The organism is Variovorax sp. GW823-FHT04F07 (assembly GCF_058795995.1).
The window spans coordinates 1-108918 of record NZ_JBXAIG010000010.1 but is presented as its reverse complement, the minus strand read 5'-3'; the positions used below and the strand labels follow the sequence as shown (position 1 = coordinate 108918).

General features: G+C 68.6%; 114 protein-coding genes and 1 tRNA gene (1 of these 115 only partly in view). 43 read left to right on the top strand and 72 right to left on the bottom strand.

Going from position 1 to position 108918, the window contains the following annotated elements; translation table 11 throughout:
* Positions 1–981 carry the 3' portion of a branched-chain amino acid ABC transporter substrate-binding protein gene (locus tag AC1RAA_RS29980; RefSeq protein WP_159274664.1) on the top strand. The gene continues 279 nt to the left of window position 1, outside the view, so the window shows 981 of its 1260 coding nt (coding positions 280–1260); the start codon falls outside the window, past its left edge; the stop codon is at positions 979–981.
* 193 nt (positions 982–1174) lie between these two features.
* The gene (locus AC1RAA_RS29975; RefSeq protein WP_492732646.1) at positions 1175–4393 is read left to right on the top strand and encodes a bifunctional cytochrome P450/NADPH--P450 reductase; all 3219 of its coding nucleotides are present in this window, start codon (positions 1175–1177) and stop codon (positions 4391–4393) included.
* Positions 4394–4468: 75 nt separating this feature from the next.
* On the opposite strand, the gene AC1RAA_RS29970 is transcribed toward AC1RAA_RS29975, so the two are convergent.
* From AC1RAA_RS29970 to AC1RAA_RS29950, 5 genes are all read right to left on the bottom strand, one after another.
* On the bottom strand, positions 4469–5242 hold the full coding sequence (locus AC1RAA_RS29970; RefSeq protein ID WP_492732644.1) for an esterase/lipase family protein: 774 nt from the start codon (positions 5240–5242) through the stop codon (positions 4469–4471).
* A gap of 85 nt (positions 5243–5327) precedes the next feature.
* On the bottom strand, positions 5328–5963 hold the full coding sequence (locus AC1RAA_RS29965) for a TetR/AcrR family transcriptional regulator (RefSeq protein WP_070063831.1): 636 nt from the start codon (positions 5961–5963) through the stop codon (positions 5328–5330).
* A gap of 30 nt (positions 5964–5993) precedes the next feature.
* A complete protein-coding gene (locus AC1RAA_RS29960) occupies positions 5994–6476 on the bottom strand; it encodes a phasin family protein (RefSeq protein WP_492732642.1) in 483 nt (160 codons plus the stop codon).
* Positions 6477–6562: 86 nt separating this feature from the next.
* Positions 6563–7114 carry a hypothetical protein gene (locus AC1RAA_RS29955; protein ID WP_159274669.1) on the bottom strand — a complete coding sequence of 184 codons (552 nt, stop codon included), beginning with the start codon at positions 7112–7114 and terminating at the stop codon, positions 6563–6565.
* 146 nt (positions 7115–7260) lie between these two features.
* Positions 7261–8967: a WS/DGAT/MGAT family O-acyltransferase gene (locus AC1RAA_RS29950; protein WP_492732640.1), complete on the bottom strand. Its 1707-nt coding sequence runs from the start codon at positions 8965–8967 to the stop codon at positions 7261–7263.
* Between the two features lie 235 nt (positions 8968–9202).
* Here AC1RAA_RS29950 and AC1RAA_RS29945 point away from each other — a divergent pair, with 235 nt between their 5' ends.
* Both AC1RAA_RS29945 and rocF read left to right on the top strand, forming a co-directional pair.
* The gene (locus tag AC1RAA_RS29945) at positions 9203–11254 is read left to right on the top strand and encodes a prolyl oligopeptidase family serine peptidase (RefSeq protein ID WP_492732638.1); all 2052 of its coding nucleotides are present in this window, start codon (positions 9203–9205) and stop codon (positions 11252–11254) included.
* Positions 11251–12180: an arginase gene (gene rocF / locus AC1RAA_RS29940; RefSeq protein WP_492732636.1), complete on the top strand. Its 930-nt coding sequence runs from the start codon at positions 11251–11253 to the stop codon at positions 12178–12180. The genes AC1RAA_RS29945 and rocF overlap by 4 nt, the downstream gene beginning before the upstream one ends.
* 13 nt (positions 12181–12193) lie before the next feature.
* Here rocF and AC1RAA_RS29935 read toward each other — a convergent pair whose 3' ends face one another.
* Both AC1RAA_RS29935 and AC1RAA_RS29930 read right to left on the bottom strand, forming a co-directional pair.
* Positions 12194–12880: a DUF2242 domain-containing protein gene (locus AC1RAA_RS29935; RefSeq protein WP_492732634.1), complete on the bottom strand. Its 687-nt coding sequence runs from the start codon at positions 12878–12880 to the stop codon at positions 12194–12196.
* A gap of 104 nt (positions 12881–12984) precedes the next feature.
* Positions 12985–14259, bottom strand: a complete 1275-nt coding sequence (locus AC1RAA_RS29930; RefSeq protein ID WP_492732633.1) for a Glu/Leu/Phe/Val family dehydrogenase — start codon at positions 14257–14259, stop codon at positions 12985–12987.
* Positions 14260–14511: 252 nt separating this feature from the next.
* Here AC1RAA_RS29930 and AC1RAA_RS29925 point away from each other — a divergent pair, with 252 nt between their 5' ends.
* Together AC1RAA_RS29925 and AC1RAA_RS29920 are read left to right on the top strand one after the other, a co-directional pair.
* Complete coding sequence (locus AC1RAA_RS29925) at positions 14512–14967, top strand: hypothetical protein (protein WP_095950083.1); 456 nt, start codon at positions 14512–14514, stop codon at positions 14965–14967.
* A gap of 143 nt (positions 14968–15110) precedes the next feature.
* On the top strand, positions 15111–15578 hold the full coding sequence (locus tag AC1RAA_RS29920) for an Lrp/AsnC ligand binding domain-containing protein (RefSeq protein WP_062478450.1): 468 nt from the start codon (positions 15111–15113) through the stop codon (positions 15576–15578).
* A gap of 7 nt (positions 15579–15585) precedes the next feature.
* Here AC1RAA_RS29920 and AC1RAA_RS29915 read toward each other — a convergent pair whose 3' ends face one another.
* On the bottom strand, positions 15586–16287 hold the full coding sequence (locus AC1RAA_RS29915; protein WP_492732631.1) for a YggS family pyridoxal phosphate-dependent enzyme: 702 nt from the start codon (positions 16285–16287) through the stop codon (positions 15586–15588).
* A gap of 51 nt (positions 16288–16338) precedes the next feature.
* Here AC1RAA_RS29915 and AC1RAA_RS29910 point away from each other — a divergent pair, with 51 nt between their 5' ends.
* The 3 genes from AC1RAA_RS29910 (at position 16339) to AC1RAA_RS29900 (ending at position 19526) form a co-directional block, all read left to right on the top strand.
* Positions 16339–17382, top strand: a complete 1044-nt coding sequence (locus AC1RAA_RS29910; protein WP_062482334.1) for a type IV pilus twitching motility protein PilT — start codon at positions 16339–16341, stop codon at positions 17380–17382.
* Positions 17383–17411: 29 nt separating this feature from the next.
* Positions 17412–18548, top strand: coding sequence for a PilT/PilU family type 4a pilus ATPase (locus AC1RAA_RS29905; RefSeq protein WP_062482331.1), 1137 nt, complete (start codon positions 17412–17414; stop codon positions 18546–18548).
* Positions 18549–18617: 69 nt separating this feature from the next.
* Positions 18618–19526: an NAD(P)-dependent oxidoreductase gene (locus AC1RAA_RS29900; RefSeq protein WP_492732629.1), complete on the top strand. Its 909-nt coding sequence runs from the start codon at positions 18618–18620 to the stop codon at positions 19524–19526.
* A 30-nt stretch (positions 19527–19556) separates the two neighbouring features.
* Here the strand turns inward: AC1RAA_RS29900 and AC1RAA_RS29895 are convergent, their stop codons facing one another.
* The 3 genes from AC1RAA_RS29895 to AC1RAA_RS29885 form a co-directional block, all read right to left on the bottom strand.
* Complete coding sequence (locus tag AC1RAA_RS29895) at positions 19557–20351, bottom strand: BON domain-containing protein (protein WP_062482325.1); 795 nt, start codon at positions 20349–20351, stop codon at positions 19557–19559.
* Positions 20348–20989 carry an SIS domain-containing protein gene (locus tag AC1RAA_RS29890; protein WP_062482322.1) on the bottom strand — a complete coding sequence of 214 codons (642 nt, stop codon included), beginning with the start codon at positions 20987–20989 and terminating at the stop codon, positions 20348–20350. The genes AC1RAA_RS29895 and AC1RAA_RS29890 overlap by 4 nt, the downstream gene beginning before the upstream one ends.
* An 86-nt stretch (positions 20990–21075) precedes the next feature.
* Positions 21076–21447: a YraN family protein gene (locus AC1RAA_RS29885; protein WP_492732627.1), complete on the bottom strand. Its 372-nt coding sequence runs from the start codon at positions 21445–21447 to the stop codon at positions 21076–21078.
* 46 nt (positions 21448–21493) lie between these two features.
* Between AC1RAA_RS29885 and rsmI the strand changes: the two genes are divergently transcribed.
* On the top strand, positions 21494–22453 hold the full coding sequence (gene rsmI, locus AC1RAA_RS29880) for a 16S rRNA (cytidine(1402)-2'-O)-methyltransferase (RefSeq protein ID WP_492732625.1): 960 nt from the start codon (positions 21494–21496) through the stop codon (positions 22451–22453).
* A 3-nt stretch (positions 22454–22456) separates the two neighbouring features.
* Here the strand turns inward: rsmI and AC1RAA_RS29875 are convergent, their stop codons facing one another.
* From AC1RAA_RS29875 to AC1RAA_RS29860, 4 genes are all read right to left on the bottom strand, one after another.
* Positions 22457–23185: a glutathione S-transferase gene (locus tag AC1RAA_RS29875; RefSeq protein ID WP_492732623.1), complete on the bottom strand. Its 729-nt coding sequence runs from the start codon at positions 23183–23185 to the stop codon at positions 22457–22459.
* A gap of 89 nt (positions 23186–23274) precedes the next feature.
* Entirely contained in the window at positions 23275–23502 is a 228-nt protein-coding gene (locus tag AC1RAA_RS29870; RefSeq protein ID WP_062481748.1) for a hypothetical protein, read from the bottom strand.
* Positions 23503–23663: 161 nt separating this feature from the next.
* A tRNA-Arg gene (locus AC1RAA_RS29865) sits at positions 23664–23738 on the bottom strand.
* 42 nt (positions 23739–23780) lie between these two features.
* Positions 23781–24449: a TetR family transcriptional regulator gene (locus AC1RAA_RS29860; RefSeq protein ID WP_492732621.1), complete on the bottom strand. Its 669-nt coding sequence runs from the start codon at positions 24447–24449 to the stop codon at positions 23781–23783.
* Between the two features lie 179 nt (positions 24450–24628).
* Between AC1RAA_RS29860 and AC1RAA_RS29855 the strand changes: the two genes are divergently transcribed.
* The 4 genes from AC1RAA_RS29855 (at position 24629) to AC1RAA_RS29840 (ending at position 31245) form a co-directional block, all read left to right on the top strand.
* Complete coding sequence (locus AC1RAA_RS29855) at positions 24629–25924, top strand: efflux RND transporter periplasmic adaptor subunit (protein ID WP_062481754.1); 1296 nt, start codon at positions 24629–24631, stop codon at positions 25922–25924.
* A 15-nt stretch (positions 25925–25939) separates the two neighbouring features.
* On the top strand, positions 25940–29107 hold the full coding sequence (locus AC1RAA_RS29850; RefSeq protein WP_062481757.1) for an efflux RND transporter permease subunit: 3168 nt from the start codon (positions 25940–25942) through the stop codon (positions 29105–29107).
* Positions 29100–30524: an efflux transporter outer membrane subunit gene (locus AC1RAA_RS29845; RefSeq protein WP_062481759.1), complete on the top strand. Its 1425-nt coding sequence runs from the start codon at positions 29100–29102 to the stop codon at positions 30522–30524. The genes AC1RAA_RS29850 and AC1RAA_RS29845 overlap by 8 nt, the downstream gene beginning before the upstream one ends.
* Before the next feature lie 115 nt (positions 30525–30639).
* Positions 30640–31245 (top strand): c-type cytochrome, encoded by a 606-nt coding sequence (locus tag AC1RAA_RS29840; RefSeq protein ID WP_062481762.1) that lies wholly within the window; start codon positions 30640–30642, stop codon positions 31243–31245.
* A 91-nt stretch (positions 31246–31336) separates the two neighbouring features.
* On the opposite strand, the gene AC1RAA_RS29835 is transcribed toward AC1RAA_RS29840, so the two are convergent.
* The 4 genes from AC1RAA_RS29835 to AC1RAA_RS29820 all read right to left on the bottom strand — a co-directional run bounded on the left by AC1RAA_RS29835 (position 31337) and on the right by AC1RAA_RS29820 (position 34284).
* Positions 31337–31885, bottom strand: a complete 549-nt coding sequence (locus AC1RAA_RS29835) for a DUF2946 family protein (RefSeq protein ID WP_369645419.1) — start codon at positions 31883–31885, stop codon at positions 31337–31339.
* Positions 31878–32894, bottom strand: coding sequence for a YheT family hydrolase (locus tag AC1RAA_RS29830; RefSeq protein WP_492732619.1), 1017 nt, complete (start codon positions 32892–32894; stop codon positions 31878–31880). Before AC1RAA_RS29830 ends, AC1RAA_RS29835 begins: the two co-directional genes overlap by 8 nt.
* Positions 32895–32975: 81 nt before the next feature.
* On the bottom strand, positions 32976–33428 hold the full coding sequence (locus AC1RAA_RS29825) for a YybH family protein (RefSeq protein WP_062481770.1): 453 nt from the start codon (positions 33426–33428) through the stop codon (positions 32976–32978).
* A 52-nt stretch (positions 33429–33480) separates the two neighbouring features.
* On the bottom strand, positions 33481–34284 hold the full coding sequence (locus AC1RAA_RS29820) for a Rossmann-fold NAD(P)-binding domain-containing protein (protein ID WP_307696715.1): 804 nt from the start codon (positions 34282–34284) through the stop codon (positions 33481–33483).
* Positions 34285–34331: 47 nt separating this feature from the next.
* Here AC1RAA_RS29820 and AC1RAA_RS29815 point away from each other — a divergent pair, with 47 nt between their 5' ends.
* From AC1RAA_RS29815 to trxC, 4 genes are all read left to right on the top strand, one after another.
* Positions 34332–34931 (top strand): LemA family protein, encoded by a 600-nt coding sequence (locus tag AC1RAA_RS29815; RefSeq protein WP_175497129.1) that lies wholly within the window; start codon positions 34332–34334, stop codon positions 34929–34931.
* 12 nt (positions 34932–34943) lie between these two features.
* Positions 34944–35873 (top strand): TPM domain-containing protein, encoded by a 930-nt coding sequence (locus AC1RAA_RS29810; RefSeq protein ID WP_492732618.1) that lies wholly within the window; start codon positions 34944–34946, stop codon positions 35871–35873.
* A 4-nt stretch (positions 35874–35877) separates the two neighbouring features.
* Positions 35878–36408 carry a TPM domain-containing protein gene (locus AC1RAA_RS29805; protein WP_447747555.1) on the top strand — a complete coding sequence of 177 codons (531 nt, stop codon included), beginning with the start codon at positions 35878–35880 and terminating at the stop codon, positions 36406–36408.
* Positions 36409–36469: 61 nt separating this feature from the next.
* A complete protein-coding gene (gene trxC, locus AC1RAA_RS29800) occupies positions 36470–36919 on the top strand; it encodes a thioredoxin TrxC (RefSeq protein ID WP_070063801.1) in 450 nt (149 codons plus the stop codon).
* 18 nt (positions 36920–36937) lie between these two features.
* Here trxC and AC1RAA_RS29795 read toward each other — a convergent pair whose 3' ends face one another.
* From AC1RAA_RS29795 to AC1RAA_RS29720, 16 genes are all read right to left on the bottom strand, one after another.
* Positions 36938–37462, bottom strand: a complete 525-nt coding sequence (locus AC1RAA_RS29795) for a DUF3617 domain-containing protein (protein WP_492732616.1) — start codon at positions 37460–37462, stop codon at positions 36938–36940.
* A 69-nt stretch (positions 37463–37531) separates the two neighbouring features.
* Complete coding sequence (locus tag AC1RAA_RS29790; protein WP_492732614.1) at positions 37532–38230, bottom strand: phosphatase PAP2 family protein; 699 nt, start codon at positions 38228–38230, stop codon at positions 37532–37534.
* A 52-nt stretch (positions 38231–38282) separates the two neighbouring features.
* Positions 38283–39413, bottom strand: a complete 1131-nt coding sequence (locus tag AC1RAA_RS29785) for a Gfo/Idh/MocA family protein (protein ID WP_492732683.1) — start codon at positions 39411–39413, stop codon at positions 38283–38285.
* A 37-nt stretch (positions 39414–39450) separates the two neighbouring features.
* Positions 39451–40416: a substrate-binding domain-containing protein gene (locus tag AC1RAA_RS29780; protein WP_492732612.1), complete on the bottom strand. Its 966-nt coding sequence runs from the start codon at positions 40414–40416 to the stop codon at positions 39451–39453.
* A gap of 57 nt (positions 40417–40473) precedes the next feature.
* A complete protein-coding gene (locus AC1RAA_RS29775; protein ID WP_492732611.1) occupies positions 40474–41514 on the bottom strand; it encodes an ABC transporter permease in 1041 nt (346 codons plus the stop codon).
* Positions 41477–43015, bottom strand: coding sequence for a sugar ABC transporter ATP-binding protein (locus tag AC1RAA_RS29770; RefSeq protein ID WP_492732609.1), 1539 nt, complete (start codon positions 43013–43015; stop codon positions 41477–41479). The genes AC1RAA_RS29775 and AC1RAA_RS29770 overlap by 38 nt, the downstream gene beginning before the upstream one ends.
* Positions 43012–44181, bottom strand: coding sequence for an ROK family protein (locus AC1RAA_RS29765; protein ID WP_139705568.1), 1170 nt, complete (start codon positions 44179–44181; stop codon positions 43012–43014). The genes AC1RAA_RS29770 and AC1RAA_RS29765 overlap by 4 nt, the downstream gene beginning before the upstream one ends.
* A 250-nt stretch (positions 44182–44431) precedes the next feature.
* A complete protein-coding gene (locus AC1RAA_RS29760; RefSeq protein WP_489062057.1) occupies positions 44432–44851 on the bottom strand; it encodes a F0F1 ATP synthase subunit epsilon in 420 nt (139 codons plus the stop codon).
* 18 nt (positions 44852–44869) lie between these two features.
* Entirely contained in the window at positions 44870–46285 is a 1416-nt protein-coding gene (atpD, locus tag AC1RAA_RS29755) for a F0F1 ATP synthase subunit beta (protein WP_062480184.1), read from the bottom strand.
* A gap of 43 nt (positions 46286–46328) precedes the next feature.
* Entirely contained in the window at positions 46329–47204 is an 876-nt protein-coding gene (atpG, locus tag AC1RAA_RS29750; RefSeq protein ID WP_062480182.1) for a F0F1 ATP synthase subunit gamma, read from the bottom strand.
* Positions 47205–47237: 33 nt separating this feature from the next.
* Positions 47238–48851 (bottom strand): F0F1 ATP synthase subunit alpha, encoded by a 1614-nt coding sequence (gene atpA, locus AC1RAA_RS29745; protein ID WP_062480180.1) that lies wholly within the window; start codon positions 48849–48851, stop codon positions 47238–47240.
* A gap of 47 nt (positions 48852–48898) precedes the next feature.
* A complete protein-coding gene (locus AC1RAA_RS29740; RefSeq protein ID WP_062480178.1) occupies positions 48899–49429 on the bottom strand; it encodes a F0F1 ATP synthase subunit delta in 531 nt (176 codons plus the stop codon).
* 7 nt (positions 49430–49436) lie between these two features.
* Entirely contained in the window at positions 49437–49907 is a 471-nt protein-coding gene (locus AC1RAA_RS29735; protein WP_062480176.1) for a F0F1 ATP synthase subunit B, read from the bottom strand.
* 33 nt (positions 49908–49940) lie between these two features.
* Positions 49941–50210 carry a F0F1 ATP synthase subunit C gene (gene atpE, locus AC1RAA_RS29730; protein ID WP_056576471.1) on the bottom strand — a complete coding sequence of 90 codons (270 nt, stop codon included), beginning with the start codon at positions 50208–50210 and terminating at the stop codon, positions 49941–49943.
* Positions 50211–50259: 49 nt separating this feature from the next.
* Positions 50260–51138 carry a F0F1 ATP synthase subunit A gene (atpB, locus tag AC1RAA_RS29725; RefSeq protein WP_062480174.1) on the bottom strand — a complete coding sequence of 293 codons (879 nt, stop codon included), beginning with the start codon at positions 51136–51138 and terminating at the stop codon, positions 50260–50262.
* Between the two features lie 26 nt (positions 51139–51164).
* Positions 51165–51635 (bottom strand): ATP synthase subunit I, encoded by a 471-nt coding sequence (locus tag AC1RAA_RS29720; RefSeq protein WP_056576477.1) that lies wholly within the window; start codon positions 51633–51635, stop codon positions 51165–51167.
* Between the two features lie 137 nt (positions 51636–51772).
* Between AC1RAA_RS29720 and AC1RAA_RS29715 the strand changes: the two genes are divergently transcribed.
* The 13 genes from AC1RAA_RS29715 to ispC all read left to right on the top strand — a co-directional run bounded on the left by AC1RAA_RS29715 (position 51773) and on the right by ispC (position 65784).
* Positions 51773–52666, top strand: a complete 894-nt coding sequence (locus tag AC1RAA_RS29715; protein ID WP_447747575.1) for a D-amino acid aminotransferase — start codon at positions 51773–51775, stop codon at positions 52664–52666.
* Positions 52663–52971, top strand: coding sequence for a YbeD family protein (locus tag AC1RAA_RS29710; protein WP_070063793.1), 309 nt, complete (start codon positions 52663–52665; stop codon positions 52969–52971). Before AC1RAA_RS29715 ends, AC1RAA_RS29710 begins: the two co-directional genes overlap by 4 nt.
* On the top strand, positions 52968–53645 hold the full coding sequence (gene lipB / locus AC1RAA_RS29705) for a lipoyl(octanoyl) transferase LipB (protein WP_062480168.1): 678 nt from the start codon (positions 52968–52970) through the stop codon (positions 53643–53645). Before AC1RAA_RS29710 ends, lipB begins: the two co-directional genes overlap by 4 nt.
* A gap of 7 nt (positions 53646–53652) precedes the next feature.
* Complete coding sequence (gene lipA / locus AC1RAA_RS29700) at positions 53653–54636, top strand: lipoyl synthase (RefSeq protein WP_062480166.1); 984 nt, start codon at positions 53653–53655, stop codon at positions 54634–54636.
* A gap of 412 nt (positions 54637–55048) precedes the next feature.
* Positions 55049–56944, top strand: coding sequence for a 1-deoxy-D-xylulose-5-phosphate synthase (gene dxs, locus AC1RAA_RS29695; protein WP_492732606.1), 1896 nt, complete (start codon positions 55049–55051; stop codon positions 56942–56944).
* Positions 56945–56978: 34 nt separating this feature from the next.
* Positions 56979–57920: an SAM-dependent methyltransferase gene (locus tag AC1RAA_RS29690; protein ID WP_492732604.1), complete on the top strand. Its 942-nt coding sequence runs from the start codon at positions 56979–56981 to the stop codon at positions 57918–57920.
* A gap of 27 nt (positions 57921–57947) precedes the next feature.
* A complete protein-coding gene (locus AC1RAA_RS29685; RefSeq protein ID WP_492732602.1) occupies positions 57948–58871 on the top strand; it encodes an SAM-dependent methyltransferase in 924 nt (307 codons plus the stop codon).
* Positions 58872–58940: 69 nt separating this feature from the next.
* Entirely contained in the window at positions 58941–60077 is a 1137-nt protein-coding gene (locus AC1RAA_RS29680) for a terpene synthase family protein (protein ID WP_492732600.1), read from the top strand.
* Positions 60078–60275: 198 nt separating this feature from the next.
* Positions 60276–61118, top strand: a complete 843-nt coding sequence (locus AC1RAA_RS29675; protein WP_492732681.1) for a polyprenyl synthetase family protein — start codon at positions 60276–60278, stop codon at positions 61116–61118.
* Between the two features lie 121 nt (positions 61119–61239).
* Entirely contained in the window at positions 61240–62271 is a 1032-nt protein-coding gene (locus AC1RAA_RS29670; protein WP_492732598.1) for a Rieske 2Fe-2S domain-containing protein, read from the top strand.
* 21 nt (positions 62272–62292) lie between these two features.
* Positions 62293–63231, top strand: a complete 939-nt coding sequence (gene ispH / locus AC1RAA_RS29665) for a 4-hydroxy-3-methylbut-2-enyl diphosphate reductase (RefSeq protein ID WP_492732596.1) — start codon at positions 62293–62295, stop codon at positions 63229–63231.
* Positions 63228–64526, top strand: a complete 1299-nt coding sequence (gene ispG, locus AC1RAA_RS29660; protein WP_492732594.1) for a flavodoxin-dependent (E)-4-hydroxy-3-methylbut-2-enyl-diphosphate synthase — start codon at positions 63228–63230, stop codon at positions 64524–64526. Before ispH ends, ispG begins: the two co-directional genes overlap by 4 nt.
* A 10-nt stretch (positions 64527–64536) precedes the next feature.
* On the top strand, positions 64537–65784 hold the full coding sequence (gene ispC / locus AC1RAA_RS29655; RefSeq protein WP_492732592.1) for a 1-deoxy-D-xylulose-5-phosphate reductoisomerase: 1248 nt from the start codon (positions 64537–64539) through the stop codon (positions 65782–65784).
* A 94-nt stretch (positions 65785–65878) separates the two neighbouring features.
* Here ispC and phnY read toward each other — a convergent pair whose 3' ends face one another.
* From phnY to psrA, 4 genes are all read right to left on the bottom strand, one after another.
* On the bottom strand, positions 65879–67336 hold the full coding sequence (gene phnY / locus AC1RAA_RS29650; RefSeq protein WP_062480083.1) for a phosphonoacetaldehyde dehydrogenase: 1458 nt from the start codon (positions 67334–67336) through the stop codon (positions 65879–65881).
* A 21-nt stretch (positions 67337–67357) separates the two neighbouring features.
* Complete coding sequence (phnA, locus tag AC1RAA_RS29645) at positions 67358–68605, bottom strand: phosphonoacetate hydrolase (RefSeq protein ID WP_492732590.1); 1248 nt, start codon at positions 68603–68605, stop codon at positions 67358–67360.
* Positions 68606–68649: 44 nt separating this feature from the next.
* Entirely contained in the window at positions 68650–69966 is a 1317-nt protein-coding gene (locus AC1RAA_RS29640) for an MFS transporter (protein ID WP_492732585.1), read from the bottom strand.
* Positions 69967–70070: 104 nt separating this feature from the next.
* Positions 70071–71165, bottom strand: a complete 1095-nt coding sequence (gene psrA / locus AC1RAA_RS29635) for an iron-containing alcohol dehydrogenase PsrA (RefSeq protein ID WP_492732583.1) — start codon at positions 71163–71165, stop codon at positions 70071–70073.
* A gap of 175 nt (positions 71166–71340) precedes the next feature.
* Between psrA and AC1RAA_RS29630 the strand changes: the two genes are divergently transcribed.
* From AC1RAA_RS29630 to AC1RAA_RS29605, 6 genes are all read left to right on the top strand, one after another.
* Positions 71341–72225 carry a LysR substrate-binding domain-containing protein gene (locus AC1RAA_RS29630; RefSeq protein WP_492732581.1) on the top strand — a complete coding sequence of 295 codons (885 nt, stop codon included), beginning with the start codon at positions 71341–71343 and terminating at the stop codon, positions 72223–72225.
* 86 nt (positions 72226–72311) lie between these two features.
* The gene (locus tag AC1RAA_RS29625; protein ID WP_492732679.1) at positions 72312–73865 is read left to right on the top strand and encodes a class I adenylate-forming enzyme family protein; all 1554 of its coding nucleotides are present in this window, start codon (positions 72312–72314) and stop codon (positions 73863–73865) included.
* The gene (locus AC1RAA_RS29620) at positions 73866–74987 is read left to right on the top strand and encodes an SLC13 family permease (protein ID WP_492732580.1); all 1122 of its coding nucleotides are present in this window, start codon (positions 73866–73868) and stop codon (positions 74985–74987) included.
* 38 nt (positions 74988–75025) lie between these two features.
* Positions 75026–75715: a helix-turn-helix domain-containing protein gene (locus AC1RAA_RS29615; protein WP_492732578.1), complete on the top strand. Its 690-nt coding sequence runs from the start codon at positions 75026–75028 to the stop codon at positions 75713–75715.
* Between the two features lie 64 nt (positions 75716–75779).
* Entirely contained in the window at positions 75780–76631 is an 852-nt protein-coding gene (locus AC1RAA_RS29610; RefSeq protein WP_492732576.1) for a DMT family transporter, read from the top strand.
* A gap of 79 nt (positions 76632–76710) precedes the next feature.
* On the top strand, positions 76711–77037 hold the full coding sequence (locus tag AC1RAA_RS29605; RefSeq protein ID WP_062482731.1) for a hypothetical protein: 327 nt from the start codon (positions 76711–76713) through the stop codon (positions 77035–77037).
* Between the two features lie 28 nt (positions 77038–77065).
* Here the strand turns inward: AC1RAA_RS29605 and AC1RAA_RS29600 are convergent, their stop codons facing one another.
* The 7 genes from AC1RAA_RS29600 to AC1RAA_RS29570 all read right to left on the bottom strand — a co-directional run bounded on the left by AC1RAA_RS29600 (position 77066) and on the right by AC1RAA_RS29570 (position 85702).
* Positions 77066–78109: an NADP-dependent oxidoreductase gene (locus tag AC1RAA_RS29600; RefSeq protein ID WP_369645443.1), complete on the bottom strand. Its 1044-nt coding sequence runs from the start codon at positions 78107–78109 to the stop codon at positions 77066–77068.
* Positions 78110–78227: 118 nt separating this feature from the next.
* A complete protein-coding gene (locus tag AC1RAA_RS29595) occupies positions 78228–78590 on the bottom strand; it encodes a DUF3325 domain-containing protein (RefSeq protein ID WP_070061910.1) in 363 nt (120 codons plus the stop codon).
* A 31-nt stretch (positions 78591–78621) separates the two neighbouring features.
* Positions 78622–79260: a DUF4198 domain-containing protein gene (locus AC1RAA_RS29590; protein ID WP_492732573.1), complete on the bottom strand. Its 639-nt coding sequence runs from the start codon at positions 79258–79260 to the stop codon at positions 78622–78624.
* A 55-nt stretch (positions 79261–79315) separates the two neighbouring features.
* Complete coding sequence (locus tag AC1RAA_RS29585) at positions 79316–81490, bottom strand: TonB-dependent siderophore receptor (RefSeq protein WP_492732571.1); 2175 nt, start codon at positions 81488–81490, stop codon at positions 79316–79318.
* A gap of 171 nt (positions 81491–81661) precedes the next feature.
* Positions 81662–84145 (bottom strand): TonB-dependent siderophore receptor, encoded by a 2484-nt coding sequence (locus AC1RAA_RS29580; RefSeq protein ID WP_492732569.1) that lies wholly within the window; start codon positions 84143–84145, stop codon positions 81662–81664.
* 86 nt (positions 84146–84231) lie between these two features.
* Complete coding sequence (locus tag AC1RAA_RS29575) at positions 84232–85170, bottom strand: FecR family protein (protein WP_492732567.1); 939 nt, start codon at positions 85168–85170, stop codon at positions 84232–84234.
* Positions 85163–85702 carry a sigma-70 family RNA polymerase sigma factor gene (locus AC1RAA_RS29570; RefSeq protein ID WP_492732565.1) on the bottom strand — a complete coding sequence of 180 codons (540 nt, stop codon included), beginning with the start codon at positions 85700–85702 and terminating at the stop codon, positions 85163–85165. The genes AC1RAA_RS29575 and AC1RAA_RS29570 overlap by 8 nt, the downstream gene beginning before the upstream one ends.
* A gap of 179 nt (positions 85703–85881) precedes the next feature.
* Between AC1RAA_RS29570 and AC1RAA_RS29565 the strand changes: the two genes are divergently transcribed.
* Genes AC1RAA_RS29565 through AC1RAA_RS29555 form a run of 3 tightly spaced genes read left to right on the top strand, consistent with a single transcriptional unit; the run spans position 85882 to position 90427 of the window.
* Complete coding sequence (locus AC1RAA_RS29565) at positions 85882–87075, top strand: efflux RND transporter periplasmic adaptor subunit (RefSeq protein ID WP_492732563.1); 1194 nt, start codon at positions 85882–85884, stop codon at positions 87073–87075.
* Positions 87072–89048, top strand: a complete 1977-nt coding sequence (locus tag AC1RAA_RS29560; RefSeq protein WP_492732562.1) for a MacB family efflux pump subunit — start codon at positions 87072–87074, stop codon at positions 89046–89048. The genes AC1RAA_RS29565 and AC1RAA_RS29560 overlap by 4 nt, the downstream gene beginning before the upstream one ends.
* Positions 89049–89056: 8 nt before the next feature.
* Positions 89057–90427: an efflux transporter outer membrane subunit gene (locus tag AC1RAA_RS29555; RefSeq protein ID WP_492732560.1), complete on the top strand. Its 1371-nt coding sequence runs from the start codon at positions 89057–89059 to the stop codon at positions 90425–90427.
* Here the strand turns inward: AC1RAA_RS29555 and AC1RAA_RS29550 are convergent.
* From AC1RAA_RS29550 to AC1RAA_RS29505, 10 genes are all read right to left on the bottom strand, one after another.
* Positions 90408–91808, bottom strand: coding sequence for a sensor histidine kinase (locus AC1RAA_RS29550; protein WP_492732558.1), 1401 nt, complete (start codon positions 91806–91808; stop codon positions 90408–90410). The genes AC1RAA_RS29555 and AC1RAA_RS29550 overlap by 20 nt on opposite strands.
* Positions 91805–92503, bottom strand: coding sequence for a response regulator transcription factor (locus tag AC1RAA_RS29545; RefSeq protein ID WP_062478915.1), 699 nt, complete (start codon positions 92501–92503; stop codon positions 91805–91807). The genes AC1RAA_RS29550 and AC1RAA_RS29545 overlap by 4 nt, the downstream gene beginning before the upstream one ends.
* A 50-nt stretch (positions 92504–92553) precedes the next feature.
* Entirely contained in the window at positions 92554–92934 is a 381-nt protein-coding gene (locus AC1RAA_RS29540) for a hypothetical protein (RefSeq protein WP_492732556.1), read from the bottom strand.
* Between the two features lie 5 nt (positions 92935–92939).
* Positions 92940–93434, bottom strand: coding sequence for a DUF4260 domain-containing protein (locus AC1RAA_RS29535; protein WP_492732554.1), 495 nt, complete (start codon positions 93432–93434; stop codon positions 92940–92942).
* A complete protein-coding gene (locus AC1RAA_RS29530) occupies positions 93427–93891 on the bottom strand; it encodes a Spy/CpxP family protein refolding chaperone (RefSeq protein WP_070061899.1) in 465 nt (154 codons plus the stop codon). The genes AC1RAA_RS29535 and AC1RAA_RS29530 overlap by 8 nt, the downstream gene beginning before the upstream one ends.
* Positions 93892–93980: 89 nt before the next feature.
* Positions 93981–94364, bottom strand: a complete 384-nt coding sequence (locus tag AC1RAA_RS29525; RefSeq protein WP_062478905.1) for a hypothetical protein — start codon at positions 94362–94364, stop codon at positions 93981–93983.
* Between the two features lie 168 nt (positions 94365–94532).
* Complete coding sequence (gene ptsP / locus AC1RAA_RS29520) at positions 94533–96344, bottom strand: phosphoenolpyruvate--protein phosphotransferase (RefSeq protein WP_492687402.1); 1812 nt, start codon at positions 96342–96344, stop codon at positions 94533–94535.
* A gap of 10 nt (positions 96345–96354) precedes the next feature.
* Positions 96355–96624, bottom strand: coding sequence for an HPr family phosphocarrier protein (locus AC1RAA_RS29515; protein ID WP_062478901.1), 270 nt, complete (start codon positions 96622–96624; stop codon positions 96355–96357).
* Positions 96593–97048 carry a PTS sugar transporter subunit IIA gene (locus tag AC1RAA_RS29510; protein ID WP_062478898.1) on the bottom strand — a complete coding sequence of 152 codons (456 nt, stop codon included), beginning with the start codon at positions 97046–97048 and terminating at the stop codon, positions 96593–96595. The genes AC1RAA_RS29515 and AC1RAA_RS29510 overlap by 32 nt, the downstream gene beginning before the upstream one ends.
* 188 nt (positions 97049–97236) lie before the next feature.
* Positions 97237–97773 carry a hypothetical protein gene (locus AC1RAA_RS29505; RefSeq protein ID WP_307588253.1) on the bottom strand — a complete coding sequence of 179 codons (537 nt, stop codon included), beginning with the start codon at positions 97771–97773 and terminating at the stop codon, positions 97237–97239.
* A gap of 102 nt (positions 97774–97875) precedes the next feature.
* On the opposite strand from AC1RAA_RS29505, the gene AC1RAA_RS29500 reads away from it, so the two are divergent.
* Positions 97876–98373, top strand: a complete 498-nt coding sequence (locus AC1RAA_RS29500) for a TlpA disulfide reductase family protein (protein ID WP_492732551.1) — start codon at positions 97876–97878, stop codon at positions 98371–98373.
* A gap of 65 nt (positions 98374–98438) precedes the next feature.
* Here AC1RAA_RS29500 and AC1RAA_RS29495 read toward each other — a convergent pair whose 3' ends face one another.
* Positions 98439–98885, bottom strand: a complete 447-nt coding sequence (locus tag AC1RAA_RS29495; protein WP_062478890.1) for a c-type cytochrome — start codon at positions 98883–98885, stop codon at positions 98439–98441.
* A 160-nt stretch (positions 98886–99045) separates the two neighbouring features.
* On the opposite strand from AC1RAA_RS29495, the gene AC1RAA_RS29490 reads away from it, so the two are divergent.
* Positions 99046–99753 (top strand): cytochrome b/b6 domain-containing protein, encoded by a 708-nt coding sequence (locus tag AC1RAA_RS29490; protein WP_492732550.1) that lies wholly within the window; start codon positions 99046–99048, stop codon positions 99751–99753.
* Complete coding sequence (locus AC1RAA_RS29485; protein ID WP_139700419.1) at positions 99750–100340, top strand: GNAT family N-acetyltransferase; 591 nt, start codon at positions 99750–99752, stop codon at positions 100338–100340. Before AC1RAA_RS29490 ends, AC1RAA_RS29485 begins: the two co-directional genes overlap by 4 nt.
* A gap of 7 nt (positions 100341–100347) precedes the next feature.
* Here AC1RAA_RS29485 and AC1RAA_RS29480 read toward each other — a convergent pair whose 3' ends face one another.
* From AC1RAA_RS29480 to AC1RAA_RS29410, 15 genes are all read right to left on the bottom strand, one after another.
* On the bottom strand, positions 100348–100854 hold the full coding sequence (locus tag AC1RAA_RS29480; RefSeq protein ID WP_070061892.1) for a peroxiredoxin: 507 nt from the start codon (positions 100852–100854) through the stop codon (positions 100348–100350).
* Between the two features lie 83 nt (positions 100855–100937).
* Entirely contained in the window at positions 100938–101207 is a 270-nt protein-coding gene (gene rpsQ / locus AC1RAA_RS29475) for a 30S ribosomal protein S17 (RefSeq protein ID WP_062478880.1), read from the bottom strand.
* A gap of 9 nt (positions 101208–101216) precedes the next feature.
* A complete protein-coding gene (rpmC, locus tag AC1RAA_RS29470; protein ID WP_056577224.1) occupies positions 101217–101426 on the bottom strand; it encodes a 50S ribosomal protein L29 in 210 nt (69 codons plus the stop codon).
* A 55-nt stretch (positions 101427–101481) separates the two neighbouring features.
* On the bottom strand, positions 101482–101898 hold the full coding sequence (rplP, locus tag AC1RAA_RS29465; protein WP_007838137.1) for a 50S ribosomal protein L16: 417 nt from the start codon (positions 101896–101898) through the stop codon (positions 101482–101484).
* 52 nt (positions 101899–101950) lie between these two features.
* Positions 101951–102862: a 30S ribosomal protein S3 gene (gene rpsC, locus AC1RAA_RS29460; protein WP_062478877.1), complete on the bottom strand. Its 912-nt coding sequence runs from the start codon at positions 102860–102862 to the stop codon at positions 101951–101953.
* 17 nt (positions 102863–102879) lie between these two features.
* Positions 102880–103212, bottom strand: coding sequence for a 50S ribosomal protein L22 (gene rplV, locus AC1RAA_RS29455; protein ID WP_007838134.1), 333 nt, complete (start codon positions 103210–103212; stop codon positions 102880–102882).
* 9 nt (positions 103213–103221) lie between these two features.
* Complete coding sequence (gene rpsS, locus AC1RAA_RS29450) at positions 103222–103500, bottom strand: 30S ribosomal protein S19 (protein ID WP_062478874.1); 279 nt, start codon at positions 103498–103500, stop codon at positions 103222–103224.
* A 10-nt stretch (positions 103501–103510) separates the two neighbouring features.
* Positions 103511–104335, bottom strand: a complete 825-nt coding sequence (gene rplB, locus AC1RAA_RS29445) for a 50S ribosomal protein L2 (protein WP_056576555.1) — start codon at positions 104333–104335, stop codon at positions 103511–103513.
* Between the two features lie 2 nt (positions 104336–104337).
* Complete coding sequence (rplW, locus tag AC1RAA_RS29440; protein WP_056576559.1) at positions 104338–104673, bottom strand: 50S ribosomal protein L23; 336 nt, start codon at positions 104671–104673, stop codon at positions 104338–104340.
* Positions 104670–105290 (bottom strand): 50S ribosomal protein L4, encoded by a 621-nt coding sequence (rplD, locus tag AC1RAA_RS29435; protein WP_062478869.1) that lies wholly within the window; start codon positions 105288–105290, stop codon positions 104670–104672. Before rplD ends, rplW begins: the two co-directional genes overlap by 4 nt.
* Entirely contained in the window at positions 105290–105970 is a 681-nt protein-coding gene (rplC, locus tag AC1RAA_RS29430; RefSeq protein WP_062478866.1) for a 50S ribosomal protein L3, read from the bottom strand. The genes rplD and rplC overlap by 1 nt, the downstream gene beginning before the upstream one ends.
* Before the next feature lie 236 nt (positions 105971–106206).
* Positions 106207–106761: a hypothetical protein gene (locus AC1RAA_RS29425; RefSeq protein WP_492732548.1), complete on the bottom strand. Its 555-nt coding sequence runs from the start codon at positions 106759–106761 to the stop codon at positions 106207–106209.
* A gap of 16 nt (positions 106762–106777) precedes the next feature.
* On the bottom strand, positions 106778–108358 hold the full coding sequence (locus tag AC1RAA_RS29420) for a hypothetical protein (protein WP_492732546.1): 1581 nt from the start codon (positions 108356–108358) through the stop codon (positions 106778–106780).
* Between the two features lie 151 nt (positions 108359–108509).
* Positions 108510–108824, bottom strand: a complete 315-nt coding sequence (gene rpsJ / locus AC1RAA_RS29415) for a 30S ribosomal protein S10 (protein WP_007838118.1) — start codon at positions 108822–108824, stop codon at positions 108510–108512.
* A gap of 21 nt (positions 108825–108845) precedes the next feature.
* The coding region (locus AC1RAA_RS29410; protein ID WP_487861899.1) for an EF-Tu C-terminal domain-related protein at positions 108846–108918 on the bottom strand (73 nt) is incomplete at its 5' end.

Below are 108918 nucleotides of genomic sequence, written 5' to 3'. Positions count from 1 at the left end.
GCCATCGACCAGGGCGCCAAGGCGATCGTCACGGGCGGCTCGGGCTCGTCGGTGGTGACGGCGCTGGTGCTGGCCGTGGCGCGCTGGAACCAGCGCAACCCGGGCAAGGAACTGATCGTGCTGAACCACTCCTCGATCGACCCCGAGATGACCGGCAAGGGCTGCAGCTTCTGGCACTTCCAGACCGAGGCCAACACGGCGATGAAGATGAAGGCGCTGGCCAACTACATCAAGAAGACGCCGGACGTGAAGAAGGTCTACCTGCTGAACCAGGACTATGCCCACGGCAAGCAGTGGGCCAGCTACGGCCGCCAGCTGGTGGGCCTGGCGCGCCCCGACATCCAGTTCGTCGGCGAGACGCTGCACCCCATCGGCCGCGTGAAGGACTTCGCGCCCTACATCGCCAACATCAAGCAAAGCGGCGCCGACTCGGTCATCACCGGCAACTGGGGCCAGGACATGACGCTGCTGCAGAAGGCCGCGGGCGACGCGGGCTACAACCTGCGCTACTTCAACCACAGCGCGGGCTCGGTGCCCGGCACCGTCACGGCCGTGTCGCAGGCGAAGACGGGGCAGCTCACCTGGGTGGCCGAATGGCACCCGGGCCAGGCCGACACGCCGAAGGTCGACGCGCTGGCCAAGGCCTACAAGGCCAAGACGGGCAAGGACTTCCTCGCGCCGCGCATCGACCTGACGCCGCGCCTGCTGGCCGCCGCCATCGCCAAGGCCGGCAGCGCCGACACGGTGAAGGTGGCGCGCGCCCTCGAAGACCTGAGCTTCGACTCGGTGGTGGGCCCGGTGCGCATGCGCGGCGAAGACCACCAGCTGCTGCTGCCGCAGGTGGTGAACACCATCGCGCCGGTGGACGGCAAGGCGGTGAAGACGGGCTGGGAAGGCACCAACTACGGCTTCCGCACCGATGCGGTCTATACCGGGAACGAGCTGGCGCAAGGCACCGACTGCAAGATGGTCCGACCCTGACTGAGTTCTTTCGGGGGACCTGCCCGGGCCACTGTGAATAGCGATCACGCTGACGGCGTGATCGCCCCCTGCGCCGCGTCATTGTTTCCTAGGGAAACCCCGTCCTGCCCACCCCCTGTGCCATCGGGATACTCCGGATTCGCATCCCGGACATCCGAAGCGGGTCCATACCGAAGGCACAACAAGGTACACCATGGCAGGAAAGAACTCGCTCCATCCGATCCCCCATCCGGCGAAGAAACCCTTCGTCGGCAATCTGCTGTCCATCGGCTCCGACTCGCCGGTGCTCGACATGTGGAAGATCGCGCAGGACCTCGGCGGCATCTACTGGCTCGACATGCCGGGCATGCCGGTGATCGTGGTGTCGTCGCCCGCGCTGGTCGACGAGCTGTGCGAAGAGCCGCGCTTCGACAAGAGCACGCGCGGCGCGCTGCGCCGGCTGCGCGCCGCGTCGCACGGCCTCTTCACCTCCGACACGCACGAGGAGACGTGGTCCAAGCCGCACAACATCCTCTTGGCCAACTTCAGCCAGCGCGCGATGCAGGCCTACCACCCGATGATGCTGGACATCGCAGGGCAACTGGTCACCAAGTGGGAGCGCCTCAATTTCGATGAAGAGGTGGACGTGGTGCGCGACATGACCGCGCTCACGCTCGACACCATCGGCCTGTGCGGCTTCGGCTACCGCTTCAACTCGTTCTACCGCGAGGGCTTCCATCCTTTCGTCGATGCGATGGTGCGCACGCTGGAGACGGTGCAGAACCGGCGCGGCATTCCGCTCGAGGAGCTGATGCTCAAGAAGGAGCTGGCGCAGCAGCGCAAGGACATCCGCTACATGCACAAGATGGTGGAAGACATCATCGAGGAGCGGCGCACGAGCGGCGCCGACATCGCCACCAAGCCCGACCTGCTGAGCTACATGATCGCGGGCGTGGACAAGAAGAGCGGCGAGAAGCTCACCGACAAGATGATCCGCGACGAGTGCATCGAATTCCTCATCGCGGGCCACGAGACCACCAGCGGCCTGCTGTCGTTCGCCATCTACTTCCTGCTGAACAACCCCGAGGCGATGGCCAAGGCGCAGGCCGAGGTCGACAGCGTGTTCGGCGGCGACACCACGCAAAAGCCCACCTACGCGCAGGTCAACCGGCTGCAGTACGTGATGCAGGTGCTGAAGGAATCGCTGCGCCTGTACCCGACCGCGCCGGCGATCTCGATGCGCGCGAAGGAAGACACGAAGATCGGCGGCCAGTACACGATCAAGAAGAACAACATGGTCATCATGCATGCGCTCGCGCTGCACCGTGACAAGGGCATCTGGGGCGAGGATGCCGACCAGTTCAACCCCGACCACTTCAGCCGCGAGGCCGAGCGCGAGCGGCCCGTGAACGCCTTCAAGCCCTTCGGCAACGGCCAGCGCGCCTGCATCGGGCGGCAGTTCGCCCTGCAGGAGGCGGTGCTCACGCTGGGCATGATCCTGCAGCGCTTCAACCTCGTCGATCACACGGGCTACAAGCTCAAGATCAAGGAAGCGCTGACGATCAAGCCCGAGAACTTCAAGATCAAGGCGCTGCTGCGCGACCCGGCCTCGCGCCCGCGCGGCACCGTGGAGGCGGCGGCCGCGCCCGACACGCCGGCCAAGCCCGCCGCGCGCAAGCCGCAGGCCGCGCGCCACGGCACCTCGCTGCTGGTGCTGCAGGGCTCCAACCTCGGCACCGCCGAAGACCTGGCGCGCCAGCTGGCCGAGGCCGGCGAGCTGCGCGGCTTCTCGACCCAGCTGGCCTCGCTCGACGACTACGCCGAGCGGCTGCCGGCCAGCGGCGCGGTGGCGATCGTCTGCGCCTCGTACAACGGCGTGGCGCCCGACAACGCGGCCGAGTTCCACCGCTGGCTCGACAAGGCCGACGACTCGCTCAACGGCGTGCGCTTCAGCGTCTTCGGCTGCGGCAACACCGACTGGGCCGCCACCTACCAGGCGGTGCCGCGCCGCATCGACGAACGGCTCGAGGCGCTGGGCGCCGACCGCGTGCACGAGCGCGGCGAAGGCGATGCGCGCGAGGACATGGACGGCGCCTTCCAGGACTGGAGCGACGCGCTGTGGCCCGCGCTGGTGAAGACCTTCGACATCAAGAACGGCGCCGACACGCCGGCCGAGGCCGAGCCGCTGTACACGCTCGAAGAGCTGCCGCCGCCGCAGAAGAACGCGCTGGTCGATGCGCTGGGCGCGGTGCCGCTGCGCGTGATCGAGAACCGCGAACTGCAAAGCGCCGGCGCCAACGGCGAGGCCGGACGCTCCACGCGCCACGTCGAGCTGATGCTGCCCGAAGGCGTGAACTACGTGCCCGGCGACCACCTGAGCGTGGTGCCGCGCAACAGCCCCGCGCAGGTCGAGCGCGCGATGGCGCGCTTCGGCTTCGACCGCTCGGCGCACGTGCGCCTGTCGGCGGTGCCGGGGCGCAAGGCGGCGCTGCCGGTGGACCAGGTCATCGCCGTCGATCGCCTGCTGGGCGACTACGTCGAGCTGCAGGACGTGGCCACGCGCAAGCAGATCGCCACGCTCGCCGCGCACACCGAGTGCCCGTTCACCAAGCCCAAGCTGCAGGCGCTCTCGGGCAGCGACGAGGCCTCGCAGGCCGCGTACAAGGCCGAGGTGCTGCACAAGCGCAAGTCGCTGCTGGAGCTGCTCGAAGAGCACCGCGCCTGCCAGGTGCCGTTCTCGGTGTTCCTGGAAATGCTGTCGCCGCTGTCGCCGCGCTACTACTCGATCTCCTCGTCACCGACGATGACGCCGGGGCGCTGCAGCGTGACGGTGGGCGTGGTGAGTGCGCCCGCGATGTCGGGCAACGGCACCTTCGAGGGCGTGTGCTCCAACTTCCTGGCGCGCGCCGAGGCCGGCGACACGGTGCACGGCGTGATCCGCGAGACCACGGCCGAGGGCTTCCGGCTGCCGGAGGACGCCAACCGGCCGCTCATCATGGTCGGCCCGGGCACCGGCCTGGCGCCGTTTCGCGGCTTCCTGCAGGCGCGCGCGTCGCAGGTCGAACGCGGCGAGGCGCTGGGCGAGGCGATGCTGTTCTTCGGTTGCCGCCATCCCGAGCAGGACTTCATCTACGCCGAAGAGCTGCAGGCCTGGTCGCACCGCGGCCTGATGAAGTTGCACACGGCCTTCTCTCGCGCCGGCGACCGCAAGGTCTACGTGCAGGACCTGATCCGCGAACAGGGCGCTGCCGTGTGGAAGCTGCTCGAAGCCGGCGCCGTGGTGTATGTGTGCGGCGACGGCTCGCGCATGGAGCCCGACGTGCGTCGCACGCTCAGCGACCTTGCGCGCGAGCATGGGCAGGACAGCGCGGCGTGGATGGACAGGATGATTGCCGAGCAGCGCTACGTGCTCGACGTGTGGGCCGGGGCCTGAAGAGCCCACTCTGGAGCCCCAAAGAAGAAGACCGGCATTCGCCGGTCTTTTTTCTTGGGGAGTGTTCGCCTCGGATCAGACGTTGCGGTCCGGGTCCGGATACACCAGCGGCCCAAGCATGCCGCGGTTGAACGGCTTCCATTCGCCCTCGGGCTGCGCCAGCCGGTCGGCCACCGCATAGAGCACGGCCGGGTGCGCGCCGAGCCCCAGGTGGCTCGCCACCACCTCGATGTTCTCCGACTGCGGGCCGGTCCTCTCGAGGCTGCAGCGCCATGCGACGACACCGTCGGTGCGGCTGAAGATCGAGGTCGTGGGCACGGGCGGCGTGGGTTCGACGAACTTCATGCGGCGCGGGTCGTGCGAGCTCTGGCCGCTCACGCCTTCGTACACGCGCCAGGCGTTGGTGGCGCGCGGGCTGCCCGAGAACGGGCTGCCCAGCGTGATCACGTTGCGGATGAGGTCCTTCTGCGCCGAGGCCAAGAGCCGCGCGTACACGCCGCCCAGGCTCCAGCCGATCACGCTGACCTTCTGGCCGCTTTTGTCGGCCAGGGTCTTGAGCAGGTCGACCATGCCGTCCTCGACGCCGGCGCGCGGGCCCAGGTTGCGGCCCTGGCCCCAGCCGTGCGCGTCGTAGCCGCGGCTGCACAGGTAGCGGCGCAGCAGCAGCGTGGACATGTCGCTGGCCACCAGGCCCGGCAGCACGAGCACGGGGTGCCCGTCGCCGCGCGGCGCGAGCTGCAGCAGCGGCCACATGGCGAGGCCGGCGCCGGTTTCCCAGAGGGCGCGCGCTTCGGCCAGCAAGAGCAGGCGCGACGGCGGTGCGATGGGTTCGTGGGTGGCGGTGGTCATGATGGCGGCTTCCTTTCTGTTTCTTTCTTCTGTAGGACGACGATGGGGGTGCGAAGTTGCATGCCCCGTCGGACGACGACTTCATTTATCCGAGGTATTTGCCCCTCAGGTAATCAAGATAAGCCCTCGATTCGCTGGAAACATACGGAGAAACCAGCGTGAGTGTGTAGAAAGCCGCCAAACCGGGATCGGCCTGCGCCAGCGCGTCGCGCCCCGGCACCAGCCGCTCGAACGAGAGCCAGCAGGTGGTGGTGAAGACCATCTGCAGCGCGAGGATGCGCGCCTGCTCGGCGCTGGTCTCGATCACGCCCGAGGCCACCAGCCCTTCGCACAGCGTCTGGGCCGCCAGCAGGTTCTGCGCGGTCATGGCCTGGGCGCGCTGCCCCAGGGCCGGGTACTCGCTGGCCAGGAAGGCCATGTCGCGGTAGATGAAGCGGTACTCGTCGATGGCCTCGAAGCGCAGGTGCAGCGCCAGCCACAGGTCGTCGATGGCGGCAATGGACGCCGACGAGCCGTTGAGCACCTCGAGCCGCTGCTCGAAGCGCCGGAACAGCCATTCGACGATCAGCTGCTTGGCCTTGAAGTGGTAGTGCAGGTTGCCCGGGCTCATGCCGAGCTCGGCCGCGATCTTGTGCGTGGACACGGCCGGAAGACCTTCCGCGTTGAACAGCGCAAGGCTGGTCTGCAGGATGCGATCGCGCGTGGTGTTGGAGCTGGCCACAAGCGGCGTGTTGCGTGCGTTGTGTGCCGCTCAGCGCTTGCCGCCGGCGCTGCTTGAACTGGCGCGTGGGCCGGACGGTTTCTCGAGTGTCGCGAGGCGTTCGCGCAACTGCGCCACCTCGTCGCGCAGGGCCTGCACCTCGTCGGCGCTGGGCATGCCCAGGCGTTGCAGGGCGGTGGCGACACGCTGGTCGAACACGTCCTCGAACTTGCGGATGCCGAAGGTGTCCAGGCTGGGGAAGCCGCGCGTCAGCGCCGCCTTGGCACCGGCCGCGTCGGCCTTGCCGTGCCCGATGCCGAGCAGGCCTTCGATCACGTTGGCCTGGCGCTTGGCGACGTCGTTGCGCACGTTGTCCAACGCCTTGAGGCCGGCGCGCAGCAGCGCTTCGGCCTTGTTGGTGCCGGCCGCAGCAGTGTCTGCGGGCGGTGCTTTCGCAGCCGGCGCCGCCTTACGGGGCGCGGCCTTCTTCTTCGCCGCCGGAGCCTTCTTCGCAGGCGCCGCCCTCTTCTTCAACTTTGCAGTGTCATCGGGACGGGTCGCCATGCGGTGGGTGCTCCAGGGGCGTAAGGAATGAAAAGGGCGCGGTCAGCGCCCCGGGATCAGGCCGCCTTGCGGGCAGCGCGGCGAACCGGCTTCTTGGCCGCAGCGACCTTGGCCTTCACGGTGCGCACGGGGGCGGCTTCTTCGGTGCCGCTCACACGGGCTTCGATCTGCTTGGTGCCGGCGACGATGCGGTCAGCGATTTGCACCGACACGGTGGCGAAGGGCTGGTTCACGGCCGACAGGGCGTTCAGCACGGTGGTGGCAGCGGGCGATTCGATCTGGGCGACGCGGTTGGCGACGGTTTCGATGCCGCTGGTGGTGCCGGCAGCGACGCGGTCCATCGCGTTCACGATGCGGCTGGTGTCGATGTCCAGGCGGTTGGACAGGAAACCATGCACCTTCTCTTGCGCGCCGATCAGGTTGGCCTTGATCTGCTCGCTCACCATCGGGATCTGGCGGTTGCCCAGGAATTCGCTGTAGCGCGAAGCGGCACCGCCCAGCAGGCGTTGCACGCCGGTGCGGTAGGCACCGACCAGGGTCTTGCCGGCGTCGTTGTACTGGCCGACGACGTGGATGGCGGCGGAAGCGATGTTGGTTTGCGTGGACATGTGAGATTTCCTTGAAGTTGAATGGCTCGCGGGGAATCGCGATGGGCCAATCATCTTCCGCAGGGCCTAGGCCTGGAAAACTAGAACGGTCGGAAAACTAGTCCAACTGCCCCAATTTTTTGTCCAGGCCGGGCCGGCCCTGTCGATCATGCCGCAGCGGCGCGCGGCGATGCGGCGGCCTTGCGGGCCGCGGGCCGGGGTGCGGCCTTCTTCGCCGCCGCCTTCTTCGCAGGGGCTTTCTTCGCTGCCGCCTTGACCGGCGCGGCCTTGGCCGGGGCCTTCTGCGCCGTCTTCTTGGCGGCGACGGCCTTCACCGGCGCCTTCTTGCGCGCGGCCGGCTTGCGGGCCGGTGCAGCGGCCTGGGTCTCTTCGTCGGCTTCCGGCGCGGGAGCGGCCACGGGCTTGGGCGGTGTGGCCGGCGCGCCGGAGACGGCCGGGTGCTTCTGCGTCAGCTCCATCAGCAGCTTGTGCTCGGCCAGCAGGTAGTCGCCGATCTCGGTGATGTCGGGCACGGCACGGCGGCAGGCGATCAGGCCGTAGTCCATGCGACCGTTGTAGCTTTGCACGGTGACGTTGAGCGCGGTGCCGTGGCTGGCGATCGACACCGGGTAGTAGCAGGTGACCAGCGCCCCCGCGAAGTACATCGGAAACGGCGCGCCCGCCACGTTCGAGACGGCCACGTTGGCCGCCGGTGGCAGCAGGTTGACGATGCCCGAGCGTCCCACCATCGACGCAATGCCCGACACCAGCCACGGCGCGGCGAAGGTCGGGAAGTCGTCCAGGATCACGGCCTTGAAGCGGTTCATCGTCGACTTCGAGGAGTTCGACGAGGCGTTGATCGCCTTCAGCCGCTGCAGCGGATCGGTGATGTCGGTGGCCAGGCTCACGAGGATCATGCTGGCCTGGTTGTTGGCCGTCTGGTCGCCGGCCTCGCGCAGGCTCACGGGCACGCCGGCCACCAGCGGCTTGGCCGGCAGCTCGTTGTTGTCGGCCAGGTAGTGGCGCAGCGCGCCGGCCACGGTGGCCAGCACCACGTCGTTGAGCGACACGCCGAAGTGCTTGGCGATGTACTTGGTCTCGGCCAGCGAGATGGTGCGCCCGGCGAAGGTGCGCTGGTTGGTGATCGACACGTTCAGCGAGGTGCGCGGCGCGAAGAGGTTGAACTTCTTCGGCGCGGTGGCGGCCGCCTTGTCGGCCGCCTTCTCGTCGGGCTGGGCCAGGCCGCCGATGGCGCGCGCGATGGCCGGCGCCATCTTGAAGAGCTTCACGTACTGCTGCGCCGTGTTGCGCAGCGCCGCTGTGGCGAGCTCGGCCATGCCCAGCTGGTAGCCGTTGCTGCGCGGGCGCGCACGCGGCGGCTTGATCACGCGGCCCGTGGCCTCGAGGTCGAAGATGGCCTTGCCCAGCTCGACGCCGGCCTGCCCGTCGATGCCCGCGTGGTGCACCTTGGTGTACAGCGCTACCTGGCCGCTCTTGAGGCCGTCGATGATGAAGAACTCCCACATCGGCCGGCTGCGGTCCATCAGCGTGGAGTGCAGCCGTGCCACGTACTGCTGCAGCTGGCGGTTGGTGCCGGGCTTGGGCAGCGTGATGTGGCGCACGTGGTAGTCGAGGTCGATGTCGTCGTCCTCGACCCACACCGGATTGGTCATGTCGAAGGGCATCAGCGCGAGCTTGCGCGTGAACACGTCGGCCAGGTGGATGCGGCTGGCCATGAAGGCCTTGGCGTCTTCGTAGAAGTCGCCCTTGTAGCCCTTGGGCAGGTCCAGCACGTTGAGCGAACCCACGTGCATCGGCATCTCGGGGGTTTCCAGGTGCAGGAAGGTGGCATCAAGACCGCTCAGGTGTTTCATGTGTGGTTCTCCTCGTTGGGGCATGCGCCGTCCGGCAGGATACCGTGGGCATCGCGTTCGTGGGCCTTCGCTTCTTCAGTGTTTCCACCGGGGGAAGGCACGCCCGGGACAGGGGTTTGCCCCAAGGATGGCCGGGGCGCGCGTCCACATGTAATGAAAAAATCGACGCGCCTCGAATGCAGCAACAACTGCTCACAGGCCGCCGCATTCACGGGGGCTTCGTACACTGTGCCGCATGACCTCTGCGCACAACGAAGACCCCCATCTCTGGCTCGAAGACATCGACGGCGAAGCCGCTCTGGACTGGGCTCGCCAGCAGAATGCACACGCCGTTCACACCTATGCGCAGTCGCCGGCCTTCCAGGCGATCGAGCAGGGCCTGCTCGAGGTGCTCGACTCGGACGCGCGCATTCCGATGGTCAGCAAGATCGGTGCGCTGTACTACAACTTCTGGCGCGACAAGGCGCATCCCAAGGGCCTGTGGCGCCGCACCACGCTCGATGAATACCGCACGCCCGAACCCGCGTGGGAGACCGTGCTCGACCTCGATGCGCTGGCCGCGCAGGACGGCGAGAACTGGGTCTGGCACGGCGCCGACTGCCTGGAGCCCGCGTACGAACGCGGCCTCATCTCGCTGTCGCGCGGCGGCGCCGACGCCGACGTGGTGCGCGAGTTCGACCTGGTGAACCTGGCCTTCGTCGAAGGCGGCTTCGCACTGCCCGAGGCGAAGAACCACGTCACCTGGAAAGACATCGACCACCTGTACGTCGGCACCGATTTCGGCCCCGGCTCGATGACCAGCTCGAGCTACCCGCGCCTGGTGAAGGAGTGGCAACGCGGCACGCCGCTGGCCGAGGCCGTCACCGTGTACGAAGGTGCGCACGAAGACATGTCGGTGAGCGCCTGGAGCGACCACACGCCCGGCTTCGAGCGCGACTTCGTCTCGCGCCAGATCGACTTCTACGACAGCGAGACCTGGCTGCGCGCGCCCGACGGCACGCTGGCCAAGATCGACGTGCCCGACGACGCCAACACCGGCGTCACGCGCGAGTGGCTGCTGATCGAGCCGCGCGAAGACTGGAGCGTGGCCGGCCGCACCTACACCGCCGGCTCGCTGCTGGCCGCGCGCTTCGACGACTACATGGCCGGCGCGCGCGATCTCACGCTGCTGTTCGAACCCGACGACACCACCGCGCTCGACGACTACTCGTGGACGCGCCACCACCTCATCCTCAACGTGATGCACGACGTGGTGAACCGGCTGGAGGTGCTCACGCCGCCGGCGGACGGCCTGGGCGACTGGGCCCGCGACAGCCTGGGCGGCGCGCCCGCGCTCTCGTGCGTGGCGGCCGGCGGCATCGACGAGACCGAGAACGACGACTACTTCCTGACCGTGAGCGGCTTCCTGCAGCCGACCACGCTGTACATCGGCACTCTCGGCCAGGGCGAACCGCAGCCGCTGAAGCACAGCCCCGGCTTCTTCGACGCCTCGCGCTTTCGCGTGAGCCAGCATTTCGCGACCTCGGCGGACGGCACGCGCGTGCCCTACTTCGAGATCGCCGCCAAGGACCTCGTGGCCGACGGCACGAACCCCACGCTGCAGTACGCCTACGGCGGCTTCGAGATCTCGCTGGAGCCGAGCTACAGCGGCGGCATCGGCCGCGCCTGGCTCGAGCGCGGCGGCGTGTACGTGGTGGCGAACATCCGCGGCGGCGGCGAGTACGGCCCGCGCTGGCACCAGGCCGCGCTGCAGGAAAACCGCCTGCGCACCTGCGAAGACTTTGCGGCCGTGTCGCAGGACCTGTTCGCGCGCGGCATCACCTCGCCCGCGCACCTGGGCGCCATGGGCGGCAGCAACGGCGGCCTGCTCATGGGCAACATGCTCACGCTGTACCCGCAGCTGTACGGCGCCATCGTGAGCGAGGTGGCGCTGCTCGACATGAAGCGCTACACGCAGCTGTCGGCCGGCGCCTCATGGATCGCGGAGTACGGCGACCCGGAACTGCCCGACGAGTGGGAATTCATCCGGACCTTCTCGCCCTACGAGAACGCCCGGGCCGACGCGCCCTACCCGCCCGCCCTGTTCACCACCTCCACGCGCGACGACCGCGTGGGGCCCGTGCATGCGCGCAAGATGCACGCGAAGCTGCTCGCGCAAGGGCACGACAGCAGCTTCTACGAGAACATGGAAGGCGGCCACAGCGCCGCCGCGGACAACAAGGCGTCCGCCTTCATGGATGCGCTCGGCTACGCCTACCTCTGGCACCACATCGGGAGACCGACATGAACAGCAGCAGCACCGCCGCCACCACCCTCGAACTGATCGGCGCGCCGACCGACATCGGCGCCAGCGTGCGCGGCGCGGGCATGGGCCCCGACGCACTGCGCGTGGCCGGCCTGGCCGAGGCGCTCGCGGGCCAGGGCTTCACGGTGCTCGACCGCGGCAACCTCGCGGGCCCGGCCACGCCGTGGGCACCACCGGCCAACGGGCTGCGCCACCTCACCGAGGTGATCGCCTGGAACCGCTCGGTCTACGCCGCCGTCGACACCGCGCTGGGCGCCGGCCACGTGCCGGTGATGCTGGGCGGCGACCACTGCCTGGCGATCGGCTCCATCAGCGCCGTGGCCTGGCATGCGCGAAAACGCGGCAAGAAGCTGCGCGTGCTGTGGCTCGACGCGCACTCCGACGTCAACACCGAGACCACGAGCCCCAGCGGCAACCTGCACGGCATGCCGGTGTCGTGCCTGCTGGGCCACGGGCCGGCGGACCTCACGGGCTGGAGCGGCGAGCCCGCAGCGCTGGCGCACGACGCCATCCGCTTCATCGGCATCCGCAGCGTGGACGATGACGAGAAGAAGGCGATTCGCACGCTCGACCTGACCGTGTTCGACATGCGCCACATCGACGAGAACGGCATGCGCACCACCATGACCGAAGCGCTGCAGGACGTGGACGAAGACACCCACCTGCACGTGAGCTTCGACCTCGATTGCCTCGACCCGGCCGACGCGCCGGGCGTGGGCACGGGCGTGCGCGGCGGGCCGACCTACCGCGAGATGCAGCTGTGCATGGAAATGATCGCCGACACCGGACGGCTCGGCTCGGTCGACGTGGTGGAACTCAACCCCGCGCTCGACGTGCGCAACCAGACGGCCGAGGTGGCGGTGGAGCTGATCGAGAGCCTGTTCGGCAAGTCGACGCTGGTGCGCTGACTGCCGAGCCTGTTCAGCCGCGGTTGGGCGACGGCGCCACCGGGAAGGTGGTGGCTGCGGGGCGCGTGGCGGGCTTCGGTGCGTCGTCGGCCGGTGCCGCGTCCGCTGGCATGTCGGGGCCGCCGCCCTGCAGGAAGCGCTCGACCAGCGTGAAGAAGCGGTCGTAGAAACGTTCGTCCGTGAGCGTCTGGCTCGCCACCTTGACCATCGCTTCGTTGCTGCCGCCGAAGGGCAGCGAGAGCGAGCCGATGGCGCCCACGCCCAGGCTGGCCGAGTTGCTGCCCTTCTTCAGGCCGTAGCGGTCCTGCAATGCGGTCGCGAAGGCCACGGTGCTGCGTCCGCCCGAGGCGCTGCCGGCGCCCCCTTCCCGCGCGCAGACCACGCGGAACTCGACCTCGACATGCGTCTCGGCCGCGGGCTGGAAGCTCTTGCGCGCGGTCACCAGGTCGGCGTTGGCGGCCGTGACCATGTAGCCCTGGCTCAGCAGCGCGCGGCGCGCCGCCTCGCAGGTCTGGGCCTCGCTGGCGGCGTAGTTGCGCGTGTGGGTGGTGGTGGAGTCGAAGTCTTCGGGCTCGTAGGCCTGGCCCGTGCCGAAGCTGCCGCAGCCGGCCAGCAACAGGGCCGACAGCAGGCCCGGGAACAGAAACGCCGGCACGCGGGCCGGCGAAGAGAAGAAAGCAGCAGAAGAGGTCTGGGGCATGGCAGGGCGGGAAGGACACCGGATGCTAACCAACCGGCGGCTTCGCTTCGAGCCCCCGGCAGGCCGGGGGTTCCCGAAAGGCCCTGCAAGCCCCGGAGATCGCGTCAGGGGTACAGGCCGCGTTCCTGGCGCGCCATCAGGATGCGCTCGCAGGCCACCGCGTAGGTGGCGGTGCGCAGCGGGATCTTGTGCTTGTCGGCCGTGTCCCAGATCTGGTTGAGCGCGTTCATCATGATGCGGTCGAGGCGCACGTTGATCTCGTCCTCGTCCCAGAAGAAGGACGAGAAGTCCTGCACCCATTCGAAGTACGAGACCGTCACGCCGCCGGCGTTGCAGATCACGTCGGGCACGACCAGCACGCCGCGCTCGGCCAGGATGTCGTCGGCCTCGGGCACCGTCGGGCCGTTGGCGCCTTCGAGCACCAGCTTGGCGGTGGTCTTCTTGGCGCGCTCGGCCGTGAGCTGGCCTTCGAGGGCGGCCGGGATCAGGATGTCGCAGGCCACGTCCCAGAAGTCTTCGTTCGGCACGATGTCGCCGCCGGCCTTGAAGCCGACCACGCCGTCGGTGCGCGAGATGGGCACCAGCTGGGCCAGATCGAGGCCGTTGGTGTTCACGATGGTGCCGGTGTGGTCCTGCACCGCGACGATCTTGGCGCCTGCCTCGACGAAGAGTTCGGCCGCGACCGAGCCCACGTTGCCGAAGCCCTGCACCGCGATGCGCGCGCCGCGCAGGTCCATGCCCAGGCGGCGGGCCGCTTCACGGCCGGTGACGAACACGCCGCGGCCGGTGGCCTTCACGCGGCCCAGCGAGCCGCCCAGGTGCAGCGGCTTGCCGGTGACCACGCCGGTGGCGGTGCCGCCGACGTTCATCGAGTAGGTGTCCATCATCCACGCCATGATCTGCGCGTTGGTGTTCACGTCGGGCGCGGGGATGTCGGTGTGCGGGCCGATGATGATGCCGATCTCGCTGGTGTAGCGGCGCGTGACCTTCTCGAGTTCTTGCAGCGACAGCTTCTTCGGGTCGACGCGGATGCCGCCCTTGGCACCGCCGTACGGCAGGTTGACGGCCGCGGTCTTGATGGTCATCCAGGCCGACAGCGCCATCACTTCTTCCAGCGTGACGTCGGGGTGGAAGCGCACGCCGCCCTTGCCCGGGCCACGGCTCATGTTGTGCTGCACGCGGTAGCCCTCGAAGTGGGCGATGGTGCCGTTGTCCATCTCGATCGGCACGTCGACGATCAGCGCACGCTTGGGGCGCTTGAGGGTTTCGACCCAGCGCGCCAGCGGGCCGAGGTACGGCACGACGCGATCGACCTGCGACAGGTAGGTGCCCCAGGGGCTGTTGGCCGTCGGATTGACGAAGGAGAGTTTCTCGTTCATGGAAGATTCCCTTGGTTGGAATGGATGGGCGCAACGATATTCCGACTGAGGGCCGCGCGCCATGGCTTATGCATGCCGCGATGGCGGTTATGCAAGAGAAGTTGGAAGGCCCCTTGCGGTCCCTCTCGGCGCGGCCCGATGCAGGTGGATACGCACATGACAAAACCGTCATCCAGACGTTATCGGTCGCGTGGATGCGCTTCGTACAGTCGTTCTCACCAACCAAGCAACCACCTCAAGGAGTGAACGAACATGAAGCTGTCTGCCACCACCCGCCTGCTGAACACCGCCGCCGTCGCCGCCCTGCTGGGCCTGGCCGCCGCGCCGAGCTTTGCCGGCAACTACGCCGAAGGCGACCCGCGTCCCGCGCCCTTCGCGTCGTCGACGACGCGCGCCGCCGTGACGGCCGACGCCCAGCAGTGGCTGAAGACCGCGCCCACCCAGGGCTACAACGAGAACATGGGCCAGGAGCCGGTCGTGGTCTCGGCCAACAGCCGCGCCGCCGTGGCCGCCGACACGCAGCTGTGGATCCGCTCGGGCCTGGCCGCCCAGCAGTCGGGCGAAGCCGGCGCCGACACGTCGCGCCCCGGCTACCGCGAAGCCCAGGCTGCGTACACCAAGCTGCGCGAAGGCCCGGCCTACGGCGCGCTGGTCGACCAGCTCTCGGGCCGCCAGGCTGCCGCACCGGGCTCGACCACGGTGCGTTGAATGCGGTGACCCACGGCTTTCGGTAGTTCAAATGACTGCGAAAGGGTAGTCCAACGGCATTTCCTTGGTTCTATCTCCTATGGCCGTGGCAAATAGGCCGCATTTCTTGCAGTCGATCGATGTGTGCGCCGGATAATCCTCGAATGCTTGATCTGGACCGCATCGATCTGCGCCTGCTGAAGATCCTTCAGGAAGACGGCCGCATCACCAACCTCAAGCTGGCGGAGGCGGTCGCGCTTTCCCCCACCGCCGTGCTGGCGCGCGTGCAGCGCCTCACGCGCGACGGCTTCATCCTGGGCTACGAGGCCCGCCTCGACCCCTACAAGCTGGGGCGCGGCTTCACCGTGTTCGTCGAGGTCCTGCTCGACCGCACCACCGCCAACGTGTTCGACCAGTTCAAGGCCGCCGTGCAGGTGCGCGACGAGATCATGGAATGCCACATGGTCGCCGGCGGCTTCGACTACCTCCTCAAGACCCGCATGGCCGACATGGCCGCCTACCGCGAGTTCGCCGGCACCGTGCTGTGGCAGTTGCCCGGCGTGCGCGAGACGCGGACCTATGCGGTGATGGAAGAGGTCAAGAGCAGCGCGCGCTTGCCGCTCGGGGTCTGAACCGACCCTAGGCGGGCTTGCGCGCCCGCCCGCCGAAGATCGCCGTACCGACCCGCACCATCGTGCTGCCGGCGCTGACCGCCGCCTCGAGGTCCCCGCTCATGCCCAGCGAGAGCGTGTCCAGCGCGATGCCCGCCGCGCGGATCGCCTCGAACACCGCATGGGCACGCAGGCACAGTTCCCGCTGCGCCGCGAAATCCGCTGCCGGTTCGGGGATCGCCATGAGCCCGCGCAGCGTCAGTTGTGGCAAGGCCGCCACAGCGCGCGCGAGCGCCAAGGCCTCTTCCGGCGGCACGCCGGACTTGTTCGCGCCTCCGTCCACGTTGACCTGCAGGCACACCTGCAGCGGCGGCAGGTGGGCCGGGCGCTGGGCCGACAGGCGCTCGGCGATCTTCAGGCGGTCGATGCTGTGGACCCAGTCGAACTGCTCGGCCACGGGCCGCGTCTTGTTGCTCTGCAGAGGGCCGATGCAGTGCCATTCGAGCCCCGCGCGCAGGTCGGCCAGCGCGGCGATCTTGTCCAGGCCCTCCTGCACGTAGTTCTCACCGAAGGCCGCCTGGCCGGCCGCGTGCGCCTCGCGCACCGCCTCCGGCCCGAAGGTCTTGGACACCGCCAGCAGGCGCACCGCCGACGGGTCGCGCCCGGCCTGCGCACAGGCCCGGTCGATCCGGGCCCTTACTTGCTGGAGATCGTCGCCAATCATCGTCATAATCTTCCGAATTCGTATCAAAACGTCACTAAAGCCTGCCTGAGGAGCCCCGTGGACATCACCCAACTGCTGGCGTTCAGCGTCAAGAACAAAGCCTCCGACCTGCACCTGTCGGCCGGCCTGCCGCCGATGATCCGCGTGAACGGCGACGTGCGCCGCATCAACGTCGATGCGCTGGACCACAAGGCCGTGCATGCCATGGTGTACGACATCATGAGCGACACGCACCGCAAGCACTACGAAGAGTTCCTGGAGGTCGACTTCTCGTTCGAGATCGACGGCCTCGCGCGCTTCCGTGTGAACGCCTTCAACCAGGCGCGCGGTGCGGCCGCGGTGTTCCGGACCATCCCCTCGAAGATCCTCACGCTCGAGCAGCTCAACGCGCCGAAGATTTTCGGCGAACTCGCGCTCAAGCCGCGCGGCCTCGTGCTGGTGACGGGCCCCACGGGCTCGGGCAAGTCGACCACGCTGGCGGCGATGGTGAATTACCTCAACGAGAACGAGTACGGCCACATCCTCACGGTGGAAGACCCGATCGAGTTCGTGCACGAATCGAAGAAGTGCCTGATCAACCAGCGCGAAGTGGGGCCGATGACGCTGTCGTTCGCCAACGCACTGCGCTCCGCCCTGCGCGAAGACCCGGACGCCATCCTGGTGGGCGAGTTGCGCGACCTCGAAACCATTCGCCTGGCGATGACCGCGGCCGAAACGGGCCACCTGGTGTTCGGCACGCTGCACACCTCGTCGGCCGCCAAGACCATCGACCGGATCATCGACGTGTTCCCGGGCGAAGAGAAAGAAATGATCCGCGCGATGCTGTCGGAGTCTTTGCAGGCCGTGATCTCGCAGACGCTGTGCAAGACCAAGGACGGCCAGGGTCGCGTGGCGGCGCACGAGATCATGCTGGGCACGCCGGCCATCCGCAACCTGATCCGCGAGGCCAAGGTCGCGCAGATGTACTCCACCATCCAGACCGGCCAGGGCTCGGGCATGCAGACGCTCGACCAGAACCTGACAGAGCTGGTGCGCCGCAATACGATCTCTGCCGCCGAAGCGCGCGGCAAGGCCAAGATCCCAGAAAACTTCCCCGGCTGATTCGAACAGCCACCCGGAGCACAGACATCATGGAACGCGATCAAGCCAGCCAGTTCATCAACGACCTGCTCAAGCTCATGGTGAGCCGCAACGGCAGCGACCTGTTCATCACCGCCGACTTCCCGCCGGCCATCAAGGTCGACGGCAAGGTCACCAAGGTGTCGCAGCAGGCGCTGGGTGCGCAGCACACGCTGGCGCTCACGCGCTCGATCATGAACGACCGCCAGACGGCCGAGTTCGAGCGCACCAAGGAGTGCAACTTCGCGATCTCGCCGACCGGCATCGGGCGCTTTCGCGTCAACGCCTTCGTGCAGCAGGGCAAGGTCGGCATGGTGCTGCGGACCATTCCCGCCAAGCTGCCGACCATCGACGGGCTGGGCATGCCGCAGGTGCTCAAGGACGTGGCGATGACCAAGCGCGGCCTCACCATCCTGGTGGGCGCCACGGGTTCGGGCAAGTCGACCACGCTGGCCGCGATGATCGACTGGCGCAACGAGAACTCCTACGGCCACATCGTGACGGTGGAAGACCCGGTCGAGTTCGTGCACCCGCACAAGAACTGCGTGGTGACGCAGCGCGAAGTGGGCATCGACACCGACAGCTGGGAAGCCGCGCTGAAGAACACGCTGCGCCAGGCACCCGACGTGATCCTCATGGGCGAAATCCGCGACCGCGAAACGATGGAGCACGCCGTGGCCTTCGCCGAAACCGGCCACCTGTGCATGGCCACGCTGCACGCCAACAGCGCCAACCAGGCGCTGGACCGCATCATCAACTTCTTCCCCGAAGAGCGCCGCGCGCAGCTCCTGATGGACCTGTCGCTGAACCTGCGTTCGCTGGTGTCGCAGCGGCTGGTGCCCACCGAAGACGGCCAGGGCCGCGTGGCCGCCGTCGAGATCCTGCTGAACACGCCGTTGATCTCCGACCTGATCTTCAAGGGTGAGGTGGGCGAGATCAAGGAGATCATGAAGAAGAGCCGCAACCTGGGCATGCAGACCTTCGACCAGGCGCTGTTCGACCTGTTCGAGGGCAACGCGATCAACTTCGAAGAAGCGATCCGCAACGCCGACTCGGCCAACGACCTGCGCCTGCAGATCAAGCTCAACAGCCAGCGCGCGCGCAGCACCGACCTGGCGGCCGGCACCGAGCACTTCGCGATCGTCTGAGGCCGCGCCGGCCGGCGCACCGCGGGGCGCGCCGGCCTTGTTTCTTTCTTTGGCTTTAAGCTGTCGGTCATGAGCAGCATCACCCCCCGCACCTACGAATCCGTTCCCGCCCAGACGGTGGCCTTCCTCGGCCTCGGCGTCATGGGCGGGCCCATGGCCGGGCACCTGGCCAAGGCCGGCCACACGGTCACGGTCTACAACCGCACGCCCGCCAAGTCGCAGGCCTGGGTCGCCGAGTTCGGCGCCCCCGGCCGCCACGCCCCTACCCCGCGCGAAGCAGCGGCCGGCGCCGACATCGTGTTCTGCTGCGTCGGCAATGACGACGACCTGCGCTCGGTGGTGCTGGGCGACGACGGCGCCCTGGCCGGCATGAAGCCCGGCGCCGTGCTCGTGGACCACACCACGGCCTCGGCCGACGTGGCGCGCGAGCTGTCGAAGGCAGCGCAGGCGCGCGGCCTGCACTTCATCGACGCGCCCGTGTCGGGCGGCCAGGCGGGCGCGCAGAACGGCGCGCTCACCGTGATGTGCGGCGGCGACGCGGCGGTGTTCGAGCGCATCCGGCCGGTGGCCATGGCCTTCGCGCGCGCCGTCACGCTGCTGGGCGACAGCGGCGCGGGCCAGCTCGCCAAGATGGTGAACCAGATCGCGATCGCGGGGCTGGTGCAGGGCCTGTCGGAAGCCATCGCCTTCGGCCAGCGCGCCGGCCTGGACATGGACGCCGTGCTCGGCGTCATCGGCAAGGGCGCGGCCCAGAGCTGGCAGATGGACAACCGCGGCAAGACCATGATCGAAGGCAAGTTCGACTTCGGCTTTGCCGTCGACTGGATGCGCAAGGACCTGGGCCTGGTGCTCGACGAAGCCAAGCGCAATGGCGCGCGCGTGCCGGTGACGGCGCTGGTCGACCAGTTCTATGCCGACGTGCAGCAGGCCGGCGGCAGGCGCTGGGACACCTCCAGTCTCATCATCCGACTCAAATGAAAAAAGCCCGCGGAAGCGGGCTTTTTGGTTTCAGCGGACCGGCGAGGTCGTTGCACCACCGGCCGGCGCGGGCAGCGGCTCCATCGGCGGCAGCGGCACGCGCGAACCCGAGGCAGCACCCGGCGTCGATGGCGTCGCGTTGCTCACCGGTGCGGGGCCCGTGCCGCCGCGCTGCGCAGCCGACTGGTTGGCCGCTTGGCTCGCGGCTAGGTCGGCCTCGCTCACCACCTCGACCACGCGCACGACCTTCGCCACGCCCGTCACGCCGCGCGTGATCTCGGTGGCGCGGTCGGTCTCGCGGCGCGTGGCGATGCCCATCAGGTAGACCGTGCTGCGCTCGGTCACGACCTTGAAGGAGTTGGCGAAGATGTCCTTGGCGTCGAGCAGCGAGGCCTTCACCTTGCCGGTGATGTACAGGTCGTTCGAGCGGTCCTGGAAGGTGCTCGGGGCGCCGATGGTGAGTTCGTTCACCACCGAGCGCACGTTGACCACGCGGCTCACCTCGTCCTCGACGCGGCGGCGGTCGGCGTCGTTGCCGACGGCGCCGGTCAGCAGCACCTGGCGGTTGAAGCTGGTGACGCTCACGTACATGTTGTCGTTGGCGATGTCGCGCACGCGGGCCGCGGCGCGCAGCTCGATGCCCTGGTCGTCGAGCTGGGCGCCCGAGCTGCGGCGGTCGGTCGCCACCATGCCCACGCCCACCACCGCGGCGCCGCCCACGACGAGCGGCACGCAGGCGGACAGTCCGGCCACCAGGGCGGCGCCCAGGGTGAGCGCCAGAGCGAAACGTTGGGTCGAGGCCTTGGTCAGGGTCGTCATGGTCATGAGGAAACTTCCTGTTCTCCGAGTAACTGGGCATCCACGCCGTCGCACAGGCAATGCAGCGCGAGCAGGTGGATTTCGTGAATGCGCGCCGCACGCTCGTGCGGCACGCTGATCTGTACATCGGTCTCGCGCAGCGCGCGGCCGATGGCGCCGCCGGTGCCGCCGACGCCGGGCGCCGCGGTGGCCAGCCCCGTGGCGGCGTTGCCGAGCAGCGCCACCACCGTCATATCGCGCTCATGCGCGGAAAGCACGGCGGCCAGCACCGCGGACGACTGCCCGCTGGCGCTGAGCACCAGCAGCACGTCGCCGGCCTGGCCGAGCGCGCGCACCTGGCGCGCGAAGCGGTCGGCATCGGCGGCCTGCGGGCTGTCGGCCGCCGGGTCGGTGGTGTCGCCGGGCAGCGCGATGGCGCCCAGCTCGGGCCGCTCACGTTCGAAGCGGCCCACGAAGTTCGAGGCGAACTGCGCGGCCAGCAGGCCCGACACGCCGGCCCCGCAGGCCAGCACCTTGCCGCCGCTGGTCACGCAGGCCAGCAGGGCCTGCATCGCTTGAGAGATGGGTTTGCTGAGGACCGGGCCGGTCTGGTATTTGAGGTCGGCACTGTCGATGAAGTGCTGCTGAATCCGTTGCTCGAGCATGGGGCGCGATGATAACTGGGGGTCGTGAAACAAGACGTGTGAGTGGTGGAGCCTTCAGCAAGGCTTCAGTTCCCTTTCGGGGCGCGTCAGCCGGCGTCGAAGGCGGCTTTCAGCCAAGTGATTTTCTCCTCGATCAGCACCACATCGAAACGGCACGGCGGCAGCGACCGCAACCGGCCCAGGTAATGCCGCGCGGCCAGCACGATGCGCTGCTGCTTGCCCGCCGTGATGCTGCCGCCCGCTCCGCCATGCGAGGCCGCGCTGCGCTGGCGCACCTCGACGAACACCAGCGTGCCGTCGCGCGGATCGCGCAAGATCAGGTCGACCTCGCCGCCGCCACGCCCCGGCGTCCGATAATTGCGCGCGACCGGCACGAGGCCGGCCTGGCGCAGGTGGTCGAGCGCGGCGTCTTCCGCCGCATCGCCGCGATGCTTCGTCGTCGTGGTGCTTGTCGTCATGGCTCCCTGCCCTGTTCTTGTTTTCGCTGCCCTACGGAGAAACCTCTTGGCTTCACTCGCCCCTGCTTCCTTCGGCGCGGCCCTGCCGGCCGCGCTCGACGCCGCGGGCGCGCAGCATTATCCGCAGGGCACGCTGTACGTCGTCGCCACGCCGATCGGCAACCTGGCCGACATCACGCTGCGCGCGCTGCATGTGCTGCAGCTGGTGGACGCCGTCGCCTGCGAGGACACGCGCCACACGCAGAGCCTGCTGCGCGCCTACGGCATCGACCGCCCCGGCGCCCAACTGCTCGCGGTGCACCAGCACAACGAGGCCGAGGCCGCGCAGGCCGTGGTCGCGCGGCTCGCGCAGGGCGAGCGCATCGCCTACGTGAGCGACGCCGGCACGCCCGGCGTGAGCGACCCCGGCGCGCGCCTGGCCGCGGCCGTGCGCGCAGCCGGCCAGCGCGTGCTGCCGCTGCCGGGCGCCAGCAGCGTCGTCACGCTCGTGAGCGCAGCCGGCCTCGTGGCCGACGGCGGCGAGAGCAGCCACGCCCACAACAGCAGCGCCTTCGTGTTCGCGGGCTTCCTGCCGAGCAAGGCCGGCGAGCGCGACACCGCCGTGCAGGCCCTCGCACAGGAGCCGCGCGCCGTGGTGCTGCTCGAAGCGCCGCACCGCATCGAAACCCTGGCCCGCGCCCTGGCCGTGCTGGGCGAGCGCCGCATCACCGTGGGCCGCGAGCTCACCAAGCAGTTCGAAGAGATCGCCACCGTGGCCGCCAGCGCGCTGCCCGACTGGTTCGGCGCCGACCGCGACCGCACGCGTGGCGAGTTCGCATTGGTGCTGCACCCCGTGGCGGTGAGCGGCGACGGCGGCGCGGAAGGCGAACGTGTGCTGCGCCTGCTGCTGGCGGAACTGCCGGTGAAGACGGCCGTGAAGCTGGCCGCCGAGATCAGCGGTGCGCCGCGCAACACGCTGTACGAGCTGGCGCTGCGCATCCGCAACGAAGCCGGCGACGACGAATAGTCCTCAGCCATCCAGCTCGGCATAGCGCCGAAAGATCCCATCCTCGTTGAACGCGATGCGTCGGGGACTTTGCAGGTAGTCATGCACGCGCTGGCGTCGCCGGATATTCGCGTGCAGCTTCACGACCGACGGCGTGGAGGCCAGCGCCCGCGCGGCGGCCTTCGGAAAGGCGTACTGCAGCCCCTCCACCAGCTGGAACAGCGACAGGTCGGCATAGGTCAGCACGTCGCCGACCAGGTGCAGGTCGCCCGAAGGGTTGCGCTGCAGCACCTGCTCGAACCAGTTCAGGAACTTCGGAATGCGCGCCTCGCGGAAGGCCCGCGCACGCTGCAGGGCCGCGTCGCGCTGGTCTTCGTAGTAGTCGCCGGTCGAGATCGGGTGGTGGGTGTCGTGCGCCTCGGCCACCGCGTCGGCGATGGTGAGCTGCAGCTGATGCGTCCACAGCCCGTCGGATTCGCCGATGCCGGCCAGCCCGAGCTTGGGGCCGAGGTACAGCAGGATCGCGGCGGTCTGGCCGACCACGATGTCGCCGTCGACGAGGAACGGCGGTGCGAACGCGGCGCGCGGGTTGCCGGGGTCGCCGAGCCGGCGGCCCAGCGCGGACTCGCCACCGCCTTGCGAGGCGGGCAGCCGCGCGACATCGACGTAGTCGGCGCCCGCGGCCTCGAGTGCGAGCCGCACGAATTCGCCGCGGCCCTGGATCGTGGGCCAGTAATGCAGTTGGTATGCCATGCGGCCATGGTGTCAGGGCCGACGGGGCGCTGCAACCGGCGGCCGGCGGCGAGGGAGCTCAGATCAGGCGGCGAAGGCGCGCGGCTGGCTCACCAGAACTTCCACCACGGGCGCGGCGGCTGGCGCAGGGCCAGGGGGCGGGTGTCCAGGTCGGCGCTCTGGCTCGGCGGAATCGAATCGCCGAAGCGGCGGCGCATCTCGGCCTCCAGGGCATGTGCGATGCCGCGGGCCTGTTTCTCGCCGCGCAGCGCGCGCCGACGCCATTCGGCGGCGTGTGCTGCGAGGCTGGTTTCGTCCAGTTCGGAGAGCTCCATCATGCGGGGAATTTTTACATGCGTGCGTCCGGGTGACGGGGTGCAACGGCGTGTCACGGCCCGGTCGCGCGGATCTCCGGATCGGCCTTGTCTTGCAAGGCCGGGCCGGGTCGGGGAAGAAGTGAAAAAACCGGAAGCCCTTGCGGAATTTCCGGTCTTGAAGGTGGTCCCGCCGCCAGGAATCGAACCTGGATCTCAGCCTTCGGAGGGCCGAATTCTATCCGTTGAAATACAGCGAGAGGGGTGCTCCGGAATGCACCGGAGCCACACATTATGGCCTATCAGGCCGCGGTGGTTTCCGCGTCGTGCGCCGTCGGGACGCCACCGGCCGGCGTGCGCGGGAAACCGAGCCCGGCCAGGTAGACGCGGAAGGTGCGCCGCCCGGTCGACACGAGGTCGAAGGCCGTGGGGTCGAGCAGCCAGTTCTGGATCAGCCCGCCCATCAGGGCGTGCATGCCCTGCGCCGCGATCGCGCCCGGCAACGGCAACCGGATGCGGGCGCGCCGCGCGGCCAGCCGCAGGGCCTTTTCGAAATCGACCACGCAGGCGTTGCGCGCGTCCAGGTGGCGCTGCTGCACCGAGGCCATGTCGTGCGTGTACTCGACCTTGTGGGTCGCGATGTCGAACACGCGCCGCACCTGCGGGTCGGCGACCATGAGCGTCAGCGCATGGATCAGGCCTTCCTCGATCTCGACCAGCGGGTCATCGCCGGGGATGTCGCTCTTGGGCGGCGTCTCCAGCGGCAGGATCACGCGCTCCATCATGGCGTTGAACAGATCGGCCTTGTCCTTGAAGTGCCAGTAGATGGCACCCCGGGTCGCGCCGGCCTGCTGCGCGATCTGCTGCAGCGTGGTCTGCGAAACACCTTGCGCCTGAAACAGCAACTCCGCGGCATCGAGCAATCGATTCCGCGTCGCCAGTGCTTCTTCCTTCGTACGACGTGCCACCAAGTCTCCTGATTTGTAAAGCGAACGCCCTTTGCGTATCGTGGGGCCATTGCATGGCTGTCACTATACATCCATGAATGTATGTAAACTAGCGCGCTTCTCGGATGGCCCACCTGCCCGTGCTGGTTTACGGATCTCTCCCGCAAACGCGCCATCTCCCGTCTTCGCATCAAAGGAATCACATGCCTCTTCTGCATGTCTCGCGTCAACCGTCCTTGTCGTTTTCGCCGCGTCTCGCGACCGTGGCCCTCGTCTCCCTCCTGTTCCTGGCCGCCTGCGGCAAGGGCGAGGCCCCGGCCGGACCGGGCGGCGGTGGCGGTGGTGCCCGTCCGGCGCCTGAAGTCGGCGTGGTGACGGTCAAGCCCACCGACGTGGGCCTCGTGACCGAGCTGCCCGGCCGCCTCGAAGCCTCGCGCATCGCCCAGGTGCGCGCCCGCACGCCGGGCATCCTGCTCAAGCGCGAGTTCCGCGAAGGCAGCGACGTGAAGGCCGGCCAGTTGCTGTTCCGCATCGACCCCGCACCGCTGGTGGCCGCCACGCAGAACGCCCAGGCCGCACTGGCCCGCGCCGAAGCCAACGCCGTGCAGGCCAAGGCGCTGGCCGACCGCTACAAGCCGCTGGTCGAAGCCAACGCCGTGAGCAAGCAGGAATACGCGACGGCCGTGGCCTCCGCCAAGACAGCCGACGCCGACGTGGCCGCCAACCGCGCGCTGCTGCAGACCGCCAAGATCAACCAGGGCTACGCCGATGTCACCTCGCCCATCGCAGGCCGCATCGGCCGTGCGCTGGTCACCGAAGGCGCACTGGTCGGCCAGGGCGACGCCACCGAGCTGGCCGTGGTGCAGCAGATCAACCCGCTGTACGTGAACTTCACGCAGTCGGCCTCCGACGTGCTCAAGCTGCGCCGCGCCGTGGCCGCCGGCCAGTACAAGCGTGCGAGCGGCGAAGAAGCCGCGAGCATCCGCGTGGTGCTGGAAGACGGCACCGACTACGGGCAGGACGGCAAGCTGCTGTTCTCCGACCTCACGGTCGACCCGACCACGGGCCAGGTCACGCTGCGCGCCGAGATCCCGAACCCCAAGGGCGAACTGCTGCCCGGCCTGTACGTGCGCGTGAAGCTCGAGCAGGCCCAGGTGACGAACGCGATCACGGTGCCGCAACAGGCTGTCACGCGCACCCAGCAGGGCGACCACGTGACGGTGGTCAGCGCCGACGGCAAGCTGAGCCAGCGCACCGTGAAGATCAGCGCCGCCAAGGACAACCAGTGGGTGGTGCTCGACGGCCTGAAGGCCGGCGAACAGGTGATGGTCGACGGCTTCCAGCGCCTGCAGATGATGCCGCCCGGCACGCCCGTGAAGGCGGTGCCGTGGCAGAAGCCGACGCCGAACGGCGCGGCTGCACCCGCGGCACCGGCAGCGTCTGCTGCCGCAGCGGCACCCGCCGCCAGCCCGGCTTCGGCCCCGGCTGACAAGAAGTAATCAGGAGCGCCTCGCATGGCCAAATTCTTTATCGACCGACCTATCTTCGCGTGGGTGATCGCACTGTTCATCATCGTGGTGGGCGGCGTCGCCATCACGCAGTTGCCGATCTCGCAGTACCCGCCGGTGGCCCCACCGGCCATCGTGATCAACGTCGCCTACCCCGGTGCCTCCGCGCAGACCCTCGAGGACAGCGTGCTGTCCGTGATCGAGCGCGAGATGAACGGCTCGCCCGGCCTGATCTACATGGAATCGGTGGCCCAGGCCGACGGCACCGGCGCCATCACCATCAGCTTCGAGGCCGGCACCAACGAAGACCTCGCGCAGGTGGACGTGCAGAACCGGCTCTCGCGCGCCACGCCGCGGCTGCCCTCGGCCGTGACGCAGCAGGGCGTGCGCGTGGACAAGTCGCGCAACAACTTCCTGCTGTTCGCGATGCTGTCTTCGGACAACCCCGACTTCGACCCGGTGGCGCTCGGTGACTATGCCGCGCGCAACATCGTGCCGGAACTGCAGCGGATCGACGGCGTGGGCCAGGCCCAGCTGTTCGGCTCCGAGAACGCGATGCGCATCTGGATCGACCCGGCGAAGCTGCAAGGCTTCAACCTGTCGGCCAACGACGTCAATGCCGCGATCCGTGCGCAGAACGCCCAGGTGGCCTCGGGCACGCTCGGCGACCTGCCGAACATCCCCGGCCAGGCGATCTCCGCCACGGTCACGGTGAACGGCCAGCTCAACAGCGTCGAGCAGTTCCAGAACATCGTGCTGCGCGCCAACACCGACGGCTCGACCGTGCGCCTGAAGGACGTGGCACGCGTCGAACTCGGCGGCCAGAACTACGCCACCTCCGCGCGCCTGAACGGCGTGCCCGCGGTCGGTATCGGCGTGCAGCCCACGCCCACCGGCAACGCGCTGAAGTCGGCCAAGGCCGTGCGCGCCAAGATGGCCGAGCTGGAACGCTACTTCCCCAAGGGCGTGAAGTGGGACATTCCTTATGACAGCTCGCGCTTCGTGCAGATCTCGATCTCCGAAGTGGTGAAGACGCTGTTCGAGGCCATCGCGCTGGTGTTCCTGGTGATGTTCCTGTTCCTGCAGAACTGGCGCTACACGATCATCCCGACGATCGTGGTGCCCATTGCACTGCTGGGCACCTTCGCCACGCTGCTCGCATTGGGCTTCTCGATCAACGTGCTCACCATGTTCGGCATGGTGCTGGTGATCGGTATCGTGGTGGACGACGCCATCGTGGTGGTGGAGAACGTCGAGCGCATCATGAGCGAAGAGGGGCTGTCGCCGCTCGACGCCACGCGCAAGGCGATGCAGCAGATCTCGGGCGCCATCATCGGCGTGACCGTGGTGCTGATCTCGGTGTTCGTGCCGCTGGCCTTCTTCGCGGGTTCGACCGGCAACATCTACCGCCAGTTCTCGGCGGTGATGGTGGCCTCGATCGGCTTCTCGGCCTTCATGGCGCTGTCGCTCACGCCGGCGCTGTGCGCCACGCTGCTCAAGCCGGTGGAAGCCGGCCACCACCATGAGAAGCGCGGCTTCTTCGGCTGGTTCAACCGCGGCTTCTCGCGCACGGCCAAGGGCTACGAAGGCGTGGTCGCGCGCATCCTGCGCCGCGCCGCACGCTACCTCGTGATCTACGCCGCGATCATCGGCGCCGTCGCGTACTTCTACACGCACCTGCCGAGCTCGTTCCTGCCCGAGGAAGACCAGGGCAACATCATCGTGAACGTGCAACTGCCCCCGGGCGCGACGCAAGAGCGTTCGTTGTCGGTGATGCAACAGGTCGAAGGCTTCATCCTGAAGCAGCCTGAAGTGCAGAGCATCGTGAGCGTGATGGGCTTCAGCTTCTCCGGCCAGGGCCAGAACGCGGGCCTTGCCTTCGTGACGCTGAAGGACTGGGAAGAACGCAAGGACCCGGCCAACTCGGCCAGCGCGCTGGCCGGCCGTGCCTTCGGTGCGCTGTCGGGCATCCGCGACGCCTTCATCTACCCGCTGAGCCCGCCGCCGATTCCCGAGCTGGGCAACGCCAGCGGCTTCAGCTTCCGCTTGCAAGACCGCGCGGGCGCAGGCCACGAGGCGCTGATCAACGCGCGCAACCAGCTGCTGGGCATGGCCTCGCAGAGCAAGATCCTCGCGCAGGTGCGCCCTGACGGCCTGGAAGACGCGCCACAGCTGGAGATCGACATCGACCGCGACAAGGCCAACGCCCTGGGCGTGAGCTTCGACGCGATCAACAGTGCGCTGTCGACCTCGCTGGGTTCGAGCTACATCAACGACTTCCCGAACCGCGGCCGCCTGCAGCGCGTGGTGGTGCAGGCCGATGCGCCGGCACGGATGCAGCCGGACGACCTGCTGCGCCTGAACGCCGTCAACACCAAGGGCCAACCGGTGCCGCTGTCGGCTTTCGCAACCACCAAGTGGGTCTCGGGCGCCACGCAGACCGTGCGCTACAACGGCTACCCCGCCATCCGCATCAGCGGTGACGCGGCGCCGGGCCAGAGCACGGGCGCGGCCATGGCCGAGATGGAAAAGCTCGCCGGCCAGCTGCCGCAAGGCTTCGGCTTCGAGTGGACCGGCCAGTCGCGTGAAGAAAAGCTCGCCGGCTCGCAGGCCATGATCCTGTACGGCTTCGCGATCCTGGCGGTGTTCCTGTGCCTGGCCGCGCTGTACGAGAGCTGGTCGATCCCGCTGTCGGTGATCCTGGTGGTGCCGCTGGGCGTGCTGGGCGTGCTGGTGGCGACGATGCTGCGCGCCTATTCCAACGACGTGTACTTCCAGGTGGGCCTGATCACGATCATCGGCTTGTCCGCGAAGAACGCGATCCTGATCATCGAGTTCGCGAAAGACCTGCAGGCGCAGGGCCGCGGCGTGGTCGAGGCCGCGCTCGAGGCCGCACACCTGCGGTTCCGTCCCATCATCATGACCTCGCTGGCCTTCGGCCTGGGCGTGCTGCCGCTGGTCCTGGCTTCGGGCGCAGGCTCGGCGAGCCAGCGTGCCATCGGCACCGGCGTGCTCGGCGGCATGGTGACCGGCACGGTCCTGGCCGTGATCTTCGTGCCGGTGTTCTTCGTGGTGGTGCGCACGCTGTTCAAGGGCAGCGCGCGCCAGCACGAGGCCGACAAGCGGCATGCGGCAGCGGCCGGCATCACGGGAGATACCACACACCATGACTAAGAAACCTCTGATCCCCACCGTGCTGGCAGCCGCGATGCTGCTGGCAGGCTGCTCGCTGATCCCGACCTACGAGCGCCCCGCGGCGCCGGTGCCGACGACCTACCCGGGTGACCCGGCACAGCCGTCGGGCCCCGCCGCGGCCGCCCTGCCCTGGCAGGACTTCTTCACCGACCCGCGCCTGGCGGGCCTGATCCAGACGGCGCTGGCGAACAACCGCGACCTGCGCGTGTCGGTGCTCAACATCGAGCAGGCGCGTGCGCAGTTCCAGATCGAGCGCTCGGCGCTGTTCCCGGCGCTCGGCCTCACGGGCACGGGCTCGCGCTCGAGCCCCAACGCCTACCAGGCGATCGATCCGACGCAAGGCAGCGTGGCCTCGCAGTACGCGGTCAACTTCGGCTTCACTGCGTGGGAGCTCGACTTCTTCGGCCGCATCCGCGCGCTGAAGGACCAGGCGCTGTCGCAGTACCTGGCCACCGAAGAGTCACGCAAGGCCGCGCAGATCAGCCTGATCGCGGCCGTGGCCAGCGGCTGGCTCACGCTGCTGGCCGACGACGAGCTGCTCGAGATCACGCGCCAGACCATGGTCACGCGCGACGAGTCGGTGCGCCTGACCAAGCTGCGCTTTGACAACGGCGTGTCGTCCGAGATCGACTTCCAGGCCGCGAACTCGCAGGCCGAGACCGCGCGCGCCGCCTATGCGCAGCAGCAGCGTGCCCGCCTGCAGGACGAGAACGCACTCGCGCTGCTGCTGGGCGCGCCGGTGCCGGCCGAGGCCACCGCCGGTGGCACCAAGGGACTCGCGGGCATCCGCCCGATGCCCGACGTGCCGGCCGGCCTGCCCTCCGACCTGCTGACCGAGCGGCCCGACATCCGTGCGGCCGAGCAGCAGCTGATTGCGGCCAACGCCAACATCGGCGCAGCGCGTGCGAACTTCTTCCCGCGCGTGTCGCTCACGAGCTCGATCGGCACCGCGAGCAGCGAGTTCTCGAACCTGTTCGACCGCGGCACCAAGGCCTGGAGCTTCGCGCCCACGGTCACGCTGCCGATCTTCGATGCGGGCCGCAACATCGCGGGACTCAACTCGGCCAAGGCCGGGCGCGAGATCGCGGTGGCGCAGTACGAGAAGTCGGTGCAGACCGCGTTCCGCGAAGTGGCCGACGCACTCGCGGGCCGCGCCACGCTGGGCGAGCAGGCGCGCGCGCAGACCGCGCAGGCCGACGCCGAGGCGGTGCGCTACAAGCTGTCCGACCTGCGCTATCGCAACGGCATCGCCAGCGCGCTCGACCTGCTCGACGCACAGCGTTCGCTGTTCACGGCGCAGCAATCGGCGGTGGCCACGCGCCTGCTGCAGCTGCAGAACCAGGTCACGCTGTACAAGACGCTGGGTGGCGGCTGGGCCACACGCAACAACGGTTGAGACACCTGCGCGTCCGATATGGAGAGGCCAATTGCCCGCGCGGGCAAAGGGCCTCTCTATAATCGCCGGTTGGTTAGAAAAAGCCCCCGACGAGCCCCCCGTTATTGAGGACGCCATGAGCGCAGACCCGCACAACCAGGCCACAGAAGAAGCCCATACCGGCCCGATCAAGAACCCGAAGCAACTGCTGCTCGCGGTATTTTTCTCTTTCATCATTCCGATCCTGATCATCGTGGGCCTCGTGTCCTATGTGGTCTCGGGCACCAAGCCCGCCGGTACCGCGGAGGGCGACAACATGGCGCTCTACGGCGTGACCAAGGAATCGCGCGACCGTGAAGTGGCCGAGCGCCTCAAGAAGGTCGGCTCCATCGAGATCCGTGACGCCAACCGGCCGCTGGCCGCTGGCGATGCCGTGTTCAAGGCCCAGTGCGTGGCCTGCCACGGCGCCCCCGGCATCCCCGGTGCCCCGCACCTGAACGACGCCGCAGCCTGGGGCCCCCGCATCGGCCAGGGCTACGCGACGCTGCTCGAGCACGCGCTCAAGGGCAAGGGCGCCATGCCCGCCCAGGGCGGCGGCGACTTCGAAGACATCGAAATCGGCCGTGCCGTGGTGTACCTGGCCAACGCCGGTGGCGCCAAGTTCCCGGTGCCGGACCGTCCGGCAGCGGCCGCCGCGCCGGCCGAAGGTGCGTCGGCTGCGGCCAGCGCGCCTGCCAAGTAAGCAATCGACGGCGCCTCGCGCCCATGAAAAAACCGGCTCTCAGGCCGGTTTTTTTACGCCCGGACGATCCGGGTTGCTATCTTTTCAATAGCTATACAGCCACGCCTGCATGACGTTCCGCCGGGCTCAGCACATGCCCGAAGCGCCCCGGCAGGTCGGCCGCGCGCACCGGCTCCGGCGTCCAGACGCCTTGCTCCACGGCCTCGGCGGCGATGCCCACGTCCTGCGTGTGCACCAGCCCGAGCCCCGCCGGGGCCACGAGGTAGAGCCGGCCTTCTTCGTCGAGCAGGCAGCCCGACACCTCGGCCGGCGCGCCCGTGTGGGCCGTGACCGTGAAGGCGCCCGCGCCCTGCTGCGCCACGCGCCACACCAGCGGCGCCGCCTCCAGCTCGACATACACGCGCTGCGGCCCGTTCTGGAAGAACCACTGGCCGTCGGCGTCGTGCTCGTAGTTGCGGTGGATGAAGTCGATCAGCTTGTCGTGCCGCAGCATCGAGCCCTTGGCGCTGCGAAACGGGCCCTGCGCCTGCGTGCGGTCGTCGCGCATGTACCAGTTGCCGCGCGCGTCCAGGCCCAGCCAGCCGTAGCAGTGCGGCACGTTCGGCCACTTGGCCAATGCCTGTTTGACGATGTCATCCATGGGCCGTATTTTGCGCCCGCGTCGACGAGAGGTGGTGGGCCAGCCACCCTCCTACGCGCTCGGGCATTCCGCCCACGTGCCCCGGCGGCAGGCCGAGCGGAAAGCCCACGTGGCCGCCGCCCGCGGGCTGCCACAGCGTGACGTGCGACCCGACCTCGCTGGGCCCCGGCAGGCTGCGGGCCGGAATGAAGGGGTCGTTGCGGGCGTTCACCACCAGCGCGGGCACGCGGATCGCGCCCAGCAGCGGCTTGGACGAGCCGCGCGCCCAGTAGTCGTCGGTGTTGCGAAAGCCGTGCAGCGGCGCGGTGAACACGTCGTCGAAGTCATACAGGTCGCGCGCGGCCATCAGCCGGTCGCGGTCGAACAGACCCGGGAACTGCGCCAGCTTGGCCAGCGCCTTGGGCTTCATGGTCGCGAGGAACATGCGCGTGTAGACCAGCCGGTTGAAGCCGCGCCCGATCGCCTCGCCGCCCGCCGCCAGGTCGAGCGGTGCGCACACCGACGCCACCGCGTCGACCGAGGCCCGCGCGCTCTCGCCCGCCTCGCAGGCCCAGCGCAGCAGCGCATTGCCGCCCAGCGAGACGCCGGCCGCCAGCACCGGCCCGCCGCCGCCCTGCACCACGTGCTGCGCGTGCATGCGCCGCAGGATCCAGTCGATCTCCTCGTGGTCGCCCGAGTGGTAGGCGCGCGGCGCGAGGTTCAGCTCGCCGCTGCAGCCGCGAAAGTGCGGCACCGCGAAGGCCATGCCGCGCGCGGCGGCAAAGGCCGCGAAGGCCTCGGCGTAGTGGCTGCGCGACGAGCCCTCGAGCCCGTGGAACAGCACCAGCAGCGGCCGGGGGCCGGGCTGCGGCGCGTCGACGAAGTCGACGTCGATGAAGTCGCCGTCCGGCGCGGTCCAGCGCTCGCGGCGGTACACCGGCGCGGGCCCGTCGAAGCGGCGCGCGCACAGCGCGGCCCAGATGGTCTGCAGGTTGCCGCCGGGCAGCCAGCGCGGGGCGTCGTAGCCCATGGCGTCGTACGCAACGGGCGACGCGGAATCCGGTGAGAAAGAGGAAGAAGGAAAGGGAGAGGCCATCGCTCGAAGCAGGACTCAGTGCAGGACCTGCGGCGGATCGTTCGCGTCGTCCGGCTCGCGCGCGCTGCCCGGGCTCGCGTGGTGCGCCACCATGCGCCAGCCCTGCGCGGTCTTGTGATACACGTTGGTGGCCAGCACGAAGGCATGGCGCGGCCCCTCGGCCGTGAGCACCTCGATGCGCTCCAGCACGTTGTGCACGGCGCTCGCCAGCGACTCGATCTTGCGCACGCGCGCCGGCGTCGCATGGATGGCGCCGTTGGCGAACATCTGCTCGAAGGCCGCGCGGATCGCCACCGCGCCCACCAGCCGCGGGCCGCCCGGGTGGACGCAGAACACCTCGTCCTCGTCGGCCCAGCAGGCCATCAGCGCATCGACATCGCCGCGTTGCAGCGCTTCATAGAAGGCGGCCTCGACATCGTCGGCAGTGCCGCCGATGGCCGCGGCGGCGCGGAAAGGGGTCTTGGGCATGGCGGTGAGGGGCGAGAGCGAAGGGGGTAGGCCGGATTTTGCCCTGCCCATGTCACGGCCATGTGGCAGCAGGCGACCCGGCCGTGGGTGCTTCGGGCGCGGACGCCGGAATCAGCCACGCGCGCGCCGCCGCCTCGGTGGCGCCCTGCGCGGCCTGCCACACCATCTCGGGCGCGGCCACGTGCACGCCCGGCGGCGCCACGCGCAGCGCGAGGTCGACCAGCTCGGCCATCTTGGGCGCGCGCACCGGCTGCTCGTTGGCCGGCACCATGAACCGCATGATCGACAGCATCCAGGCCGCCAGCCGCTCGCCCAGGTTGGCCAGGCGCACGTCGGCCGGCTTGCGCGCCGAGCGCAGCAGGATCAGGCGCTCGAAGCCGCAGGCGACCACGGCCTGCTCGTCCAGGCTGGCCAGCCCGCGCTTGAGCGCCTCGGGCAGCCGGCCGCGGTCGTGCGGCTGCACGATGGCCAGGGTGCGCACGCCGCTGGCGCGCAGCCAGCGTGCCAGCTCGGGCAGGTCGGCGGGCTCGGGGTGCCACAGCGCGCGCTCGCGGCCGTGGTACAGGCGCGGCGGATCGAAGGCGACCACCGCCACGTCGGCCGCCACCAGCGGCCACTGCGCGATCGGCAGCGCCGGGCACTGAACCGTCTCGACGCCGGGCAGCCCGTCGTGCATGGGCTCGCGCGCCAGCACGCGCGTGCGCTGGAAGCGGTGGCGGCCCGCGAGCCGGTGCAGCAGTTCCTGGCCGAGCGCGCCGGTCGCACCCGCGATCAGCAGCGTGCCGGTGGGCGGCGCGGCCGCCGGCGGCACCGCGCGGTTCGCGGCCTGCAGGGCGTGGAGTGGATCGAGGGCCATGACCCCATCTATGCTAACTTCGGCCTCCTTCTGCGGAGGTAATGCAAATGATGATGAAGCGCTGGTTCCTGATTCTCGCGGCCGTCCTGTCCCTCAGCGGATGCGGCTACAACCAGTTCCAGTCCCTCGACGAGGCCAGCAAGTCGGCCTGGAGCGAGGTCCTCAACCAGTACCAGCGGCGTGCCGACCTCGTGCCGAACATCGTCGCCACCGTGAAGGGCGAGGCCAGCTTCGAGCAGGACACGCTCACCAAGGTGATCGAGGCGCGCGCCAAGGCCACCTCGATCCAGGTGACGCCCGAGACGCTCAACAACCCCGAGGCCTTCAACAAGTTCCAGCAGGCGCAGGGCGAACTCTCGTCGGCGCTGTCGCGGCTCATGGTGGTGGCCGAGCGCTACCCCGACCTCAAGGCCAACCAGGCCTTCCGCGACCTGCGCGTGACGCTCGAGGGCACCGAGAACCGCATCACCGTGGCGCGCAACCGCTACATCGAGAGCGTGCAGGAGTACAACGTGCTCGCGCGCAGCTTCCCGACCAACCTCACGGCCATGGTCTTCAGCTACAAGCCGAAGGCGAACTTCTCGGTGCAGAACGAAGCCCAGATCTCGACGCCGCCCACGGTCGATTTCAGCGCCCCGAAGAAGTAAGAAGCGGCGCCGATGGCCGCAGCCCTGATCCGCCGCGCACTGGCAGCGATCTTCATCGCGGCCCTCGCATGGGCCGGCCTGCCCGCGCTGGCGCAGGGCCTGCTGCCGATCCCCACGCTCACGGCGCGCGTGATCGACCAGACCGGCACGCTCGACGCCGCGCAGCGCTCGGGCCTCGAAACCAAGCTCGCGGCCTTCGAGCAGCGCAAGGGCTCGCAGATCGTGGTGCTGATGGTGCCGACCACGGCGCCCGAAGACATCGCGAGCTACGCGCAGCGCGTGGGCGACGCCTGGAAGATCGGCCGCAAGGGCGTGGGCGACGGCCTGCTCGTGATCGTCGCCAAGGACGATCGCAAGATGCGCATCGCCACCGCCAAGACGCTCGAAGGCGCGGTGCCCGACCTCGCAGCGGTGCGCATCATCGACGAGGAGATGAAGCCGCGCTTTCGCAACAACGACTTCGCGGGCGGCCTGAACGCGGCGGTGGACCGGCTCATCGGCCTGGTCGACGGCGAGCCGCTGCCCGAGCCTTCGCGCAACAGCAGCAGCGGCAGCAGCAACGACGGCTTCGACTGGGAGAACCTCGCGATCTTCCTGTTCGTCGGCGTCTTCGTCGGTGCGCCGATCGCGCGCGCCATCCTGGGCAAGACGATGGGCTCGGTCGCCATGGGCGGCGGTATCGGCGTGGTCGCGTTCTTCCTCACGACCAGCACGGTCATCGCGGTGATCGCAGGGCTGATCGCGCTCATGGTCTCGCTGTTCTCGGGCCTTGCCGGCTTCGGCCCCGGTCGCGGCGGCCGAGGCGGTGGCGGCGGGGGTGGCTGGAGCAGTGGTGGCGGTGGCGGCGGCTGGAGCAGCGGCGGCGGCGGAGGTGGTGGCGGCGGATTCAGCTCCGGCGGCGGTGGCAATTTTGGCGGCGGCGGCGCCTCGGGAGACTGGTGAACCCATGGCAACTGCAGACCCCACGCTCTTCTCGAAGCTGGGCCGCATCTGGCGGCACCGCTGGACCGACGAAGCCGCCGTGCGCCGTGTGCTGCCGGCCGACGCGATGCAGCGCCTGGCCGGCCGCGTGGCCGCGAGCGAGCGCCGCCACAGCGGCGAGATCCGCATCTGCGTCGAGGCCGGCCTGCCGACGTCCTACCTGTGGCGCCACGCGCCGCCCCGGGAACGCGCCGTGACGCTGTTCGGCAAGCTGCGCGTGTGGGACACCGCGCACAACAACGGCGTGCTGATCTACCTGCTGCTGGCCGAGCACGCCATCGAGATCGTGGCCGACCGCGGCATCGACGCCCACGTGGGCTCCGCCGAATGGGCCGCCATGACGCAGCGCATGGCCGTGGCCTTCCGCGAAGGCCGCTTCGAAGACGGCATCACGTTGGCGCTGGAAGAGGTGTCGGCGCTGCTGATGGCCCACTTCCCGCTGGCCGACGACCAGCCCGATACCAACGAGCTGCCCGACGCGCCCGTGGTGCTCTGAGGCCCGGCGCCCTCGGCGCCGACGCCTTGCAATCCGCGCACACGGCCCCTATTTTTCGGGCATGACCGAATCCGAATCGCTGCACATCGTCTGCCCGCACTGCCACACGACCAACCGCGTGCGCACGGCGCAACTGGGCAGCGCGCCCGACTGCGGCAGCTGCCACCGTCCGCTGTTCACCGGCCACTCCACCGCACTGCCCGACGTGGCCACCTTCGACCGCCACATCGCGCGCAACGAGATCCCGGTGCTGGTCGATTTCTGGGCGCCCTGGTGCGGCCCCTGCCGCCAGATGGCGCCGGCCTACGAGCAGGCGGCGGCCCAGCTCGAACCGCAGGTGCGGCTGGCCAAGGTCGACACCGAGGCGGTGCAGGCGCTGGGCGCGCGCTTCAACATCCGCAGCATCCCGACGCTGGCGCTGTTCAAGGGCGGGCGCGAGGTCGCGCGGCAGGCCGGCGCGATGGGCGCGGCCGACATCGTGCGCTGGGTCAAGGCGAACGGCGCGGGCTGATCCAGCAACCGGCCGCGCTCACTTGCGCGGCGGCATCTTCGCCATCGCGTCGAGCATGTTCATCTTCATGCCGTTGCCCATGACCATGTCGCCCGGCTTCTGGCCCGGCTTGCAGGGGCCGACCCACTTGGCGTCGACGACGCTCGTGCCCTCGGTCCGGCCCATCAGCGGCGGGCTGTAGGTCGACTTGCTTTCGACACGGTAGGCGCTGCTGAAGTCGCCGCTCATCACGGCACGCGAGGTCGCGGTGGTGGGGCCGATCTTGCAGACCGAGTCGATGACCAGCTTCACGCCTTCGAGGCGCAGGTCCTGCTTCGAGCACATGTCCTTGCCCATGCCCTGGCCCATCTCGCGCATCGCCTTGTCGGTGGCCGCGTCGATGCATTGCTGGATCGTCTGGCCCGGCGCCTTGGCAACTGCCGCACCGCCCTCGCCGGTCTGGATTTCCCACAGGCCCGGCTTGCGCGCCGGGTAGTCGATGGCCAGCGCGGGGCCGGCGAGAAGACAGGCGGCGGCAGCGAGGGAGAACAGGCGACAGGTCATGGCGGGCTCGGTGGACGGCGATGCCGCTATGTACCGTCGGCGCCCGCGCGGCGGAATACCGCGATCGGTCTAAGCCGCGACCGGCGCCAAAGCCGCCGATGGGCGCTCGCGCAACGCGAAGCCCAGCGCCAGGCCCAGCCCGAGGCCGCCCAGCACGTCGATCAGCACATGCTGGCGCACCGCCATCGTCGAGTACACGATGGCCACGGCCCACGCGAGGTTGAGCAGCCGCAACCAGCCCGGCGCACCCGCTTCGCGCAGCTGCCGCCCCAGCACCATGCAGGCGAACACCGAGAACGACACATGCAATGAAGGAAAGGCGTTGCCCGCCGCATCGAAGGTCTTGAGGAAGTGCAGCGACGAGCCCGGCACGGCGTCGATCGTGAAGTTCGGGATCGCCGTGGGCATCCACCAGAACACGGCCAATGCGATCGCCGTCATCACCGCGCAGCCGATGGCGATGGTGTTCAGCTCGCGCCGGTCCTTGGCCAGCAGCACCGGCAGTGCGATGTAGGCCCACAGCGTGAGGTACACCGGCAGCATCGCCGGCCAGAACGCGATCAGCCGGTCGACGGCCGTGAGCGGCAGCACCCACGCCGGCCCGGCATGGTGCATGACCCAGAAGTACAGCGGGAAGAAGCCCAGCGTGGCGACGGTGTTGCCGGCCAGCTTGAGCAGCCACAGCGTCCGGCAGCGCTGCCAGAGGGCGCGCGGCCATGAAGGCTGAGGCGAAGGGGCGTCGAAAGAAGAAGAGGAGGAATGCGTCATGGCGGCCGCTGGTGCCGCAGCCTCGCCTCGTTTCAACGAGGCCCGTGCGCGGCTACCAGGGCGTCCACTTTAATTCGCTTCCAGCCGACGCCACCGTGCGCTCGATGAAGCGCACGCCGCGCGCCCCGTCTTCCACGCGCGGATAGTCCGCCGCCAGCGGATCGGCCACCTGCCCCGCGAGCCGCGCGCGGATGTCCGCCGCCACGCCCGCATAAACGTTCGCAAACGCCTCGATGAAGCCTTCGGGATGACCGGCCGGCAGGCGGCTCGCGCGCCGCGCCGACTCGCACAGCCAGGGCGCGCCGCGCGTGAGCACGCGCCGGGGCCCGTCGTGCGGCAGGTGCACGAGCTGGCTCGGCTGTTCCTGGCGCCATTCGAGCGAGCCCAGCGTGCCGGAGACGCGCAGGCGCAGGTCGTTCTCCAGCCCGGTGTTGATCTGCGAGGCCACCAGCACGCCGCGCGCGCCGCCCTGGAAGCGCAGCAGCAGGCTGCCGTCGTCGTCGAGCAGGCGGCCCGGCACCAGCGCGCCGAGGTCGGCGCACAGGCTCTCGATCTCCAGGCCGGTGACGGTGGCCACGAGGTTCTCGGCGTGCGAGCCGATGTCGCCGATGGCGCCGGCCGCACCGCTGCGCGCGGGGTCGGTGCGCCAGTCGGCCTGCTTGTTGCCGCCCGCGGCTTCCACGTGACTGGCGAGCCAGCCCTGGTTGTATTCGACGACGACCTTGCGGACCTCGCCGATCTGGCCCGTGCGCACCATCTCGCGCGCCTGCCGCACCATCGGGTAGCCGGTGTAGTTGTAGGTCACGCCGAACACCGTGCCCTGCTTCGCCACGGTGGCGACCAGCGCATCGGCCTGCGCGCGCGTGTGCACCAGCGGCTTGTCGCACACCACATGGAAGCCCGCCTCGGCGAAGGCCTGCGCCACCGGGTAGTGCACGTGGTTGGGCGTGACGATCGAGACGAAGTCGATGCGCTCATCGGCCGGGCGCTTCAGCTCGTCGGCCAGCAGCGCCTGCCAGTCGCCGTGGTTGCGGTCGTCGGCCAGGCCGAGGTCGCGGCCCGAGGCGCGCGCCTTGTCCGGACTCGACGACAGCGCGCCGGCGACCAGCGCGATCTGGCCGTCGAGCGCCATGGCCTTGCGGTGCACGGCGCCGATGAAGGCGTCGCGACCGCCGCCGACCATGGCGCAGCGCAGGGGACGTGCAGCGATCTCGGTCACCTTAGAACGGCGAATTGGGATGGTAGAAATCTTTCGCGTTCTCTTTGGTGATCAGCACCGACGGAATGATCGTGGTCGCCGGCAGCTTCTCGCCCTTCAGGCGTGCCTCGGCCGTGAGCTTGATCGCGTCGTAGATGAACTTGGGCGAGTAGCTCACGTCGGCCGTGATGCGCTTGTCCTTGCCGTCCATGATGGTCTTGACCATGTCCTTGGCGCCGGCGCCGCCGAACACGATCTTGATGTCGTCGCGCTTGGCCTGCGAGATGGCCTTGAGCACGCCCACGGCCATGTCGTCGTCGGCGGCCCAGATGGCGTCGATCTGCTTGAAGCGCGTCAGGTAGTCCTGCGTGACCTTGAAGGCGTCGTCGCGGTTCCAGTTGGCGTACTTGGCGTCGAGCAGCTTGATGTCGGGGCTGCCCTTGAGCACCGCGTTGAAGGCGTCCATGCGCTCGTTGTCGAGCGTGGTCGCGATGCCGCGCAGAGCCACCACATTGCCCTTGCCGCCGAGCTGCTTCACGATGTACTCGGCCGGGATCTTGCCGAAGGCCGTGTTGTCGCCGGCGACATACGCGTCCTGCGCGCTGGTGTCGGTCAAGCCGCGGTCGACCACGGTGACGTACGCGCCCTTGGCCTTGACCTGCGCGACCGGCTTGGTCAGTGCGGCCGATTCAAAGGGGAACACGACGAGCGCGTTGATCTTGGTGACCGTCGACAGGTCCTGCAGCTGGTTGGCCTGCTCGGGCGCATTGGCTGCGGTCTTGATCGTGATCATCAGGTCCTTATGCTGCTTCTCGAGGTCCTTCTTCGCCTGGTTGGCCCAGTAGTTGATGCCGCCCATGAAGCTGTGCGTGGCCGCGGGAATCGACACGCCGAGGTTGACCTTGTCCGCGGCAAGCGCGGGCAGGCTGGCGGCGAACGCTGCGGTGGCAACCGCCGTGAGCGCGAGGCGTCGGGTGAAAGTCGTCATGCTGGATGTCTCCTCTTTGGTGGTGGAACGGGAACGGAACGAACGAACAACGAAAAACTAGCGGCGCCCGCGCTGCAGGAACGCGACGACGATGATCACAAAGCCCTGGACGGCTGCGTTGAGGTACACGCTGATGATGCTGGTGAGGTTCAGGATGTTGCTGATGACCGAGAGCAGGATCGCGCCCACCACCGTGCCGGTGATGCTGCCCGCGCCGCCCTTCAACGCGGTGCCGCCGACGATCACCGCGGCAATGGCTTCGAGCTCCCACAGCAGGCCCGTGGTCGGCGAGGCCGAGCCCAGGCGCGGCACGTACAGCAGCGTGGCAATGCCGACGCACACGCCGAGCAGCACGTAGGTGAGGATCTTCACGCGGTCGACATCCACGGCCGCGTAGCGCGCCACCTGCTCGTTGGAACCGATGGCCTGCACATAGCGTCCGTAGGCCGTGCGATTCAGGATGACGCCGCCGATGATCGCGACGATCACGAACACCCACACCGGCACCGGGATGCCCGCAAGGCTCGCGTAGTACACGGGCGCGTAGAGATCAGACAGCTCGTTGTCGAGCGTGAGCGCACCGCCGTCGGCAAAGTACGTGAGGTACGCGCGGAAGATGCCCAGCGTGCCCAGCGTCACGATGAAGGGCTCGATGCGGCCCTTGGTGATGAGCAGGCCGTGCGCCAGGCCGAACAGCGCGCCCAGCACCACGGCGAGCACCGCGCCCATCATCACCGCCATCAGCGGCGAGCCCGAGGCGGGGCCGGCCCAGTTGATGAACATGATCACGCTGCCCGCGATGAGCGCGGCCATCGAGCCCACCGACAGGTCGATGCCGCCCGAGATGATCACGAAGCACATGCCCACCGCGATGATGCCGATGAAGGCGGTGCGCGTGAGCACGTTCATCGCGTTGTCGACGGTCGCGAAGTCGCCGTTGAGCAGCGTGCCCGCGATGCACAGCAGCACGAGGCCGATGATCGGGCCGAGGCCGTGCAGGCGCTCGGTCCAGCGCGGCTTGGCCTCGCTGCGATGCGCTGCTGCCGCGGTGACGGCCGCTTCAGGCTGCGGTGGAGGTGTCTGCAGTTCCGGTGGCATGAGCGATGAGCTCCTCTTCAGTCAGGTGGGTCGCGTCCAGCGTGGCAACGAGCCGACCCGCGCGCATCACCGCGACGCGGTGGCACAGGCCAATCAGCTCCATCAGCTCGGACGAGACGACGATCACCGCGAGGCCTTCGCGGGCGAGTCGCTGGATCAGGAAATAGATGTCGCGCTTGGCGCCGATGTCCACGCCGCGTGTGGGCTCGTCCAGCACCACCACCTTGGGCTGCGGCTGCAGCACCTTGGCGAGCGCGAGCTTCTGCTGGTTGCCGCCCGACAGCGACGAGGCCCGCACGTCGAGCGAGCCGGTGCGGATGCCGTAGTCCTTCACCGCCTCGCCGAGCGCCGCGCGCTCCGCGTCGGGCTTCAGCCAGGGCTGCGCGTAGCGCTCGAGCGCCATCAGCGTGAGGTTCTGGCGCAGGCCGAAGTGCACGTGCAGGCCCTTGCCCTTGCGGTCTTCGCTGAGGTAGGTGAGGCCGTGTTTCGCGGCATCGCGCGGGTTGCGCCAGCCCTTGCCGTGGGGCACGGGCTCGCCGCGCATCTCGACGGTGCCGCTGGCGGGGCGCAGCCCGAGCAGGCCTTCGAACAGTTCGGTGCGGCCCGCGCCGACGAGGCCCGCGAAGCCGAGGATCTCGCCGGGGCGCACCTCGAAGCTCGCGTCCTGCGCCCAGCCGGGCACGCTGAAGTTGCGCACGCGCAGGGCGGGCTTGTCGGCGGCCACGACGAGGTCGCGCGGCGGGTACAGGTCGGCGAGTTCGCGACCCACCATGAGGTTGGCCATCTGCTGGCGCGAGACCTCGGGCGTGGGTGCGCGCGCCACGAAGCGGCCGTCGCGCATCACGATCACCTCGTCGGTGACCTGCTCCACCTCGTCGAGCTTGTGCGAGATGTAGACGATGGTCACGCCGTCGGCGCGCAGCTGGGCGATGAGCTTGAACAGGCGCTCGGTCTCGCCGGGCGTGAGCGTGGCGGTGGGCTCGTCCATGACGAGCAGGCGCGCACGGCGGGCGATGGCTTTCGCGATCTCGACGAGCTGCTTCTCGGCGACGATGAGGCGACGCACCTTGGTGCGCGGGTCGATGGCCAGGCCGACGGCGGCGAGCGCGGCGGCGGCATCGCGCTCCATCGCGGCGTCGTCGAGCAGCCAGCCTTTTTTCTTCTCGTGGCCCAGGAAGATGTTCTGCGCCACGCTGAGGTCTTCGGCGAGGTTGAACTCCTGGTGGATGAGCACGATGCCCAGCGCCTCGGCATCGCGCGAGCTCGTGAAGCTTTGCGGCTGGCCGTTGATGCGCAAGATGCCGCCGGTCAGCGACTCGTAGCCCGACAGGATCTTCATCAACGTGGACTTGCCCGCGCCGTTCTCGCCGAGCAGACCGTACACGCGCCCCGGCGCGAGCGCAAAGCTCACGCCGTGCAGCACCTGCACGGGGCCGAAGGCCTTCACCACGCCGTCGAACTCGACGGCCACGCTGCCCTTGGTTGCCACGGCGTTCGTCATGGCGCCACCCCGCGGGCCTTGAGCGTTTCCTGCATCGCCAGCACGCCCGCGCCGACGAGGCCGCCCTGCGTGCCCAGCGGTGTGTACTGGATTTCGAGGTGCCGCGTCGACAGCGCGAGCGAGCGCTGGTAGACGCTCTGGCGCACGGCCGCGAGAAACAGCGGCCCGATGCGCGTGATGCCGCCGCCGATGAACACGTGCGAGGGATTGAAGAAGTTGACGACCGACGCGAGCATCTGGCCGATGAGGCTGCCGGCGCGCTGGATGATGGCGTTGGCCGCAGGGTCGCCGCCGCGGCTGGCCTGCCCCACGTCGAAGGCATCGATGCGCCCGCGCGTGCGCAGGCATTCGGCGAGCGTCGCGCTTTCGCCGGCTTCGGCCGCCTGCATCGCCATGCGCGTGATCGCGGGGCCCGCCGCCATCGCCTCGACGCAACCCAGGTTGCCGCAATGGCAGCGCGGGCCTTCCTGGTCGACGCAGATGTGGCCCACGTCGCCGGCCGAGCCGGCCGCGCCGCGGTACACCTCGCCGTGGCAGACGATGCCGCAGCCGATGCCGGTGCCGATCTTGATGACGAGGAAATTGGAGAGCGAGCGCCGCAGCCGCCACAGCTCGCCGAGCGCCATCAGGTTGACGTCGTTGTCGACGAACACGGGCGCGGCGTAGTCCTCGCGCAGGTAGTCGCGGATCGAGAAGCTGTCCCAGGCCGGCATCAGCGGCGGGTTCACGAGCTGGCCGATCTCGAAGTTGACGGGGCCGGGCACGCCGATGCCGATGCCCAGCACGTTCCGTGGGCCCTGCCCGCAACGGGCCAGCAGTTCGCGCATCAGCACCCGCACGCGCGCCAGCACCACGGCCGGACCTTCGCGCACGTCGGCCGCTTCCTCGTGCTGGGCGAGCACCGTGAGGTCGGGGCGCAGCACCGCAACATCGAGGCTGGTGGCGCCGATGTCGATGCCAACGAGCACGCCGAGTTCGGCATTGAGCTGGAGGTTTTCGGCGCGCCGCCCACCCGAGGAGCGCTGCAGGCCGGCCTCGGCCAGCAGGCCCTGGTCGACCAGGCCGGCGATGAGCGCGTTGGCCTTGCTCTTGGAGAAGCCCAGCTGCTCGGCCATGGCATGGCGAGAGCCGCCGGCCGACCAGAAGGTCGATTCCAGCAACCGCATTTCGTCGGTCGTGATGCCGCTCCAGGGTGCCACGCGTTTGTCTCCGCTCTTTTTGGAAAGGCGCCGGTCGAACGATCAGGTGATCGGCCGCCGGGCGAAGGCGAATACTAGGAGGGCATCTTCAGCCGGGCAAGGCTTAACTTAGACCTAATTCAAATCAAACTTACCCGCAACCTGGAAAAGGTGGACGAAAAAAAGCCGCCCGGAGGCGGCTTTCTCGTTGCATCTGCCCGAAGGCAGCGGCGTTGATTTACTTCTTCTGGCGGTACTTGCGCAGCGCAGCGATCTGCGCAGCCATCACGGCCAGTTCCGACTGCGCCATCGCGATGTCGATGTCGCTCTTCGCGTTCTTCAGCGCTTCCTCGGCGGCCGCCTTGGCGTGGTTGGCCTTCTCGTCGTCGAGGTCCTTGCCGCGGATCGCGGTGTCGGACAGCACGGTGACGGCGTCGGGCTGCACTTCGAGAATGCCACCGGCCACGAAGACGAACTCTTCACCGCCGTCGGCCGTTTCGATGCGCACGGCACCAGGGCGGATGCGCGTGATCAGTGGCGTGTGGCGCGGATAGATGCCGAGCTCACCGGCTTCACCGGGCAGCGCGACGAACGTGGCTTCGCCCGAGAAGATCGACTCTTCCGCGCTGACCACGTCGACGTGAATGGTGTTGGCCATCTGAGTTCCTATGCCGCCTTAGGCGACCTTCTTGGCTTTTTCGAACGCTTCGTCGATGGTGCCGACCATGTAGAACGCTTGTTCCGGCAGGTGGTCGGCTTCGCCGTTCACGATCATCTTGAAGCCGCGGATGGTTTCCGACAGCGGCACGTACTTGCCCGGCGAACCCGTGAACACTTCGGCCACGTGGAACGGCTGCGACAGGAAACGCTGGATCTTGCGGGCGCGGGCCACGGCGAGCTTGTCGTCGGGAGCCAGTTCGTCCATGCCCAGAATCGCGATGATGTCGCGCAGTTCCTTGTAGCGCTGCAGCGTGCCTTGCACGGCGCGGGCCACGTTGTAGTGCTCTTCGCCGACCACGTTCGGGTCGAGCTGGCGCGAGGTCGAGTCCAGCGGGTCCACGGCGGGGTAGATACCCAGCGAAGCGATGTCACGCGACAGCACCACGGTCGAGTCCAAGTGGGCGAAGGTCGTGGCAGGCGACGGGTCGGTCAAGTCGTCGGCAGGGACGTACACGGCCTGGATCGAGGTGATCGAGCCGACCTTGGTCGACGTGATCCGCTCTTGCAGGCGGCCCATTTCCTCGGCCAGCGTCGGCTGGTAGCCCACGGCGGAAGGCATACGGCCCAGCAGTGCCGACACTTCGGTACCGGCCAGCGTGTAGCGGTAGATGTTGTCCACGAAGAACAGCACGTCACGGCCTTCGTCGCGGAACGACTCGGCGATGGTCAGGCCGGTCAGGGCCACGCGCAGACGGTTGCCCGGGGGCTCGTTCATCTGGCCGTAGACCATGGCGACCTTGGAGTCTTCGAGCTTCTCGAGATTCACGACGCCGGAGTCGGCCATCTCGTGATAGAAGTCGTTGCCTTCACGGGTACGTTCACCCACACCGGCGAACACCGACAGACCCGAGTGGGCCTTGGCGATGTTGTTGATGAGTTCCATCATGTTCACGGTCTTGCCCACGCCGGCACCACCGAACAGGCCCACCTTGCCGCCCTTGGCGAACGGGCACACCAAGTCGATCACCTTGATGCCGGTTTCCAGCAGGTCCTGCGACGGCGACAGTTCGTCGTACGCGGGGGCCTTGCGGTGGATGGAGGCGGTCAGCGTCTGGTCGACCGGACCACGCTCGTCGATGGGCGCGCCCAGCACGTCCATGATGCGGCCCAGCGTCGCCTTGCCCACGGGCACGGTGATGGGGGCTTGCGTGTTGGTCACGATCAGGCCGCGGCGCAGGCCGTCGGAAGAACCCAGCGCAATCGTGCGGACCACGCCGTCGCCGAGCTGCTGCTGGACTTCGAGCGTCAGTGCGCTGCCTTCGAACTTGAGGGCGTCGTAGATCTTGGGCATCTTGTCGCGCGGGAATTCCACGTCGACCACAGCGCCAATACACTGAACGATCTTGCCTTGAACTGCTTCTGCTTGAGCCATGTCTGCTCCGATAAAAATTTAAATCTGTTGAGGTCCGAAGGGCTCAGACACCGGCGGCCGCCGCAGCGCCCGAAACGATTTCCGAGAGCTCCTTGGTGATGCCGGCCTGGCGGGTCTTGTTGTAGACCAGCTTCAGCTCGCTGATCACATTGCCTGCGTTGTCGGTGGCAGCCTTCATGGCCACCATCCGCGCCGAATGCTCGGACGCCATGTTTTCTGCCACGCCCTGGTAGACCAGCGACTCGACATAGCGGACCAGCAGCTCGTCGATCACGCTTTGCGCATCGGGCTCGTAGATGTAGTCCCACGAGTGCTGGCCTTCCTCGACTTGCAGCGAGTCTGCGGCCAGCGGCAGCAGCTGCTCGACGAGCGGCTCCTGCTTGATCGTGTTGATGAACTTCGTGTAGCACAGGTACACGGCCGAGAGCTTGCCTTCCGCGTAAGCGTCCAGCAGCGTCTTGACCGGGCCGATGAGCTTGTCCAGATGCGGCGTGTCACCCAGGTGGGTGACGTGCGCCACCACGCGGGCACCGATGCGGTTCAGGAAGCCCAGGCCCTTGCTGCCGATGGCGACCGACTCGATCGCCACGCCGGCCGACTGCGCTTCGCGCAGCTTGGCCGTCACGGCGCGCAGCAGGTTGGTGTTCAAGCCACCGCACAGGCCCTTGTCGCTCGTCACGATGATGAAGCCGATCGCCTTGGCGTCGTTCTTCTTCATGAAGGCGTGCGTGTACTCGGGATTCGCCTTGCCAAGGTTCGCCGCGATGTTGCGGATCTTCTCGCTGTAGGGGCGTGCGGCACGCATGCGCTCTTGCGCCTTGCGCATCTTGGAAACCGAGACCATTTCCATGGCCTTGGTGATCTTCTTGGTGTTCTCCACCGATTTGATCTTGCCGCGGATTTCCTTACCAGCTGCCATATGAGCTCCTTCTTGCGTCGGTCAAAAGGTCGCTCAGGCGAACGACTTCTTGAACGAGGTGGCTGCTGCCAGCAGTTCGGCTTCGGCGTCCTGGCACACCTTCTTGAAGGCCTGCTTTTCTGCGCTGTCGTCCGGCTTGGCCGGCTTGACGTCCCACTTGGCACCATGCTTTTCCATGGTTTCGAGCAGGGCGGCGTGGCTCGTCTTCAGCAGCTGGTGGAAGCCGTGTTCGAACGGGAGCACCTTCTTGACGTCGATGTCGTCCATGAAGCCCTTGTTCACTGCGAACAGCGTGGCATTCATCAGCGAGATCGGCAGCGGGCTGTACTGGGTCTGCTTGAGCAGTTCCGTCACGCGCGCACCGCGGTCGAGTTGCTTGCGGGTCGCTTCGTCGAGGTCGGAAGCGAACTGCGCGAACGCGGCCAGTTCACGGTACTGGGCCAGGTCGGTACGGATACCGCCCGACTGGTTCTTGATCAGGTTGGTCTGCGCCGACGAACCCACGCGCGACACCGAGATACCGGCGTTGATGGCGGGACGGATGCCGGCGTTGAACAGGCTGGTTTCCAGGAAGATCTGGCCGTCGGTGATCGAGATCACGTTGGTCGGAACGAAGGCGGACACGTCGCCGGCTTGCGTTTCGATGATCGGCAGTGCCGTCAGCGAACCGGTCTTGCCCTTGACTTCACCCTTGGTGAAGGCTTCGACGTAGTCGGCGTTCACGCGGGCTGCGCGCTCGAGCAGACGGCTGTGGAGATAGAACACGTCGCCGGGGTAGGCTTCGCGGCCTGGCGGGCGGCGCAGCAGCAGCGACACCTGACGGTAGGCCACGGCTTGCTTGGACAGGTCGTCATAGACGATCAGGGCGTCCTGGCCGCGGTCGCGGAAGTACTCGCCCATCGTGCAGCCCGAGTAGGCCGACACGTACTGCATGGCAGCCGATTCGGAGGCCGATGCGGCCACCACGATGGTGTAGTCCATCGCGCCGGCTTGTTCCAGCGAGCGCACCACGTTCTTGATCGACGAAGCCTTCTGGCCGATCGCAACGTAGACGCAGGTCATGTTCTGACCCTTCTGGTTGATGATCGCGTCGATCGCCACGGCGGTCTTGCCGGTCTGGCGGTCGCCGATGATCAGCTCGCGCTGGCCACGGCCGACGGGCACCATCGAGTCGATCGACTTCAGGCCGGTCTGCATCGGCTGGTCCACGGACTTCCGTGCGATCACGCCGGGAGCGACCTTTTCGATCACGTCGGTCATCTTGGCGTTGATCGGACCCTTGCCGTCGATCGGCTGGCCCAGTGCGTTCACCACGCGGCCGATGAGCTCGGGGCCCACGGGCACTTCCAGGATGCGGCCCGTGCACTTGACGGTGTCGCCTTCGGAGATGTGCTCGTACTCGCCCAGAATCACGGCGCCGACCGAGTCGCGCTCGAGGTTCAGCGCCAGGCCGAACGACGGCGTGCCGTCAGCCGTGGGCGGGAATTCCAGCATTTCGCCTTGCATCGCGTCCGACAGGCCGTGCACGCGCACGATGCCGTCGGTCACCGAGACCACGGTGCCCTGGTTGCGGATGTCGGCGCTGACGCCAAGGCCTTCGATGCGGCTCTTGATCAGTTCGGAAATTTCTGCGGGATTGAGTTGCATGACTCTTTCCTTCTTTCAATAAATAGGGCCAACCGCGGCTCGCCGCCTCAGGCGGTGAGCGCTGCTTTCATTTGTTCGAGACGCGCCTTGACGGAGGTGTCGAGGACTTCGTCCCCCACCACCACACGGATGCCGCCGATCAGCGAAGGATCGGATTCCACACGCGTGTTCAGCGGGCGACCGAAACGGCGCTGCAGTGCCACGGCGACCTCGGCGAGGCTCGCCGCGTCGATCGGGAAGGCGCTGTAGATCACCGCGTCGGCCGTGCCGCCCTTGGCGTTCTTGAGCTCGCGGTACTGGGCCGCGACTTCAGGCAATGCAGCAAGCCGGCCGTTGTCGATCACCGTGCGCAGGAAGTTCTTGCCGGTGTCCGGCAAGGCTTGCGGCAGCAGACCGGAGATCAGATCGAAGATCTGTTCCGGCGACACCTTCGGGTCGGCAGCGAACTGCAGGAGCTGCGGATCGGCAGTGATGGCGGCCAGCTGGCCGATCCATCCGGCCGTGCCTTCGAGGTCGCTCGAAGTAGCCCCGAAGAGCGCGTCCGCGTAGGGGCGGGCAATGGTCGCAAGTTCGGCCATATCGTCCTCAGAGCTCGGTCTTCAGGCGCTGGAGCAGGTCGGCGTGGACACCGGCGTTGACTTCCTTGCGGAGAATCTGCTCGGCACCCTTGACGGCCAGCGCAGCAACCTGCTCACGCAGGGCTTCACGGGCACGCACGGACTGCTGTTCGGCTTCGGCGTGCGCGTCGGCCACGATCTTGTTGGCCTCCACCGTTGCACGGCCCTTGGCCTCTTCGATGATCTGCTGGGCGCGGCGCTCGGCATCGGCCAGGCGGCTGGTGGTCTCGTTGCGAGACTGAACCAGTTCCTGCTCGACGCGCTGGTTGGCGGAAGCGAGTTCAGCCTTGGCCTTCTCGGCGGCCGCCAGGCCCGCAGCGATCTTTTGTGCGCGTTCATCCAAAGCCTTCGCGATGGGCGGCCACACGAATTTCATCGTGAACAGCACCAGCAGCAGGAAGACGATGGCCTGAACGAACAGGGTCGCGTTGATACTCACGGCAACACCTTTCTGGAGTGGCGTTGAACCGGCTTACTTGGGCAGGTTGGCCAGCAGGGTCGCGGCGAACGGGTTGGCGAAGGCGAACAGCAGGGCGATGGCCACGCCGATCAGGAAGGCCGCGTCGATCAGACCAGCCAAGATGAACATCTTGGTCTGCAGGTCGTTCATGAGCTCAGGTTGACGGGCCGACGATTCCAGGAACTTGCCACCCATCAGCGCGATGCCGATGGAAGCACCGATGGCGCCGAGACCGACGATCAGACCACAAGCGAGAGCGACGAGACCGAGAATGTTTTCCATGATGACTCCTTAGAACAGATTTAAAGCAAACGAAAAGAAAAAGGGAAACTCAATGCGCCTCATGCGCCTGGCCCAGATAGATCAGGGTCAGCATCATGAAGATGAAAGCCTGCAGCGTGATCACCAGGATGTGGAAGATCGCCCAGACGGTGCCGGCAATGATGTGCCCGATGGGCAGCATCACACCGGAGAACGAGGCCGCCATGGCACCGCCCATGAGGGCGATGAGCATGAAGACGAGCTCGCCCGCATACATGTTGCCGAACAACCGCATGCCGTGCGAGACCGTCTTGGCCAGGTACTCGATGACCTGCATCAGCAGGTTGACGGGCCACAGCAGAGGGTGGGCACCGAAGGGCGCGGTGATCAGCTCGTGGCCCCAGCCGCCCAGGCCCTTGACCTTGACGCTGTAGAAGAGGCACAGGAGCAGCACGGAAGTGGAAAGACCGAGCGTGGTCGAGAGGTCGGCGGTCGGCACGGCACGCATGTAGGCGTGGTGCGGATCGTGGCCCAGTGCCGAGTAGACCTGGGTCCAGATGGCCGGCAGCAGGTCGACCGGCAGCATGTCCATCGCGTTCAGCAGGAAGATCCAGACGAACACGGTGAGTGCCAGCGGGGCGATGAACTTGCGGCTCGCGGCGTTGTGCACGTTGGCCTTGGCCTGGTTGTCGACCATCTCGACCAGGATCTCGACCGCCGCCTGGAAACGGCCGGGCACGCCGGGCGTTGCCTTGCGGGCAGCCAGCCACAGCACGAAGCAGCCCAATGCGCCGATGATCAGCGCGTAGAGCACCGAGTCGAGGTTGATGACGTTGAAGTCAACAATGGCGGATTGAACGACGGGCTTGAGGCTCCAGTCGACTTGCCAGTGCTGGAGGTGGTGAACGATGTATTCACTCGCGGTCGGGGCGTGTCCTTCGGCGGCCATCTTTCAGCGTCTCTCTTCCAAAACAGTCAAATCCGGTTCAAAAATTTGGGCCGCACCAGCAGTGCCACCCAGTACATCTTCATGGCGACCACCACGCCAGCCACCATGGCCAGCCAGACGAGCCCCCCGATCAGCCACGGCGCCGCGGCCAGCAAGGCAACGGTCAGCGCGATCTTGATCATCTCCCACACAAAAAACCTCAACATGACAGCCTGCGACGGCATGCCCGGTTTGCGCCGGACACCGCGGACAAACAAGGCCGCGGGAATCGCTACTGTCATGGCTCCGTAAAACGCCGAGATTGCAGCCTCGGATCGCGCCGTCCAGATCCACGCCAGGCAAGCTACCACCACGCCTGCAGCCACTTGGGCTGCGATCACCCACCAGGGTGACAGCTCGGGGTTTTGCTCGCGCAACTTCTGGGCCTCTTCGGCCGTGAGTGGCTTGAAATCGGATTCTTCGGCGTCAACCTCAGGGACAGGGGCGTTGGTTGTCATTCGAATGCACCCCGTGTTTGTCCCCGGAGAATTTTACAAAGCCATTGATTATAAGTAAAACCTAGCGGGGTCCCGCCATAACGTGACACTTCGTCGACAGTTCTGCACCGAGTGTGGCGTCCGCCCATAATTTGCGGATGCAAGACATCACCTCGGCACTGCCCGACACGCCGTGCTTTCTCAACGGCGAATTCACCCCGCTGCGCGACGCGAAGATCAGCGTCCTCGACCGCGGCTTCATCTTCGGCGACGGCATCTACGAAGTGATCCCCGTCTACTTCGGCGCGCCCTTCTGCTTCGATGAACACATCGCGCGCCTCGAGCGCTCGCTGGCCGAGCTGCAGATCGACAACCCCTACACCCGCGACGAATGGCGCGCCATTGCAATGCAGCTTGCCGCACCGCAGGGCAAGGCACCGCAGGCGATCTACTTCCAGGTCTCGCGCGGCGTGGCGCCGCGCGACCACGTGATGGTGCGCGGCCTGCGTCCCACCGTGTTCGCGATGGTGAACCCCCTGCCGCCGGTGGCGGATGCGGTGCGCGCCAAGGGCGTGGCCTGCGTCACCGCCGACGACTTCCGCTGGCAGAAGGCCCACATCAAGAGCACCAGCCTGCTGGGCGCGGTGCTCGCACGGCAGATCAGCGTCGAAGCCGGCGCGACCGAGACCGTGATGTTCCGCGGCGACTGGCTCAGCGAGGCCTCGTCGAGCAACGTGTGGATCGTGAAGGACGGCACGCTCATCGGCCCGCCCAAGGACAACCTCGTGCTGACCGGCATCCGCTACGGCCTGCTCGAGCGCCTGTGCCAGGACAGCGGCATTCCCTTCGCACTGCGGCGCGTGTCGCGCGACGAGGTGTTCGGCGCCGACGAGCTGCTGCTGTCCTCGGCCACCAAGGAAGTGTTGCCCGTCGTCACACTCGACGGCCAGGCCATTGGCAATGGCCATCCCGGCCCCATCTACCAAAGCTTGTATGCCGCCTACCAACAGGCCAAGCAACGCAACGCCGACGCGCCAGGAGCCACCGCATGACCGACACAACGACCCCTACCGACACCGCATCGATCCCCGATCCGCGCAAGGAATCGCTGATCGAGTACCCCTCGCAGTTCCCCATCAAGGTGATGGGCGCGAAGGTCGACGGCTTCGTGCACGCCATCACGCAGATCGCCGAGCGCTTCGACCCGGCCTTCGATGCCACCACGGTCGAGCTGCGCGACAGCAAGGCCGGCAACTACCTGGGCGTGACCATCACCGTCACCGCCACCAGCCGCGAACAGCTCGACGACCTCTACCGCGCCCTGTCCGCGCACCCGATGGTGAAAGTCGTTCTTTGACGCCCCTCGAAGCGCAGTGGCTCGGCCGGGCCGACTACCTCGCCACCTATGCGGCGATGCAGCGCTTCACGCAGGAGCGCACGCCCGAGACGCCCGACGCGCTATGGATCTGCGAGCACGACCCCGTGTTCACGCAGGGGCTGGCGGGCAAGACTGACCACATCCTGGCCCCCGGCCCGATCCCGGTCGTGCAGACCGACCGGGGCGGGCAGGTCACCTTCCACGGCCCGGGCCAGGTGGTGGCCTACCCGCTCATCGACCTGCGGCGCGCGGGCTACTACGTCAAGGAATACGTCTACCGCATCGAGGAATCGGTGCTGCGCACGCTCGCCCACTTCGGCGTGACGGGCCACCGCGTGGCCGGCGCGCCGGGCATCTATGTGCGCCTGGACGACCCGTTCTCGCACGCCGCCCTCACCGGCCCGATGCCCGGCGCCGACCCGTTCCGGGGCCTGGGCAAGATCGCCGCGCTGGGCATCAAGGTGAGCCGCCACGCCACTTACCACGGTGTGTCGCTCAATGTCGCGATGGACCTCGAACCCTTCTCGCGCATCAACCCTTGCGGCTACGCGGGGCTGCAAACGGTCGACCTTTCTACAATCGGCGTCCAAACCACATGGGAAGAAGCCGCCAAAGTGCTGAGCCAAAAGCTCGGGGCTTTCCTGGCTCCTTGACACACCAATGAGCACCACCGAAGTCGTCCGCGACGCCCAGAGCGCCGAAACCTACAACCCGCTGGCCAAGCAGAAGGCCGCGGCCAAGCTCTCGCGCATCCCCGTCAAGGTGGTGCAGACCGGCGAAGTGCTCAAGAAGCCCGAGTGGATCCGCGTCAAGGCCGGCAGCCCGACCACGCGCTTCTACGAGATCAAGCAGATCCTGCGCGAGAGCAACCTGCACACGGTCTGCGAAGAAGCCTCGTGCCCGAACATCGGCGAATGCTTCGGCAACGGCACGGCCACCTTCATGATCATGGGCGACAAGTGCACGCGCCGCTGCCCGTTCTGCGACGTGGGCCACGGCCGCCCCGACCCGCTGGACAAGGACGAGCCGCTCAACCTGGCCAAGACCATCGCCAAGCTGCGCCTGAAGTACGTGGTGATCACCAGCGTCGACCGCGACGACCTGCGCGACGGCGGCAGCCAGCACTTCGTCGACTGCATCAGCAACATCCGCGAGCTCTCGCCGATGACGCAGATCGAGATCCTGGTGCCCGACTTCCGCGGCCGCGACGACCGCGCACTGGAAATCCTCAAGGCCGCGCCGCCCGACGTGATGAACCACAACCTGGAAACCGCGCCGCGCCTGTACAAGGAAGCGCGCCCGGGCAGCGACTACCAGTTCAGCCTGAACCTGCTGAAGAAGTTCAAGGCGCTGCACCCCAACGTGCCGACCAAGAGCGGCATCATGGTCGGCCTGGGCGAAACCGACGAAGAGATCCTGCAGGTGATGCGCGACATGCGCGCCCACGACATCGACATGCTGACCATCGGCCAGTACCTGTCGCCGTCGGGCTCGCACCTGCCGGTGCGCCGCTACGTGCACCCCGACACCTTCAAGATGTTCGAGGAAGAGGCCTACAAGATGGGCTTCAGCCACGCGGCCGTGGGCGCGATGGTGCGCTCCAGCTACCACGCCGACCAGCAGGCGCACGCCGCCGGCGTCTGACGGCACCGCCCGATCGCCCGCCATGCGCGGGCGTCGGCGCCCCCTCCCTCCTCTCCCCCCTGACCTCGCACCACGGCCGTTTTCGAACGGCCGCGGCGGTCGTGCGCGCGCGCCGCGCCATCCAAAAAACTGATTAAGACCTCGGGGGTAAATAACCCTGGGTATCAAAAAATTTGCAGCCGCATTCGCTTGCGCGTGCCAAATCCATCCCCTACGCTGACTTCCTGATTTCGCCCGACCCGGAATTAAAAACCCGGAGCCGACGCGCTTTCAGGTTCCCTCGGAGGCTTTGACAAGGAAATTGAACCGTCAATTTCCAAGGCATTGTTTTGTCCGAAATTAGCCAGTACCGCATCGCATAAAAAATTCAGTCGCCACGGCCCGCGCGTTTCCATCTCACGGAGAAACAGGAATGCATGCCCTGCTCGAAGCCATCGATTCGCCCCATTCGCTGCGCCAGCTCGGCATTGCGCAATTGCCGGGCCTTGCGGATGAATTGCGATCCTTCATCGTCGACAGCGTGTCGCGCACGGGCGGCCACTTCGCCTCCAATCTGGGCACGGTCGAGCTGACGGTCGCCCTGCACTACGTGTTCGACACCCCGCGCGACCGCATCGTCTGGGACGTCGGCCACCAGAGCTACGCCCACAAAATCCTGACCGGCCGGCGCCAGGCCATGCCCACCTTGCGCCAATTCGGTGGTATTTCCGGATTTCCGAGGCGCGCCGAATCCGAGCACGATCATTTCGGCACCGCGCATTCCAGCACCTCCATTTCCGCCGCCCTGGGATTTGCACAGGCCGCCCGCATTTCCAATTCGACCGACCACGCCATTGCGGTGATCGGCGACGGGGCCTTGAGCGCCGGCATGGCTTTCGAGGCCATGAACAATACGCAGGCCTGCGGCCGCTTATTGGTGATATTGAACGACAACGACATGTCGATTTCACCACCAGTCGGCATGCTACGCCTTTATCTGGGCGGATTGATTTCAGAACGCGCCTATGCCAGCGCCAATGAAGCCAGCCGGCAAAGATTGCGCGCCATGCGCCCGGCGCTGGCCCCCTGCGAGCCCTCGGAGCTCGGCCTGTCGCCCGCCACCCTGTTCGAGCAGTTCGGCTTCCACTACACCGGCCCCATCGACGGCCACGACCTGGGCGCGCTGATCCCGGCCCTGCAGAAGTTGCAGGCGCAGCCGGGTCCGCAGCTGCTGCACATCGTCACGCAGAAGGGCCACGGCTACCGCCCGGCCGAGCAGGACCCGGTCCTGTACCACGGCCCCGGCAAGTTCGACCCCGCCGCCGGCATCAAGACCGCCCCGGCAGCCGCCCCCGCCAAGCCGACCTACGCCCAGGTCTTCAGCGACTGGCTCTGCGACGAGGCCGAGGCCGATGCGCGCGTGGTCGCCATCACGCCGGCCATGCGCGAGGGCTCGGCGCTGATGGACTTCGAGCGGCGCTTTCCCGAGCGCTACTTCGACGTCGGCATCGCCGAGCAGCACGCCGTGACCTTCGCCGCGGGCCTCGCGGCGGCGGGGATGCGGCCCGTGGTCGCCATCTACTCGACCTTCCTGCAGCGCGCCTACGACCAGCTGGTCCACGACGTGGCCTTGCAGAACCTGCCGGTCGTGTTCGCGGTCGACCGCGCCGGCATCGTCGGCGCCGACGGCGCGACGCACATGGGCGCCTTCGACGTCGCCTACCTGCGCTGCATTCCGAACATGGTCGTGATGGCCGCGTCCGACGAGGACGAGTGCCGCCAGATGCTGCACACCGCCCTGCGCCACGACGGCCCGGCCGCCGTGCGCTACCCGCGCGGCGGCGGGCCCGGCGCGCTGCCCGTGCGCGCGCTGCAGCCGCTGCACATCGGCCGCGGCCAGGTGCGGCGCGAATCGACGCAGCCGATGGGCGCACGCATCGCCATCCTGGCCTTCGGCACCATGGTCGCGCCCAGCCTGGCCGCCGCCGAACGGCTCGACGCCACGGTCGCCAACATGCGCTTCGTCAAGCCGCTCGATGCCGACCTGGTGCTCTCGCTCGCCGAGACCCACGACGTGCTGGTCACCGTCGAAGAAGGCTGCGTGATGGGCGGCGCCGGCGCGGCCTGCCTCGAATCGCTGGCCGCGCAGGGCGTGCTGATTCCGTCGCTGCAACTCGGCCTGCCCGACCAGTTCGTCGAGCACGGCGACTGCGCCCGATTGCTTGCAGCCCACGGCCTGGATGCCGACGGGCTGGTGCAGTCGATCCAGGCGTTCTTCGATGCCAACGCCCCCGCGTTCCGCACGGCTCGCATGAGCCTCGTTTCCTGAAACCCACCGTGACCGCCAGCCACAGGAGAACCCGATGAGCACAGCCACCGCACGCCGCATCGACGCGCCCGCCCCGCCTTCGCTTCAAGTGATCCGGGGTGCCGAGGCCAACCCGTACCACGCCAAGGTCGAGTACACCTACCAGGACGACCCCGAGGACTGGCGCAAGGCCATCGGCGAGGACCTGATGTTCCAGTTCGGCGTCTACGACGACCCGCGCTCGGTGCCGCCGATCTCGCTCAACGAATCCGGCCTGCGCTACTTCGACCAGCAGATGGAAATCGCGGGCCTGGACGAGCCGCCGCCCTTCCCCATCCGGCGCATCCTCGACGTGGGCTGCGGCTGGGGCTTCGGCCTGCGCTACCTCGCGGAGCACTTTCCGCAATGCCGCCAGCTCGACGGCATCAACATCAGCGAGACGCAGCTCGCGCACTGCGCCCGCTACCACGCCCAGCAGCACCTGAGCGACCGCGTGAACCTGTACCTGTGCGACGCGCAGGACGTCGCCCTGCTGCCCAACCCCGACACGCCCTACGACCTAGTGACGATCCGCGGCGTCATCTCGCACTTTCCGAACGACCTGTACGAACGCTCGATGAAGCAGGTGGCCGCGCGCATGCGCCCGGGCGCCAAGGTCGTCATCTCCGACAACCTCTACAACATCCCGCTGGACAACTACCGCTCCGACATCGAGGACGAGGTCGACCGCCTCGCCTGCAAGCACCGCAAGACGCCGGCCTACTTCCGCCGCGTGCTCGAAGACAGCGGTTTCGCAGTCGAAGACATGCGCGTGCTCCCGCGCAACATCGACGTGGCGCGCTGGTTCACCGACGTGAAGGAAAACATCGAGAAGAACTTCACGCCCGACACCATCCCGCCGCCGCTGGAAGAGCTGCGCGTGATGGCGGTCAGCCTCTCGGTCGCGCTGATCAAGGACAAGTTCTCGACCTACAGCGTCATCGCGCGACGCCTCTGAATTTTCCCCACCAGGAGCGCCCACACCATGCAAGCATCCGCGCAAGCCGTCGGCATCGACGTCATCCACAGCCGCAGCCTCGACCACTACCAGGACAAGATCGAGCAGGTCTATGCCGACACGCCCGACCAGTGGCGCAAGGCGATCGGCAACGAGCTCTGGTACCAGTACGGCGTGTTCGACGACAAGATGGACCCGCACGACCTCCCGCTCGACGCCTCCGGCCGGCGCCACATGGAGCACCAGTTCGAGCTCGCCGAGCAGGCCGGCGCCGACCTCTCGCCGGCCACCGTGCGCCGCGCGATCGACATCGGCTGCGGCTGGGGTCCGGTGCTGAAGTTCATTGCGCAGCGCTACCCGCAGTGCGCGCGCATCGACGGCGTGAACGTGAGCCGGCCGCAGCTGGAGTGCGCGCGCGAACTCATCGCGCACGAGGGCCTGGCCGACCGCGTGCGGCTGTACCAGTGCAACGCCAAGGACATCGGCGAGCTGCCCGATGCGCAGGTGCCCTACGACCTGGCCATCCTGCGCGGCAGCCTGATCCACTTCACGCCCGAGGTGCTGGAGCAGGCCATGGCCTCGCTGTCGGCACGCATGCGCACGGGCGGCACGGTCATCATTTCGGAAAGCCTCTACAAGGTGGACCTGGCGACCTACAAGTCGCACATCCCGGACAAGGTCGACCGCGCCGCGTCGGGCTACCGCAAGACGCCCGACGGCGTGAAGCAGGTGCTTGAGCGCCACGGCTTCGCGGTGCTCGACCAGCGCGTGCTGCCCTCGAACGCGGAGGTGATCCGCTGGTACGGGCTGGTCAAGGACAACCTGGACGCGCACCACCCGACCAGCAAGACCGCCACGTTCACCGAGCTGCGCGACATCGCGGTGAGCTTCTCGGACGCGCTGGCCAAGGACAAGGCGTCCTCATTCAGCTTCGTCGCACGCCGCACCTGATCGCATCCGCCGGACGCACGAACGCGTCCGGTCCCCACCCGCCTTCGATCGACCCCTCCAGGAGCCACCATGGAAACATCCTCCGCCATCCAGATGAGCGCGTCCTACAACCCCTTCAAGGAATGCCGCATCCACCCCAGGATCCAGGAGGCAGACGTGAGAGCGAATGCATTCGGCGAACGGTATGCGCTGTACTGGGATGCCGACCAGAAGAAGAGAATCCTGAACCAGTTCTGCGGCGGCCTTTCCGGGTATCTCTATCCGGACGCCACCGAGGACCTGCTGCAGATCGGGGCCGATTTTTCGGTCTTCGCCTTTGCCTGGGACGACCAGTACTGCGACGAAGGCCCCGAAAGAGATGTCATCCTGGAGCTGAGCAGGTCGACATTCCGCCTTCTGCGTTCGGTGGAAAGCCTGGAGTCCGTCGTGTACCCGGACGACAACTACGCCATGGCCTTGAGAGACATCTCGCTTCGCCTGCGCAAGCACACGAACACCTACCAGTACCTGGCGTGGGTCGATGCCCTGCGCAACTGGTTCTACATCGAGCAATTCAAGATCGTCCACATCCAGAGAAAGATCCTCTCGACCCTGAACGAGTACTTCATGACCCGCATGTACTCCGGGGCGTCTGTCTGCTACATCCACCTCAACCACATCGTGGCCGGGCTGGACTTCAGCCCCGACATGCTGGCGGACCGGCGGGTGTATGCGCTGACGGAAATCACCCAGGTGATCGCCAACTGGGCGAGCGATCTCTTCGCGTTCCGCAAGGAAGCCACGCGCAGTCCGGACGGCAACAACGCCGTCGATGCCGTGTGCCGCGAATACGGGTGTTCGCTGAACGAAGGATTCGACGTGGCGACCCGGTTCCTGGACCGCATGATCAACCGCTTCCTGGCCCTGCGCGATGAAGTCCTGGCCGACGCGCATCACCCGCTGGTTCCGCAATTCATCGACGTGCTGGAGACCTACATGGTCGGGTGCATCGGGTGGTGCCAGATCTCGGACCGCTACCGGTTCGTGCACGGCACCGACGACGGCAACCTGATGTTCACGACGCCCGGGTTCACGCGGCGCTCGTCGGACACCTCGACCGAGCCGTTGCCCATCCCTTCCGTCGCCTGGTGGTGGCAGGTGGGTGAAGCGGCAGGCAGCGCCCGCGCCACCGATGGCCTGCGGCAGCCGTTGCGAAAGCTGGGGTGAGCAACCCGCCAGCGCATGTCCACGCCGCCTGCACGCGCGACCTTGCACGGGCGCGCCACAGGCTTGTCGATTCGCCCGAACCGGAGCTGCACGATGACACAGCCGCAGGATGAAACGGACACGGCCCTGGCGCCACGGATCGCGCCGGGCGGCACGTTCGACGAATGGACGCAGCGCGCGATCGGCCGTACCGACCACATGCTCGCGACACACCTGCCGCCGACCGAGGCCCTGCCGACCCGGCTGCACGGTGCGCTGCGCTACGCCGTGCTCGGCGGCGGCAAGCGCATCCGCCCGCTGCTGTGCCAGGCGGCGGGCGCACTCACGCAGGCCCCGTCCGACGCACTCGACGCCACGGGCGCCGCCATCGAGATGGTCCACGTCTACTCGCTGGTGCACGACGACCTGCCCGCGATGGACGACGACGACCTGCGCCGCGGCAAGCCCACCGTGCACGTGGCCTACGACGAGGCCACCGCCATCCTCGTGGGCGATGCGCTGCAGGCGCAGGCCTTCCTCACGCTGGCCGAGCTGCCGCTGGCGGCCGAGCGCCGCATCGCGCTGGTGCGCGAGCTCGCGACGGCGGCCGGTTCACGCCACCTCGTGGGCGGCCAGGCCATCGACCTGCAGAGCGCGGGCCGCTCGCTGAGCCGCCCCGCGCTCGAGCAGATGCACCGCATGAAGACCGGCGCGCTGATCCGCGCCGCCGTGCGCATGGGCGCGCTGTGCGGCCTGGCCGACGTGCCGGCCAACGCCGCGCTGTACCGCGCACTCGACGACTACAGCAGCGCCATCGGCCTGGCCTTCCAGGTGGTCGACGACATCCTCGACGCGACCGCCGACACGGCCACGCTGGGCAAGACCGCCGGCAAGGACGCCTATGACGACAAGCCCACCTGCGTGTCGATGCTCGGCCTCGACGCGTCGCGCGCGCTGGCCGGCGAGTTGCGCGAGCGCGCCCATGCCGCGGTCGCATCCTTCGGCCCGGGCGCCCGGCGCCTGGGGCAGCTTGCCGACCTCGTCGTCCACCGCGCGCACTGAAGCGCCGCCACCGGAGCCACCCACCATGCCGCCCCCCCAGCCTTGCGCCGCGCCTTCCGGGAACCTTGTCCCGACCCCCTCCGACCACGGCACGCCCCACACTGCCGGCGAACACCGCCCCGTGCCCCTGGACTTTCGCAAGCCCCTTCTCTGCGCGCGCAGTGCCACCGGCGAGACGCGCCTGCCCATGCCCTACGCCAACGGCTGGTTCGCCGTGTGCTTCGGCCACGAGGTCAAGCCCGGTGCGGTGCGCATCGTCCCCCTCATGGGGCAGGACCTTGTCGTCTACCGGACGCAGTCGGGCCTGGCGCGCGTCATCGACCCGTACTGCCCTCACCTGGGCGCGCACCTCGGACACGGTGGAAAGATCGACGGCGAGAACCTGGTCTGCCCCTTCCACGGCCTGGCGTTCGGCCCCGACGGCGGATGCGTGCGCGCCTGCGCGGGCCAGCGCCCACCGAACGCGGCGCTCACGCAGCGCTACATGAAGGAACAGAACGGGGCGATCATGGTGTGGCGGCACGGCGAAGACCGCCCGCCCGAATGGGACATTCCGGAACTGGATCTGGCCAGCCACCTCCATCCGCAGTACAGCAGCTACGAACTCGGCGGCTACGGCGATGCGGTGGCGGAGAACAGCATCGACCTCACCCACTTCGGATGGGTTCACGGGTTCACCGAGACCGAGATGTCGCACGAGGTCGATGGGCACAAGCTCATCGTCACGTTCAAGGCCCGCTGGAAAGGGCTGCAGTTCCGCATGCGCATGACCAACTTCGGGCTCGGGCATGCCAAGGGGGAGAACGAGATGCCGGAGCTCGGCGTGAAGGTGACGACCCAGGTCTTCGCAACACCCATCGCACCGCTGAAGTGGACCTTCCGCTGGATCGACCATCCCAGCGTCGAGCGACTGGACCGCTGGCCCGCGCCATTCAGGAAGCTCGCCTACAGCGTGCTCAACCCCCTGGCGCGCCGCTGGGTGATCCGCGTCGCCCAGGACGACTTCCCGATCTGGGGCACCCGCAGCCACCTCAGGCATCCCCGGCTCATGGCGGAAGACCGCTCCGTCACGGCTTTCCGTCGCTGGTCGACGCAGTTCTATCCGCCCGAGCTGGACGATGCCGCAGGCTTCGGCCATGTCCAGCGCATGTGAGCCCACCAGGAGACCTCCACCATGCGCGTCATCCTTGCCCAGCCCCGAGGCTTCTGCGCCGGCGTCGTGCGGGCCATCGACACGGTCGAACACGCGCTGCGGCGCCACGGCACGCCCATCTACGTGCGCCACGAGATCGTGCACAACAAGCACGTCGTCGACGACCTGAAGGCGCAGGGCGCGGTGTTCGTCGAAGAGCTGGCCGAGGTGCCCGCGGACGCGGTGGCGATCTTCAGCGCGCATGGCGTGAGCCACGCGGTCGAGGTCGAAGCCCGCGCGCGCGGCCTGCGCGCGATCGATGCCACCTGCCCGCTGGTCACCAAGGTGCACGAGCAGGGGCGCCGCTATGCCGCCAAGGGCTATGCGCTGATCCTCATCGGCCACGCCGGGCACCCCGAGGTGACCGGCACGCTGGGGCAGATTCCCGCGCCGGTCACGCTGGTGCAGACCGAGGCCGACGTGGACTCGCTGGTGCTCGATGCCGACACGCCGCTGGCCTACATCACGCAGACCACGCTGTCGGTGGACGACACGCGCGGCATCATCGACGCGCTGCAGCGGCGCTTTCCGCAGATCGTCGGGCCCGACACGCGCGACATCTGCTACGCCACGCAGAACCGGCAGACGGCCGTGCGCGAACTGAGCCAGCAGGTCGACGTGGTGCTGGTGGTCGGCGCGCAGAACAGCTCCAACTCGCAGCGCCTGCGCGAGATCGCGGCGCAGGCCGGCGTGCGCAGCTACCTCATCGCGCAGGGCAGCGAGCTCAAGCCCGACTGGGTGCGCGACGCCGGCGCGGTGGGCGTCACCGCGGGTGCGTCGGCGCCCGAGACCATGGTGCAGGACGTGGTGGCCGCGCTGCGCCGGCTGGCCGAGGTGGAACTGCTGACGCTGCCCGGGCGCGAGGAGCACGTGGTGTTCCGCCTGCCGGCAGAACTCGCAACGGAAGTGGCCGTGCCATGAAACCGCCCATCGCACGCCGCCTCTCGCGGCAGGTGCGCGTCGGCACCGTGCGCATCGGCGGCGACGCGCCCGTGGCCGTGCAGGCCATGACCAACACCGACACCGCCGACGCGGCCGCCACCGTGGCGCAGGTGGCGGCGCTCGCGCGCGCGGGGGCCGAGCTGGTGCGCCTCACGGTCAACAACGAAGAGGCCGCCGCGCAGGTGGCGCCGATCCGCGACGCGCTCGCGCGCCAGCAGGTGAATGTGCCGCTGGTCGGCGACTTCCACTTCAACGGCCACCGCCTGCTCGCGCAGTACCCCGACTGCGCGCAGGCGCTGGCCAAGTACCGCATCAACCCCGGCAACGTCGGGCGGGGCGACAAGCGCGACGCGCAGTTCTGCCAGCTCATCGAGATCGCCTGCCGCCACGGCAAGCCGGTGCGCATTGGCGTGAACTGGGGCAGCCTCGACCCCGCGCTGCTGGCGCGCCTGATGGACGCCAACGCACAGGCGGCGCAACCGCAGCCGGCCGACGAGGTGATGCGCCAGGCGCTCATCGTCTCGGCGCTGGAGAACGCCGCGCGCGCCGAAGACGTCGGCCTGCCGCCCGATCGCATCGTGCTGTCGGCGAAGGTGAGCCAGGGGCAGGACCTGATCGCCGTGTACCGCGAGCTCGCCGCGCGCTGCGACTACCCGCTGCACCTGGGCCTGACCGAAGCCGGCATGGGCTCCAAGGGCATCGTGGCCTCGGCCACCGCGATGGGCGTGCTGCTGCAGCAGGGCATCGGTGACACGATCCGCGTGTCGCTCACGCCCGAGCCGAACGGCGACCGCACGCGCGAGGTGCTGGTGGCGCAGCAGATCCTGCAGTCGATGGGCCTGCGCGCCTTCACGCCCAGCGTGACCGCCTGCCCCGGCTGCGGGCGCACCACGAGCACCTTCTTTCAGTCGCTGGCCAGCCAGATCGAAGGCTGGCTGCACGCGCAGGCACCGGCCTGGCGCGTGCGCTTCCCGGGCGTGGAAGACATGCACGTGGCCGTGATGGGCTGCGTGGTCAACGGCCCCGGCGAGAGCCGGCTGGCGCACCTGGGCATCTCGCTGCCGGGCTCGGGCGAGCAGCCGGTGGCGCCGGTGTACATCGACGGCGAACGTGCACTGACGCTCAAGGGCGAGCACATTGCCGACGACTTCACGCGGCTGGTCGAGACCTACGTGGCCGCGCGCTACGGCGCCGATGCCGAGGCGAGCGAGCGGCTCGGTGCGTGGATGAAGCCGTCGTCGCGCGAGCGCGTCGTGCCGATCGCTGCCGTCTGAAGGCATCTCCATGGCCACGCAACGCCTCACCCTGCTCGGCGCCACCGGGTCGATCGGCGACAGCACGCTCGACCTGGTGGCGCGCCACCCCGACCGCTTCACGGTGCATGCGCTGACGGCGCACCGCAACCTCGACAAGCTCTTCACGCACTGCGTCGCCTTCCGCCCCGAGGTCACGGTGGTCGGCGATGCGCCAGGCGCCATGCAGTTGCAGGCGCGGCTGCGCGCGGCCGGCCTGCGAACCGAGGTCATGCACGGCCCGCAGGCGCTGTGCGAGGTGGCGCAGTCGGCGGGCTGCGACACGGTGGTCGCGGCCATCGTCGGCGCGGCGGGGCTGCTGTCGTCACTGGCGGCGGCGCGCGCGGGCAAGAAGATCCTGCTGGCGAACAAGGAGGCGCTCGTGATGTCCGGCGCGCTGTTCATGCGCGCGGTGGCCGCGCACGGCGCCACGCTGCTGCCGCTGGACAGCGAGCACAACGCGATCTTCCAGTGCCTGGCGGGCGCGCCGGCCGGCGGCGTGGGCGTGCAGCGGCTGGTGCTCACCGCGTCGGGCGGGCCGTTCCTGCACCGCCCGCTGGAGGCGCTGGACCGCGTCACGCCCGACGAGGCCTGCGCGCATCCCACCTGGCGCATGGGCCGCAAGATCTCGGTCGACTCCGCGACGATGATGAACAAGGGCCTCGAGACCATCGAGGCCCGCTGGCTGTTCGCGATGCCGCCCGAGCGCATCGAGGTGGTGATCCACCCGCAGAGCGTGATCCATTCGATGGTGGCCTATGCCGACCAGTCGGTGCTGGCGCAGCTGGGCCGCCCCGACATGCGCACGCCGATCGCGCACGCGCTGGCCTGGCCCGGGCGCATCGACTCGGGCGTGGCGCCGCTGGACTTCCTGCAGCTCGCCCACCTGAGCTTTGCCGCGCCCGAGCTGAAGCGCTTTCCCTGCCTGCGCCTGGCGCTGGAAGTGCTGCGCGAGGGGTGCGCGGCCAGCGTGACGCTCAATGCGGCGAACGAAGTGGCGGTCGATGCGTTCCTGAACGGGCACCTGCGCTACACCGACATTGCGCACGTGGTGGAAGACTGCCTGCAGCAGGCGCCCTCGTCCGCACACGAGAGCCTGAACGACATCCTCGCCGCCGACGCGCAGGCGCGCGTGCTGGCGGGTCAGGCGATCCAGCGTGCGGCGTTGCGGTCTCCGTCGCCGGCTGTCCCGCTTTCCGAGTCGGTCACCTTGGACGAAGGCACGGGCGCGCGGCTGTAGCGCGACAGCCATTTGGCCGCCACGGCCAGCGCCATCGGCGGCGGGGTCTCACGCACGGCGCGCGACGCGCCATGCGCCTCGTGCGCCGCGCCGGTCACCATGGCAGCGAGTAGGTCTTGGTGTTGGTGAAGCTCTTCATCGCTTCGAGCACGCCTTCCTTGTAGCCCAGGCCCGAGTCCTTGATGCCACCGAAGGGCGTGAGCTCCAGGCGGTAGCCCGGCACTTCGCGCACATTCACGCTACCCACGTTCAGCTCGCGGATGAAGCGCGTGATGTAGTCCAGGCGGTTCGTGCAGATCGACGACGACAAACCGTAGGCCGTGCCGTTGGAGATGCGGATCGCCTCGTCGATGTTCCTGAAGCGGATCACCGGCGACACGGGGCCGAAGGTCTCGTGCTTGGCGACGGTCATCTCGGGGTCGACGTGGTCGAGCACGGTGGGCGAGTACAGCGCGCCGCGGCGCTCGTTGCCGTACAGGAGCTTGGCGCCGGCGGCGATGGCTTCGTTGACGACGGCTTCGAACTGCTTGGCAGCCGCTTCGTCGATCACGGTGCCCATGTCGGTGTCCGGGTCCATCGGATCGCCGTACTTCAGCGCGCGGGTCTTCTCGACCAGCAGTTCGACGAAGCGATCAGCGACCGACTCATGCACCAGCATCCGCTTCACCGCCGTGCAGCGCTGCCCCGAGTTCTTGTACGACCCGTTGGCAGCCAGCGTGGCCGCTTCTTCGATGTCCGCGTCTTCCATCACGATGATCGGGTCGTTGCCGCCGAGCTCCAAAATCTGGCGCTTGTAGGTGGCCTTGCCCGCGATGTACTTGCCGATGGGCACGCCGCCGGTGAAGGTGACGAGGTCGACGTCGGCATTGGTCAGCAGCTCGTCGGCGATCTCCTTGGGGTCGCCCGTGAGCACCGACAGCATCTGCGGTGGCAGGCCCGCTTCGTACAGGATGTCGGCCAGCAGGAAGGCCGTGAGCGGCGTCTTCTCGCTGGGTTTGAGCACGATGCGGTTGTTGGTCGCAATGGCCGGCGCCACCTTGTGGATCACCTGGTTCAGCGGGTGGTTGAACGGCGTGATGGCGGTGATGGCGCCCAGCAGTGGCTCGCGCATCGTGTAGACCTTGCGGCTCTTGCCGTGGTGCGTGAGGTCGCAGGAGAACACCTGGCCGTCGTCCACCAGCGCCTGGTTGGCGGCGAACAGCAGCACGTCGGAGGCGCGGCCCACTTCGTACAGCGAGTCCTTGCGCGACAGGCCCGATTCGAGCGTGATGGTGCGCGACATCTCGTCCAGGCGCGAAGCGATGATCTCGCCGGCGCGCATGAGGATCTTGTAGCGCTCGTAGCGCGTGAGCGTGGGCTTGTAGTCGCGGGCGATGCGCAGGGCGTGGCGCACGTCGTCCAGCGTGGCCTTGGGCACGGTGGCGATCACCTCGCCGGTGTACGGGTAGGTGACCTCGATGGTGCGGTCGCGATGGACTTTCTCGCCGGCGATGCGCAGGGCTTCGCGGTACACGGTGCCGGGCTTCAGGGCGGCGTGGTCAGACTTGCTCATGGAATGCTCCGTCAAATAAGTTCAGGCGGCGGCCCCCAGCGGGCCTTGGGCGTGGTTCAGTGCGAGGTCGAGCGCGTCGAAGTTGCGCAGCCGGCGCGTGCTCGCCACGCCCGCGACGGGGCGGTTGCAGATCAAGGGCACCTTCTGCTCCGACACGCCGCCGTGCGAACGCAGTGGCACTTCGAGCGCCGTGAGGTCGTGGCGCGTGGCCGAGGTGCCGATGACGGTGCTTTGCTCGCTCACCACCACGATGTCGCCGATGCGGTCGGGCGGCAACTCGAAGCGCTGCGCGGCCTCCTTGCGCGAGAGCACGAGCTGCATGCCGGGGATGCGCTGGATGCGGTCGATCCAGCCGGGCACCTCATCCTCGCTGGGCACATACACGGTGGCGAACGAGCCGAGTGCGCCGTGGTGCACCACATACGGATCGGTGATCGGCAGGATCACGCGCGCGCGGTCCGGGCCATACCAGCCGTCGAGCACGTCCTGCAGGTAGATCACGTTGGGCGAGCCGTCGGCACCGTGCTTGTCGTTCATGCCGTGGTCGGCCGTGAGCACGATGGTCGCGCCCAGCGCGTCGAGCTGCGCCAGGTAGCCGTCCATCATCTTGTAGAAGGCGTTGGCGGCGGAGCTGCCCGGCGCGGCCTTGTGCTGCACGTAGTCGGTGGTCGACAGGTACATCAGGTCGGGGCGGCGCGATTCCATCAGCTTCACGCCGGCGGCGAACACGAACTCCGAGAGTTCGGCGCTGTACACCGAGGGCACCGGCATGCCGACCATGTCGAGCACGTTGTCGATGCCGTTCTCTTCCATCGTCACCTGGTCCGACTTCTCGGACGAGAAGCAGATGCCCTTCATCTTGTGACCCAGCAGCTTGCGCAGCTTGTCCTTGGCCGTGACCACCGCGAGCTTGGCGCCCGCATCGGCAAACGCGGCCAGCACGGTGCCGGCGCGCAGGTACTTGGGGTCGTTCATCATCACTTCCTGGCCCAGCTCGCGGTCGAAGAAGTAGTTGCCGCAGATGCCGTGCACCGCGGGCGGCGCGCCGGTCACGATCGACAGGTTGTTCGGGTTGGTGAACGAAGGCACGACGCAGTCGGCCAGCAGGTCGGCGCCGCCCTTGCGCATGGCCTCGAGGTACGGTGCCACGCCGGCGGCAATGGCCGCGTCGAGGTACGCGGGCTCGCAGCCGTCGACGCAGACGACGACGACCGGGCGGACCATCCAGTGGTAGCTGCGGCCGTTGACTTCGAGTGAGTCGGATTTCATGAAGAGATGCTCCTTGGCAAGTTGGGTGTGTCGGTGCGCGGGCTTCAGCGGCGGATGAACAGCGCGATGAAGGCACTGATGAGGCAACTGGCCGCGACGATGGGGAACACCACCGAGGTGCTGCCCGAGTGGTCCAGCATCCGGCCGATCAGCGGTTCGCCCAGGCCGGCCAGCAGGTACGAGAAGAAGTTCATGACACCGGTGGCGGTGCCGGCGCGCTTGGCGCCCACGAGGTCGGGGCACAGGGCCCAGAACGACGAGGCCGGGCCGTAGACGAAGAAGCCCGCCAGGAACAGCAGCCCCAGGCCGAGGATGCTGGTGGGCAGCAGGTACATGCCCATCGAGGCGATGGCGCCCAGCAGCATGTACAGCACGATGGCCTTGTAGCGCTTGGAGCCGAACACCTTGTCGGAGATCCAGCCGTTGGTGAGCGCGCCGAAGGCCATGCCCACGGGCAGCGCCACCGAGATCCAGGCCGGGTCGATCATGCCGTCGGCGGCCTTGGCCCAGTCCTTGCCCAGGAAGTGCACGGGCACCCAGACGATGAGGCCGTAGCGCGCCGCGTTCTGGAAGCCGATGGCCAGCGCGGCGATCATCAGCTTGGGGTTGCTCAGCACGGCCTTGTAGCGCGACCAGGAGCTTTCTTGCGGCTCGCCGTCGGCCACGCCGGCCTTGTCGGCTTCCTGCGGGTTGTTGTTGGCCACGCCGGTGTCGGGCGACTTGAAGCCCAGGTCTTCCGGCCGCTCGCGGGCGATCAGGTAGAAGGCGATGCCGCCCACCAGCATCAGCAGCACGGGGAGCCGGAAGATCCAGCGCCAATCGAGGTGCAGCACGTTGACGACGATGATCGACGTGACGAACGACAGCACCGAGGCGCAGCCGGCGGCGAACACGTAGAAGCCGTAGACCTTGCCGCGCTCGCCCGCGCCCCACCAGTTCGACAGCAGCCGGCTGCCCGGCGCCCAGCCCAGGGCCTGGAAGTAGCCGTTGATGCCCCACGGGATCGCCAGGCTCTTGAAGCCGACCGCGAAGCTCACGACCCAGTTGGCGGCGCACGAGAGGATGGCGCCGGCGGTCATCACGCGGCGTCCGCCGAACTTGTCGCCCAGGTTGCCGTTGATGGCTTGCCCGACGGCATAGCACCACAGCAGCGAGGTCGAGGCCCAGCCGAGCACTTCCTTCGAGAGACCGAACTCCTTCTGGATGCCGGGGATGGCGAAGCCGAAGGTCTGGCGCCCCGTGTAGAAGAAGAAGTAGCAGAACATGGCCGCCAGCAGCATCCGCCACTGCGCCTTGCGGAACGAATTGTCGAGGGGGCGTGCGTAGGTGCCCGCCTGCAGGATGGGATTGGCCGCTTGCATGGTTATGTCTCCTTGTCTTGACGGGCGTGGGGCCCGTGGGGCCGGCTCGATGGCCGGCATGCTGTCTGTCTGGTTGTCTTGTCTCGCTGCGCAGTCCCTGCCTGTCAGGCCAACGCCGCCGCGCCGATGAAGTTCTTGCCGCGCGCCCCGTCCATGGCGCGCGCGATCATGGCCGCCGCTTCGCTGTCCGCAACGCCATAGTCGGCAAACTCGGTCTTCACGCCAAGCCCCTGCAGGAAAGCCCGCAGTCGCTGCGTGGCGGTCGCCAGGTCGGCGCCGAACAGCAGCTGCAGCGTCCGGTCGCGGTCGGGCGAGCGGGCCCAGGCTTTCTCCAGCACGAGGGGCAGCGTGAACGAGCACGCGATGCCGTGGGCCAGGCCGTGGCGCAGCGTCATCTCGTAGGAGATGGAATGCGCCAGCGCCGTCTTGGTGTTGGAGAACGCCATGCCGGCCTTCAGCGCGGCCAGCGCCATGCGCTCGCGCAGCTCGAGGTTGCCCAGGTCCTTCAGCAGCGCCGGCAGGCAGTCGAAGATGTCACGCACGGCCGAGACGGCGAAGGTGTCGGAGACCGGGTTGGCGTTGACGTTCCAGATCGCTTCGAGCGCGTGCGAGAGCGCATCGAGCCCCGTCGACACCGTGGTGCCCGCGGGCACCGAGAGCATGAGCTCGGGGTCGACGATGGCGGCCTCGGGCCAGGTGGCGTCCAGGTGCAGCGAGTATTTCTTCTGGTTGCCGGCGTCCCAGATGGTGGCCCAGGGCGTTACTTCGCTGCCGGTGCCGGCGGTGGTCGGCACGGCGATCAGCGGCTTGACGCTGGCGGGCACGAAAGGCTTGCCGGTGGCCAGCAGCGCGACGAGCTCGTCGAACTGCCCGTTGGCCGTGCCCACCATCAGCGCCTTGGCCGTGTCGATGGCGCTGCCGCCGCCCACCGCCACGATGGCGTCGCAGGGCGCGTCCGATTGCCAGAAGCGGTTGTACAGGTCGCGCAGGTGGGCGACGTCGGGGTTGGGGCGCACGTCGTCGATCACGGTGACGAGCGCGTCGCCCAGCAGCGCCTGCAGGCGATCGACCAGCCCGAGCCCGCGGGCCTCGGGGAAGGTGACGAGGGCGACGCGGCGCCCCGCCAGGAGCGCGGGCAGCCGAGCGAGGCTGCCTCGCCCGGAATGAATGGACACGGGGTTGCGGTAGGCGTGGGGCATGTTTTTTGTCTCCGGTTTCTGTCTGGGCCGCAGTGTCGAAGCGGCGCACCGGGGCGTCCAATCGCATTTCGCGCGTGCAACCCGTCCAAAACCGATGGATGCCTTCGGGAAAGCCTGCATAGGCGCCGGCGCCGCATCTGAGGGAGGCTCGGCGCACGCCCCTCACGATCGCCTCATGTTTCACCAGTACTACAAGTGGATCCGCTGCTTCCACGCCGTCGCCAAGACCGGCGGCTTCACCACGGCCGCGCGCTACCTGCACATCGGCCAGCCCACCGTGACCGACCAGGTCAAGGCGCTGGAAGAGCGCTTCAACGTCGAGCTGTTCCTGCGCAGCGGGCGCGCCGTGCGGCTCACGGCCGCGGGTGAGCAGCTGTATGCCATCACGCAGGGCCTGTTCGGGCAGGAGGAAGAGGCGATGCAGTTCCTGCAGCGCGCCCACAAGCTGCGCACGGGGTTGGTGCGCGTGGGCGCGGTGTCACCGCCCATCGCGCTGGAGCTGGCGCGCAGCTTCAAGCGCAGCCACGCCGGGCTCGACCTGACGGTGTCGATCGGCTCCGAGGCCTCCACGCTCGGCGGGCTGCAGGACTTCGACATCGACGTGGGCATCCTCGTGGAGCCGCCCGAGATCGAAGGCCTGCACCAGGTGCCGTACCGCGTGGAGCGCATCGTGGCCGTGGTGCCCGCGAAGCACCCGTGGGCCCGCAAGCGCACCATCGCCACGCGCGACATCGCAGGCGAGCCGGTGATCCTGCGCGAGCCCGGCTCCAAGACGCGCCACCGCGTGGAGCGCGCCTGCGCGCAGCAGGGCGTGCAGATGAATTGCGTGATGGAGATCAACAGCCGCGAGGCCATCCTGCACGCCGTGGCCAACGGCATGGGCGTGGGCTTCGTGACGCAGATCGAGTGCATTCCGCTGCCCGGCCTGAAGATGGTGGAGATCGACGACGACGAGCTGTCGATCAGCTACTCGCTGTGCTGCCTGGCGGTGCGCAAGGACCGGCCGCTGATCCGCGCGCTGTTCGAGGTGGCGCAGCAGGGCGACGACACGGCCGGCTGACCGGGTTTCGTCGCGGGCGGCACACCCCGCGGCGGGCTTCTTCGCTATCCTGCCGTCTGGCCCCAGACGAAGGATCGACCTTGAACTTGCACCCCGCCCTCCAGGACGCCGCCGCGCGCGACTTCGGCACCCTTGCCGACCTGGTCCGCCTCCACGCCCAGCACACCCCCGAGCGCCCCGCGCTGGCCGATGCCCAGCAGACGCTGGACTACCGCGCGCTCGACGCGCTCATGGACCGCATCGCCGCCGCCCTGCAGCGCGACGGCCTGCGTGCCGGCGACGCCATCGCGGTCTGCGCCGCCTCGTCGGTGCCCTATGCCGCCGTGTTCCTCGGCGCGCTGCGCGCGGGCGTGGCGGTGGCCCCGCTGGCCCCCGGCTCGGCGCCCGCCAGCCTGGCGCGCATGATCACCGACGCCGACGCGCGCCTGCTGTTCACCGACGCCTCGGCCGCCGAGGTGGTGGGCGCCGCGCAGGCCACGGGCCTGCCGCACATCGCGCTCGACGGTTCCAACGTCGGCCGCGCGCTCGACGACTGGCTCGCGGCGCCCGGCGCGAAGCCGGAGCCCGTCGAGGTGCAGCCCGACTGGGCCTTCAACATCATCTATTCGTCGGGCACCACCGGCGAGCCCAAGGGCATCGTGCAGGGCCACGGCATGCGCTGGTCGCACATCCAGCGCGGCGCCAAGTACGAGTACGGGCCCGAGACGGTCACGCTGCTGTCGACGCCGCTGTACTCCAACACCACGCTGGTGGTGTTCTTCCCCACCCTCGCCTTCGGTGGCTGCGTGGTGCTGATGCCCAAGTTCGACGCACTGGGCTACCTGCAATTGGCCGTGCAGCACCGCGTGACGCACACCATGCTCGTGCCGGTGCAGTACCAGCGCCTGATGGCGCACCCACGCTTCGACGCGCACGACCTGTCGACCTTCCGCCACAAGTTCAGCACCAGCGCGCCCTTCAACGCGGCGCTCAAGGCCGACGTGCTCAAGCGCTGGCCCGGCGGGCTGGTCGAGTTCTACGGCATGACCGAGGGCGGCGGCACCTGCATCCTGGAGGCGCACCTGAACCCGACCAAGCTGCACACCGTGGGCCAGCCCGCGCCGGGCAGCGACATCCGCCTGATCGACGAAGAGGGCAACGAGCTGCCGCGCGGCGACACCGAAGTGGCCGGCGAGGTGGTGGGCCACTCGGCCGGCATGATGACCGGCTACCACCGCCAGCCCGCGAAGACGCGCGAGGCCGAGTGGTTCGACGCCACCGGCAAGCGCTTCATCCGCACCGGCGACGTGGGCCGCTTCGACGCCGACGGCTTCCTCACGCTGTTCGACCGCAAGAAGGACATGATCATCAGCGGCGGCTTCAACATCTACCCGAGCGACCTCGAAGGCGTGCTGCGCGGCCATGCGGCGGTGGCCGACGTGGCGGTGGTCGGCGTGCCGTCCGAGCAATGGGGCGAGACGCCCGTGGCCTTCGTGGTGCGCCGCGAGGGCGACGCCACCACCGAAGAGGCGCTGCTGCAGTGGGCCAACGCCCAGGTCGGCAAGACCCAGCGGCTGGCGCGCCTGCGCTTCATCGACGAGCTGCCGCGCAGCGCGATCGGCAAGGTGCTCAAGCGCGAGCTGCGCGACCTGAGTGCCTGAGTGAGCGCCACAAGCACCAACACCGCCCCGCCCGAACACGGCGGCGGCAACGGCCTGCTGTGGGTGCTCGTGGCCGTCGCGGTCGTGTTCGCCTTCGTGCGCCCGCGCGCGCCGATGGACTGGCTGCGGCTGGTCGACTGGCAGACCGTGGGCGCGCTGGCGGGCCTGCTCGCCATCACGCAGGGCGTGGAGAAGAGCGGCATGCTGCAGGCCGCCGCGCGGCGCCTGCTGGCCCATACGCACAGCCAGCGCGGCCTGGCGATGGCGCTCACGGCCACGGCCGCGCTGCTGTCGGCGCTGGTGACCAACGACGTGAGCCTGTTCCTGCTGGTGCCGCTCACGCGCGTGCTGGCCGTGCAGGCGCACCTGCCGCTGGCGCGGCTGGTGGTGCTGCAGGCGCTGGCCGTGAACGCGGGCTCGGCGCTCACGCCCATCGGCAACCCGCAGAACCTGTACCTGTGGCACCGCTCGGGCGAGAGCTTCTTCGGCTTCATGGCCATGATGGGCCCGACCGTGGCGGTCATGCTGTTCTGGCTCTTCGTGGCCGTGTGGTGGCTGGTGCCGCGCACGCCGATCGCGCTGCGCGAGGAGACCGAGGCCGCGCCCGTGCAGCCGCGCCTGCTGGCGTTGGCCGGCGTGCTGTTCGTCGGCTTCGTGGTCGCGCTCGACCGCCACTGGCTGCTGCCCGGCCTGGGCGCGGTGTTCGGCGTGCTGCTGCTCACCTACCCGCGCGTGCTGCGCGGCATCGACTGGGCCTTGCTGGCGATCATCGCGCTGATGTTCGTCGACCTGCGCCAGGCCGCCGAGCTGCCCGCCATCGCGGCGCTGCTGGGCCACTGGCCCATCGGCGAGGGCTGGCGCGCCTACCTCGCGGCCATTGCCGCCTCGCAGGTCATCAGCAACGTGCCGGCGGCGATCCTGCTCGACCGCTACGTGCACGACCTGCCGGCACTCGCGGCCGGCGTGAGCGTGGGCGGCTTCGGCTGCGTGCTGGGCTCGCTGGCCAACCTGATCGCGCTGCGGCTGGCCAAGCTGCCGCACGGGCTGCGCGAGTTCCACCGCATCAGCATTCCGTTTTTGCTGGTGTGCGCGGCCTCGGCGCTGCTGCTGCGGCTGGGGTGATGACAGGCGGCGGGGCGGCGCGGACAATCGCTCCCGCCATGCCCACGCCCGCCCCTGTCCTCTCGCTGCGCGACTACACGCAATCTCGCGGCAGCCACGCGCACGACCACTTCCAGGTGCTGCTCGGGCTCGACGGCGTGCTCGAGATCGAAGTCGAAGGCCGCGGCTCGGGCATCGGCACGGGCCAGGCCCAGGTGGTCGCGCCCGGCGACCGGCACGACTTCGAGGCCCGGCGCGGCGGCAGCGTCTGCCTCGTGCTCGACACGCCGCATGCCCCGTGGGCACGCTGCGTCGAGCAGCCACCGACGGATGCGCCCCGGCTGCACGCGCTGGCCCGCTACCTCGCGCACTGCCTGCAGCAGCCGCAGCACGCGGCCCTCGCCCTGCAGCACGGCCCGGCGCTGCTGCTCGAAGCCTGGGGCGCCGCCCCGTCGGTCGCCGACACGCGCCGCCGCCGCATCGACTGGCCGGCCCTCGCGGCCTGGGCGCAGGCGAACTGGCACCGGCCGCTGGGCGTGGCCGACCTGGCCGAGGTCGCCTGCCTGAGCCCCAGCCAGTTCGCGCAGCGCTGCCGCGAGGAACAGGGCCAGAGCGCGATGCTGTGGCTGCGCACGCTGCGGCTGGCCCATGCGCGCGAACTGCGGCTCGAAGGCCTGAGCGTGGCCGAGACGGCGCGCCGCACGGGCTACCGGTCGCCGTCGGCGCTCACGGCCGCGCTGCGCCGCTGACACCGTCGTTGCGCGACGACGCACCGTCGGCCCGCGACGAACGCGGCGCGTAGCCTCGGCGTCCATGCCCGCCACCTTCTACGCCCTGCTCGCCATCGCACTGTGGGCCACGCTCGCCACCTTCGGCACCGCGCTGTCGCACCTGCCGCCCTTCCTGCTGACTGGGCTGGCGCTGATCGTCGGCAGCGTGCCGAGCTGGCCGCTGGTGCTGCGCGACCGCCGCGCCTGGCGCGTGCCGCCGCGCACGCTGGCGCTCGGGGTGTACGGGCTCTTCGGCTTTCACTTTTTGCTGTTCATCGCGCTGCGACATGCGCCGCCGGTCGAGGCCAACCTCGTGAACTACCTCTGGCCGCTGCTGATGGTGGTGCTGGCGCCGGTGCTGCTGCCGGGCGTGTCGCTGCGCCCGCTGCACGTGGTGGCGGCGCTGCTGGGCTTCGCGGGCGCGGCCATCGCGATCCTCGGTGCGCGCGGCGGCAGCGCGACGCTTCCCGGCGCGCCCGCCACGTACTGGGGCTTCCTGCCGGCGGCCGGCTCGGCCTTCATCTGGGCCAGCTACTCGCTGTGGACGCAGCGCGTCACGCCCTTCCCGACCTCGGCCATCGGCCTGTTCGGGCTGGTGTCGGGCGCGCTCTCGCTGGCCTGCCATGCGCTGCTGGAGCCCGCCGTCGCGCTGTCGGCGAAGGACTGGCTGCTGGTCGCGCTGTGCGGCCTGGGCCCGCTGGGCGCGGCCTTCTTCGTGTGGGACATGGCGCTCAAGCGCGGAGACGCGCGCCAGATCGGCATCCTGAGCTACCTCACGCCGCTGGCCTCCACGGCGCTGCTGCTGGCCGTGACCGGCCGGGCGCTCACGGCCAGCATCGCGCTGGCGGCGGCGCTGATCATCTCGGCCGCGGTGATGGGCACGCGTGCGAAATGAGACAAATCAGGGCGATGCCCGACAGAGCTTGTCGTTTTTTGTGGCTAGAGTGGAGGCTCAGGAAAAAGGAGTCACCCCCATGGATCAGAAGAACAACAAGACCGAGGATTTCGAGATCACGCCCAAGCTGGTGTTCGACATGAACCTGGCGCTGTACCTCGACCTGGTGGCCGCGCTGGAGGGCGCGGGCGCCGTCACCTACCGGCAGATGGCGGCGCGGGTCCTGAACATCAGCATGGACGCCCGCACCGACGGCGACACCAACCTGTCGACCGTGCTCGAAGGCATCGCCCAGGGCTTCGCAGGCCACGGCGACGGCCTCTCGATCGAACTGCTGAAGGCCGCGCGCGGGCTGCGCGAGGACGATGCGATGGGCGACATTCCGATGCGGCCCACCGACGATTGAGGTTCGGGGCGTCGCGGCGCCCCTTTGGTTATTCCTCGGCGACCTGCAACACCAGCTTGCCGAAGTTCTCCCCAGCGAACAGCTTGTTCAGCGACTCGGGGAAGGTGTCGAGGCCCTTCACGATGTCTTCCTTGCTCTTCATGCGGCCGTCCTTCAGGTAGCCGGCCATCTCGGCGATGGCGATCGGGTAACGGTCGGCGTAGTCGAACACCACGATGCCTTCCATGCGCGCGCGGTTCACGAGCAGGCTCAGGTAGTTCTTCGGGCCGGCGGCCGGCATGCTGTTGGCGTTGTTGTACTGGCTGATGGCGCCGCAGATGATCACGCGGGCCTTGCGTGCCAGGCGCGCCAGCACGGCGTCCAGGATGTCGCCGCCGACGTTGTCGAAGTAGATGTCCACGCCCTTCGGGCAGTGGGTCTTCAGGCCTTCGCGCACCGCGCCCGCGCCGGCCTTGTAGTCGATGCAGGCGTCGAAGCCCAGCTCCTTCACCACCCAGTCGCACTTGGCGGCGCCGCCGGCGATGCCGACCACGCGGCAGCCCTTGATCTTGGCCAGCTGGCCCACGGTCTGGCCCACGGCGCCGGCCGCGCCCGAAACGACCACGGTTTCGCCCGCCTGGGGCATGCCCACGTCCATCAGGCCGAAGTAGCCGGTCATGCCGGGCATGCCCAGCACGTTGAGCCACTGGGTGATGGTGCCCACGCGCAGGTCGACCTTCACGAGGCCGTTGCGCTTGATCTGGTCCTGCGGGATCAGCATGTATTCCTGCACGCCGAGCGTGCCGTACACGGTGTCGCCCACGGCGAACTGCGGGTTCTTCGAGGCCACCACGCGGCCGATGCCGCCGGCGCGCATCACCTCGTCGATGGCCACGGGCGGGATGTAGCTCTTGGCGTCGTTGAGCCAGCCGCGCATGGCGGGGTCGAGCGACAGCGACAGTGTCTTGACCAGCACGCCGCCCTCGTCGGGCTGGGCCACGGGCTCGGTGCTGAAGCGCCAGTGCTCGCGCGTGGCCGTGCCCTCGGGGCGCTTGGCAAGACGGACCTGGTGGTTGGTGAGGGCGCTGCTCATGGTGTCTCCTTGATGGGTGAATGTGCCGGGCATCGGCGACGCAGCCGCATCGTAGTCGCGGGCCAAGACCCCGCGCGTAGCGCAGGCGACAGCCCGCGCACGACCTCCGGGCGCCCTGCTATGGAAGCAGGAGCAGCCCGTACGCCGCCGCCGTGGCGACGCCCAGCACAGCCGCCACGGCGCCGACGCGCCGCGCCCAGCCGGGCCGGTAGCTCACGAGGCCGACCACCACGAGCGCGGCGGCCGTGAGCGCGCCCAGCCACAGCACCCAGCCCATGGCCGGCCCGCGCAGGCGCAGCGCGGCGACCAGCGACAGCCCCAGCAGCGCCGCTCCGCCCAGCTGCTGCCAGGGCCGCGACGGGCCCGGCGTGCGGCCGCGCCCGTGGGCGTCTTCGTAGTGCCGGTCCATCGCCAGGCTCAGCGTGACGAAGCCGCCGAGCGCCGACGCGAACAGGGCGCACACCAGCGCGAAGGTGCTCATCGGCAGCACCCCCGCGCCGGAAGCCCCGCCCTCACCGGACGACGAAGCTCAGCGTGGCGACGTGGCGCGTCTGCGTGTAGGGCTTGCCGTCCCAGCTGCCCTTGCCGTCCTTGTCGGTGTGGTTCACCTCGACCACGTACTGGCCGGGCCAGGGCGTCTGCAGCGTGACCTTGCCGGCGTCGTCGGTGGTGAACTTCTTCTCCCACTTGGGCGGGCCGAACACGACCACCTCGGCCTTGGGCAGCGGCTTGCCCGCCAGCAGCAGCGTGAAGCTGTTGCTGTGGGCGGCCTGCGGCACGAGCTCGAGCGTGTGGCGCGCGACGGTTTCGGTGCGGCCGGTGCGCGCCTGGTACAGGCTCGCCACGCCCTTGTCGCTGACGTAGGCACCCACGAGGCGCGCGTCGCCGCTGGCGTCGGCCTTGACCACGAAGTGGTCGGCATGGCGCGTGGCCGGCGTCTGCTTGCCGTCGGCGGCGATGCCGCGCGGCGCGCTGACCAGCTTCAGGTGGCCGGCCTCGGTCTCGCGCAGGTCGTCGGCCCATTCGCCGAAGTAGGCCTTGGCCTCGCCGCCCGCGGCGGGTTCGAGCCAGACGAAGTGGGCGTGCGCGGCGCCCGAGAAAACGAACGCGGCCGCCGCGAGGGTGGCAAGGGAGAACAGGGGTTTCTTCATGGTCGATGCTCCAGGTAGTGATGGCATGGTTGAGACGGAATGGAAGACGGCTTGTTCAGAACTTGGCGCGCAGGGTCAGGCTCACGTTGCGCGGCTCGCCCCAGAACACGCTGTCGTAGAAGCCCACGTTGCGGTAGTACTTCTTGTCGAAGACGTTGCGGATGTTCAGTTGCGCCGTGACGTTCTTGTTGATCTCGTAGCTGGCCATGAGGCTGAAGACCGCGTACGCCTTCTGCGAGATGCGCGGCAGCGGGTCCTTCATGCTGAACAGCGGCGGCTGCCCATACCACGACTCGCCGTAGATGCCGCTTTGCGCCGTCATGTCGCCGCCGACCTTCAGGCCGCGCCAGGCGCCACTGAAGCGGTAGGCGGTCGACAGGCGCAGCAGGTGCTTGGGCTGGTTGGGCACGGCACGCGCGCCCTTGGCGGTCTTGGCATCGAGATACGTGTAGCCGGCGGCCACGTTCCAGTCGGGCGTGATCTGGCCCGACACGTCGAACTCGAGGCCGCGCGCGGTCACGCCGTCGCCGCTGGCCACGTAGGCCTGGCCGCCGTCGGGCAGGCGAAAGCCCGCGGGCACGCTGCGGTCCAGCTCGGCCAGGTTCTTCTTCTTGACCTGGAACACGGCGGCCGACGCATTGAGCGCACCGCCGAAGTACTCGCCCTTCAGGCCCAGCTCGGCGCTGGTGCCGGTCTCGGGTGCAAGGTACTGGTCGTTGCGATCCTTCGAGCTTTGCGGGTTGAACAGCGTGGTGTAGCTGGCATACAGGGAGTGGCGCTTGTCGAGGTCGTAGACCAGGCCGACGTAGGGCGTGACCTCGTCCTTCGCTTCTGACTTGCCCGTGGTGCGCGTGTACTGCAGTGCCGTGTTGTAGGCGTGCGTGTACCTGCGGTAGTTGCTCACGCGCGCGCCGACGATCACGTTCAGCGGGTCGGTGAGGCTGAAGCGGCCCGCCACGTAGCCGCCGTTGAGCTGCGTGAAGCCCACGGTCTTGGAGCCGTCGGCCAGGAAGATCGGGCGCGGGATGTTGCCGGTCCACGTGCGGTAGTCGGGAATGGCCTCGGGGTACGGGATCACCGGCGTGCCGCCCTGCGAGGTGTAGGTCTGGTTGCCGCCGTTCCATCCGGCGATGAAGGTGTGGCGCCGCCCGAACAGGCTGAAGGGGCCGGTGGCGTACAGGTCGAAGTTGTCGTTGACGTACTCGCCCTCGCCCCACACGCCGCTCCACAGCTTCATGCCCTGGCCGGTGAAGCGGTTGGGGTAGCCCGCGCCGCCGTTGGCCACGGTGGTGTTGTTGGTGCTGGTGGTGCGCGCATAGCCCAGGTGCACCTTCCAGTCGTTGTCGAAGCGGTGCTGCAGCGAGACGAAGGCCGTGTGCTGCTTGTTGGCCCAGGTGCTCCACGGCGCGCTCAGGCTGGTGTTGCGCGGCAGGTTGGCGAGCGTGCCGTCGTGGTTCCAGTACGGAATGGCGCCCCAGGTCGCGCCCGTGGGCTTGTTGTCCTGGAAGTCGATGCCGGCGGTGAGCAAGGTGGAGCGCGTGAGGTCGGCCTCGACGATCACCATGCCCACGGTCTTGCGCTCGTGGTACAGGTCCATGTACGAATCGCGGTCCTGCCAGGCCAGCGCGGTGCGTGCGCGGATGCGGCCGTCGGCCGTGAGCGGCACCGACAGGTCGACCTCGGCGCGCTTGTGGTTCCAGCGCCCGTAGCTGAGCGAGGCGCTGCCCTGGAACTCGCGCGTGGGGCGCTTGCGCACCGAGTTGATGGTGGCCGACGGATCGCCCGTGCCGCCCATGAGGCCGGTGGCGCCGCGGATGACCTCGATGCGGTCGTACAGCACGGTGTCGGACAGCGGCGAATTCGGGCCGCGCGGCATGCCGTCGATCTGAAAGTTGTTGATCGAGAAGCCGCGCGCCGAGTAGTTCACGCGCTCGCTGTCGGCCTGCCCGACCATGATGCCGGTGGTCTGGCCCAGCACGTCGTCGATGCGGGCGCTGCCCAGGTCGTCCATGCGCTCGCGCGTGATCACGGTCACCGACTGCGGCGTCTCGCGGATCGACAGGTCCATGCGCGTCGCAGTGGAGGCCTGCTCGGCGGTGTAGGAGCGGCTGCCCTCGGTGCGGCCGCTGCGGTCGCCCGAGACGGTGACCTCGGACAGCGCCGCGCCGCTGGCTGCTTGCTGTTGTTGCGCGCCGGCTGCGCCGCACAGGAGCAGGGCGACAAGGGCCACGGGAGACCGCCGGAAGCGGGCGCGTGAAAACGAATGCTGGTTCATGGCATGAAGAAAGGGGGCGGCCCGACCCGAAATGTCGGCAACGCCCGTTGGCAGGAGATGGCTAGCGACGCACCCGGCCGCGAAGGGGCCGGCAGCGACCTGGCTGCGGAGAAAAAACGCGGTGCGTCAGTAGGTGCCGCGCAAGGTCACGAGCAGGTGGCGCGGGGCGCCGTAGAAGCTGCTGCTGGTGCTGGTGCGGTAGCGCGTGTCGAAGACGTTGTTCAGCGCCACCGACACGGCAAGGTGCTTGTTGATCGGGTAGCGCGCCATGAGGTCGAGCGTGGTGTAGGCCCGCTGCGTGAAGCGCGCGTGGCCCGAGGGGCCCAGGCCCGTGCTGTAGGTGTCGCTCTGCCAGTTCAGGCCGCCGCCCACCGTGAGGCCGTTGCCGATGCCCGCGATGCGGTAGCTGGTGAAGAGCTTCAGCAGGTTCTTCGGCACCTGCGTGTTCAGGCGCTGGCCGGCCGCGTCGCGTGCCACGCTGTGCGCAAAGCCGCCGCCGACCTGCCAGCCGGGCAGCAGCTCGCCGGCCACTTCGAATTCATAGCCGCGCGTGGTCGTGCCCTTGGCGGCGCGGTAGGCGGCCGAGCCGTCGGGCGCGAACTCGTTGTCCAGGCGCACGGCGAGGTTGTCCTGCTTCACCTGGAACACGGCGGCGCTGAGGTTGAGGCGGTCGTTGTGGAACGAGCCCTTCACGCCCGCCTCGTAGGCGTGCCCTTCGAGCGGGTCGAGGTAGGTGCCGCTGCGGTCCTTGCTGGCCTGCGGCTTGAAGATGCTGGTGTAGCTGGCGTAGGCCGACCAGTGTTTGTCGAGATCGACCACCACGCCCGCGTACGGCGTGACGACGCCCTTCTCGCTGCGCGTGGTGAGGGTGGCGGCGCGCTGCAGGGGGACGGTGCGCGTCACGTCCTTCCAGTCGCTCGCGCGCGCGCCGACGATCACCGAGAGCGCCTCGGTGGGCCGCAGCCGCACCGTGGCATAGGCGCCCGACTGGCGCGTGGCCGTTTCCTGGCGGCCGGTCACGGGCTGCTGCGGCTGCGCGGGCAGGTCACCGGTCCAGGTGTTGAAGTTCGCGATCCACGGATCGAAGCCCGCCACGTTCCAGCCCGCGTACAGCGGCGCGTCGCTGTGCGTACGCGAGGCGTTGTAGCCCAGCACCAACTCGTGGCGCCGGCCGAAGAGTTCGAAGGGGCCGCTGGCGTACAGGTCGAATGCGTTCTGCACCGGCACCGCGTTCCAGCGGTTCGTCCACAGGCCGAGCCCCGCCCCCGTGGCGCGGTTCATGTAGCCGCGCAGCGCGTAGCCGATGACGTCGTCGTAGGCGCGGCGCGAGCGGTTGAAGGCGGCGTGCACGGCCCAGCCGTTGTCGAAGCGGTGGTCGAGCGCGGCGAAATACTGGCGCTGGTCCTGGTACGAGTGGGCCCAGCGCGCGGCGGCGCTGCGCGAGCGGCCGTAGGTGGCCTCGCTGCCGTCGCTGAAATGCAGCGGCAGGCCGGCGCGCGCCACGCCGTCGTTGTCGTGCCGCTGCAGCTCGAAGCCGGCACTCAGGCGCGTGCTGCGCGCGAGGTCGGCTTCGACGATGCCGTAGAACAGGCGCTTCTTTTCGTGGTGGCGCTCGATCCACGAGTCGCCGTCCTGCACGGCCGCGACCACGCGCGCGCGCACGCGGCCGTCGGCGGTGACGGGCCCGCCGATGTCGAGCTCGGCGCGCTGCCGGTTCCAGGTGCCCGCGCTGAACGAGGCGCTGGCCTGCAACGCGTTGCCGGGGCGCTTGCGCACGAGGTTGACGGTGGCCGCCGGCGTGCCCACGCCGTTGAGCAGGCCGGTGGCACCGCGCACCACCTCGACGCGGTCGTAGAAAGCCAGGTCACCCGTCTGCAGCAACCAGGTGCCGGCCTGCGGGATGCCGTCGACCTGGTAGTTCTCGACCTCGAAGCCGCGCGCATAGACGGCGTTGGCGTCGGTGCCCGCGTTGCCGCTCTGCACGAAGCTCAGGCCGGGCGCTTGGCGCAGCACGTCGCTGATCTGGCCCAGGCCCTGGTCGTCGATGCGGTCGCGCGTGAGCACGCTGACCGATTGCGGCGTCTCGCGCAGGCTGAGTTCGAGCCGCGTCGCGGTGCCGATCGCGCCGTCGGTGGTGTAGGAGCCGGTGCCTTCGGTGACGGTGCCGGTGTCGCGCCCGCCGGTGACCGTGACTTCGCTGAGCGCACCGCCGGCAGCCGGCGCTTCGGCCTGCGGCTTCGGGCCCGGTGCACGCTGCGCCGCGACGCGCAGCGCGTAGCCGCCCGAAGCGCCACGCACCGCTTCGAGGCCGCTGCCTTCGAGCAGCTGCAGCAGCGCCTCGCGCGCCGTGTAGCGGCCCTGCAGCGCGGGCGCGCGCTTGCCGCGCACGACCTCGGCATCGACACCGAGCAGCAGCCCCGTGCGCACGGCGAGCGCGGTCAGTGCGCTGCTCAGCGGCTGCGCGGGCTGATGCCACTCGAAGGCCGCATCGGCAGGCGGCGCTTGCGCGGCGGCCGGCACGGCAAGCAGCACCAGGCTCGCGAGCACGAAGGCGCGGCGCAGGCGATGCCAGCGCTGCGCGGTCTCGGTCGGGTCTGCGGGTCCTGTCATGGTGTGGTGAATCTCTTTTCACCACCTATGACAAGCGGGCACGGGAATCGGGTAGCGGCGCGCGCGGAAAAAGTTCGCCCGCCCGGTCACGGCGGCGCCGTGGTGGTCACCCGCACCAGCCACGGCGACAGCGTCGACACGCGCAAGCTCGGCAGCGCGCTGGCGAGCAGCGCGAGCGCGGCGTCGCTCTGCTGGATCGGCAGCACGCCGGTGAAGCGCAGCGTGCCCAGGGCCTCGTCGTCGGCCAGCAGCAGGCCGGGCCGGTGCCGGCCGAGCTGGCGCAGTACCTCGGCCACCGGCGCGTCGTCGAACACCAGCCGGCCCTGCGGCCAGGCCAGGCCGCCGGGCGCGGCGGGCACGGTGTCGGTGGTGACGCCGCGGCGGTCGAAGCGCACCTGCTGCCCCGCCTGCACGTCGACCCAGCGGTCGTCGCCGCCCTCCAGCGGCTGCACGCGCACGCGCGATTCGGTGACGGTGACGAGCGTGTCGCTCGCCTCGCGCCGCACGGCATAGCGCGTGCCCAGCGCCTGCGCGCTGCCGTCGCGGTCGACCACGGCGAAGGGCTTGTCGCCGTGCGCGACCTCGACGAAGACCTCGCCGCGCAGCAGCTGCACGCGGCGCACGCTGCCGGAGAAGTCGATGTCGATGGCCGAGTCGCTGTTCAGCGCGACGCGGCTGCCGTCCTCGAGCGTCAGGTGGCGGACCTCACCGGTGCCGGTGCGTTCATCCGCCAGCCAGGCCTGCCACGGCATCGCGGCGCCCGCCACGAGCAGGCAGGGCAGCAGCACGAGCGCGCCCAGCGCCTGGCGCGAGAGGCCACGGCGCGCAGGCTGCGGCGCGGGGGTGTCGGGCGTGACCGACTCCCACATGCGGCGCATCTCGGCCAGGAGCCGCGCATGGCGCTCGTCGAGCGCGCACCACGCGGCGCAGGCGGCGCGCGTGGCGTCGTCCACGCTGTCGTCGGCGAGGGTCACGGCCCACAGCGCCGCCTCCTCGCGCAGGCGCTCGGCGGCCGCGTCAGGCATGGGCCGGGGCGTCGGCGCTTTCCGTCTCGGGCACGGCCGCCGCCATGCGGCCGTGGCAATGCGCCAGCACCTTCGCGAGGTACTGCTTCACGCGCGTCTCGGACACGCCCAGTTCGGCCGCGATCTCGCGGTACGAGCGGCCTTCGACGCGCGCCATCAGGAAGGCGGTGCGGCTCTTCACGTCGAGCTCGGTCACCAGGAGCGCGAGCACCTGGCCCAGCAGTTCGCGTGCGCAGGCCTTGTCCTCGGCGCTCGGCGCGCAGGCGTCCTCGGCCATCAGCGCGACGGTGCGCAGCACCTCGGCCTCGACCTGCATGCGGCGAAAGCGGTTGATCATCAACCGGCTGGCCACCACCTGCAGGAAGGCGCGCGGCTGGCGCAACACCGGCTGCTGGGGCAACTCGATCAGGTTGAGAAAGGTGTCGTGCGTGAGATCGGCCGCGGTGAAGCCGCAGCGCAGGCGGCCCAGCAACCAGCTGCGCAGCCAGCCCTGGTGGTCGACGTACAGCTGCCGGACTTCCGGATGGGACATGGTGTGAAGGGGCATCGCGGGCAGCGACGCAATTGAGAGTTATTCTCATTATAGATTTGTAAAGTTTGTCCTGTCCCCCGAAACGTCTCATTCCGCATGAGGCACCGCGCGGGCTACCCGTTTCCGCGCCTCGCACGTCTTAGCAGCATGACCCTCGCTTTCTTCTGCAGGGGCGCCCGGTGACGGCGCCCGCTTCCCGTTCGCGCGCCGGCACGCGCCTGCGCATCGCCGCCTTCGCGGCCCTGGCCCTGGCCGCCGCTGCCGTGGCCTATGTCTGGGCGAGTCCGCGCGACCCCGGCTGGGACACCACCGTGCTGCGCCGTGGCGACATCGAAAGCAGCGTGACCGCCATCGGCACGCTGCAGCCGCGCCGTTATGTGGACGTGGGCGCGCAGGTGTCGGGCCAGATCCTGCGGCTGCACGTGCAGCCCGGCGACGCGGTGAAGAAGGGCCAGCTGATGGTGGAGATCGACCCCAGCGTGCAGCAGGCCACGGTGGACGCCGGCCGCGCCTCGCTCGCGGGGCTGCGCGCGCAGCTGGCCGACCAGCACGCGCAGCACCGCCTGGCACGCCAGCAGTTCGCACGCCAGCAGCAGATGGCCGCCGAGGGCGCCACGCGTGCCGAAGACGTGCAGACCGCCGAAGCCACGCTGGCCTCGGCCGCCGCGAAGATCGCGCACCTCGAAGCCCAGATCGCCCAGACCCAGGCCACGCTGAAGGCCGACGAAGCGCGCCTGGGCTACACGCGCATCTACGCGCCGATGGCCGGCAGCGTGGTTTCGGTGCAGGCGCGCGAGGGCCAGACGCTCAACGCCACCTACCAGACGCCCGACATCCTGCGCGTGGCCGACCTGTCGAGCATGACGGTGTGGACCGAAGTCTCCGAAGCCGACGTGCGCCGCGTGAAGCGCGACATGGCCGTGTACTTCACCACGCTCGGCGCCGACCGCCGCCGCTGGGAAGGCACCGTGCGCCAGGTGCTGCCCTCGCCGCCCGTGGCCGCAGGCAAGAGCGGCGGCGACGCGCCGCAGGCGCCGGCCGCCAGCAAGGTCGTGCTCTACACGGTGCTGTTCGACGTGGACAACGCCGACGGCGAACTCATGCCGCAGATGACCGCGCAGGTGAGCTTCGTCGCCGCCTCGGCGCGCAACGTGGTGGTGGCGCCGCTGCCCGCGCTCACGGCCGTGAAGGGCCAGAGCGGGCGCTTCACCGCGCGCGTGCTCGGCCCCGACGGCCAACCCGCGCCGCGCGAGGTGCGCATCGGCGTGCGCGACCGGCTCTCGGGCGAAGTGCTCGAAGGCCTCGCCGAGGGCGAGCGCCTCATCACCGGCGAGCGCGCGGCCGGCGGCGGCACGCGGAAGTTCCAGCTGTGAGTGCGGCCGAGACGAAGACGACCCCGCTGATCGCACTGCACGACCTGCGCAAGTCCTACGGCGGCCACGACGGCGCGCCGGCCGTCGAGGTGCTGCGCGGCATCACGCTGGAGCTGCATGCGGGCGAGTTCGTCGCCATCGTCGGCAGTTCGGGCTCGGGCAAGTCGACGCTGATGCACCTGCTGGGCTGCCTCGACCGCCCGACCGGCGGGCGCTACCTGTTCGCCGGCCAGGACGTGGCCGGCATGGACGCCGACGCGCTCGCGCGGCTGCGGCGCGAGGCCTTCGGCTTCGTGTTCCAGGGCTACCACCTGATCTCGACCGAGTCGGCGCAGGAGAACGTCGAGATGCCCGCCATCTACGCCGGCGCGGCGCCCGCCGAGCGCGCGTCGCGTGCGCGCGGGCTGCTCACGCGCCTGGGCCTGGGCGATCGGCTGGGCCACCGGCCGCACCAGCTGTCGGGCGGCCAGCAGCAGCGCGTGTCGATCGCGCGTGCGCTCATGAACGGCGGGCGCATCGTGCTGGCCGACGAGCCCACCGGCGCGCTCGACTCACGCAGCGGCGAAGAGGTGATGGCGCTGCTCGACGAGATGGCCGCCGCCGGCCACACCGTGATCCTCATCACGCACGACCGCGAGGTGGCGCAGCGCGCGCGCCGCGTGATCGAGATCCGCGACGGCTGCATCGTGTCGGACAGCGGGCGCGCGCCCGTCGAAGCGCCACCAGAGCCACTTCCGCTGCCCTCGCCCACGCACACGGCCGACGCCGCCGACACCCCGCGCGCCCTGCTCTCCGAGTTGCACGAGGCGCTGCGCGCGGCCTGGCGCGTGATGTGGATCCACCGCTTTCGCACCGGCCTCACGCTGCTGGGGATCGTGATCGGCGTGGCCTCGGTCATCGTGATGCTCGCGGTCGGCACCGGCTCGCAGGAGGCGGTGATGAAGCAGATCTCGCTGTTCGGCGCCGACAAGATGTACGTGGCCGCCATCCCCGACAGCGCGCGCGGGCGCGGCGGCAAGCTCACGCTGGCCGACGTCGACACCATCCGCCGCCTGCCCAACGTGCGCGTGGCCATGCCCTACATCGAGGGCTTCGTGGTCGCGCGGCGCGGCAACGTGGACCACCGCACCGAGGGCGGCGGCGCCACCACCGACTTCGAGCAGGCGCTGAAGTGGCCGACCGCGCGCGGCATCTTCTTCGACGAGAGCGACGAGCAGAGCCTGGCCAAGGTCGCGGTGATCGGCGAGCGCGTGCAGGCCGCGCTGTTCGCAGACGGCACCGACCCCGTGGGCCAGCGCATCCTCCTGGACAACGTGCCCTTCGACGTGCTGGGTGTGCTCGCCGCCAAGGGCGCGGGCGGCGGCCAGGCGAGCGAGGACGAGCGCGTGATCGTGCCCTTCTCCACCGCCGCCGCGCGGCTGTACGGCAGCAACCACCCGACCTGGGTGGCGGTGGCCGTGCATGACGTCGACAAGGCCTCCGAGACGGCCGCGGAAATCGTCGAGGTGCTGGCCGCACAGCGCCACGTGCGCGACGTGCAGGTGTTCAACCAGACCGAGTCGATCAAGGCGCGCGCGCAGACCCAGCGCACCATGACCGTGATGCTCGGGCTGATCGCGGCGGTGTCGCTGGTAGTCGGCGGCATCGGCGTGATGAACGTGATGCTCATGACCGTGCGCGAACGCACGCGCGAGATCGGCATCCGCATGGCCACCGGCGCACGCCAGCGCGACATCCTGCGGCAGTTCCTCGTCGAGGCGGTGCTGGTCACGGTGACCGGCGGCGTCGCGGGCGTGGTGGGCGGGCTGCTCGTGGGCGCCGCGCTCATCGTGTGGAGCGTGCCGGTGATCTTTTCCCTCACGGCCATCGCGGGCGCCTTCGGCTGCGCCGTGCTCACCGGCCTGGTGTTCGGCTTCATGCCGGCCCGCAAGGCCGCCGCGCTCGACCCGGTCGCGGCCCTGTCTTCCGAATGACGACTGCCATGACGCGCCTTTTCTTCTCTCCCGCCGCGCTGGCCCTGGCGGCGCTGTTGCTGCTCGCGGGCTGCGCGACGCCATCGGCCGATGCGCCCGCCACTGCAGCCCCCGTCGCAGACCCGTGGTGGGGCGGCTTCGGCAGCACCGAGCTGCCGGCCTTCGTCGCCGCGGTCGATGCCGGCAACCCCGACGGCGACGCCGCCGAAGCGCGCCTGCGCCAGGCCGAGGCGCAGGAGCGCATCACCGGCGCCTCGGCCTGGCCCGAGCTGTCGGCCACCGCCGATGTGCAGCGCCAGGGCCGGCTCGGCGGCAATGCGAACGTGAGCGGCAACCGGCGCGCGCTCGGGCTCGATGCGCGTTACGAGGTCGACCTGTGGGGCCGCCTGCGCGCGCAGCGCGACAGCGCCGGCGCCTCGCGGCAGGCCAGCGCCTTCGACCGCGATGCGGTGCGGCTCGCGCTGCGCGCGGGCGCGGGTGCGGCCTGGCTCGAAGCGCTGGGCCTGCGCGAGCGCACGGCCATCGCGCGGCGCAGCCTGGACGATGCCGAACGGCTGCTGCAGCTGGTCGAGGCCCGTGCGCGCGCGGGCGCGGCCTCGCCGCTCGAGCTTGCGCAGCAGCGCGGCATCGTCGCGTCGCAGCGGCGCACGGCCGCCACGCTGCACCAGCAGTCGCGCGCGGCCGACATCCGCATGGCGCGCTGGCTCGGCCAGGCCGGCAGCGAGGTGCGGATCACAGCCACCAGCCTGCAGCAGCTCGCGCTGCCCTCGGTCGATGCGGGATTGCCGGCCGACCTGCTCGCGCGCCGGCCCGACATCGCACGCGCCGAAGCCGCGCTGGCCGCGGCCGACGCGGACGTGGCGGCGGCGCGCGCGGCGATGTTCCCGACACTCACGCTGAGTGCCGGCCTCGCGGCCGCGGGCCCGCGCTTCGGCACGCTGTTCGACCACCCGGTGTACAGCCTGGCGGCAGCGCTCGCGGCGCCGATCTTCGACGGCGGCCGGCGCGCAGCGGCGCGTGACCTGTCGGCTGCGCGGCGCGAAGAGCTGCTCGCGACCTACCGCGCCGCCACCGTGGCCGCCTTCACCGACGCGCTGACCGCGCTCGACGCCGTGGCCGCGCTCGACACGCAGCGCGCCGCGCAGGACGAGGAACTGGCACAGGCCGAGCGCGCGCGCACGCTCGCCGAGTCGCGCTACCGCGCGGGCGCCGAGACGCTGCTCACGCTGCTCGATGCGCAGCGCACGCTGTTCGCCGCGCAGGACGCGCGTGCCCAGTTGCTGCAGGCGCGCTTGCAAGCCAGCGTGGCGCTGTACCACGCGCTCGGCGGAGGTTGGTCCGCCGAAGCGGCCACGCGCCTCAGCCGAACCGCACGCTGATCTGCAGGCCCGGGTGTGCGTTACGCACCGTGAGTCGACCACCGTGGGCTTCGGCGATGAGCCGGCACAGGTACATGCCCAGGCCGACACCGCCGGTGGCGCGCGCCCGCGCGCCGTCGGTGCGATAGAAGGGCTCGGTCAGGCGTTCGAGCTGCGCGTCGTCCACGCCGGGACCGAAGTCGCGCACCTCCAGCTCGGCACCGCCGTCGGCCGGCGCGCGCAAGCTCACGGTCGGCGGCTGCGGTGCGCCGGCGCTGTAGCGCAGCGCGTTGTCCAGCAGGTTGCGCACCATCAGGCGCACGCGCATGCGGTCGACCGGCTGCGGGGCCAAGCCGTCGGCAAGCGCGAGTTGCACCGCCTGCGCGCCGGGCATCTCCGCCACGATCTCGCGCACCAGCGCGGCCAGGTCGACCGGCTCGCGCTGCAGCGCGGCATGCGGGCTCGCGAGGCGTTCGCTTTCGAGCAGGTCGCTGATCAGGTCGCGCATCTCGTTGAGGTCGCGCAGCAGCGCCTCGCGCTCGGCCTCGCCTTCGGGCGTGGCGGGAAGAAGCTCGGCGTTGAGGCGGGCGCGCGTGAGCGGCGAGCGCAGCTCGTGGCTCAGCGCCAGCAGCAGGCCGCGCTTGGCATCGAGCATGGCCTGGATGTCGCTGGCCATGGTGTTGACGCGCTGCGCGAGGTCGCCCAGGTCGTCGTTGCGGCGGATCGGAATGGGCTGCGTGAACTCGCCGCGGCCGAAGCGCTGCGCGCCCTCGCGGATGTCGATCAGCGGACGCAGCAGCCGGCTCACCAGTGCGTAGGCCACCACCACGAGCAGCAGCAGCACGCACAGCGTGGTCCAGCCCGCCGCGCGCGGCGCGAGCTGCCACAGCCGGGGCGCCCAGCCGAAGATGACCTTGTGCCCGTCGGCGGTGGGGCGCACGAACCAGCGCTCGGTGGAGAACATCGACTCCTCGCGGTCGCGGTCGTAGAACCAGCCGCCGCGCGCGTGCATGTCGTTGCCGGGGTTCGATTCCCAGTTCACGCTGGGCCCGGTGATGCGGATCGTGATCGGCAGCCGGTCGACCAGCGCCTGCGCGCGCCCCGTGTCGGGCGGCGTGCCGAGTTCGGCAACGAGGCGGTCGGCGTAGTCCATCAGCATCGGCTGCGCGGCCTCGGCCCAGGTGCTGGAGAACGACCGCTTCATCCCGCCCACGAACACCGCCGCCATCACAAGCGCGAGCACCACGAACATCATCACGATCCGCACGCGCACCGAGCTGCGCCAGCGCTGCTGCATGTGCGCGTGCATGCGCGCATGCCAGTGCCGGCGGCGCTCCTTGCCGGGGCACAGGCCTTCGTTGTCGGCGGGCACGGCGCCTGCGCGCCTGCGGGGAAATCTCATGAAGAAGGCTCGCCCGGCGCCACGGCCAGCGCGTAGCCGGCGTTGCGCAGCGTCTTGATGCAGTCGAGCGGCTCGAGCTTCTTGCGCAGCCGGCTCACCACGATGTCGACCGCGCGCGTGAAGAGCTCGGCCTCGTGGCCGCGCAGCCGGTTGAGGATGTCGTCGCGGCTGAACACCTTGCCCGGCTCGCCGGCCAGCAGCGCGAGCAGGTCGAACTCGGTGCCGGTGAGCTCCACGCGCTCGCCGTGGCGCAGCACCTGGCGCCGGTCGAGGTCGATCGAGAGGCCGTCGAACACGCGCAGTTGGGCGTTGGCGGCGGCGGCCGCCGGCGCGCTGCGTTGGCGGCGCAGGATGGTCTGCACGCGCGCCACGAGTTCGCGCGGCTCGAAGGGCTTGGGCACGTAGTCGTCGGCGCCGAGTTCGAGGCCGACCACGCGGTCCATCACCTCGCCGCGCGCGGTGAGCATCACGATGGGGATGTCGCTTTCCTTGCGGATCTCGCGGCACAGTTCGAAGCCGTCCATCTCGGGCAGCATGACGTCGAGGATGGCCGCGTCGTAGTGCCCCGCGCGCAGCTTGGCGATGCCTTCGCTCGGGCGCTTGGCGCTGTCGAGCGTGCAGCCGAAGCGTGCGAAGTAGGTGGTCAGCGGCGCGGCGAGGTGTTCGTCGTCGTCGATCAGCAGGATGCGCGGCATGGCGGGATTGTGCCTCCTGGCAAAGAGAGCGCGAATGGCAAGGCTTGCAATCAATCCGGCCGGCATCGCACCGTCCAGACCAGGCCGGCGCTGAGACCGGCGAGCAAGAGCACGTGGTAGACCACGTCGGGCACCGTGCGCGGGCCGATGCCCGCGACGATGGTGCCAAGGCCGACCAGCGTGCCCAGCAGGGCAAAGCCCTGTCCGGCGATCGCCGCCGTGCGGGCATGCGCGGGGCGGCGCCAGGTTTCGAGCGCCGCGAGCACCAGCACGGTGGCGATCACGGCCTCGGCGGTGCGGGCCTGCGGATGCGCGTGGCCGGCCACGAGCCAGCCGCCGTGCACCGCCGATGCAGCGGCGAGCGTGAACGCCTCGCCCAGCATCACGGTGCGCGCGAGCGCGGGGCGCATCAGGGGACGCGAACGGACCACGGCACTCACCATGGATCGGCGCGGCCGATGCGGCCGAGGTGGGTGGACGCAAAACCGGTCGCGTACTTCAGGCCGAAGCCCAGCGCATGGTCGAGCCCGACGCGGGCCAGCCAGATCAGCCCGCCGGCCACCGCCCACGGCTGCGCCGCGAACACGCCCAGCGCCAGCAGCAGCACCGGCCCGATCAGCGCATGCGCGACGTTGTACAGCGCCGCGCCGACACGCGGCCCCGCGAGGTAGCCGAGCAGCGAAAGGTCGGGCGCGAACAGCCAGAGCGCGAACACGCCCCAGCCCATGCCGAACTGGGCATAGCCGACCAGCGCCACCGCGAGCACCACCGCGCCTTCGAAGCGCAGCACGGTGCGCACGCCGTCTACGGCCGGCACTACCGCCAGTTCGCGAGACGCCGCGGAACCCACGTGCTGCTGCGGCGCCCGCAGAGCGGGTCGATGCAGCGACACGAAGCGCCCCCAGCCCGGGGGCGAGCCCATTTCAGCCATGACGGTTCCAGCGGCGGCCACCGCGGTCCATGAAGTCACGCACCTTCTGTTGCTGGGCGGGGTTCAGGTGGTCGAAGAAATCGGCCGCGGCGGCGATGACCTCGGGGCTGCCGGTGCGCACCACGGCGGTCTTCTCTTCGACCAGGCGTGCGGCGCCGGCCTGGTCGAGCGTGTTGCCCGCGAACAGCGCCTTGAACTGCGAGCGCGGATCGCCCGAGCCGCCCGCACCGCGCATCGCCTGGCGCTGCGCCTGCAGCTTCTCGGCCAGCACGGTGAGCTTCTGCTTCTGCGCGGCGTCGAGCTCGAGCTTGCTGCCGACGCGCTCGACCATCTTGGCGCGGAACTCGGCGCTGTCGCCGCCCCAGCCGTGGCGATGGCCGGCACAGCCGGCGATGCTGCCGGCGACGACGGCCAGGCCGGCGAATCCGAACAGGGTGCGTTTGATCCAGTGCTTCATGGGGGTGCTCCTTCATGCGCCCCTGCGCGGGGCTGCTTCAGTGATGGACGAGGCGACGGCGGCGCCGCCCGGGGCGCCGCATCGTGGGCTCAGAGACGGTTGCCGCTGTCGCGCGCGGCGGCGGCACGCGCGTCGACGGGGTTCTGCATCGTCGAGATGACCTTGCTGTTCACGCGCGAGCCGGAGGTCACGTTCTGGTCGGGGGCGGCGGCGGTGCGCACGGCTTCGGCGATGACGCGGGCGCGGTCGGTCGACACGGCCACGGTCTCGGGGCCGCGCGAACCGCGCACGACGTTCTGGTCGGGTGCGGCGGCGGCACGCACGGCTTCGGCGTTGACATCGGCGCGGCTCATGGCCGACACGGGCGCGTGGACGCCCTCGTAGCTTTCAGCCTTGGCGCCGGCGGCGGCGAGCATGGCGAAGGAACCGACAGCGACGAGCTGCGCGAGGGAGAAGGACGACTTGACGATCATGATGCAGGCCTTTCTTTCAGGGGTTGGAAGAGGAGACCTGATGGTGCGCGTCAAGGCGCGGCGAGTCCTTTCACGCCCGTATCGCCGTATTTCGGTTTGTTTCGTCCGGCCCGCAACCCACCGTTTTCACGGTGCATCACGAAGACAAAGGTATGCGAAAGCGCGGGCTCAGCCCGCGAGTGCCGCGGCGGGATCGTCCGCGTCGAGCACGCCCTGCGCCCAGGGCTCGAGCTTGCCGGTGTCGGCGCGCAGCACTTCTTGCTTCACGGCGAGGATGCGCGAGGGGTGCATGGAGAAGCTGCGCAGGCCTAGGCCCAGCAGCAGGCGCGTGAAGGCGACATCGCCGGCCATCTCGCCGCACACCGACACGCCCTTGCCCTGGCGGCGGCACTCGGTGATGGTGTCGGCCACGAGCTTGAGCACTGCGGGGTGTGCGGGGTCGTAGAGGTGGGCAACGGCCTCGTCGGCGCGGTCGATGGCCAGCGTGTACTGGATCAGGTCGTTGGTGCCGATCGACAGGAAGTCGAAGTGCTTCAGGAAGGTCTTGAGCGTGAGCGCGGCGGCCGGGATCTCGATCATGGCGCCGAGCTTGACCGGGCCGTACACCGCGCCGCGGTTGTCGAGTTCGGCGCGCGCGAAGTCGATCAGCGACAGCGTCTGGCGGATCTCGCTGGCGTGCGCGAGCATCGGAATGAGCAGGTGGATCTCGCCGTGCGCCGCCGCGCGCAGGATGGCGCGCAGCTGCGTGAGGAACATCGCCGGATCGGCCAGGCTCCAGCGGATGGCGCGCAGGCCGAGCGCGGGGTTCAGGTGCTCCTGCTTGCTGCCCGATTTGCCGTCCAGCGGCTTGTCGGCGCCCACGTCGATGGTGCGGATGGTGACGGGCATGCCCTGCATGCCCTCGACCGCGCGCTTGTAGGCCTGGTACTGCTCTTCCTCGTCGGGCAGGCGCGTCTGGCGCGCCGAGTTCTCGCGGCCCATGAAGAGGAATTCGCTGCGAAAGAGGCCCACGCCCACGGCGCCGGCCTTGACGGCGCCGGCCGTGTCTTCGGGCATCTCGATGTTGGCCAGCAGGTCGACGCGCTGGCCGTCGAGCGTGACGGCGGGCTTGTGGCGCAGCCTCGCGAGCCGCCCGCGCTCGAGGTCGCCCTGGCGCTGCTTGAAACCGTACTCGGCCAGGATGATCGGCGACGGGTCGACGATCATCACGCCGGCCTCGCCGTCGATGATGACCCAGTCGTCCTGGCGCACCAGCTGGCTCGCGGAGCGCGCACCGACGATGGCCGGGATGTCCATGCTGCGCGCGACGATGGCGGTGTGCGAGGTGCGCCCGCCCACGTCGGTGACGAAGCCCGCGAACACGCTCTTCTTGAACTGCAGCATGTCGGCCGGCGAGAGGTCGTGCGCGATGAGCACCAGCGGCACGTCGAAGCCGTCGCCCGCGGTGGGGTCGTCGTCTTCGTCGTCGTGGTCGTGATGGGCGGCGGCGCGCTTGCGCCGCGGCGGGCTCGGCGCGAGCACGGCGGCCGTGCCCTTCATGCGATGCAGCATGCGCTCGACCACTTGTTCGAGGTCGGCCTTGCGCTCTCGCAGGTACGGGTCCTCCATCTCGTCGAACTGGCGCGCGATGATTTCGAGCTGCGTGGTCAGCGCCCATTCGGCGTTGTACAGCCGCTCGCTGATCCAGTGCTTCACGCCACCGCTGAGCACGTCGTCCTGCAGCAGCATCTGGTGCACCTCGAGCAACGCCGCGAGTTCGTGCGGCGCGTCGTTCGGGCCCATCTGCGCCACGCTGGCCTGCAGCTTGGTGAGCTCGTCGGCCACCGCGTTGCGCGCGGTGCGCACACGGTCGATCTCGGTCTCGATCTCTTCGGGCTTGATGAAGTAGTGCGCCACGTCGATGCGGCTGGACACCACCAGCACCGCGCGGCCGATGGCAATGCCACGGGCGACCGGGAGACCGTGGACTGCGAAGGTCATGCGCGGGTCCTTATTCGCCTTCGCCGAACTTGTCGTCCATCAGTTGGACGATGGCGTTCATGGCTTCATCTTCCTGCGGGCCGTTGGTCTCGAGCTCGACGGTCACGCCGAGGCCGGCGGCCAGCATCATGACGCCCATGATGCTCTTGGCGTTGATGCGGCGGTCGCCGCGCGACAGCCACACCTCGCAGGGGAAGCTGCCGGCGAGCTTGGTCAGCTTGGCCGACGCGCGCGCGTGCAGGCCCAGCTTATTGCTGATGGTCACGGATTTCTTGATCACTGTGCTTTCTTTTCGCCTGGTTCTGGGGAGCCGCCACCGCCACCTGCATCACGCCGGCGGTGCCGCCCGCGAGGGCCCGCTGCACCAGGGTGTCGAGCGGTTCGTGGCGGTAGGTGACGGCGCGCAGCAGCATCGGCAGGTTGACACCGGCCACGAGCCGCGAGCGCACGCCGTCCACCAGCTTCTGCGCGACGTTGCAGGGCGTGGCGCCGAACACGTCGGCCAGCACCAGCACCTGCGAGCGCGGCGCATGCAACTGCTGCGCGAGCGTGATGCGCGCGGCGGCCAGCGTTTCCTCGGGCGACACGTTGGGCAGCACGTCGAGGGCCACGACGGCCTGTTCGCAGTCGGGGAACACATGCAGCGCGCACTGCCGCAGCGCCTGTGCGAACGGGGAGTGGGCAATGATGAGGATGCTGTTCATGCGGCTCGGAGGACGACGCGTCGATTATGCGGGGGCGCCCAAAGGAAGTAGAGACATCGAGGACACAACGCGGCAGCCGGGGAAGGCGGCCAATTCGGGCGTGTGGCCGGGGTGTCGATTCGCGCGGCGGCAACAGCTATGAAAACGATAGCTGGCCCGCGCATCGCGGCCCGCCGGCCGGCCCTCGCTCATGGCAGGCGCAGGCCCTCGAAGAAGGTCTTGGTCGCCTCGGGCGAGGACGGCCGGCCGAGCACGGTGGCCTGGTAGAGCGACACGCTGCCATCTTTCTGCGACTGCGCGAACCAGAGCACCTGGACCGGCGCCACGCCCTGTTGCGCCGATTGCCCGTCGAGCCGCCACGGTGCGGGAACGGCCGTGGCGCGCGGCAAGGTGGCCGGCCCCTGGATCACCTGCGCGACGCCCAGCTGGCCGTGCGTGGCCGTGCGCCAGGCCGTGAGCCAGGCCTCGGCCTGCGCCGGGCTGGTCGCGGCGGCATGGGCCACGGCGAAGGTCGCGCCGCCGGCTTCGCAGCCGGTCATGTCGACCTGCACCGACTCGGCGCCCAGCGGCACCGCGCGCTGGGCGCGGTCGGCCTTGCAGGGCAGCAGCGCGACCAGGCCGGCGTCGGCGATCGGCACTTCGCGCCAGTTGAAGGTGGGGCTGCAGGCGCCCAGCACGGCGGCCAGGGCCAGCACGGGCCAGGAGGGGGAAGGAAGCGAGGGCATCGGAGGACGATTATCGAGCGGCCTTCGGGGAATGAAGCGCGTGCGCCGACGCGTTCCGGCACGCGGAACTAAAATCGCGCCGCCTCTCTCCTTCAGGTGCCCATGAAAAAATACATCGCTGCCGCCGCCGTCGTGATCGCCCTGGCCGCCGGCGTGGGCGTGTACCTCGGTTCGGGCAGCACCGCCGCCCCGGCCTCGACCTTCGTGCTGCTCGACGGCACCACCAAGAGCACGGCCGACCTGAAGGGCAAGGTCACGCTGGTCAACTTCTGGGCCACCAGCTGCGTGACCTGCGTGGCCGAGATGCCCAAGGTGATCTCGACCTACGACAAGTTCAAGTCCAAGGGCTACGACACGCTGGCGGTGGCCATGAGCTACGACCCGCCGAGCTACGTCGTCAACTTCGCCGAAACCCGCAAGCTGCCGTTCAAGGTGGCGATCGACAACACCGGCAGCGTGGCGCAGGCCTGGGGCGACGTGAAGCTCACCCCGACCACCTTCATCGTCAACAAGAAGGGCGAGATCGTGAAGCGCTACGTGGGCGAGCCCGACTTTGCCGAGCTGCACAAGCTGATCGAAAAGCTGCTGGCCGAGGCCTGACCTTCGGCCCCAGAAAAGCAAAAGGCGCTCCGAGGAGCGCCTTTTTCGTGGCGAAAGCCCGCGGCTTACTGGTTGCGGAAGCTGTCGTGGCAGGCCTTGCAGCTGGCGCCGGTCGGGCCGAACTGGGCCTTGAGGGCGTCGATATTGCCGGCCTTGGCGGCGACGACGAGCTTGCCGGTCTCGGCGATCACCTTGTCCTGGTGCTCCTTGAACTTCGCGGCTTCCTTCCAGACTTCGGGCTTGGCCTTGCCGCCCTCGGTGCCGGCGCCGAAGCCGGCCCAGGGCAGCTTGGCCATGTCGGCGACGATCTCGGCGTTGGCGGCAGCGGCCGCGGCGTCGTAGGGCGCCCGGCCGTTGGCCATGGCGCCCAGGCGGCCGAAGTGCTGGGCCATCACGAACAGCGCGCTCTGGCGGTACTTGATGGCATCTTCGGGCTTGGCAAACTGTGCCGCGGCGGGCAGGGACATCGCAGCGCAGGCGGCTGCAAGGGCGAACGAAGCAAAACGGGTCATCGTGGGTCCTTGTGTGGGGGTTTGGGCACCGTCGAACGCGGTGCTGCAGGCAGTGTAGGGGCTGCCCGTGTCGGGCGCATAGCAACAACCCGGTGGAACGACCGGGCCGGACTTTGCTAATCTGCGCCTTCCGCAGCCTCGCGCCCCGGCGCCTTTTTCGATGACCGACACCCTCTCGGTGGCCCGCACACGCGTCTGGGACCTGCCGACCCGCCTCTTTCACTGGGCGCTCGCCTTCGCCGTGATCGGCCTGATCGTGACGGGCCTGAACGGCATCATGGAATGGCATTTCCGCCTCGGCTACACCGTGCTGGCGCTGCTGCTGTTCCGGCTGATCTGGGGGGTCGTGGGCGGGCGCTGGTCGCGCTTTGCGGCCTTCATCTATGCGCCGGGCTCGGTCATCGCCTACCTGCGCGGCAAGTCGCACCCCGACCACCTGATCGGCCACACGCCACTGGGCGCCCTGTCGGTGTTCGCGGTGCTGGCGCTGTTGATCCTGCAGGTCGCCACCGGGCTGATGGCCGACGACGAGATTTCCGCCTCCGGGCCGCTGACCCGCTTCGTGTCGGGCGCGATGGTGAGCCTGGCGACGGGCTGGCACAAGGCGCAGGGCAAGTGGATCGTGATCGCCCTGGTGAGCCTGCATGTGCTGGCGGTGCTGTTCTATGTGCTGGTCAAGCGGCACCGGCTGGTCGGGCCGATGCTGTCGGGTGACAAGCTGGTGGTCGCCGGTGCGGCCTCCAACGGGAATGGCAATGGCAACGGCGTGGCTCCGAGCCGCGACGATGCGGTGTCGCGCACGCTGGCGCTGGTGCTGTTCGCGCTGTGCGCGGGCATGGCGTTCTGGGTGGCGTCGTTGCGCGTATGAGCGGCTTTTCCGTCTCCCGCCCGCTGCCGCTGTCGGACACGCCGGCCGTGGTGCTGCTCACACCCGACGAACCGCACGAGGTCGATGCCGTGCGTGCGATCTTCCGCGACTACGCGGGCTCGCTGGCCATCGATCTCGACTTCCAGGACTTCGACGGCGAGCTGGCCGGACTGCCCGGCGAGTACGCCGAGCCGCGCGGCACCTTGCTGCTGGCGCTGGTCGATCCCGCCCACGTGAACGAGGACGCCGGCCGCGCCGCGCCCACGCTGAAGCGCGCCGACGGCACGATCGCCCACGTGGCGGGCTGCTGCGCACTGCGCCCGCTCGACACCACGGACTACGCGAACGCAGCGGAAATGAAACGGCTGTATGTGCGCCCCGGGTTCCGGGGGCTCGGGCTCGGCCGGCAGCTGGCCGAGGCCATCCTCGATGCAGCCCGCAGCGCAGGCTATGCCTGCGTGCTGCTCGACACCCTCGACGACATGGAGTCGGCGCGCGCCCTCTACGAAGACCTGGGCTTCGCGGAGGTGCCGCCCTACTATCACAACCCCGTCGCCGGGGCTCACTACCTCAAGGTAGAGCTGTAGGCCGGACTCAGCCGCGGGCTTGCGCCAGCAGCGTGTCAGCGTCGCTCACTTCGAACTTGCCCGGGCCTTCGACGTTCAGCGTCGCGACCTTGCCGTCCTTCACGAGCATCGAGTAGCGGTTGCTGCGCAGGCCCATGCCGCGGCCGGTCAGGTCGAGCGTGAGGCCGGTGGCCTTCGCGAAATCGGCACTGCCGTCGGCCAGCATGCGCACCTTGGCGCCAGTCTTTTGGTCGCGCGCCCAGGCGCCCATCACGAACGCGTCGTTCACGCTCACGCACCAGATTTCGTCCACGCCGGCAGCCTTGAAGTCGTCGAAGTGCTGCACGTAGCCCGGCACATGCTTGGCCGAGCAGGTGGGCGTGAAGGCGCCCGGCAGTGCGAACAGCGCGATGGTCTTGCCAGCCGTGGCCTTGGTCACGTCGACCGGGTTCGGGCCGATGCTGCAGCCCTCGCCCTCCACTTCGGAATATTCCTGCAGGGTGGCCGAAGGAAGGGTGTCGCCGACTTTGATCATGTGAATTGCTCCTGAAAAAGAAAAACGGCCCACATTGTGGGCCGTTTCCGGATGGGTTGCCTCGAGGGCGACCGAGTGCCTGATCAGACCAGGACGGCCTTCTCGACCAGACGGGTCACGACCCAGTTCTTGGTCTTCGAGATCGGACGGCTTTCCGTGATCTCGATGGTGTCGCCGAGGTGGTACTCGCCCTTTTCGTCATGGGCGTGGTACTTGCTCGTCTTGGCCACGATCTTGCCGTAGAGCTCGTGCTTCACACGGCGCTCGACCAGCACGGTCACGGTCTTGGCACGCTTGTCGCTGACCACCTTGCCGATCAAGGTGCGCTTGAGGGATTTTTTAGCTTCCGTCATGTTCACTCCTTACTTGGCGGCTTGGGTCTCTTGCTCTTTCTGAGCAAGAATGGTCTTGGCGCGAGCGATGTCGCGACGCGTCACGCGCAGCGTCGTGGTGTTCGACAGCTGTTGCGTGGCCTTCTGCATGCGCAGGCCGAAGTGGGCCTTCTGCAGATCCTTGATTTCGGCTTGCAGGCCTGCGACGTCCTTCGTGCGCAGGGTTGCGGCCTTCGTCACCTTGGCCGAAGCCGCGGTTTCTTTCTTCTTACGTGTTGCCATGGATGTTCTCCTCTCAGGCGCCGAGCTGGCGAGCGACGAACGTCGTGCGCAGCGGAAGCTTGGCGGCGGCCAGGCGGAACGCTTCGCGGGCGAGTTCTTCGGGCACGCCGACGATCTCGAACACGATCTTGCCAGGCTGGATTTCAGCGACGTAGTACTCGGGGTTGCCCTTACCGTTACCCATCCGCACTTCAGCGGGCTTGGTAGAGATCGGCTTGTCCGGGAACACGCGGATCCAGATACGGCCACCGCGCTTCACGTGACGCGAGATCGCGCGACGAGCGGCTTCGATCTGGCGCGCCGTGAGGCGACCGCGGTCGGTGCATTTGAGACCGAAGTCACCGAACGCAACCGAGTTACCCGTGGTTGCGATGCCGGTGTTGCGGCCCTTTTGTTCCTTGCGGAACTTTCTGCGTGCAGGTTGCAGCATGTTTTGTTACTCCGTGAGGGCCCCAGGCACTTGCGTGCCCGGGAGCGACCGATTACTCGGTCTTGGCACCGTCCGCTGCTGCAGCGGGCGCGGCTTTGCGGACGCGCTTAACGGCGGGTTTCGAGTCTGCACCGGCACCGCCGGTTGCTTCTGCGGGCTTGTCGCTGCCATCGGCCGGAGCGGTGTTGCCACCGATCGGACCACGGGCACCGGCACGGGGGCCGGGACCACGACGGTCGCCACCCGGACGGTCGCCAGGGCGACCATCACGGCGGGGACCACGCGGGCGGCGCTCTTCGTCCGGACGCGGCGTTTCGACGGCCGGCAGGTCGTTGCGACCCAGCGTGTCGCCCTTGTAGACCCAGACCTTGACGCCGATGACGCCGTAGGTGGTCTTGGCTTCCGAGGTGCCGTAGTCGATGTCGGCGCGCAGGGTGTGAAGCGGCACGCGGCCTTCGCGGTACCACTCGGTACGTGCGATTTCGATGCCGTTCAGGCGGCCAGCCGACATGATCTTGATGCCCAGGGCACCCAGACGCATGGCGTTCTGCATGGCGCGCTTCATGGCGCGGCGGAACATGATCCGCTTTTCGAGCTGCTGCGTGATGCTGTCGGCGATCAGCTGCGCATCGATTTCGGGCTTGCGCACTTCTTCGATGTTGACCGCAACCGGCACGCCGAGCTGCTTGCCCAGTTCGCGCTTGAGGTTTTCGATGTCTTCGCCCTTCTTGCCGATCACGACGCCCGGACGAGCCGAGTAGATCGTGATGCGTGCGTTCTTGGCGGGACGCTCGATCATGACGCGCGACACCGAAGCGTTCTTCAGCTTCTTCTTCAGGTATTCGCGAACCTTGATGTCTTCGGCCAGCATGCCCGCGAAATCGCGGTCGCTTGCGTACCAACGGCTGGACCAGTTACGGGTGACCGCAAGGCGGAACCCGGTTGGGTGGATTTTCTGTCCCATATTTCTTCCAGGCCTTCTTAGTTGCCAACCGTCACGTACACATGGCACGTGGGCTTGCTGATGCGATTGCCGCGACCCTTGGCGCGCGCCGTGAAGCGCTTGAGCGTTGCACCTTGCTCGACGTAGATGGTCTTGACCTTCAGCTCGTCGATGTCGGCACCGTCGTTGTGCTCGGCGTTGGCAATCGCCGACTCGAGCACCTTCTTGATGATCACAGCGGCCTTCTTCTGCGTGAATTGCAGAACGTTGAGCGCTTGATCGACCTTCTTGCCGCGGATCAGGTCCGCGACCAGACGGCCCTTGTCGACCGACAGGCGGACACCGCGGAGGACTGCACGTGTTTCAGACATGGTCGTTCCTTACTTCTTCTGGACTTTTTTGTCCGCGGGGTGCCCCTTGAACGTGCGCGTGAGCGCAAATTCGCCGAGCTTGTGGCCGACCATCTGGTCGGTGATGTACACGGGCACGTGTTGCTTGCCGTTGTGCACAGCGATGGTCAGACCGATGAACTCGGGCAGAACCATCGAGCGGCGCGACCAGGTCTTGATCGGCTTCTTGTCCTTGTTCGTCACGGCCTTGTCGGCCTTGGCCACGAGGTGGTGGTCGACGAAAGGACCCTTTTTGAGAGAGCGAGTCATTGGCTATCCCTTACTTCTTGCGACGCGACACGATGAAGACCTGCGTGCGCTTGTTGTTACGGGTGCGATAGCCCTTGGTCAGATTGCCCCACGGGTCGACAGGATGGCGGCCTTCGCCAGTCTTGCCTTCGCCACCACCGTGCGGGTGGTCGACCGGGTTCATCACCACGCCGCGAACGGTCGGGCGAATACCCATGTGACGCTTCACACCGGCCTTGCCGAGCTGGCGCAGGCTGTGTTCTTCGTTGGCCACTTCACCGATGGTCGCGCGGCATTCGATGTGAATGCGGCGGACTTCGCCCGAACGCATGCGGACCTGGGCGTAGACGCCTTCACGGGCCAGCAGCGTGGCCGAGGTACCGGCCGAACGTGCGATCTGCGCGCCCTTGCCGGGTTGCAGTTCGATGCAGTGGATCGTCGAACCCACGGGGATGTTGCGGATCGGCAGGGTGTTGCCGGCGCGGATCGGGGCTTCGGCGCCCGACATCAGGGTTGCACCAGCTTCCAGACCGCGCGGGGCGATGATGTAGCGGCGCTCGCCGTCGGCGTAGCAGACCAGAGCGATGTGGGCGGTGCGGTTCGGGTCGTACTCGATGCGTTCGACCTTGGCCGGGATGCCGTCCTTGTTGCGCACGAAGTCGACAATGCGGTAGTGGTGCTTGGCACCACCGCCACGATGGCGGATCGTGATGTGACCGTTGTTGTTACGGCCGGCCTTCTGGAACTGGGGTTCCAGCAGGGCTGCGTGAGGCGCACCCTTGTGCAGGTGGTCACGCGAAATCTTCACCGCGCCGCGTTGGCCCGGCGAAGTGGGTTTCATCTTGATGACGGCCATGATTAAGCGCCTTCCCCGACGAGGTTGAGCTCTTGACCGGCCTTCAGCGTCACATAAGCCTTGCGCACGTTGTCGCGGCGGCCGATGGACTTGCCAAAGCGCTTGGTCTTGCCCTTGGTGTTGAGCACCGACACGCCCTGGACTTCGACCTTGAACATCAGTTCAACAGCGGCCTTGATCTCGGGCTTGGTGGCGTCTTGCAGCACCTTGAAAGTGACAGCGTTCGACTTCTCGCCGACCATCGTGGCCTTTTCGGACACGATCGGTGCGACCAGCACGTTCATGAGACGGCCTTCGTCGAACTTACGTTGTGCAGGGGTGGGGTTCACGCGGCTCATGCGAACATCTCCTTGAGCTTGTCGACGGCACCCTTGGTGACCAGCACCTTCTTGTAGTGAACCAGCGACACCGGATCGGCGTAACGGGGTTCGACCACGAGGATGTTGACCAGATTGCGCGAGGCAAGGTACAGGTTTTCGTCGACTTCTTCGGCGATCACGAGCACGGACTCGAGATTCATTGCCTTGAAACGGGCTGCCAGCGGCTTCGTCTTGGGCGAATCCACGGTCAGCGAATCGACCACGGCCAGACGGCCTTCGCGAGCGAGCTGCGAGAAGATGGAGGCCATGCCGGCGCGGTACATCTTCTTGTTGATCTTCTGCGAGAAGTTTTCGTCAGGCATGTTCGGGAAGATCCGGCCGCCTCCGCGCCACAGGGGCGAGGACGTCATACCGGCGCGGGCGCGGCCCGTTCCCTTTTGCTTGAAAGGCTTCTTGGTCGAGTGCTTGACCTGTTCGCGGTCCTTCTGGGCGCGCGTGCCTTGACGGGCGTTGGCCTGAAATGCAACGACGATCTGGTGGACCAGGTCTTCGTTGTAGTCACGGCCGAACACGGTCTCGGGGGCGTCGTACTTCGACGCGGCCTGGCCTTGTTCGTTCAGGAGTTCGAGTTGCATTACTTCGCTCCTTCAGCCGCTTGCGGCTTGGCCTTGATGGCGGGACGCACGGTGACGAAGCCACCCTTCGAACCCGGGATCGCGCCCTTGATGAGCAGCAGCTGACGCGCTTCGTCGATACGGAACACGTCGAGGTTTTGCGTCGTGCGGGTGACGTCGCCGAGGTGGCCCGTCATGCGCTTGCCGGGGAACACGCGACCGGGGTCTTGTGCCATGCCGATCGAGCCGGGCACGTTGTGCGAACGGCTGTTACCGTGCGACGCGCGCTGCGAGCTCATGTTGTGACGCTTGATCGTGCCGGCGTAGCCCTTGCCGATGGTCGTGCCTTGCACGTCCACCTTCTGGCCCACGGAGAACACGCTGCTTGCCGCGATCACGCCGCCAGCCTTGTGCTGACCTGCGGTATCGGCGGTGACGCGGAATTCCTGGATGATTTCACCAGCTTCGACACCTGCCTTGGCAAGGTGGCCGGCTTGGGGCTTGGTCACGCGCGATGCTTTGCGCGAACCGAACGTCACCTGCAGGGCGACGTAGCCATCGGTCTCTTGGGACTTGATCTGGGTCACACGGTTGTTGGACACATCCACCACCGTGACAGGAACTGCGTCCCCGTCATCGGTGAAGAGACGCATCATCCCCACCTTGCGGCCCAGCAACCCGAGGGAGTTGCTCAGACTCATTTGTTTTCTCCAAAAATGGAAGACTTCCTTCGCCGCTGCCACTTCAATTGGCGACAGCGTTTGGCTGGTTTCCCGGCCTGCGAGAGAAGGTTGATAAATCTCCGCCAGAACGGCGACCGAACGGACGCAACAAGGGCAGAGCCAGAGATTATAGCCCGCAGTCGAACCGGGGCGCAAGTGGCCCTTTCCGGTCCGGATTCAGGGGCTTCCGGCCCTGTTTCGGGTGGCTTTCGGGCCTATTTCGCGGGCAGCGAGATGATGTTGTCGCCGCCTGGCAGCGACTTGATCTCGCCGTTGGCCTTCATGGCGGGCGCCGCCGCGCCGGTCTGGATCGGGATGGAAATGGCGCTGGTCCGACCAGCCTGCTTGATGAACACATTCAGGTAGGCCAGACCGTCACCCTGGCTGATCACCGTGACGGAAGTGTCGGAGCGCTGTCCCGGCGGCAGACTCAGCGACGCGCTGCCGGACAGCGTCAGGCCCGCATCGACCGTCAGCGTCACGCTGGCGCCCGCGGGGTCGCTGACGCCGTCGAACTGCAGAACGACGACAGTCGGCTTGCCGGCCTGCGGTGCGCCGCCCAGCCGGTACTGCAGCTTGACACCGGAGTCATTGGGTTTTCTCGATGCGGTCACCCAGGGGGTGGCCGCATCCTTCGAGGTTGCAGCCGACAGCTTCGCAGTGGTGCGCGCCGGCGGCATGCCATCGGCCAGGGCAGAGACCGGGAGCGCGGACAGTGCAAGTCCCGCCGCCAACGCGACAGCCAAAGAGAGGCGAGTGTTCAGGATCATCGCGAGCCTTCCCTTCCTATTGAACAAGCACGCTGAGGCACAGCGGCGAAGCAGAGGAGCTCGTCATTGCAGCATCTCGCACTGCCAGAACGTACTCACCCGCGCTCAGGCTGACCCGATTACCCGACCGGGCGATCTCTCCGCCCCGGAAGACGTCGAAGTCCGGCAGCGTGGCGCCCCCGACCGTGACCTGGTAGTCCCGGTTCGCCGGCGCGGTGAAGCGCAGGTAGGCAATGCTGCCGTGCTTGTTGCCGGTACCCGCCGCATTGGAGACGCAGGCACTGCTCGGCACCGGACCAACCGTCAAGGCTCCGTACATCGGCAGCGCTCTTGGCACCCCGCCGTCGTTCGATTCGCCCGTGCCGAATGCATCGCTGGAAGTGATGCCCTGCCCAGCCAACAGGCTGTTCAGCGCCGAGGCGTTGCCAGGCGACGTCGCATTGAACGCGGCGGCGAAAGCGTGAATCGACGTGACCGGCGCGCCGCTTCGGAACTGGAAGCCAGTCAAGGTGTCGTGGATGGGCTTGAAGCCGGCTTGCCGGTTGAGGTTCCACAGGATGGCCTGGACCGACAGTTCGCGGAACCAGCCCGGGTTGCCGGTCGGAGGCCCGGCGGACAGATCCAGCCGCCCGCCGTCGCCCTGCTGCGCACCCGTCGAGTCCACGTAGTTGCTCCGGTTCAGCGCGATGCCAGACCATGCATTGCCCCAGCCTTCGGAGAAAGCGAGCCGCCGGTCAAGACGATCCGTTCCGTCATGCTCGCCCCCCATCGAATCGTCGCGGCTGAACGCCGACTGGTAATAGTGCCCCCACTCATGCGCAATCACCGGTGCGTCGAACTCGTCGGTGTCGACGTTCTCCTTGCCCAGCACATAGATCTGCCGACCGCTGCCTCCGTTGTTGAAGAAGAAGGTCGTGCCGATTTGCCCTGTCGCGAGGTTGATCGACGTGGACGGCGCGTTGTCGGCACTCCAGAAAACCTTCAGTACAGGAAACGCCGAAGCCGGCGCCACCGACAGCACCTTCTGCATGGAGGTGTAGATCGTGTCGAGCACGGCGAACGGCGCCGCGACCCGCGTCCCGCTGTAGCGCGAGCCATCCCAGCCGCTGTCCGCGCGCAGGTCGCGCGTCAGCGCCGCGCTGCCCGACGAAAAGCTCGCCGACTGCATCGAGTACAGCGCGTCGCTGCGGGTGTTGTCGCGCACCGTGACATCCCAGGTCGCGCCCGGACCGGTCCGGGTCAGCTGGGCCCGGACGCGCACGGTGATGTTCGTGTTCGCCGGCACCGAGACCGCGTAATTGCCACCGTCATCCGTGGTGGTCAACGCGAGCTGCGCCGATGTGGTGGCATCGAGCACCTCTACCGTGGCGCCGCGCACGGGCTTGGCTGTGGTGTTCGCGTACAGGAGGGGCCCGTTGTTGTTCGGCACCGAGTCGTAAGTGGCTTTCCCGCTCAGGGTGACCGGGTTCAGCACGATCGGCAGGCCGATGGGAAACCCACCGCCGCCTCCGCCACCACCACCTCCCCCACCGCAACCTGCCAGCAATGCCGCCGCGATGCACGCCGCACCGAATGCAAAAGAGAACTTCTGGCTCATCACGTGTGCTGCCCTCGTTTCAGCCCCGGCGCACTGCGTCCCGCAGGCCGGTGCGCGAGGATGCCACACTTGAGAAACAAACGTGAAGCACAAAAAAGCCCGCCTACATTTCTGCAGGCGGGCTGTGCTCGGAATGCGACGCGAGGTCGAATTACTGCAGCTTGATCTCGACGTCGACGCCGGCCGGCAGGTCGAGCTTCATCAGCGCGTCCACGGTCTTGTCGGTGGGGTCGACGATGTCCATCAGGCGCTGGTGCGTGCGGATTTCCAGCTGGTCGCGCGACGTCTTGTTGACGTGCGGCGAACGCAGGATGTCGAAACGCTTCATGCGGGTCGGCAGGGGCACCGGGCCCTTGACGATCGCGCCGGTGCGCTTGGCGGTGTCCACGATTTCAGCGGCCGACTGGTCGATCAGCTTGTAGTCGAATGCCTTCAGGCGGATGCGGATCTTTTGCTTGGTAGCCATGGTGATTCCTTTGCGTCCGGCTTAGATGTCGAGGATCTTGGCCACGACGCCCGAACCCACGGTACGGCCGCCTTCACGGATGGCGAAGCGCAGG

What these genes read in the sequence shown, in the direction of transcription:
- AC1RAA_RS29975 (WP_492732646.1), top strand. Translation starts at nt 1,175, where the DNA reads ATGGCAGGAAAGAACTCGCTCCATCCGATCCCCCATCCGGCGAAGAAA.
- AC1RAA_RS29970 (WP_492732644.1), bottom strand. Translation starts at nt 5,242, where the DNA reads ATGACCACCGCCACCCACGAACCCATCGCACCGCCGTCGCGCCTGCTC.
- AC1RAA_RS29955 (WP_159274669.1), bottom strand. Translation starts at nt 7,114, where the DNA reads ATGTCCACGCAAACCAACATCGCTTCCGCCGCCATCCACGTCGTCGGC.
- AC1RAA_RS29950 (WP_492732640.1), bottom strand. Translation starts at nt 8,967, where the DNA reads ATGAAACACCTGAGCGGTCTTGATGCCACCTTCCTGCACCTGGAAACC.
- AC1RAA_RS29945 (WP_492732638.1), top strand. Translation starts at nt 9,203, where the DNA reads ATGACCTCTGCGCACAACGAAGACCCCCATCTCTGGCTCGAAGACATC.
- rocF (WP_492732636.1), top strand. Translation starts at nt 11,251, where the DNA reads ATGAACAGCAGCAGCACCGCCGCCACCACCCTCGAACTGATCGGCGCG.
- AC1RAA_RS29935 (WP_492732634.1), bottom strand. Translation starts at nt 12,880, where the DNA reads ATGCCCCAGACCTCTTCTGCTGCTTTCTTCTCTTCGCCGGCCCGCGTG.
- AC1RAA_RS29930 (WP_492732633.1), bottom strand. Translation starts at nt 14,259, where the DNA reads ATGAACGAGAAACTCTCCTTCGTCAATCCGACGGCCAACAGCCCCTGG.
- AC1RAA_RS29925 (WP_095950083.1), top strand. Translation starts at nt 14,512, where the DNA reads ATGAAGCTGTCTGCCACCACCCGCCTGCTGAACACCGCCGCCGTCGCC.
- AC1RAA_RS29920 (WP_062478450.1), top strand. Translation starts at nt 15,111, where the DNA reads ATGCTTGATCTGGACCGCATCGATCTGCGCCTGCTGAAGATCCTTCAG.
- AC1RAA_RS29915 (WP_492732631.1), bottom strand. Translation starts at nt 16,287, where the DNA reads ATGACGATGATTGGCGACGATCTCCAGCAAGTAAGGGCCCGGATCGAC.
- AC1RAA_RS29905 (WP_062482331.1), top strand. Translation starts at nt 17,412, where the DNA reads ATGGAACGCGATCAAGCCAGCCAGTTCATCAACGACCTGCTCAAGCTC.
- AC1RAA_RS29900 (WP_492732629.1), top strand. Translation starts at nt 18,618, where the DNA reads ATGAGCAGCATCACCCCCCGCACCTACGAATCCGTTCCCGCCCAGACG.
- AC1RAA_RS29895 (WP_062482325.1), bottom strand. Translation starts at nt 20,351, where the DNA reads ATGACCATGACGACCCTGACCAAGGCCTCGACCCAACGTTTCGCTCTG.
- AC1RAA_RS29890 (WP_062482322.1), bottom strand. Translation starts at nt 20,989, where the DNA reads ATGCTCGAGCAACGGATTCAGCAGCACTTCATCGACAGTGCCGACCTC.
- AC1RAA_RS29885 (WP_492732627.1), bottom strand. Translation starts at nt 21,447, where the DNA reads ATGACGACAAGCACCACGACGACGAAGCATCGCGGCGATGCGGCGGAA.
- AC1RAA_RS29875 (WP_492732623.1), bottom strand. Translation starts at nt 23,185, where the DNA reads ATGGCATACCAACTGCATTACTGGCCCACGATCCAGGGCCGCGGCGAA.
- AC1RAA_RS29870 (WP_062481748.1), bottom strand. Translation starts at nt 23,502, where the DNA reads ATGATGGAGCTCTCCGAACTGGACGAAACCAGCCTCGCAGCACACGCC.
- AC1RAA_RS29855 (WP_062481754.1), top strand. Translation starts at nt 24,629, where the DNA reads ATGCCTCTTCTGCATGTCTCGCGTCAACCGTCCTTGTCGTTTTCGCCG.
- AC1RAA_RS29850 (WP_062481757.1), top strand. Translation starts at nt 25,940, where the DNA reads ATGGCCAAATTCTTTATCGACCGACCTATCTTCGCGTGGGTGATCGCA.
- AC1RAA_RS29845 (WP_062481759.1), top strand. Translation starts at nt 29,100, where the DNA reads ATGACTAAGAAACCTCTGATCCCCACCGTGCTGGCAGCCGCGATGCTG.
- AC1RAA_RS29840 (WP_062481762.1), top strand. Translation starts at nt 30,640, where the DNA reads ATGAGCGCAGACCCGCACAACCAGGCCACAGAAGAAGCCCATACCGGC.
- AC1RAA_RS29835 (WP_369645419.1), bottom strand. Translation starts at nt 31,885, where the DNA reads ATGGATGACATCGTCAAACAGGCATTGGCCAAGTGGCCGAACGTGCCG.
- AC1RAA_RS29830 (WP_492732619.1), bottom strand. Translation starts at nt 32,894, where the DNA reads ATGGGCTACGACGCCCCGCGCTGGCTGCCCGGCGGCAACCTGCAGACC.
- AC1RAA_RS29825 (WP_062481770.1), bottom strand. Translation starts at nt 33,428, where the DNA reads ATGCCCAAGACCCCTTTCCGCGCCGCCGCGGCCATCGGCGGCACTGCC.
- AC1RAA_RS29820 (WP_307696715.1), bottom strand. Translation starts at nt 34,284, where the DNA reads ATGGCCCTCGATCCACTCCACGCCCTGCAGGCCGCGAACCGCGCGGTG.
- AC1RAA_RS29815 (WP_175497129.1), top strand. Translation starts at nt 34,332, where the DNA reads ATGATGATGAAGCGCTGGTTCCTGATTCTCGCGGCCGTCCTGTCCCTC.
- AC1RAA_RS29810 (WP_492732618.1), top strand. Translation starts at nt 34,944, where the DNA reads ATGGCCGCAGCCCTGATCCGCCGCGCACTGGCAGCGATCTTCATCGCG.
- AC1RAA_RS29805 (WP_447747555.1), top strand. Translation starts at nt 35,878, where the DNA reads ATGGCAACTGCAGACCCCACGCTCTTCTCGAAGCTGGGCCGCATCTGG.
- trxC (WP_070063801.1), top strand. Translation starts at nt 36,470, where the DNA reads ATGACCGAATCCGAATCGCTGCACATCGTCTGCCCGCACTGCCACACG.
- AC1RAA_RS29795 (WP_492732616.1), bottom strand. Translation starts at nt 37,462, where the DNA reads ATGACCTGTCGCCTGTTCTCCCTCGCTGCCGCCGCCTGTCTTCTCGCC.
- AC1RAA_RS29790 (WP_492732614.1), bottom strand. Translation starts at nt 38,230, where the DNA reads ATGACGCATTCCTCCTCTTCTTCTTTCGACGCCCCTTCGCCTCAGCCT.
- AC1RAA_RS29785 (WP_492732683.1), bottom strand. Translation starts at nt 39,413, where the DNA reads ATGGTCGGCGGCGGTCGCGACGCCTTCATCGGCGCCGTGCACCGCAAG.
- AC1RAA_RS29780 (WP_492732612.1), bottom strand. Translation starts at nt 40,416, where the DNA reads ATGACGACTTTCACCCGACGCCTCGCGCTCACGGCGGTTGCCACCGCA.
- AC1RAA_RS29775 (WP_492732611.1), bottom strand. Translation starts at nt 41,514, where the DNA reads ATGCCACCGGAACTGCAGACACCTCCACCGCAGCCTGAAGCGGCCGTC.
- AC1RAA_RS29770 (WP_492732609.1), bottom strand. Translation starts at nt 43,015, where the DNA reads ATGACGAACGCCGTGGCAACCAAGGGCAGCGTGGCCGTCGAGTTCGAC.
- AC1RAA_RS29765 (WP_139705568.1), bottom strand. Translation starts at nt 44,181, where the DNA reads ATGCGGTTGCTGGAATCGACCTTCTGGTCGGCCGGCGGCTCTCGCCAT.
- AC1RAA_RS29760 (WP_489062057.1), bottom strand. Translation starts at nt 44,851, where the DNA reads ATGGCCAACACCATTCACGTCGACGTGGTCAGCGCGGAAGAGTCGATC.
- atpD (WP_062480184.1), bottom strand. Translation starts at nt 46,285, where the DNA reads ATGGCTCAAGCAGAAGCAGTTCAAGGCAAGATCGTTCAGTGTATTGGC.
- atpG (WP_062480182.1), bottom strand. Translation starts at nt 47,204, where the DNA reads ATGGCAGCTGGTAAGGAAATCCGCGGCAAGATCAAATCGGTGGAGAAC.
- atpA (WP_062480180.1), bottom strand. Translation starts at nt 48,851, where the DNA reads ATGCAACTCAATCCCGCAGAAATTTCCGAACTGATCAAGAGCCGCATC.
- AC1RAA_RS29740 (WP_062480178.1), bottom strand. Translation starts at nt 49,429, where the DNA reads ATGGCCGAACTTGCGACCATTGCCCGCCCCTACGCGGACGCGCTCTTC.
- atpE (WP_056576471.1), bottom strand. Translation starts at nt 50,210, where the DNA reads ATGGAAAACATTCTCGGTCTCGTCGCTCTCGCTTGTGGTCTGATCGTC.
- atpB (WP_062480174.1), bottom strand. Translation starts at nt 51,138, where the DNA reads ATGGCCGCCGAAGGACACGCCCCGACCGCGAGTGAATACATCGTTCAC.
- AC1RAA_RS29720 (WP_056576477.1), bottom strand. Translation starts at nt 51,635, where the DNA reads ATGACAACCAACGCCCCTGTCCCTGAGGTTGACGCCGAAGAATCCGAT.
- AC1RAA_RS29715 (WP_447747575.1), top strand. Translation starts at nt 51,773, where the DNA reads ATGCAAGACATCACCTCGGCACTGCCCGACACGCCGTGCTTTCTCAAC.
- AC1RAA_RS29710 (WP_070063793.1), top strand. Translation starts at nt 52,663, where the DNA reads ATGACCGACACAACGACCCCTACCGACACCGCATCGATCCCCGATCCG.
- lipA (WP_062480166.1), top strand. Translation starts at nt 53,653, where the DNA reads ATGAGCACCACCGAAGTCGTCCGCGACGCCCAGAGCGCCGAAACCTAC.
- dxs (WP_492732606.1), top strand. Translation starts at nt 55,049, where the DNA reads ATGCATGCCCTGCTCGAAGCCATCGATTCGCCCCATTCGCTGCGCCAG.
- AC1RAA_RS29690 (WP_492732604.1), top strand. Translation starts at nt 56,979, where the DNA reads ATGAGCACAGCCACCGCACGCCGCATCGACGCGCCCGCCCCGCCTTCG.
- AC1RAA_RS29685 (WP_492732602.1), top strand. Translation starts at nt 57,948, where the DNA reads ATGCAAGCATCCGCGCAAGCCGTCGGCATCGACGTCATCCACAGCCGC.
- AC1RAA_RS29680 (WP_492732600.1), top strand. Translation starts at nt 58,941, where the DNA reads ATGGAAACATCCTCCGCCATCCAGATGAGCGCGTCCTACAACCCCTTC.
- AC1RAA_RS29675 (WP_492732681.1), top strand. Translation starts at nt 60,276, where the DNA reads ATGCTCGCGACACACCTGCCGCCGACCGAGGCCCTGCCGACCCGGCTG.
- ispH (WP_492732596.1), top strand. Translation starts at nt 62,293, where the DNA reads ATGCGCGTCATCCTTGCCCAGCCCCGAGGCTTCTGCGCCGGCGTCGTG.
- ispG (WP_492732594.1), top strand. Translation starts at nt 63,228, where the DNA reads ATGAAACCGCCCATCGCACGCCGCCTCTCGCGGCAGGTGCGCGTCGGC.
- ispC (WP_492732592.1), top strand. Translation starts at nt 64,537, where the DNA reads ATGGCCACGCAACGCCTCACCCTGCTCGGCGCCACCGGGTCGATCGGC.
- phnY (WP_062480083.1), bottom strand. Translation starts at nt 67,336, where the DNA reads ATGAGCAAGTCTGACCACGCCGCCCTGAAGCCCGGCACCGTGTACCGC.
- phnA (WP_492732590.1), bottom strand. Translation starts at nt 68,605, where the DNA reads ATGAAATCCGACTCACTCGAAGTCAACGGCCGCAGCTACCACTGGATG.
- AC1RAA_RS29640 (WP_492732585.1), bottom strand. Translation starts at nt 69,966, where the DNA reads ATGCAAGCGGCCAATCCCATCCTGCAGGCGGGCACCTACGCACGCCCC.
- psrA (WP_492732583.1), bottom strand. Translation starts at nt 71,165, where the DNA reads ATGCCCCACGCCTACCGCAACCCCGTGTCCATTCATTCCGGGCGAGGC.
- AC1RAA_RS29630 (WP_492732581.1), top strand. Translation starts at nt 71,341, where the DNA reads ATGTTTCACCAGTACTACAAGTGGATCCGCTGCTTCCACGCCGTCGCC.
- AC1RAA_RS29615 (WP_492732578.1), top strand. Translation starts at nt 75,026, where the DNA reads ATGCCCACGCCCGCCCCTGTCCTCTCGCTGCGCGACTACACGCAATCT.
- AC1RAA_RS29610 (WP_492732576.1), top strand. Translation starts at nt 75,780, where the DNA reads ATGCCCGCCACCTTCTACGCCCTGCTCGCCATCGCACTGTGGGCCACG.
- AC1RAA_RS29605 (WP_062482731.1), top strand. Translation starts at nt 76,711, where the DNA reads ATGGATCAGAAGAACAACAAGACCGAGGATTTCGAGATCACGCCCAAG.
- AC1RAA_RS29600 (WP_369645443.1), bottom strand. Translation starts at nt 78,109, where the DNA reads ATGAGCAGCGCCCTCACCAACCACCAGGTCCGTCTTGCCAAGCGCCCC.
- AC1RAA_RS29595 (WP_070061910.1), bottom strand. Translation starts at nt 78,590, where the DNA reads ATGAGCACCTTCGCGCTGGTGTGCGCCCTGTTCGCGTCGGCGCTCGGC.
- AC1RAA_RS29590 (WP_492732573.1), bottom strand. Translation starts at nt 79,260, where the DNA reads ATGAAGAAACCCCTGTTCTCCCTTGCCACCCTCGCGGCGGCCGCGTTC.
- AC1RAA_RS29580 (WP_492732569.1), bottom strand. Translation starts at nt 84,145, where the DNA reads ATGACAGGACCCGCAGACCCGACCGAGACCGCGCAGCGCTGGCATCGC.
- AC1RAA_RS29575 (WP_492732567.1), bottom strand. Translation starts at nt 85,170, where the DNA reads ATGCCTGACGCGGCCGCCGAGCGCCTGCGCGAGGAGGCGGCGCTGTGG.
- AC1RAA_RS29570 (WP_492732565.1), bottom strand. Translation starts at nt 85,702, where the DNA reads ATGTCCCATCCGGAAGTCCGGCAGCTGTACGTCGACCACCAGGGCTGG.
- AC1RAA_RS29555 (WP_492732560.1), top strand. Translation starts at nt 89,057, where the DNA reads ATGACGCGCCTTTTCTTCTCTCCCGCCGCGCTGGCCCTGGCGGCGCTG.
- AC1RAA_RS29550 (WP_492732558.1), bottom strand. Translation starts at nt 91,808, where the DNA reads ATGAGATTTCCCCGCAGGCGCGCAGGCGCCGTGCCCGCCGACAACGAA.
- AC1RAA_RS29545 (WP_062478915.1), bottom strand. Translation starts at nt 92,503, where the DNA reads ATGCCGCGCATCCTGCTGATCGACGACGACGAACACCTCGCCGCGCCG.
- AC1RAA_RS29535 (WP_492732554.1), bottom strand. Translation starts at nt 93,434, where the DNA reads ATGGCTGAAATGGGCTCGCCCCCGGGCTGGGGGCGCTTCGTGTCGCTG.
- AC1RAA_RS29530 (WP_070061899.1), bottom strand. Translation starts at nt 93,891, where the DNA reads ATGAAGCACTGGATCAAACGCACCCTGTTCGGATTCGCCGGCCTGGCC.
- AC1RAA_RS29525 (WP_062478905.1), bottom strand. Translation starts at nt 94,364, where the DNA reads ATGATCGTCAAGTCGTCCTTCTCCCTCGCGCAGCTCGTCGCTGTCGGT.
- ptsP (WP_492687402.1), bottom strand. Translation starts at nt 96,344, where the DNA reads ATGACCTTCGCAGTCCACGGTCTCCCGGTCGCCCGTGGCATTGCCATC.
- AC1RAA_RS29510 (WP_062478898.1), bottom strand. Translation starts at nt 97,048, where the DNA reads ATGAACAGCATCCTCATCATTGCCCACTCCCCGTTCGCACAGGCGCTG.
- AC1RAA_RS29505 (WP_307588253.1), bottom strand. Translation starts at nt 97,773, where the DNA reads ATGCCCTCGCTTCCTTCCCCCTCCTGGCCCGTGCTGGCCCTGGCCGCC.
- AC1RAA_RS29500 (WP_492732551.1), top strand. Translation starts at nt 97,876, where the DNA reads ATGAAAAAATACATCGCTGCCGCCGCCGTCGTGATCGCCCTGGCCGCC.
- AC1RAA_RS29495 (WP_062478890.1), bottom strand. Translation starts at nt 98,885, where the DNA reads ATGACCCGTTTTGCTTCGTTCGCCCTTGCAGCCGCCTGCGCTGCGATG.
- AC1RAA_RS29490 (WP_492732550.1), top strand. Translation starts at nt 99,046, where the DNA reads ATGACCGACACCCTCTCGGTGGCCCGCACACGCGTCTGGGACCTGCCG.
- AC1RAA_RS29485 (WP_139700419.1), top strand. Translation starts at nt 99,750, where the DNA reads ATGAGCGGCTTTTCCGTCTCCCGCCCGCTGCCGCTGTCGGACACGCCG.
- AC1RAA_RS29480 (WP_070061892.1), bottom strand. Translation starts at nt 100,854, where the DNA reads ATGATCAAAGTCGGCGACACCCTTCCTTCGGCCACCCTGCAGGAATAT.
- rpsQ (WP_062478880.1), bottom strand. Translation starts at nt 101,207, where the DNA reads ATGACGGAAGCTAAAAAATCCCTCAAGCGCACCTTGATCGGCAAGGTG.
- rplP (WP_007838137.1), bottom strand. Translation starts at nt 101,898, where the DNA reads ATGCTGCAACCTGCACGCAGAAAGTTCCGCAAGGAACAAAAGGGCCGC.
- rpsC (WP_062478877.1), bottom strand. Translation starts at nt 102,862, where the DNA reads ATGGGACAGAAAATCCACCCAACCGGGTTCCGCCTTGCGGTCACCCGT.
- rplV (WP_007838134.1), bottom strand. Translation starts at nt 103,212, where the DNA reads ATGTCTGAAACACGTGCAGTCCTCCGCGGTGTCCGCCTGTCGGTCGAC.
- rpsS (WP_062478874.1), bottom strand. Translation starts at nt 103,500, where the DNA reads ATGACTCGCTCTCTCAAAAAGGGTCCTTTCGTCGACCACCACCTCGTG.
- rplB (WP_056576555.1), bottom strand. Translation starts at nt 104,335, where the DNA reads ATGGCCGTCATCAAGATGAAACCCACTTCGCCGGGCCAACGCGGCGCG.
- rplW (WP_056576559.1), bottom strand. Translation starts at nt 104,673, where the DNA reads ATGAGCCGCGTGAACCCCACCCCTGCACAACGTAAGTTCGACGAAGGC.
- rplD (WP_062478869.1), bottom strand. Translation starts at nt 105,290, where the DNA reads ATGCAACTCGAACTCCTGAACGAACAAGGCCAGGCCGCGTCGAAGTAC.
- rplC (WP_062478866.1), bottom strand. Translation starts at nt 105,970, where the DNA reads ATGAGTCTGAGCAACTCCCTCGGGTTGCTGGGCCGCAAGGTGGGGATG.
- AC1RAA_RS29425 (WP_492732548.1), bottom strand. Translation starts at nt 106,761, where the DNA reads ATGATCCTGAACACTCGCCTCTCTTTGGCTGTCGCGTTGGCGGCGGGA.
- AC1RAA_RS29420 (WP_492732546.1), bottom strand. Translation starts at nt 108,358, where the DNA reads ATGAGCCAGAAGTTCTCTTTTGCATTCGGTGCGGCGTGCATCGCGGCG.
- rpsJ (WP_007838118.1), bottom strand. Translation starts at nt 108,824, where the DNA reads ATGGCTACCAAGCAAAAGATCCGCATCCGCCTGAAGGCATTCGACTAC.